Raw genomic sequence first — 115,343 nt, forward strand, 5'->3', positions numbered from 1 at the left:
GCTCGTCAGTTGCTGTAGCCCCCACGTTGCCATCAACAACAAAGAGCACGGCATCTGCCAGGTCAATTGCAACCTCAGCTTGTGCTGCGACTGAAGCGTTGATGCCCTTGGCATCTGGTTCCCAACCGCCGGTGTCCACCAGAGTAAATTGGCGATCCATCCATTCAGCCTTGTAGTTCACACGGTCACGTGTCACACCTGGTGTGTCTTCAACTACTGCTTCACGGCGACCAATGATGCGGTTAACAAGTGCCGACTTACCCACATTGGGACGTCCCACAACAGCCAGAACAGGAAGTGCAGGTAAATAGGTGATGTGATTGGGATCTTCGGTTGCCAAATCAAGCAAGTCGAAGTCTTCATCATCGAGGTCATATTCTTCAAGGCCAGCACGCAGTGATGCGGCGCGAGCAATTGCTAGTTCTTCGTCGAGGTCTTCGAGACGCTCGGAAAGTCCATCTAGTTCACTGTCGTCGTCAAAGAATTCTTCGTCGCCGGAAATGTTCTCAGCCATCATTTTCTCCTTCGCACGGCTTACGACGTGCGTGAACGTATGACCTCTACGACCGCATCAATCGTCTGCTCATATGTGAAGTCAGTCGAATCGACGGTCACAACGCCATCGGCGGCAGTCATGAAGTCAGATACACGCGAGTCGGCTGCATCCCTGGCACGCAGTGCAGACGCCGTTTGATCTTGCGATTGCTGTGGAAGTTCCGCAGACCGCCTTGCCATTCTAGCTTCTTCGCTGGCAGTGAGCAGGATTCGTGCCGGAGCATCAGGAGCCACAACGGTTGTGATGTCGCGTCCTTCGGCAATAATTCCAGACTTGGAAGTGCTCGCCATGATGTGGCGGAATAGGTCTCCGAGATATTGGCGAACAACCGGTATCTTGGCTACCTTGCTCACAACGTCGGTGATTCGTACTTCACGAATGGCGTCTGTGATGTCTGTTTCGTTGACTTTCACAAAGTAGTTATCTGGGTCAGTACCAATCTCGTAACCAAACTCCTCGAGTGAGTCAATTACAGCCTGCTCATCTTCAGGATTTGTTCCAGTGTTGAGCACGTGCCAGGCTACTGCGCGGTATGCAGCACCAGTGTCGAGGTAGGCAAAATCAAGCTTTCGGGCAGCAGCCTTCGAAACTGAAGACTTTCCACTTCCTGCAGGGCCATCAACGGCAACAATTATGGGGGCGCTCATTAGGCCACTCTCCACTTTCGTTTTTCTAGTTCAGCAACGAGGTTGTCACGAACTTCAGGGATAACCGAGAACTCGACCATACCCATCTGTGCACCTTCAGCATGCTCGAGACGCATATCTTCCAAGTTGATGTTGAGTTCACCAAGTTCAGTGAATAGTTGTGCAAGTTGACCGGGACGGTCATCAATGAGTACAACAATCTGCGCGAAACGTCTGTTCTGGCCGTGTTTACCTGGAAGTCTGGCAACCCCAGCATTGCCGGCAGCCATTTCTTCAGCAATCACTTTGCGCGCACCAGGTGCATTCACATCACGCAGCGCGTCAGTGACGTTTTGCAAGTCTTTTTGAAGATTTTCCAGCACACCAACAATGGAATCTTTATTTGCTCCCAAAATCTGGATCCACAGTTCGGGTGAGCTGGCCGCGATGCGGGTCACATCACGAACACCTTGACCTGCCAGACGAACGGCCTCATCTGAAGCGCTCTCTAACTGCTTCGCCATCAAACTCGACACAATCTGGGGAACGTGTGAAACAAGACCCACAGCCTCATCATGTGCTTCTGGAGTCATTTCGATGGGAACAGCGCTGAGATCTAGAACTAAATCTTCAACTAACGCCAAAGCCCAGGCGGGTGTTTCTTCGTCCCGGCAGACAACCCAAGGGCGTCCAATGAACAAATCACCCCGGGCAGAAATTGCGCCGCCACGTTCGCGACCAGCAAGTGGATGTCCGCCCACGTAGTGGGTGATGTCAACACCACGAGCTTGAAGTTGGTGCAGGATGGAAAGCTTCACGCTGGCAACGTCGGTTACGACTGCATCTGGGTAAGCCTTGAGTTCTGCCTCAATCACATCTGCAGTCACATCTGGCGGGACACAGACCACAATAATCTTGGGCTGGTCATCAGCATGTGCTGGTCTTCCAGCTCCTAAATCAGAGGCGAGGTGCACTGAACTTGGCGAGGAGTCGGCAAGTGAGACATCAATTCCTTGTGAACGCAACGCAAGACCGATGCTTGCGCCAAGTAATCCAGTCCCGACAATTCGAACATGCGCATCCAGGCGCACGGCGTTGGTATCTGACATCAGCTGTCATCTCCTTCGCTCAAATCGTCGTTATCTATCTCAGTGTATTCGGGCAGCTCTGCGGTATTTGAGCGAGAGAGAGCCAACACAGCACCAAGCTCTGCCTTAGTCAGGTCGCGCATGTGCCCAACAGGAAGTGTTCCTAAGTTCAATGGGCCAAAAGCGCGGCGGACGAGTTCTAGCACTGGATGACCAACTTCTTTAAGCATGCGTCTGACAATGCGGTTGCGCCCAGAGTGCAGGGTAATTTCCACCAGTGAAGACTCTCCACTGTTGGAAGTCGACAGGAGTCTGGCTTTATCCGCTTGGATGAAACCGTCGCTGAGGTCAAAACCTTTAGTGAGCTTTGAGAGTGTTTGTGGAGTGACCTTGCCACGCACTTTGGCGATGTATGTCTTCTGCACACCGAAAGAGGGATGAGCAAGCACATGTGCCAGATCTCCATCGTTCGTGAGAATCAGCAACCCACTGGTGTCTTGGTCCAGACGTCCCACATAAAAGAGACGTTCCTCATAGTCGCGGGTGAAGTCAGACAAATCTGGACGGCCTCGGTCGTCAGCCATTGAACTCACTACGCCCACAGGCTTATTCAGAATCAAGTACCGCTTGGATGTATCAACCTGCACAGGGATTCCGTCAACAGTGACCTCATCAACTTCAGGGTCAACTCGAAGACCGGGCTCGGTAACGAGCTTCCCGTTCACGGCAACACGGCCTTCAGCAATCATGTTCTCGGCAACTCGGCGAGAAGCAACACCCGCAGCAGCCATGACTTTTTGGATACGGATACCTTCAGGAGCTGCAGAAACATCCCAGTCCGCAATGGGTGGACGGTCTGAGTTTTTCACTCCGTCGGGAAGTGGATCCCCACTACGAAGCGTCGACATCAAAGCCTTCTTGACCGTCAGGCAGTAATGGTGAAATAAGTGGGAGCTCATCTAGCGAGTTAATTCCCAGCTGCTGAAGCAACAAGTCGCTGGTGCCATAAAGAATGGCTCCGGTCTCAGCATCACTGGAGACTTCGGTAATGAGACCACGGCTGAGAAGTGTGCGAACGACGGAGTCCACGTTCACTGCACGAATCTGTGCAATTTGTCCGCGACTAATGGGCTGCTTGTAGGCAATAACAGCCAAAGTTTCCAACGCAGCTTGGGAAAGCTTGGTGGGGTTTTGAGTCAGAACAAAGTCAGCAACAACGTGGTCGTAGCTTTCTCGCACATACAAACGCCAACCGCCGCCAACTTCACGCAGTTCGAAACCTCGCTCGACTCCCCCGTTGGCACCGTTGTAATCATTAACGAGGTTTTCTATGGCCTGCTTCACTGCCTTCACCGGAACACTCATCGCTGTTGCGATGGACACCAGGGACTGAGGTTCATCTGCAATCATCAAGATTGCCTCGATCGCGCGCTCTACATCGACGACAGGAACGTGTTGTGCAGTCGCCTCGTCAACGATGTCTTCGACAGTCAGTTCTGTTGTTTCTTCATTAGCGGTCATAATCTGCCCCCAAGTTGGCAAGGTTTTCATCGGACCAGTTGGTTGCGGTCCATTCGATAGTGAGATCACCCAGCGGCTCATCCTGGGCAAAGGAAATTGCAGCGTGACGGTAGAGCTCCAACACCGCCAGGAATCTTGCCACGATGACACCAGCAACAGCCGCATCAGCTACGAGCTCTCGGAACGTCATCGGTTTACCCTGGCGAAGTTTTGTCACCACAGTTGCCGCCTGTTCACGGATACTCACCAAAGGAGCATGCAAGTGATCCAGTCCCACCACGGGAATCTCACGCGGCGCCATGGCCAGCATGGCCAACGCCGCGAAGTCCTCAACACTGGTGTTCCAGATCAGTTCAGGAACTTGTTTACGGAAACGATCTTCCAAACGAACAGTTCTGACGTGACGAGTGGATTCAGCATCCATGTTTTCACTGAACCACTTGGCAACATCTTTGAAAGCCCGGTATTGAAGCAGTCGTGCAAAGAGCAGATCACGCGCCTCGAACAATGCAGCATCTTCAGCGTCAACAACTTCACCCTGAGGCAATAAGCCTGCAACCTTGAGATCAAGAAGTGTTGCAGCAATGACGAGAAACTCAGTTGCGGCATCTAGTTCTTTTTCAAGATCCAGCGTGCGCAAGTACTGAATGAACTCATCTGTCACGACGCTCAAAGAAATCTCGGTGATGTCGAGTTCATGCTTAGAAATCAGGTTGAGCAGAAGATCAAAGGGGCCTTCAAATTCCCCCACAGCAACACGAAAACCGCCGTCAACGACTTCTTCAGAAACGTTGACAGCGTCAGTGGTGGGCTCGCTAAGCGACGACACCGCGTTCGATCAGTTCGCGAGCAAGTTGGCGATATGCCTTGGCAGAGGCATGCTCTGGCGCAAACTCCGTGATGGGGACTCCAGCTACTGAAGCATCTGGGAACTTCACTGTGCGACCAATGACGGTATCGGTGACCTTGTCACCGAAGGTTTCAACTACACGTTCCATCACTTCTTGTGAGTGCAAAGTTCGGGGGTCATACATTGTGGGAACAATGGCATCGAGTTCAATGGCAGGGTTGAGGCGTTCCTTAACCTTGTCAATGGTCTCGATCAACAGTGCAACACCACGCAAAGCAAAGAACTCAGTTGCCAAAGGAATAATCACACCGTGAGCAGCAGTCAGCGAGTTCACCGTCAACAGACCCAGCGATGGCTGGCAGTCGATGAAGATAACGTCATAGTCGTTCTTCACCTGGCGAAGAACACCAGCAAGAATTTGCTCACGTGCAACCTCGTTGATGAGGTGAACTTCTGCAGCAGAGAGATCGATATTGGCAGGAATGACGTCGAGATTTGGAACCTTGGAATGCTGAATAGCACTCTTGGTGTCCTTAACCGAACCGCGCATGAGGTCATAGATGGTAGGAACATCATGGGTTTGGATTCCCAAACCTGCAGAGAGTGCACCTTGAGGATCGAAATCTACTGCGAGCACTTTACGACCGTACTCGGCCAGAGAAGCTGCCAGGTTAATACTCGTGGTTGTCTTTCCCACACCGCCCTTTTGGTTGGACATGGAAATGATGCGCGCAGGACCGTGAGAGGGCAACGGAGCTGGTACGGGGAAGTCTTTCAAGGGACGTCCAGTTGGGCCGACTTTCACGCCGTTCTTGTACGTAACCACTCGAGTGTCCCCACTGTGAGATTGAGCAAAATAGAGGCAACTAAGAGCATGTGCCCCAAACTACCGTGATGCTCATTCTAGCTAGAAAATAGGTCGAAAAAGGCGACACAGGTGCGTCAATTACGTGGCCCGAGGATGAGCTGTCACATAGGTCTCACGCAGTGTATCTGCAGTCACCAATGTGTAGATCTGAGTGGTTGCAACTGAGGAATGCCCGAGGAGTTCTTGCACCACACGAACATCAGCACCACCTGCCAATAAATGTGTAGCAAAAGAGTGTCTAAATGTGTGTGGTGAGAGTTCAACATCGAGCTGCGCCCGCTCCCCCGCTTCCCGAATGATGAGCCATGCCATTTGTCTACTCACCCGAGCACCGCGAGGTCCCAAAAACAATGCTGGTGTGGACTTTCCTCGGGAGGAGAACACGGGGCGAACCCGCACTAAATACGCATCGAGCGCAGCCTGAGCATAAGAACCCACAGGCACGATACGTTGCTTGCCTCCTTTGCCTCGCAAGCGAATCATGCCCTCACTCATGGTCACGTCATCCACGTTCAACCCAACAGCTTCAGAAATACGTGCACCGGTGGCATAGAGCAGTTCGAGAAGGGCCTTGTCTCTGACTCGAACCTCGTCAACACCGTCGGTTGCCGCGATCAATGCAGACATTTGGTCAACGGTGATTGCTTTAGGTAAGCGCTTGGGAAGTTTGGGCGGATTCAGATCAACGGTGACATTATCAGAAACAATGTTTTCTTCGAGCATGAACTTGTGGAAACCCTTGATGGAGCTCAGTGTGCGTGACTGGCTGGATGAAGTCAGTGGGCTTTCGGTGCGAGTTGCTAACCACTGAACATACGCGCTCACATTAAGGAGGGAGATGCGTGCTGCTTCCGTTATGCCATGTTCGCCCAACCAGGCCAAATAGGCATCAATATCTCTGGTGTAGGCGGCAACAGTGTTCTGGGACAGTCCGCGCTCAATGGCGACGTATCGCAGATAACTATCGCGAGCTCGTTGGAGATTCATGACACATACATCTCACAGACTCACGCCTGCCAGGATGCTCCAGATCCCAATGCATCTCGGTGCTCTCTCATACTCCAAGCGGCATCTCCAGGACGCAAGGTATCCCAACCACGGGCACGGGATGCATATGCATTGAGCACTGCTATTTGGAAGATGGAGTTGCTCACATTTCCCGACAACACTGCATCGTGGGCGTCATCGAGACTTACCCAGCGAAGTTCCATGTCCGCTTCTTCTTCACTTCGTTGAAAGGGAACAGGAGTGTTGTGGAGGTCACGAGCGAGGAAGATACGAACAATCTCATTAGATCCACCGGGCGAGGTGTAGTAGTCGGTGAGCACAGACCATGAATCTGCCTCGAGATCCACCTCTTCAGCGAGTTCACGCTGTGCTGCCAGCAAGGCACTCTCTCCGGCAATATCGAGCAACCCTGCAGGAATCTCCCATTCACGTGTACGAATGGGGTGACGATACTGCTGGATAGCGATGAATCGATCGTTCTCATCCAATGCAAGCACCGCAACTGCACCTGTGTGATCAACATAATCGCGCGCAATCACATGCCCGTTGTATTCAAATCGCTCGTGCTCGATATTCCACACACGACCGGTAAAAACAGTCTCGCGTTCGGTGATGGTCACCTCAGCAGGCAGGTCGATAAGACCTTCCTCATTGGTGGCAACCACGTTAGGCCTTTTCGATATCGAACAGGCGAGTTGCCTTTTGACGCTCCAAAGATGCTTCAACCAAGCCTGCGAACAGTGGGTGTGCATTGTTGGGGCGTGAACGAAGTTCTGGGTGTGCCTGGGTGGCGATGTAATACGGGTGAACCTCACGAGGAAGTTCCACAAACTCCACCAACTGACCGTCAGGTGAAGTACCCGAGAAGGACAGACCAGCGTCTGCAATCTGCTGGCGATAGGTGTTGTTTACTTCATAGCGGTGACGGTGACGTTCTTCAATGAGTTCGGAACCATATACCGCTGCTGCCAATGAACCTGGAGTGAGAGCAGCCTTATACAAACCAAGGCGCATCGTTCCACCCATGTCACCATCGTTGATGATGTCGACCTGTTCTGCCATGGTGGCAATGACGGGGGTCTTGGTTTCTGGGTCAAACTCGGACGAAGAAGCGCCAGGCAAACCAGCAAGGTTGCGAGCGTATTCAATCACCATGCATTGCAAGCCAAGGCACAGACCCAAGGTGGGAATGACATTCTCACGTGCAAATTTCAAAGCACCAAGCTTGCCCTCAATCCCGCGAATTCCGAAACCACCGGGAACACAGATTCCGTCGAGGTCCGAGAGGTTTTCCGCTGCACCTTCAGGGGTTTCGCAATCATCAGAGGGGATCCAACGGAGGTGAACCTTGGTGCGGTGGGCAAAACCACCGGCACGCAGTGCTTCAGACACTGAGAGATACGCATCTGGAAGGTCGATGTACTTTCCAACCAGACCAATGGTGACCTCGTGTGCAGGGTCATGCACAGCTTCAAGAAGTGGTGTCCAGTGAGACCAATCAACTTCACCACAGTCAAGTCCAAGCTGATCCACGATGTAAGCATCGAGACCCTGACTGTTGAGCATGGTGGGGATGTCATAAATGCTGGGAACGTCAATGGCGTTCACAACTGCATCTTCATCCACGTCACACATCAGAGCAATCTTGCGCTTGTTGCTCTCGGTGACGGGTCGATCAGAGCGCAACACGAGTGCATCTGGCTGAATACCGATTGATCGAAGTGCAGCGACAGAGTGCTGGGTTGGCTTCGTCTTCTGCTCTCCAGAGGCGCCCATGAACGGAACCAAAGATACGTGCACAAAGAACACGTTCTTGCGACCAAGTTCGTGTCGAACCTGGCGTGCCGATTCAATGAAAGGCTGTGATTCGATGTCACCGACGGTTCCACCAATTTCGGTGATGATGACATCTGGCTGTGGGATGTCTTCCGCCTGGAGACGCATGCGGCGCTTGATTTCATCGGTGATGTGAGGAATGACCTGAACGGTGTCACCGAGATATTCACCGCGGCGTTCTTTGGCGATCACCTGAGAGTAAATCTGTCCGGTGGTGACGTTTGCTGCCTGAGACAAGTTGATGTCAAGGAAGCGTTCGTAGTGACCAATATCGAGGTCCGTCTCAGCGCCATCGTCTGTAACGAATACTTCACCGTGCTGGAACGGGTTCATTGTTCCGGGGTCAACGTTGAGGTAGGGGTCAAGTTTCTGCATCACAACACGCAGTCCGCGTGCGGTGAGAAGATTGCCGAGGCTTGCCGCCGTCAGGCCTTTTCCGAGGGAAGAAACAACGCCCCCGGTGACAAAAATGTGCTTAGTAACGTTATTTCCCGAAGTATTCACCACGGAATTCGAGCTTATCAGCGGGAGGAGGCCAGCTCAATCAACTCGCGGGCGTGAGCCAAAGCATTTTCAGAATCTGGCAATCCCGAGAGCAGTCTCGCCATTTCAGCCTCGCGTTCTTCTCCGTGCAGTTTCTGAACGCTACTGACGGTTACTTCACCAGAGGTATCTTTCACAACGCGCAAGTGGTTAGTGGCGAATGCGGCTACTTGAGCCAAGTGGGTCACCACAATTACTTGAGATTTTTCTGCCAAGCGGGCAAGGCGTCGTCCGATTTCAATCGCCGACGCACCACCAACACCTGAGTCGACTTCATCGAATACATAGGTTGGAACCGAATCTTGGCCGGCGATAACAACTTCCAAAGCCAACATGATGCGGGAGAGCTCGCCACCTGAAGCACTCTTGGAAATAGGTCGAGGTTCAGAACCTGGATGTGGGCGAAGCAGAAGTTCAACACTGTCGCAACCGTGAAGAGCTAATTCGTCATTCTTAGTTACGCGAACAAACAATTGAGCGTCAGGCATCGCAAGTGCTGTGAGCTCTTCAGAGACAGCAGCAGAGAGCTTCACCGCCGCAGCTTCACGAAGATCATGCAGTGCATCAGCGCCGCGGACAACAAGTGCGTGGTCAGCTGCAACTTCTTCAGCTAATTCAGTAATACGGTCCGAGTCGCCATCAAGTTCAAGCAAGCGTTGACTTCCAGTTTCCAGAAGAGAAATCACATCATCGAGGGTGGGGCCATATTTGCGAATAAGTGAGTTGAGTTCTGCTCGACGATTCTGGATAACATCCAGATCACGTTCGCCTTCACCCTCGAGGTTCGCAAGGTGACTGGAGAGTTGACCTGTAACGTCATGGAGCTGGAAAGACAGTTGAGTCAATGTTTCTGCGATGCCCGCCAAGACGGGATCAACGTCAGCCATCTTTTCAAGCTGACGCTTGGCAGCATCAACTCGAGCAAGTGCATCTGCTCCGTCGCCTTCTTCGGAAGAAAGTGCTTCACGGGCAAGGGCTGTGGCAACTCGGAGGTCTTCGGTGTGAGTGAGACGTTCTGCAAGAGCGGTGAGTTGTTCGTCTTCACCGGGCTGGGGTGCTGCTGCTTCTATTTCAGAAATTGACTGACGTAGCTCTTCAGCTTCACGCATGCGCGCATCACGTTGTGCAGTGATCTCGTGAAGTTCTGCAGCGTTGTTCTTCCATCGGCGGAAAGCGTGCGCATACTCTTCCAGTACTTCAGCAAAGTGAGCTCCAGCAAAGCGGTCCAACGCTTCACGCTGAGCAGAGGCAGAACGAAGTCGTACCTGATCAGATTGACCATGCACTGCAACGAGCAGTTCACCAAGTTCACCCAACACTGCAACCGGAGTACTGCGACCTCCCACAACAGCACGAGATCGTCCTTCAACAGAGACGGAACGACCCAGAAGGAGTTCATCGCCCTCGATGAGTCCGCCTGCCTCTGTGACGGTTTCTGTCACTTCTTCGGGGTTGGCGAGAATCCACCGACCTTCAACCCAAGCGGTGTCACTTCCGCTTCTCACTGCGGTGGAATCTGCTCGTTCGCCACGAAGCAGACCTAGTGCAGTAACGACCATGGTTTTACCCGCACCTGTTTCACCAGTTATGGCGGTAAACCCAGGACCTAACGGTAAGAGCGCTTCAGAAATTACTCCGAGGTCTCGGATGCGAATTTCTTCAATCACTTGCCAGGTCCTCGCCAGCCGGTGACAGGAAGGTCAAACTTTTCAACCAAGCGATCAGTAAAAGCTTCAGCATGCAGACGCGCAAGAAGCACCGGTGTGGGCGACTTCTTCACGATAACGCGAGCTCCTGGAGGCAAATTGCGGGTCCGGCGACCATCACACCATAAGACACCATGACCGCTGCGGCGCTCCATGATTTCAACGGCAAAAACAGAATCAGGTCCGACAACCAGTGGACGAGCAAACAACGCATGTGCAGACAGTGGAACCAAAACCATGGCGTCAACCGTGGGCCAAACAACAGGACCACCAGCAGAGAAGTTATAGGCCGTAGAACCTGTTGGGGTGCTCATCACGACACCATCGCAGCCAAAGCTAGACAATGGTCGGCGGTCAACCTCAATCACTACTTCCAGCATGCGTTCACGGCTTGCTTTCTCAACCGTGGCTTCATTGAGAGCCCACGTTTCGAATACAACTTCGTTCGCGACCTTGACCCGAACAGAAAGCGTGGAACGCTGTTCAACTTGGTAGTCCTTGGCCAACACACGAGCGACCGTTTCAGGAATTGTGTCTCGCTCTGTTTCAGCTAAGAAACCCACATGGCCTGTATTGACACCCAACATGGGCACGTTTGCATCACGCAATAGTTCGGCTGCACGAAGAATGGTTCCATCACCACCGACAACGATGGCGCACTCAATCTGTGAAACAGGAACATCACTGTCGAGCGTGGCAAGTGTTGTCAGCTCTGGAGCAAGTTCCTTAACCGGATTGACTTCAAGCTCACGCAAAACAGGTATGGCTCCCTGAGCCTGAATCTCCTGACACACCTGCACTGCCGCTTCAAGGGTGTCTTGCTGGGCTGCATGAGAGACGACAAGAATGAAGCGTTGTTGTGCGCTCATTGTCATGCTCCTGCCAGTTGATGAACTTGTTGAGTCCATTCTGACGGATTCGACTGACTATCTGCACGGAGCCAAAGCACATACTCGTGATTTCCTGCCCCACCCAAGATTGGGGAGGACAAGATGCCACACACACCCAACCCATTGTCAAAGGCAGACCAGAGCACTGCCATCACCGCATCTTCACGAAGCGCAGGGTTAGTCACGATGCCTTCTTTAACGCCAGTACGGCCAACCTCGAACTGAGGCTTCACCAAAAGGACGTAGTCCGCAGTGGGCGTGGCACATGCTTTGAGTGCTGCCATGACATGGGTTAAGGAGATGAAAGAAAGATCCGCAACCACAACATCTGCGACAAAGTCTTGCTTGACGAGTCCCGAAAGCTGACTCTGATCAAGGTTCTTCGCGTTGACTCCTTCCACAACCAGCACACGCTCATCTGAACGAATGCGTGGAGAGAGCTGGCCATGACCCACATCGAGTGCAACGACGGGCTCTGCACCGCGTTCTAGAAGAACCTGAGTGAATCCCCCGGTGCTCGCCCCCACATCAAATGCAGCGCGTCCCTTGACGTCGATGTTGAACCCGTTGAGACCTGCGAGAAGTTTGTGCGCAGCACGAGAAACGTAGTGATCTGCGCCATCCACACTGAGTTCATCAGACGCTTCTACTTTTGTTGAGGGCTTATTGATGACTTTGCCGTCGATGCGAACAAAACCTTCAGCGATGAGGGTCGCAGCGTGACTGCGGGAACGCGCAAGTCCTCGTTCAGCAAGCGCAGCGTCTAGACGTTGACTAGTCACGGGCAGGAATGTCGCCGCCTTCGAGCTGAGCACGCAATTCGTCATAGAGCTTCGCATACCCTTCGGCACGCGTCTCTAGCGGCTGCCCTTCAACGACAGACAAAGCAGAGACGAGTTCGCCATCTGCGGGGTTCTGCGTGGTTTCAGGGGTGCTCATAGTTCAAGATTACCTCACGGTTGATATAAGAAAACCTTGCAGGAGAGACGATCCCGCAAGGTTTAACTTATTTACCTCTGTGCTTATGAGAGGTGGCGCTCATCCACACCGTTGTAGGCCGACAACGGGCGGATCAGGGCGTTTGCTTGGAGTTGCTCCATGATGTGAGCAGTCCAACCAGTGATTCGTGCTGCCACGAAGATGGGGGTAAAGGTCAGGGTGTCGAAACCCATCAAGTGATAAGCAGGACCTGAAGGATAATCAAGGTTTGGCATGATTCCCTTACGCTCGGTCATTGCAGCTTCAAGGCCTTCATAGAGGTCAAGAACATCTGGACGGTTGTAGTACTCAATGAGTTCAACCATAGATTTGCGCATAGTGGGAACTCGTGAGTCACCCTTCTTATAGACACGGTGCCCAAAGCCCATGATTTTGCGCTTTTCCTCGAGAGCTTGCTCCAGCCATGCTTCAGCACGGGCAGCAGCGTCTGGGCCGAAACCAATCTCGTTAAAGATGTGCAACACAGCTTCGTTAGCACCACCGTGGAGTGGGCCCTTGAGCGCTCCAATTGCACCCGTGACGGCGGAGTAGAGGTCAGACAGAGTTGAGGTAATCACACGAGCAGTGAACGTTGAGGCATTGAATGAGTGCTCCGCATACAAAATCAGGGAGACACGGAATGCATCCACAACAACATCGTCTGGGATCTCACCAAAACTCATCCACAAGAAGTTTGCTGAATAATCCAGGTCATCACGTGGTTCAATGACTCCTTCTCCGCGACGGCGACGCTGGTCATAGGAAACAATCGCGGGCAGCTTGGCAAACAATGTGATGCTCTTAGCTAGGTTGCCTTCAGGAGTGGAGTCATCTGTGTGAGGGTCTGATGCACCAATCACGCTGACTGCAGTGCGTACCACATCCATGGGGTGGGCAGTCAACGGAAGTTCGTCGATGACACGCTTTACGTTGATGTCCAAAGCACGCTGGGCACGCTCTGACTTTTGGAAACCAGCAAGTTCTGAAGCAGTAGGAAGTTCGCCGTGCCACAACAACCATGCAACTTCTTCAAAGCTTTTGCTAGCTGCAAGTTCCTGAACCGGATAACCACGATACAGAAGAGAGTTGGTCTCAGGGTTCACCTTTGAAATAGCCGTTGCATCGACGACGACACCGGCAAGGCCTTTGAAAATCTGGGGTTGATCAGTCATTGCATTTCCTCACAAGGTCAAAGATGAAGTCTGTATTAGTGCTTGGTGTGGGTAGTCAGGTCAAAGTTGAAAATGCCTGAATCGAAGTGGTTGTAAGCCTCATAGTCGAGAGTTTCGTAGAGGTCAGCACGTGTTTGCATTTCAGAAACTGATGCCTGGAAGGATCCCGTTTCCTGCAACGAATCCAGCCCACGCACTGCTGAACCCATCGCTAAACGAAGCAGCGATACGGGGTAGATCACAATGTTGATACCAATGTCAGAAAGTTGTTGCTTACTGAACAGCTCGCTCTTGCCGAATTCGGTCATGTTCGCCAAGACCGGAACATCGAGTGCTGCACGCATGGCGGCAAACTCCCCGAGGTCTTTCATCGCCTCAGGGAAGATAGCGTCAGCACCAGCATCTACCAGCATCTTGGCCCGATCAATAGCAGCATCGAGGCCATCTACTGCGCGAATATCAGTGCGGGCCATGATGAGGAGGTTCTCATCACGACGAGCATCTACAGCTGCTTTAATGCGCTTAACGGCAGTGTCATTATCGACAACGTTCTTGCCATCTAAGTGACCACAACGCTTGGGGTTGTGTTGATCTTCGATGTGCAGACCTGCAACACCAGCATCTTCGAGTGTCTGCACAGTTCGTGCCAGGTTGAGGGGTTCACCAAAACCTGTGTCTGCATCAATCAGTGCAGGAAGGTCTGTCATTCGAGCTATCTGCTGACCACGGCCAGCAACCTCAGTCAAAGTGGTCAGACCAATATCTGGTAGTCCTAGGTCTGCTGCCAAGACAGCACCCGAGATATATACGCCATCAAAACCCTTGCTCTGAATGAGCTTGGCCGAGAGCGGGTTGAAAGCTCCAGGGAACTGTAGAAGTTCACCGGAAGCTAACCGCTCACGAAAAATACGACGCTTTTCTGCGGGGGTTGTCTTGGCATACAGCATTAGAACAGACCCTTGGGTAGTGGCACAGAAGAAAGCACACCAGGCTTGGCAATCACAGTGAGACCACCGATTTCTTCTGCGGTGAGTTCAGGCAAACGTTGAACGAGAGCCAAGAAACGTTCAACTTCAGCATCCTCGATAACACCGTCAGCGAGAATTCGGAACTTGTTAATGTATTGCTCTCGAGCGAATGGCCTTGCACCGAGTGGGTGAGCATCTGCCACAGCAAGTTCATCCACGATGACGGTTCCATCGTTGAGTGTAATTTCTACACGACCACCAAATGCCTTCACTGCAGGATCTTCCGAGTGGTAACGACGAGTCCACTCAGCATCTTCCAGTGTGGTGGTTTTGTTCCACAACGCCACAGTGTCCGCACGACCAGCGCGTGCTGGTGCATAGCTGTCTACGTGGTGCCAGGCCCCGTCTTGTAGTGCCACGGTGAAGATATATGGAATCGAGTGATCCAAGGTCTCACGGCTTGCAGTGGGGTCATACTTCTGTGGGTCGTTCGCACCAGATCCAATCACGTAGTGAGTGTGATGTGAGGTGTGAATGACAACCGACTTAACGTTCTCAGGGTTTGTTGCCTCAGGGTGCTCGTTGTGAAGCTTGCGAGCTAGGTCGATGAGCGCCTGTGCCTGGTATTCAGCAGAGTGTTCCTTGGTGTAGGTGTCGAGGATTCCACTTTTGGCCTCTCCCTTTTCAGGAAGTGGCACTTCATAAGAAGCGGTTGGGCCATCGAGCATCCACGCAATCACACCATCTTCACCTTCGTAGATCGGTGTTGGGCTGGTCTCGCCACGCATCGCACGGTCTACAGCTTCAACCGCCATCTTTCCGGCGAAGGCGGGTGCGTGTGCCTTCCATGAAGAGATTTCACCCTTACGAGACTGACGAGTTGCAGTGGTGGTGTGAAGCGCCTGACCGATGGCCTGGTAAATGGTTTCGGTTGGCAGGTGCAACATGGTGCCAATTCCAGCAGCAGCAGAGGGGCCGAGGTGAGCAACATGGTCAATCTTGTGCTTGTGCAGACAGATTGCCTTGACCAGGTCAACCTGAATTTCATATCCGGTGGCAATTCCACGAATAAGGTCAGCGCCAGGGACACCCACATGCTGAGCAACAGCAAGGATGGGCGGAATGTTGTCACCAGGGTGTGAATATTCTGCTGCCAAGAAGGTGTCGTGGTAGTCGAGCTCGCGCACTGCAACACCGTTAGCCCATGCTGCCCATTCAGGTGAGACGCGAAGGTTTTCAGGCTCACCGAACAGGTTGGCGCCATTGCCACCTGTCGATGAGGGATGTGAGAGTGCTTGTGAACGTGCAGACACAACGGGCTTACGTGTCAGCGAAGCTACTGCAACGGAGGCGTTATCAATGATGCGGTTAATCACCATTTCTGTGACCTCAGCAGTAACAGCTACAGGATCAGAAGCTACCTCTGCAATTTTCCATGCCAACTGGTCTTTGCGCTCAAGAGTTTCTTCGCTCTTGTATACGCGTACGTGATGGAGCTTCATGTTTTTCCCTTCGGGGAGTCGATCGTTACTTACGCAACGTTGACTGAGGTGAGATGCCCCTTCACTGAGGCACGAATATTGGTTAACGATTTGTGAAGATGAACGTGGGTAGCGTGTGCAGCTAAGGCAGCATCGCCGTCGATAATCGCTTGGATAATCAAGAGTGTCTCGATGGCACTTTCGTGCAATCGTGCTGGATTGTCTTTGGCCATGCGACGAATGCGGGAGAGGTGTACCCGAGAGTTCTCAAGCGCTGCGACCAGATAAGCGTTATCCACTGCGGCATCAATTGCTTCATCAAACTTTTCATTGAGTTCGTAATAGTGACGAACACCTTCTTCGCCTGATTCGATCAATCGATCTGCATCGGCAAATTGTTCAGCAATGTTGATGAAAACTTTGGGGTCTCGTCGGTGAGCTGCTAGCCGAGCGGCTTGCTCTTCAAGTGCCTCTCGGACTTCATACAGTTCGTTGATGTTGTCGAGTGAAATCTCGGTGACAACAACGCCACGTCCAGGGGCTGACTCCACCAGACCGTCTGCCATCAAACGAGAGAGAGCTTCTCGCAAGGGTGTGCGGGAAACACCTAACCGAGTTGACTGTTCAACTTCTGCAAGAACAGTTCCTGGCGCCAAATCACCATCAACGATCTCGTGCAACAGCTTGCGATAAGCCTTGTCACTTGCCTTCATGATGTCTCCTTTGACGAAGATGGTTGAGTTCATTGTATACAGACCACCTCTGTTATGTATACACACAGGTGTTTCAACACGCAATACTTGCCAAAATATTGCACCTTTTGACATTTTGTGTATACAGTCATGTCTAACATTTCATTTTCTTAGAAACTCTTGTATCTAAAAACTGAAATGTCAGCAGCACAACTCAACAACTCACAACGGTGTGAGCTGGACTCAAAGGGGAGGCGAGAAATGACTGCAAACACAGGTGCATACCGTGCAGCTTATGAATCGAGCTCTGCTAACCCTGAAGCCTTTTGGATGGCAGCCGCCGAGGCAATTGACTGGATCACTCCCCCCAGCTCTGCACTTGATTCCTCTGGAGCTCCTGTCTACCGCTGGTTCCCTGGCGCTGAACTCAACACGTGCTTCAATGCCGTTGACCGTCACGTCCTAGCTGGACGCGGTGATCAAACTGCCGTCATCTACGACTCTGCAATGACCGGCGTGAAAGACCGATTCACCTATTCAGAACTTCTTGAAGAAGTATCTTCCTTCGCCGGTGTACTCGCAGCGCAGGGTGTTACGAAGGGCGACCGAGTCATTATTTACCTGCCGATGATTCCCCAAGCAATCATTGCCATGCTGGCATGTGCACGCATTGGTGCAGTTCACTCGGTAGTGTTCGGTGGCTTCGCAGCAAATGAACTTGCAGTGCGCATCGATGACGCAACTCCTACTGTGCTCGTAACCGCTTCGGGTGGTCTTGAGCCAGGTCGCACGGTGGAATACCTCCCCATGGTCGCCGAAGCCCTTTCCCTCTCCAAGGGATCTATTCACACCGTCATCGTGAAAGAACGACGTAACGTGCCTGGCACCATCAAGACTTACAACGGGGTTAACAACGTCACTTGGCTTGACTGGGATGCCGCAGCTGCCGAAGCTACCCCTGCCGAGTGTGTTCCAGTTCTTGCAACTGATCCACTGTATGTTCTGTATACCTCTGGAACCACAGGAAACCCTAAGGGCATCATGCGAGACAACGGCGGTCACGCCGTTGCCCTGACGTGGTCAATGGCTAACATCTACAACATCAAGCCCGGTGAAGTAATGTGGGCTGCCTCTGATGTGGGATGGGTGGTCGGCCACTCATACATCGTTTACGCTCCCCTGCTTGCAGGTGCGACAACAGTGATTTACGAGGGCAAGCCGGTTGGCACACCCGATGCCGGCGCATTCTGGCGCATCGTGGATGAGTACAAGGTTCGCGCACTCTTCACCGCACCCACAGCTTTGCGTGCTATTCGCCGCGTCGACCCTGAGCTCAAAGAACTCGCTCGTTACGACGTCACCAGCATGCACACATTGTTCATGGCCGGTGAACGATTAGATACTGAAACCCTGGAATGGGCTTCTGAAGGCCTCAAGATTCCTGTAGTTGACCACTGGTGGCAAACCGAGACCGGTTGGGCAATCACCGCTAACCTGCGAGGAATAGAAACTCTCCCCATCAAGCCAGGCTCGTCAACTGTTCCAGTTCCTGGGTACAAAGTCGAAGTAGTGGACGGTAAGGGAAACGCTGTTGCAGCGGGCGAAGAAGGCAACATTGTTATCAAACTGCCCATGCCTCCCGGAACACTTGCCGGGCTCTGGGGTCGTCCTGATGGTTACCAGAAGGCTTATTTAGAAGCGTTCCCTGGCTACTACGCAACTGGTGACTCGGGATATCTTGACGAAGACGGCTACGTCTTCGTGATGGGTCGCACTGATGACGTGATCAATGTAGCTGGCCACCGCCTCTCAACCGGCCAACTCGAAGAGGCACTTGCCCACCACCCCGATGTTGCTGAATGCGCAGTTATCGGTGTGAAAGATGAACTCAAGGGTCAGCGTGCGAGCGGGTTTGTCACTCTCAAGGCTGGTGTAGATCGTAACCACGATGAGATTTGTAATGAACTGGTCAAGTTAGTTCGCGACAAGGTTGGCCCTGTAGCCGCCTTCCGTGACGTGCTCGTTCTCGAGCGCCTACCCAAGACCCGTTCAGGAAAGATTCTGCGCAAAACCATGCGTCAGATTGTGGATGGCGAAGATTTCGTCGTCCCACCAACCATTGAGGACATTAGTGTCCTCGAAGACCTCACGGTTGCCCTTGTGGGTAACCCTGAACCGATGAAACCGGCCTGATAACCGGCAGATTCACAAGCAATACCCCTTATCCACATTTCGGCAAGGAGGCCGTGTGAGTAACGAAGAGACCGAGAAGGGTCATCACAGGATTGATTATCCTGCCTTCGAAGAAACACCTAAGTACAAGGAGCTCCGCAAGCGTCAACGCGGATTCGTCATTCCTTTACTCGTAGCAGCATTGGCGTGGTATTTCCTCTACGTCGTACTCGCTACCTACGCATCGGCATGGATGGCAACGCCCGTCTTCGGTGCAGTCAACATTGGTCTGATCCTGGGTCTTGCTCAGTTCGTCACGACCTTCGCCATCACCCAGTGGTACGTCAGCTACGCCAACAAGCGTCTGGACCCACTGGCAACCGAGCTTCGTCACGAACTCGAAGCTAAGCAGAAGGCAGGTGCCGCATGAGCAACGCACTAATCCTGGCAGCAGACGCTGCTGCTACTGGGTCCAACAACCCAGTGCTCAACATCAGCATCTTTGCTGCTTTTGTTGTTGTCACCATGTTCATCGTTATTCGCGCTGGACGTAACAACAAGTCAGCTAATGAGTTCTACGCAGGTGGACGTTCGTTCACCGGTGGACAGAACGGTATGGCTATCGCAGGTGACTACCTGTCGGCAGCATCCTTCCTGGGTATTACCGGCGCTATCGCTTTGAGCGGTTACGACGGATTCCTCTACTCCATCGGCTTCCTCGTGGCATGGCTTGTTGCTCTGCTGCTGGTTGCAGAACTTATGCGTAACACCGGTAAGTTCACGATGGCTGACGTATTGTCATTCCGTCTTCACCAGCGCCCCGTGCGTTTGGCTGCAGCGATTTCGACACTGGTCGTCTGCTTCTTCTACCTGCTGGCTCAGATGGCCGGTGCTGGTGGACTTGTATCCCTCCTGCTCGGTATCCCTGCAACTGACACTCTCGCAACCTCGCTGGTTGTTGCAGTTGTTGGTGTCCTCATGGTTATCTACGTTCTCGTAGGTGGCATGAAGGGAACTACCTGGGTTCAGATCATCAAGGCAGCACTTCTGATTGCTGGCGCTGCTCTTATGACCATCTGGGTACTCGCACTCAATGGTTTCGACCTGGGCGCACTTCTCCAGCGTGGTCAGGATGCAGCAGCATCTCTCGAAGTACCTTTCGATGCTCTCAAGCCTGGTAACAAGTACGGCAAGAACCCTATCGACTTCATTTCACTTGGTATGGCTCTCGTTCTTGGTACTGCTGGTCTGCCACACGTTCTCATGCGTTTCTACACGGTTCCAACCGCTAAAGAAGCTCGTAAGTCTGTTGTGTGGGCTATTTGGCTCATCGGTGCGTTCTACCTCTTCACTCTGGTTCTCGGTTTCGGTGCACTGGTCCTCGTAGGTCCAGCAACCATTGCCGCAGCTCCAGGTGGACCTAACTCGGCCGCTCCTTTGCTTGCTGCAGCTCTTGGTGGTCCAGTTCTGCTGGGTATCGTTTCCGCTATCGCATTCGCAACGATTCTTGCGGTGGTTGCTGGTCTGACCATCACTGCTGCAACTTCGTTCGCACACGATATTTACGCCAACGTGATCAAGCGCGGTGAGGTTCGCCCCAACGCTGAGGTCAAGATCGCTCGCATCACCATCGTTGTTATTGGTGTGCTGGCTATCATCGGTGGTATCGCTGTACAGGGACAGAACATTGCGTTCTTGGTTGCACTTGCATTCGCAGTTGCAGCTTCCGCAAACCTTCCAACCATCATCTACTCGCTCTACTGGCGCCGCTTCAACACTCGTGGTGCACTGTGGTCGATGTACGGTGGTTTGATCTCGTCGATCGTTCTGATCGCATTCTCCCCTGTTGTTTCTGGCAAGCTCGATCCCAAGACCATGGAGCTCACCGCTTCAATGATCAAGGGCGTTGACTTCCACTGGTTCCCTCTGGACAACCCTGGAATCGTTTCGATTCCTCTGGCATTCTTGCTGGGTATCCTCGGAACCTACTCAGGCGGCAAGAAGGAAAACTCCTGGCTTGCAGCCGAGATGGAAGTTCGTTCACTCACCGGTCACGGTGCAGAGAAGGAAGTTCACCACTAGGAACATCCGCACTAAGAAAGAACGCCCCTGGGAAACCAGGGGCGTTCTTTCGTTATGCCTTAGGTATACAACTCTTCTGGAACTGTGAAACCAAAGATGGCGAGGCCGCTATCCCAAATGACCTGACAGGCAGCACGGAGCAGATCAAGCTTGTCTTCTCCCCTACTGACGATGTTTAGATTCATTCCGTCTTTACGAACAGTTGCGCCACGAACGGTGACAGAACCATCTTTATTGATGAGTGCAACAGGATATGGCCGTGAAAGCTCTCGGAGGTCACCCAAGATGTAATCAGGACGGGAACCAGCTGGGGCGGCTAAGAGTTGCTTTGCCTGGTCGATACCTGTCAAAACCAGTACCGTCTTCATTCCGGCCCGATTGCCGCCCATGACATCAGTATCGAGACGATCGCCGATAAACAACGCAGTCTCTGGCGCTGCGGCGGTGCCGAAGCGACGGGCTGCCTCTTCAAAGATGGGGAGTTCAGGCTTTCCTGCAACAACAGGAAGTCGCCCCACTGCAGTGTGAACTGCAGACACGAGAGTTCCATTACCTGGCGCAACACCTCGGGCAACAGGAATTGTCCAGTCCATGTTGGTCGCTACCCAGGGAATTCCAGCGCTTTCGCCCGCACCTGCAGCGGTGCCACCAAATGCGTCTGACGAAGGTCGTGCATTCAATGCAAAGGAAGCTTCTGCAAGCTGTTTCCAACCCAAATCGGGAGAGAAACCCTGAATCACAGCAGCAGGATTGTCTTCTGCTGAGAAGGTCACGACATAGCCGTTCTTTTCCAGCTCAAAGGTCAGACCTTCACCACCGACGACCAATATTGTCGCTCCGGGCTCAACTAATTCAGCAAGCAAATGCATTGCTGCTTGCGGCGAGGAGACAATGTCATCATCAGAACAGCTCAGTCCCAATTCACGCAAATGGTCAGCAACACTAGCTGCTGTGCGAGAAGCATTGTTGGTGATGTAGCCAACACGAGTGTGCTCGGCAGCCGCATTCAGAGACTCGACAGCATATGGAATAGCTCCAGGCCCTGCATAGACAACACCATCAAGATCTGCCAGAACAACGACCTTGCCTTCAATCGGACTCTGCCCTAGCTCTGGTTGTCTCTTTGAAAACAGGCTCACGCCTTGTCTCCCTCTGCATCCAAGTGTGCAGTCTCGATTAAGATCTGACGAACGTCATCTTCGAGCAGGTCATCAGGACTGATGCCTTCAGCAATAAGTGCATCCTCTTCCTCAGACGTGAGCTCCGCTTCAGCACTGTCAGAATCTTCGAAAGCACCCGAGCTGATCACATCAGCCAAAGCGATGCCCTCATCATCGACGAGTCCTTCTGAAACTAATTCGAGAGCATCGTCTTCGAGTACTTCTTCAAACACGACAATGTCTTGCTCATCTTCATCAGAGGAATCCATCAAATCAGCTGCAACAAGTGCCTTTTCGGCAACTTCAGCACACGTAGTCCATTCAGCTGCTTCTTGGTGGCGTCCTAGCTCTTCTAGGACTTCTGCATACGCACTAAATAGTGCAGGGCTGTAGGTAAAGGCTTTGGTCGGATCAAGCTGAGGAATCTCTAACTCGGCGAGAGCAAGATCTACCTGGTCTAGATCTAAACGAGCACCAGACATCGCAATGGAAAGTGCCACCTGGGTGGATTCACTCAGAGTAGAACGATCAACAGAACGTCCAAGTTCTAATGCTTTATCTGGTCGCCCAACACCACGTTCAGCATCAACCATGAGAGCAATCTGCTCATTAGAGCCAGAAATACGTCGGTAGGTACGAAGCTCGCGCAAAGCTAACGCGAAATCACCAATTGCATAGGCGGTGATGCCGAGAGTTTCACGAACAATGGCAATACGACCAGCACGACGTGCGGCAGAGAGCACATGCTGGTGAGCCAGTTCAGGATTCTCATCCATTAAGCGAACCGCCATCACTAGGTGCTTGGCAACGCGCTCTGCGTTCTCCTTAGTCAGAGTCTTCAACTCGTTGCGGGCGACCTTATCGAGCTCATCACCGGTGACATCGTCATCGATCCATGGGTCATCGTGATGTGGTCGAACCATACGTAGCTCGCGCGCCATGCGCTGCTCTTCAGTAAGTTCTGGCTCTTCCCAACAAGAAGTGCGATCATCACGACTACCACGTGGAGCACCAGCACGGTCTGGACGACCTCCGCGATCTCCAAAACGAGGACGTTCTGGACGGTCTCCATAGGAAGGTCGTTCTCTCCCCCGATCTGGGCGAGAAGTGCGGTCACCATAAGCGGGACGTTCGCCGCCCTGGGGGCGATCACCGTAGCTAGGGCGCTCGGAACGTTCCGGGCGGGGACCACGGTCACCATACGAAGGACGGTCCGAACGTTCTGGACGAGGACCTCTGTCTCCGTAAGAGGAACGCTCACCACGCTGGGGGCGATCACCATAGTTGGGACGTTCCGAACGTCCCGGACGGCTGTTACGGTCGCCGAATGAGGGCTTACCTCCACGATCGCCGCCAGGACGTTCACCACGAGGTGCTCCATTTGAGCCGCCACGACCGAAACCGCCGCGCTCTGGACGTGCGTTGCGGTCTCCGCGATCACCGTATGAAGGACGATCGCCAGAAGGCCGATATGGGCGGTCACTTCGTGGAGTTTCACGGTCCCCATATCGTGACCGGTCTCCACGAGGAGCACCATCTCGATCTGAATAACGTGAACGCTCACCGCGATCGGGGCGATCTCCGTATGGGCGACGTTCCCCTCGCTGCCCACGATCTGCATAACCGGGTCGGTCTGCGCGGTCAGGACGAGACGCACGGTCCCCGTATGTTGGACGATCTGAGCGGCCAGCAGCGGGACGTTCTCCGCGCTGCGGACGTGACTGTCCATCACGGGGAACGCCATAGCGGTTGGGACGTTCTTCTCGAGAACTCTCTGAGCGGTAGTTGCGGGGACCCTGGCCGTCTCTGCGGGGTCGGTCAGCACGTCCAGGCGTGCCGAAATCTTCGTTTTCTTCGCTCATGAAAGAGTCCTCTGTGTAGTTTGTGTGCAGATAGTGCTGTGCAACTGCTGCAAGATCTAGCTTAACGCAAAATAGCCACCCGTAAAAACGGGTGGCTATTTTACAAATAAGTCCGGCGGTGTCCTACTCTCCCACAGGGTCCCCCCTGCAGTACCATCGGCGCTGAGAGTCTTAGCTTCCGGGTTCGGAATGTAACCGGGCGTTTCCCTCTCGCTATGGCCGCCGAAACACTATTGATGTATATCAAAGTGAAACGTGCACATACGATGTATGCGCAGTTCTCGACCGTACATCGAGAACCACTCAGTGGACGCGAACATCAGGCCACAAAATCCAGCCTTACAACGGATTATGTGTAGTGATTATCAAATTATTGGCTTATTAGTACCGGTCAGCTCCATGGGTCTTTAGTCCCCACTTCCACATCCGGCCTATCAACGCAGTAGTCTAGCTGCGAGCCTCTCCCCCGAAGGGATGGAAATCTCATCTTGAGGCCGGCTTCCCGCTTAGATGCTTTCAGCGGTTATCCATTCCCAACGTAGCTAATCAGCGGTGCTCCTGGCGGAACAACTGACACACCAGAGGTTGGTCCGTCCCGGTCCTCTCGTACTAAGGACAGATCCTCTCAAATTTCCTGCGCGCGCAGAGGATAGGGACCGAACTGTCTCACGACGTTCTAAACCCAGCTCGCGTACCGCTTTAATGGGCGAACAGCCCAACCCTTGGGACCTACTCCAGCCCCAGGATGCGACGAGCCGACATCGAGGTGCCAAACCATGCCGTCGATATGGACTCTTGGGCAAGATCAGCCTGTTATCCCCGAGGTACCTTTTATCCGTTGAGCGACAGCGCTTCCACAAGCCACTGCCGGATCACTAGTCCCGACTTTCGTCCCTGCTCGACTTGTCAGTCTCACAGTCAAGCTCCCTTGTGCACTTACACTCGACACCTGATTGCCAACCAGGTTGAGGGAACCTTTGGGCGCCTCCGTTACTTTTTGGGAGGCAACCGCCCCAGTTAAACTACCCATCAGGCACTGTCCCAGAACCGGATTACGGTTCATGGTTAGATGTCCAGAGTGACCAGAGTGGTATTTCAACAATGACTCCACCGACACTGGCGTGCCGGCTTCAAAGTCTCCCACCTATCCTACACAAGTCACACCGAACACCAATACCAAACTATAGTAAAGGTCACGGGGTCTTTCCGTCCTTCTGCGCGTAACGAGCATCTTTACTCGTAGTGCAATTTCGCCGAGTTCGCGGTTGAGACAGCTGGGAAGTCGTTACGCCATTCGTGCAGGTCGGAACTTACCCGACAAGGAATTTCGCTACCTTAGGATGGTTATAGTTACCACCGCCGTTTACTGGGGCTTAAATTCGCAGCTTCGCTTACGCTAACCGCTCCTCTTAACCTTCCAGCACCGGGCAGGCGTCAGTCCGTATACATCGTCTTGCGACTTGGCACGGACCTGTGTTTTTAGTAAACAGTCGCTTCCCACTGGTCTCTGCGGCCTTCAAACGCTTCAGGAGTAAATCCCTACACGCCTCAGGCCCCCCTTCTCCCGAAGTTACGGGGGCATTTTGCCGAGTTCCTTAACCACGATTCTCTCGATCTCCTTAGTATTCTCTACCTGACCACCTGAGTCGGTTTGGGGTACGGGTGACTGGAACCTCGCGTCGATGCTTTTCTTGGCAGCATAGGATCATCAATTTCGCTCGTGAGAGCTACCCATCGGTTCTCAGGCTTAATGAGAGACGGATTTGCCTATCTCTCGCCCTACGGCCTTAGACCGGGACAACCATCGCCCGGCTTGACTACCTTCCTGCGTCACACCTGTTAATACGCTAACCGCACCAGCATAGGGTCGTGTGCTAGGCCAGCCCGTCGTTGACCGAAGTCTCAGATCAGGTGGATTCAGACACTTAGCATTACTGGATTAGTTTGGGCGGTTCTTCGTCAGTACGGGAATATCAACCCGTTGTCCATCGACTACGCCTGTCGGCCTCGCCTTAGGTCCCGACTTACCCAGGGAAGATTAGCTTGACCCTGGAACCCTTGGTCTTCCGGAGGGGGAGTTTCTCACTCCCCTTTCGCTACTCATGCCTGCATTCTCACTCGTGTGGCCTCCACGGCTGGTTTCCACCGCCGCTTCGCTGGCCACACGACGCTCTCCTACCCATCAATATGGCTGGACCACGAAGGCCTACCACAATATATCAATGCCACAACTTCGGTGGCGTGCTTGAGCCCCGTTACATTGTCGGCGCGGAATCACTTGACCAGTGAGCTATTACGCACTCTTTCAAGGGTGGCTGCTTCTAAGCCAACCTCCTGGTTGTCACTGCAACTCCACATCCTTTTCCACTTAGCACGCGCTTTGGGACCTTAGTTGGTGGTCTGGGTTGTTTCCCTCTCGACAATGAAGCTTATCCCCCACTGTCTCACTGCTGCGCTCTCACTTACCGGCATTCGGAGTTTGGCTGACGTCAGTAACCCGGTGGGGCCCATCGGCCATCCAGTAGCTCTACCTCCGGCAAGAAACACGCAACGCTGCACCTAAATGCATTTCGGAGAGAACCAGCTATCACGAAGTTTGATTGGCCTTTCACCCCTATCCACAGCTCATCCCCTCAGTTTTCAACCTAAGTGGGTTCGGTCCTCCACGGCGTCTTACCGCCGCTTCAACCTGGCCATGGATAGATCACTTCGCTTCGGGTCTAGAACATGCGACTGAAACGCCCTATTAAGACTCGCTTTCGCTACGGCTTCCCCTCGCGGGTTAACCTCGCCACATATCACTAACTCGCAGGCTCATTCTTCAAAAGGCACGCTGTCACACCTACAAGGGTGCTCCAACGGTTTGTAAGCAAACGGTTTCAGGTACTATTTCACTCCCCTCCCGGGGTACTTTTCACCTTTCCCTCACGGTACTTGTCCGCTATCGGTCATCTGGGAGTATTTAGGCTTATCAGGTGGTCCTGACAGATTCACACGGGATTTCTCGGGCCCCGTGCTACTTGGGATACTTCTCGCGCCATTGCTGCATTTCGACTACGGGGTTGGCACCCTCTATGACTGGCCTTTCAAGACCATTCGTCTATACAACTTTGTAACGCTCACTGCTCGGTAGAACAGAATGAAAAGTCCCGCAACCCCGACCATGCAACTCCTACCGGATATCACACATGATCGGTTTAGCCTCTTCCGCGTTCGCTCGCCACTACTTACGGAATCACTTTTGTTTTCTCTTCCTGTGGGTACTGAGATGTTTCACTTCCCCACGTTCCCTCTACCCGCCCTATATATTCAGGCGGGAGTCACTGGGTCACCTTGCGGGCCCAGCGGGGTTTCCCCATTCGGAAATCCTCGGATCAAAGCTCGTTTATCAGCTCCCCGAGGCTTATCGCAGATTACTACGTCCTTCTTCGGCTCCAGATGCCAAGGCATCCACCGTTTGCTCTTAGAAATTTGAAATCACATGAGTTTGAATCGATTTTTCGTAAAGAAAAATTGACCAATGATCTATCGGAACGTAAATAAATTTACGCTCTTAAAATCTTTGTGATACAGACAATAAAGTCTGTATCTAAGATGCTCGCGTCCACTGTGTAGTTCTCAAAGTACGGGCGGTACCCCTCTTGTTTACGAGTGATGTAAACGAAGAAAGGTCCAGAGGTTCGTTTCACCAAGAAATCTTGGTGTCCCGGTCCCTCAGGACCCAACAGCGTGCGTATTCAGTGCCGCCTGGAGCGCTGCGTTCCAAGTCCGAAGACCGTACTAACTGCGAACCACTTGGTTCTGAATCAATGTCAATGTTCCACCCATGAGCTAACCTCCTCAGAACATTCGTCTGAGTAGAGGCTCTGGAAGACCGTAGTCTCCAAATGCTCCTTAGAAAGGAGGTGATCCAGCCGCACCTTCCGGTACGGCTACCTTGTTACGACTTAGTCCTAATCACCGATCCCACCTTCGACAGCTCCTTCCTTGCGGTTAGGCCACTGGCTTCGGGTGTTACCGACTTTCATGACTTGACGGGCGGTGTGTACAAGGCCCGGGAACGTATTCACCGCAGCGTTGCTGATCTGCGATTACTAGCGACTCCGACTTCATGAGGTCGAGTTGCAGACCTCAATCCGAACTGAGACCGACTTTTTGGGATTCGCTCCACCTTACGGTATTGCAGCCCTCTGTATCGGCCATTGTAGCATGCGTGAAGCCCAAGACATAAGGGGCATGATGATTTGACGTCATCCCCACCTTCCTCCGAGTTGACCCCGGCAGTCTCCCATGAGTTCCCACCATTACGTGCTGGCAACATAGGACGAGGGTTGCGCTCGTTGCGGGACTTAACCCAACATCTCACGACACGAGCTGACGACAACCATGCACCACCTGTATACCGACCTTGCGGGGAGCGTATTTCTACGCTTTTCCGGTATATGTCAAGCCTTGGTAAGGTTCTTCGCGTTGCATCGAATTAATCCGCATGCTCCGCCGCTTGTGCGGGCCCCCGTCAATTCCTTTGAGTTTTAGCCTTGCGGCCGTACTCCCCAGGCGGGGAACTTAATGCGTTAGCTGCGACACAGAATCCGTGGAATGGACCCTACATCTAGTTCCCAACGTTTACGGCGTGGACTACCAGGGTATCTAATCCTGTTCGCTCCCCACGCTTTCGCTCCTCAGCGTCAGTAATGGCCCAGAGATCTGCCTTCGCCATCGGTGTTCTTCCTGATATCTGCGCATTCCACCGCTACACCAGGAGTTCCAATCTCCCCTACCACACTCTAGTTTGCCCGTACCCACTGCAGGCCCGAGGTTGAGCCTCGGGATTTCACAGCAGACGCGACAAACCGCCTACGAGCTCTTTACGCCCAATAATTCCGGACAACGCTTGCACCCTACGTATTACCGCGGCTGCTGGCACGTAGTTAGCCGGTGCTTTTTCTGCAGGTACCGTCACTTTCGCTTCTTCCCTACTAAAAGAGGTTTACAACCCGAAGGCCGTCATCCCTCACGCGGCGTTGCTGCATCAGGCTTGCGCCCATTGTGCAATATTCCCCACTGCTGCCTCCCGTAGGAGTCTGGGCCGTGTCTCAGTCCCAGTGTGGCCGGTCACCCTCTCAGGCCGGCTACCCGTCGTCGCCTTGGTGAGCCGTTACCTCACCAACTAGCTGATAGGCCGCGAGTCCATCCTTGACCGAAATTCTTTCCACCCCCTGGTGATGCCACCGAGGGTCGTATCCGGTATTAGCTACCATTTCTAGCAGTTATCCCAGAGTCAAGGGCAGGTTACTCACGTGTTACTCACCCGTTCGCCACTAATCCGCCGGAGCAAGCTCCGGGTTCATCGTTCGACTTGCATGTGTTAAGCACGCCGCCAGCGTTCGTCCTGAGCCAGGATCAAACTCTCCGTAAAAGATTGATAGCCACCGGCTAAAAGCTGGTGGCAAATCTATTTATGCGACATTCCCCGGAATAAGGGCGAATGTCGCGAGTTTGAAACTGACAAAACAGAACAGTCATTGCTGACATGTTTTGTTGTCTAATTTTTTTCCAAAGGAATCCGTACATCAACAAAAAGTTGATGCCGGGTTTTGGCATTTGACATTGTGCACGCTGTTGAGTTCTCAAGGATCGGGCGCTCCTACTCCAATTCCTTTCGGAACCGGTTTAGGGCAACTGTCCTAACTTACCATCAAAAGCGATCTTGTCAAACTCATCACCGGAGAGTCTTCAACTCTCTGGCTGCCGTTCGCAACATCGCGATACATGATGGATTTTCATCCTGTTAGCTTCCAAGTGTGCGCCGTAGCGTTTTCTCAAAGAAGCTGAGATGGTCCCGCTTGAGGTCTGACGCTCTGAGGCAATCAGCACCTTTGGGGTGACAAGTGACTACATTACGGGTTTATTACGGTTCGAGCAAATCTCTCTCGCATCCCGGGCGTGTCGCCTCTAGTGAGATGCTCATTCCCCCGGTAATTGCAGTGAATTACTCGACGAATACCCCGGCAAGTGTCTTCTTTCCACGTCTCAAAACGGCCATGCCGCTGGGGAGAACGTGGGCAGTCAAGAGTTCATCTTCAGCAGTGATCTTCTCATTATTGAGATAGACACCGCCTTCAGCGATAGAGCGACGTGCAGCACCCAGGCTCTGAGAAAGCCCAGTATCTACCAATAACTGTGCAACTGGCGTAGACGCGGGGGTAGTCGTGTGGGGCAGTTCACGAAGTGCCGTTTCGAGAGTTGCTGCATCAAGCTCCGCGAGTTCACCCTGACCAAACAGTGCAGCCGCGGCAGCGATAGCCGCCTGGGTCGCTTGCTCGCCGTGCACGAGAGAAGTGACCTCGAGTGCAAGTCGGCGCTGGGCTGCTCGCTTGAACGGCTCATCAGCGACTTGCTGAGCTAACTCTTCAATTTCTGCGCGAGAGAGGAAGGTGAATACCTTGATGCGGTCGATAACATCGGCGTCATCGGTATTGAGCCAGAACTGGTAAAACGCGTAAGGACTGGTCATGGACGCATCGAGCCAGACCGCATTTCCTTCACTTTTACCAAACTTGGTGCCGTCACTGTTTGTAATCAGTGGTGTACCAATAGCGTGAACGCTCTTGCCTTCGGCACGATGAATCAGGTCAGTGCCGCTGGTGAGGTTACCCCACTGGTCACTTCCTCCGGTCTGAAGAACACAGTCGTAGTTACGGTAAAGCTCCAGGAAATCCATTCCCTGCAAAATCTGGTAGCTGAATTCGGTGTAACTAATACCCGCTTCTGAGTTCAGACGCGCAGAAACAGCATCCTTCTTGAGCATTGTTCCCACGCGGTAGTACTTGCCCACATCGCGCAGGAAGTCGATTGCCGACATTGGCGCAGTCCAGTCCAGGTTGTTCACCATGCGGGCAGCGTTCACTCCCTCAAAACTGAGGAACTTTGAAATCTGAGAACTGAGGTATCCAACCCACTCATTGACAGTCTCTTTGGTGTTGAGAGTGCGCTCCGCAGTGGGACGTGGATCACCCACCAGACCAGTGGAACCGCCAACAAGACCAAGAGGCTTGTGGCCAGCAAGCTGGATACGGCGCAGTAACAAGAGTTGAACCAGGTTACCTAAGTGCAACGACGGTGCAGTGGGGTCAAAACCGCAGTAGTAGGTAATCGGTGGACCTTGGAAGAGTTTCTTTAGCTCATCAGCGTCGGTAGAGACGTGAATGAGTCCACGCCACACCAGCTCATCCCAGAGTGTGTCGAAGCTGGAATCGTTTGATTGATTTTCGAGAGACAATTACAGCCCTAACGCCTTGTTGAGATCTTTCACGCGCTCCGTCAGCATGCTTAGTTGCTTCGCAACCTGCGCAGGTGCGGTTCCACCTGCACCGTTGCGTGAATTGACTGAGCCTTCAATAGTGAGCACGGAACGAACTTCTGGGGTGAGGTGCTTGCTCACAGATGCATAGTCTGCATCTGTTGGCTCATGAAGTTCAATCCCACGACTTTCGCAGAACTGCACGAGCTCTCCAGATATTTCGTGAGCGTCACGGAAGGCAACACCCTGTTTGACCAGCCATTCAGCAACATCAGTAGCTAGAGAGAATCCTTGCGGAGCAAGCTGGGCCATCCGCTCGGTATTGAAGGTGAGCGTGGCAACCATGCCGGTGAAAGCAGGTAGCAGCACCTCAAGTGTTTCAACCGAATCAAAGACGGGTTCTTTATCTTCCTGGAGATCACGGTTGTATGCCAGGGGCAAACCCTTCAGCGTTGTCAAAAGTCCCGTGAGATTACCAATGAGGCGCCCAGACTTTCCTCGAGCAAGTTCGGCAATGTCCGGATTCTTCTTCTGAGGCATGATCGAGGAGCCAGTGGAGTAGCCATCGTGAAGCTTGACGAAGTCAAACTCACGCGTGTTCCAGATGATGATCTCTTCTGAGAATCGTGAAAGGTTAATCCCCATCAACGAGGTGATGAAGGCAAACTCTGCAACAACATCACGGCTAGCTGTGGCATCAATTGAGTTCTCAGTTGGACCTGAAAGACCTAACTCAGCAGCAACAAGCTGTGGGTCTAGCCCTAAGGATCCGCCAGCAAGTGCACCAGAACCATAAGGAGACTTCGAGGCACGAACAGACCAATCGGCCAAACGCTCCAGGTCACGAACCAGCGGCCATGCGTGGGCTAAGAGTTGGTGTGCAAGGAGCACAGGCTGAGCATGCTGCAAATGAGTGCGGCCAGGCATGATTGCCGCAGGATGCGCAGCAGCCTGCCCTGCAATCGCATCTATGAGTTGAGTAACCTCGTGTGCAATCACGCGACCGTGATCAAGCAAATACATCCGGACCAGGGTTGCAATTTGGTCATTACGGCTGCGACCAGCACGTAGCTTTCCACCAACCTCAACCCCAGCAATGTCAATGAGTCCGCGCTCGAGGGCCGAGTGAACATCTTCATCACTGTCAAGAGCTACGAATTCACCTGCAGAAACTGCAGCGCGCAGTTTTTCCAGTGATGAATTCATCACAGAGAGTTCATCTGCTGTGAGATATCCGGCTGCGTGAAGCGCCTTGGCATGTGCCTGTGAACCGGTGATGTCGTAGTCTGCAAGCGCCCAGTCGAAGTGGGTTGACTTGCTCAGTTTTTGGAGCTCAGGCGAGGGGCCTGAGGCAAAACGACCACCCCAGAGTGCTCCGGCTTCACCAGCACGGTTAGCTGAGTTGTGTGAGGAGGTCATGAGTCAATCCTAAGGTTGTCAAGAATTAGTTCTGGCGAAGCAGCCATGTCAACAGTGCCTTTTGGGCGTGCAGACGATTCTCCGCCTCATCCCAAATCACGCTCTGTGCGCCATCAATGACATCAGCAGTTACCTCATACCCGCGGTATGCAGGTAGGCAGTGCATAAAGATTGCGGATTTATCCGCATGAGCCATCAAGGCAGCGTCAACTTGGTAGCGCTCGAAATCTTTCTGACGCTGAGCCTTCTGGTCTTCTTGCCCCATCGACACCCAGGTATCTGTGACAACCACATCAGCACCAGAGACAGCAGCAACAGCATCTTCAGTGATCAGTACAGAACCTCCGTGCTCAGCTGCTAGCTTTTCGGCATCACGAACAATGGCAGGAGCTGGCTGATATCCGGCAGGAGCTGCAACGTGAACATTCATTCCCGCAAGAGCACAAGCCAGAAGGTAGGAGTGAGACATATTGCTACTGCCATCACCCACAAACGCGACGGTCAAACCAGCGAGGTTGCCTTTGTGTTCACGAATAGTCATTAAATCAGCAAGCAGCTGACAGGGGTGGAACTCATCGCTGAGCGCATTCACCACAGGAACGGTTGTTCCAGCTGCCATCTCTTCGAGACCTGCTTGGGCGAATGTGCGCCACACAATGGCACTGACCATTCGCTCCATGACTCGTGCCGTATCTGCAATAGATTCCTTAGCACCTAGCTGACTGGTGCCAGAGTCCATGATCAATGGAACTCCGCCTAAGTCAGCAATACCGACGGCAAAGGACACCCGAGTGCGCGTCGAGGTCTTATCGAAAATGACAGCAACAGTCTGTGGCCCTGCCAAAGGCTTTTCACTATAGGGCTCGGCCTTGAGTGCCAGTGCTAGATCGAGAATCTCGTTCTGCTGAGCTTGGGTGATGTCATCATCACGAAGGAAATGTTTGGTCATGAAGCCACTACTTCCGTTCCAGAACCAGTCTGGGTAAAGATTTCGAGCAAAATCGAATGAGGATTGCGGCCATCAATGATGGCGGCTTTGGGAACTCCCCCATCTACTGCTTCCAAACAGGCAGCCATCTTGGGGATCATGCCTGATTCCAAAGATGGAATGACTTCACGGAGTTCATCCGCACCAATCTCTGAGACGAGAGAGTCCATGTTGGGCCAGTCACTGTAAAGACCGGCGACATCCGTGAGGATTACTAGCTTGGCAGCTCCGAGTGCAACGGCCAACGATGCTGCTGCCGCATCAGCGTTGACATTGAGTGACTGTCCCGGAGTGTCTTTATCTGGAGCAATAGAGGAGACCACTGGAATACGGCCAGCATCGATGAGGGCGTGAACTGCCTCAGGATCAACTGCAACCACATCGCCCACGAGTCCGAGATCGACCATCTCGCCATCAATTTCAACACCTCGACGTTCGCCAACAAACAATCCGGCGTCCTCACCAGAGATTGATGCTGCCAGCGGACCATGTTCGTTCATATGGCCGACGAGGTCTCGAGAGACTTGACCGGTCAAAACCATACGGACGACGTCCATGGCTTCAGGGCTGGTCACGCGATAACCACCGCGGAATTCACTTTCGATACCTAAACGCTCCAGCATCTTGGTGATCTGAGGACCACCTCCGTGAACAACTACAGGCTTAATGCCGACGGTGCGCAAATACACCATGTCTTCAGCGAATGCACGAGTGAGCTCTTCACTCACCATGGCATTACCGCCAAACTTCACCACGATGATCTGGTCATTGAATTTCTTCAACCAGGGCAAAGACTCGATGAGCGTGGCAGCTTTGATTGTTGCTGCCGCGTCTTCTTCACGCATTTGGGTCATGAGTATTCCTTGACGTCTTAGCTCGCGTACGCGCTGTTTTCGTGCACGTAGTCGTGGGTGAGGTCGTTAGTCCAGATTGTTGCGCTCTCAGTTCCACTGTGCAGCTCAATTTGGATGTCTACCTCGCGAGGAGAGAGGTCTACCAAATCACGTGACTGATCTGGCTCCCCCGCCGTACACACTGCCACTCCGTTGAAGCTGACATCGATGTTGTAGGGATCAAAGACAGCTTGGGAAGTTCCCACCGCAGCCAGAACTCGTCCCCAGTTGGGATCATTTCCAAAAATGGCCGCCTTGAACAGGTTGGATCGGCTCACAGTACGCGCAACATCAACAGCGTCATCTTCACTGGCAGCACCAGTGACGGTGATGTGGATGTTGTGACTAGCACCTTCAGCATCTTGTTGTAACTGAATGGCCAGGTCTCGACACAACTCGGTCAACCGTGCAGTGAATTCATCCAACTCGGGCTCAACACCAGAAGCGCCGGAGGCCATCAGGGTGACCTGGTCGTTTGTGGACATGCAACCGTCGGAATCCAGACGATCAAAAGTAACTCGGGTAGCAGCTCGCAAAGCTGAATCTAGTTGTGCACTGGTCAATACGGCATCGGTGGTAATCACAACAAGCATGGTGGCCAAACCAGGAGCCAACATTCCAGCACCCTTAGCCATGCCACCGATGGTGTAACCCGCTCCGGTCGAGACGGACATCTTGGGCACAGAGTCCGTGGTCATGATGGCATGCGCAGCATCAACACCGGCTTGTTCACTGGTTCCATTTTCAGAAAGTACTTCAAGACCAGCATCCCAGACACCGGTCTTGAGCTTGTCGAGATCAAGCTGTTCACCGATCAGTCCGGTGGAACACACCAATACATCACCAGCAGAGACACCTAGTCGCTCAGCAACTGCTTCAGCAGTGGCATGAGTGGTCTGGAAACCGCGAGCACCGGTGTAACAGTTAGCACCACCAGAGTTCAACACAATGGCTTCTACTACTGGATCTGCCATGACTTGCTGGCTCCACAAAATGGGGTTTGCTTTGCACCTGTTTGAGGTAAACACAGCAGCCACTGACTTCAGGGGGCCTAAGTTTCGCACCATAGCGAAATCTTTCTTGCCTGTGGACTTCAATCCACAGACAACACCTGCGGCACTAAAGCCTGCTGCAGCGGTCACACTCATGGCGCAACTCCATTCGTGGTCAAACCGGTAGTTTCTTCAATTCCCAAAGCAATATTTGCGGACTGAATAGCCGCCCCTGCCGTGCCCTTGGTCAAGTTATCCAGAGCACTTATGACAATGACTCGTCCTGCGTTCTCATCTAAGGCAATACCAATGAGGCACGTGTTTGCGCCCAGCGTGTCCGCTGTGCGTGGGAATTGCCCTAATGGCAAGACCTGAACAAACGGCTCTCCTGCATATGTTGCACTCCATGCTGCGTGCAATTGTTCCAACGTCACCCCAGGTTTTACCCGGGCAGTAGTGGTGGCAAGGATTCCTCGCGCCATTGGAACCAGCACCGGAGTCATAGAGACTGATACTTCAGCAGCACCTGCCTTACGCAAGTTTTGAGCAATCTCTGGAGTGTGGCGGTGAACACCTCCCACTGCATACGCAGAAGCAGATCCCATGATTTCACTGGCTAACAAATCAACTTTGAGGCTCTTTCCAGCTCCCGAAGGACCCACGGAAAGTACCGAGACGATATCGACTGCGTCAATCAAATCAGCCTGAACTCCGGGCGCAATTGCCAAGGAGATGGCAGAGGCATTACAGCCAGGAGCAGCTATGCGCTTGGTCCCTGCAAGGTAATCACGCTGAGAACCGGAGGACAGTGGAAGTTCAGGGATGCCATAAGTCCAGGCTGAGTTGAATTCTCCACCATAAAACGCAGCCCAGTCGGATTCCTCTTCAAGTCGGTGGTCTGCACCACAGTCAATAACGAGAGTGTCTGGGCTCAGTTGAGCTGCGAGCGCACCGGAAGATCCGTGCGGGAGAGCGAGAAAGACAACATCATGACCAGCTAGGGTTTCTGCGCTGGTGTCCTGCAGTACTAGATCACCATAGCTGCGCAAATGCGGTTGAACATCAACTAATCGCTGCCCAGCGTTGGAGTGCGCGGTTACTGTGCGCACCTCGAACTCGGGGTGGCTCGCGAGCAAGCGAAGCACCTCGCCACCGGCATAACCGCTGGCTCCAGCAATGGCAACCGAGTATGTCATTAGATAACTCTATCCAAACCTTCAACCAGTTATTGAACCCTGAAGAAGGCGTGGCTGGATTACTCGCGAATTGTCGCGCCGAAGCGAGATGCTGCGAGCGCAACACCGGCTTCTTTGGACGCGGTTGCTTCAGCGGCGGTAAGGGTTCGATCAGGTGCCCTAAATCGCAATGCGAAAGTGAGGGAGCGCTGCCCTTCAGGAATACCGGCCCCCTGGTAGACATCCACTAGTGTGCCGCTCTCCAGCAATTCACCAGCACCCTCCACAACTGCAGCAAGAACATCTGCTGCAGGAATGGTGTCGTTGACAACGAGGGAAAGATCCTGGGTTGCAGCAGGCATGGTCTTGACGTCCACTGCAACGTGAGGAACACCTGCTGCGTTGGTAACTGCATCGAGGTTCAATTCAAATGCTGCAACAGTACGAGGTAGGTGTGCTGCTTCGGCAACGGTGGGGAGGAGTTCACCGGCATAGCCAATAACTTCTTCACCCAGTAGCAGTTCTGCTGTACGACCTGGGTGGAATGCCTTGTGAGCTCCTTGGCGAACAGAGATATTCACTCCAGCACCCAAAGCAATCTGCTGCACAGCTGCTAGAGCATCCTTCCAGTTAAAACCAACAGCCTTTTGTCCCACCTGCTTGGTTATGGCATCGCCGACAAACAGACCTGAGATATAGCGAGGCTGTGGCGGAATACCTGCATAGAGCTTGGCTTCGACTTCTGGTGCTGGACGAACGCCGCCAGCAACAATGTCCTGACCGTAGGTCTTTCCAGGCTCAGGTAGGAAAACCAGTCCTGTTTCAAACAGGGCGAGGTCATTTAGACCACGTGAACGGTTGCGAGCGGCAGTCCCGATGAGTCCAGGCAGCAGCGAGGTGCGCATCCACCCCTGTGTTGCATCCAGTGCATTGGCCAAACGAACCTGCGGAACAGTGCTTGAGGTTGCAGAACCGAAGAGATTGTTAGTCTCTTCATCGAAGAAGGGATAGCTCAGAACTTCTGTGTGACCGGTAGCGGCAAGGGTGTTCGAAACGCGTCGACGCACGTCTTGAGCAACGGTATAACCACGTCCTGGAGGGGCAACAGGCAATTCAGCAGGAATGAGGTGGTATCCAACAATGCGGGCCACTTCTTCAGCCAGAGTCCACTTGTCTGTGAGGTCTGGACGCCAGGTGGGTGGAGTGACTGTAAAACCGGCACCAGATGCAACAACGTCACATCCGATTTCTGACAGCGATGACTGTATTTGGTCGTCGCTGTATTCCAAACCAATCAACTTGGTGACAAAACCTGAAGGAAGTTCAATGGCCGAAGGTGCTGCGAAGTGGTTTATGTAGGAACCTTCATCCACAATTTCACCGCCAGCAAATTCAACCAAGAGTTGTGCAACACGACCTGCAGCAATCGCAGCAATTGCTGGGTCAACTCCGCGCTCAAAACGCTTCGAGGCTTCAGAACTGAGTTTGTGTCGGCGGGCAGATCGAGCAATGGATACAGGATCGAAGTTTGCTGCCTCAATGAGTACATTGGTGGTGCCGTCACTGATTTCAGTGTTAGCACCACCCATCACACCGGCAAGGCCAATTGCTTTACCACCTGAGGTGATGAGCAGGTCTTCGACGTCCAGCACACGCTCTGCTTCATCCAAGGTGATCAGCTTCTCGCCTTGAGTAGCGCGGCGAACAACGATGTCACCGGAGAGCTTGTCCAAGTCATAAGCGTGGTTGGGTTGACCCATTTCGATCATGACGTAGTTCGAAATATCCACCGGAAGTGAAATAGATCGAATACCAGCTAGCTTCAAGCGCGAAACCATCCACGAAGGTGTGGGGGCAGTTGCATCAATTCCGCGCACAATACGCGTAGCGAAAACATTGCAGCCCACACGGCCACGAATAGGTGCTGTGTCATCAACCGATACGGGGAATTCGGTGCCAAACTTTGTCACCTCGGTGACACCCCGTGACGAAATAACCTCTGTTGCAGGGTCACGGAAGGCAGCACCGGTTGAGTGTGCATATTCACGTGCAACACCACGGATAGAGAATGCATATCCGCGGTCAGGAGTCACGTTGATCTCGACAGCAGACTCTGAAAGCCCCAGGAGTTCCAGCGCGTCAGTACCTACTTCGGGATCGAGACCCATTTCAGCAAGGCGAATGATTCCATCGTGACTATCGCCTAGACCCAGCTCCTTAGCCGACGCCATCATGCCGTCAGAAACGTGCCCGTAGGTCTTACGTGCAGCAATGGGGAACGGTCCAGGAAGGACGGCACCTGGCAAGGTCACAACTACCTTGTCTCCTACAAAGAAGTTCCCAGCTCCACAGACGATGCCGTGAATAGCGTCGCCACCATCGGCAGCAACCTGGCCCTCTGGCGCAACTCGAACCTGACACCAACGAATGGTCTTCCCATTGCTCTGTTCTTCAGGAGTGAATTCGAGAACTTCACCAACCACGATGGGGCCAGAAATGTCTCCGCCGTGAATGTCTTCTTCTTCAAAACCAACCTTGACCAGGTCTGCTTGAACCTGTTCAGGAGTAATACCTTCGGCGAGGTCGACGTATTCGCCCAGCCAGCTCAGTGGGACGCGCATCAGACCACCATTCCAAACTGCTGGCTGAAGCGAACATCGCCTTCAACCATGTCGTGCATGTCGCTGACGTCGTTACGGAACATCAGCGTGCGCTCAACACCAACGCCAAAAGCAAAACCGGAGTAAACCTCAGGGTCAATCCCTGCCGATCGCAACACGTTGGGGTTCACCATTCCACAACCACCCCACTCAATCCAGCGAGCGCCACCAGCAAATGTGGGGTGCCAGACATCGAGTTCGGCAGAAGGCTCGGTGAAGGGGAAATAGTTGGGGCGCAGACGAATCTTGGCGCCTTCTCCGAACATGATGCGAGCAGCATGCTCAAGAGTTCCGCGCAAGTGAGCCATGGTGAGTCCCTTATCCACTGCTAAGCCTTCAACCTGTGTGAACACAGGAGTGTGGGTGGCATCAAGTTCGTCTGTTCGATACACACGCCCTGGTGCAAGTACATAGATAGGAACTTCGCGCTCCAACATGGAACGAACCTGAACAGGTGAGGTATGTGTGCGGAGAACCAGGTGTGAATCGACTGGTTCCACGAAGAAAGTGTCTTGCATCGCTCGTGCCGGGTGGTCTGCATCAAAGTTCAGTGCGTCAAAGTTGAACCATTCGCCTTCAAGCTCTGGACCTTCGGCAATTTCCCAGCCCATGCCCACGAATGCATCACAGATGCTTTCTTGTAACAGCATGAGCGGGTGGCGACCACCAGCGCTCCATCTAGAAGCGGCAGCGGTGACGTCTACCTTTTCAGCAGCAAGCTGGGCATTTTGCTCTTCGCGCACCATGGCTTCTTCGCGGGCAGCGAATGCCTGGTTTACTTCAGCACGGGCTTGACCGACAAGCTTTCCTGCTGCTGCTTTCTGATCCCCAGGAACATCCTTCATCAAAGCGTTCAGCTGAGAGAGAGTCGAAGACTCCCCCACATGGGCAGTGCGGACAGCCTTGAGTGCAGCAGAATCTGTGGCAGCAGCAATTGCAGCTAACGCGTCAGAAACCGCTGCAGCGACAGCTGCTTCGGTGATTTCAGTAGGTGCAGACACAGTTCTCAATTTTATGTGGAGAGGAAGCGGACAGGGGTTCGACAGGCACTAAGCCTTGTTGTGGGCGAAAGCACTCTCATAAATCAGCACTGCAGCAGCGGTTGCAAGGTTCATAGATTCGGCATCACCATAAATGGGCACGGTGATAGCTTTCTCTGCCAAAGCAAAGTGTTCATCACTGAGACCACGAGCTTCATTACCGAACAGCCATGCAGTGGGGGCATCCAAGACACCCTGATTGCGAGCAAGCACCAGATCTTCACCCTTGATATCTGCGGCGAGAAGCTGAAGCCCTGCCTCGCGAACATAGGGAAGAACTGTTTCTAGCTCAACATCTACCGTGATGGGCAGGTGGAAAAGTGAACCGGTGGTGGATCTGACTACCTTGGGGTTGTAAAGATCAACTGAGCGTCCGGTCAAGATGACGGCATCAGCACCAGCAGCATCGGCCACACGGATGATGGTGCCCAGATTTCCTGGATCACGCACCTCTTCCAAGATGACGACGAGCTTGGGATCCTCGGCGAAGATTTCCTTTAGCGCCGTAGGGAATTGGTGCACCACAGCAATGAATCCTTGTGGGGTTACCGTATCCGCCATAGCAGCCAAGACATCTTCGGTGACGAACTCAACATCAACCCCCGCATCGACAGCGGTTGCTGCGATGTCTTGGTATCTCTCCAACGCGGTTGGCGTCGCATACAGCTCCACAATCAACTGTGGGCGATATGCCAATGCCTCAGAGACGGCTTGCGGGCCTTCCAACAGGAAGAGCCCGGTCTCGGACCGGGCTCCCCTGGTGGCTAGCTTCGCAACCGCCTTCACGCGAGGAGCGCGGGGGTTGTCAAGCATGTTGTTCCTTAGGCCTTTGGTGCAGAAGTGTCTGCAGGAAGTGCCTTGCGTGCAGCTTCAACCAACTTGGTGAAGGTTGCAGGATCGGTCACAGCGATCTCAGCAAGCATGCGACGGTCAACCTGAATGTCAGCCAAAGCGAGACCCTGGATGAAACGGTTGTAGGTCAGGCCGTTTGCACGGCTGGCTGCGTTGATGCGCTGAATCCAGAGGCGACGGAAGTCACCCTTGCGGGCACGGCGGTCACGGTAGCTGTAAACCAGCGAGTGGATGACCTGCTCTTTAGCCTTACGGTACAGGCGCGAACGCTGACCGCGGTATCCGGATGCGCGCTCGAGGATGACGCGACGCTTCTTGTGAGCGTTAACGGCTCTTTTTACTCTTGCCATTTTCTTATCCTTTTAGTTTTCGCTGAGTCCGGATTACAGACCGAGAAGCTTCTTGATGACCTTGGAGTCAGCTGGAGACAGGACCTGGTCCTGGTTCAGGCTGCGCTTGCGCTTGCCTGACTTGACTTCGAGGTTGTGACGCATGCCGGCTTGCTGCTTCTTGAGCTTGCCGGTACCAGTCACCTTGAAGCGCTTCTTGGACCCGGAGTGGGTCTTCATCTTTGGCATTGGTTCTCCTTGGTTTTCACTTTCCCGTAAATACGAGAAGGTAAGGGCTGTTAGTCGTCGAGCTCGTCAGAGACCGACTTGGTGGACTTCTTGGGTGCAGCTGCCTTCGCAGCTGTGGTCTTGGGGGCTGCCTTTGCAGGCTTCTCGGCAACTACCTCTGCCTCGACAACCTGAACAGCATTTGCCTTGTCGTCTTCAACGGCAAGGACAGATTCGCCTGATTTGGCTTCTTTCTTTTCTCCACGCTTGTTGGCATCACGCTTCGCGTTCTGCTCAGCCTTGGCTTCAGACTTGCTGCGCAGTGGGCCAATAATCATGACCATGTTGCGGCCATCGATGGTGGGGTTAGATTCGACAGTTCCGAACTCAGCTACCTCTTCAGCAAACTTCTGGAGAAGACGTACACCTTGTTCTGGACGTGACTGTTCACGACCGCGGAACAAGATCATGGCCTTGACCTTGTCACCATCGTTGAGGAAGCCAATAGCGCGCTTCTTCTTGGTTTCGTAGTCGTGAACATCAATCTTCAGACGGAAACGCACCTCTTTGAGGATGGTGTTTGCCTGGTTACGACGAGCTTCCTTCAGCTTCTGAGCTGCTTCGTACTTGAACTTGCCGTAGTCCATGATCTTTGCCACAGGTGGCTTAGCTTCGGGTGCAACCTCAACGAGATCGAGGTCAGCCTCCCCTGCTAAGCGGAGGGCAACGTCGATCGACACGACACCAACCTGCTCGCCGTTAGGGCCAACGAGGCGAACTTCTGGGACGCGGATACGGTCGTTAGTACGTGGATCGCTAATGCGGAGCTCCTTGTTATTTCTCTAAACCCGTGACGGGGAGAAAGAGGAGTCTTACGCGCAGCACAGACATTAATCCGCGTTTACACGACACAAGATAAATCTTGTGGCACCCTGACCTACTTACCCAGCGAGCTGGACTAAGCGGAGTGCAAGAACCCAGTAACCTGATGTTGCGGGTTACGGGTGGGAGTTTTACTCCTCTTTCAATTTCTTGGCATGAGCTAAGAAACCTGCACAAGCCTAGCAGAGGAATCATTGTGAGCGAAAACGCCAAGGACGAGGCCATCCACCAAGCGGTGCTTGATATTGCGGAAGTTCCCGCTATCGAGGTCATTGTTGAGGTCGCGGTCAACCTGATGAGTGCTGCCGCCATCAAGTGTGGGCTTGCCGAGGGAGCAGATGCTGAGTCTTTGAAGGATCTCGACGAAGCACGCAAACTGATCAATGCACTGGCTGGTCTCATTACTGCCGCAGCCCCGGACATCAGTGACTCTCACGCCAGACCACTTCGTGACGGCTTGCGCTCATTGCAGCTCGCATTCCGTGAAGCCTCCCCCATTCCTGATGAAATTGGTAAGGGTCCTGGCGAGAAGTGGACTGGCCCAGTTAACTAACTTGCTAGTTGACCAATAAGCCCGAGTAGCCGTTGCATAAACAACTGATGAGCAGCTTCTTGGACTGAATTGCCGCCACGCATGATGGCTTCTTGGAGAGCCGATTCGTAGGTGTTCATCAACACATTAGCTAATTCAACTGAGTTCAATGCTGGCGTGAGTCCCACGGCATCGAAAGCGGCGGAAATAATGCTGCCAAATTCTTTGTCTGCGGCGTTCTTTTGCTCGAGATAGAGCTTCCCCACTTCGGAATCACGCATGGCAAGCAAGCGCAATTCAGATTGGAATAGTAACCACAGTCGGTTATCTCCCTGCTGTTCCAGAAAGCTTGCGACGATGGGTCCTAGCTCAGTGGCACTGAGTTTTCCCTCCGTAGAACCCACCAACGTAGGCATGATGAGATCTATGTTGGCCACGCTTCCACGAAGCAGTGCAAGGCGTTCATTGTTGCCTCGCTCGGCGAGCGCGAGGAAGAGTTCTTCCTTCGTGTCGAAATTGGAGTAAAAAGCCCCGCGCGTGAAATCTGCGCGCTCTGTGATCATTTCTACGGTGGCAGCATGGATTCCCACTTCAGAGAACACCTCAAAGGCAGCATCCATCAAGCGCTCTCGCGTCTTTTGACGGCGGGCGCTTTCTGCAGGTTTGTTCTCTGCTTCGGTTGTGGTGCTCATATCTTTAACGATACACTCATGTATCGGATACACCGGTGTATCGAAAGTTTTTATCCCCGCGGCGCCGGCTGATCTCCAGCTGTCGCTAGAAAACCAAGGACAGCCATGTCATCACTCCTGTATTCACTCGGTCGCTGGGCATACCGTTCTCGTCGATTGGTGCTCGTTGCCTGGCTGATTATCCTGGTTGCCATAGGTGGCTCGGCCGCCGCCTTCAATAAAGGGCTCGACAACGGTATCTCCATCCCCGGAACCGAATCCCAAAAAGCACTGGACTCACTGACCACTACCTTCCCGCAGGTCAGCGGAGCGTCCGCCCAGATCATTGTGGTGGCAGCAAATGGCCAATTCATTACAGACCCTGCATATAAAGACGCCTTGAATGCGGCAGCAGATGAGATGGCAAAACTGCCCCAAATCGATAACGCCACCTCACCATTCAATGAACGCATCAATGGCGCAATCAGTGAGAACAAGAAAGCGGGATTGCTGAGCATTCAGTTCTCTGGCCCCACCGCAACCATTAAGAAGTCCTCCCTTGCAAAGCTAGAAACGGCAACACAACAGCTCACTGATGAGCTTCCTGCAGGTTCTACCGTTTCTTTGGGCGGACAGATCTATAGCCAAAGCATGCCCACCGTGAGCGCGACTGAACTCATCGGCGTGGGAGTGGCCCTGGTGGTACTCATCATCACATTTGGTTCATTCCTTGCAGCAGGTATGCCCTTGCTGACCGCCCTCTTAGGGGTTGGTATCTCGATTGCACTGATTTTCCTTGCCACCGCTTTTGCCAAGGTTACGTCGACCACCCCGATGCTTGCCCTCATGTTGGGCTTGGCAGTTGGTATCGACTACGCGCTGTTCATCATTTCCCGCCATCAAGATGAACTGCGCAAGGGAGACACCCCCGAAGAGGCAGCAGCACGCGCTACGGGAACTGCAGGTTCGGCAGTGATCTTTGCAGGATTGACCGTGATGATTGCCCTGGTTGGTCTTGGCATTGCCGGTATTCCTTTCCTCACCACCATGGGTGTCGCCGCAGCTGTCGGCGTGGGTGTGGCTGTGATTATCTCGATCACGCTCATTCCTGCACTTCTGGGTTTTGCCGGCGAGCGCCTGCGCCCCAAGAAAAAGAAAACTAAGAAAGCTGAAGCAGCATCACACAAGCCCAACCGCTTCTTCCTGGGCTGGGTGAAGGCTGTCACACGCTTCCCCATTGTCACCATCTTGGCTGTTGTGGCCGTCATCACCATCGTTGCCCTGCCCGCATTGAATCTGCGACTGGCCTTGCCTGACGCAGGAAGCAACTCACCAGATGATCGCTCACGTATTACCTATGACCTTGTTGCTGAGAATTTTGGTGAAGGCTACAACGGTCCCCTTCTCGTTACGGGAACAATCGTGACCAGCACGGATCCTCTAGGTCTCATGGATGACCTCAAGGCGGAACTAGAGAAAATCCCAGGCGTTGCAGCTGTTCCGCTGGCAACACCTAACATGACTGCGGATACCGGAATCATTCAGGTCATCCCCACAGGTGCTCCAGCGTCAGAAGAAACAAAGGCACTGGTGCAAGCAATTCGAGACAAGCATGACTACTTCCAAAAGAAGTACGGAGTCGACTTGTCCGTCACTGGATTCACCGCGAGTGGAATTGATGTTTCGCAGCGTTTAGGAAATGCCTTGCTGCCCTTCGGCATCGTGGTGGTTGGGCTTTCCCTCATTCTTCTCACCATGGTGTTTAGATCCATCTGGGTGCCCATCAAGGCCGCTATTGGATATCTCTTCAGCGTGGTTGCCGCCTTTGGTGTGGTCACCCTGGTGATGCAAGAGGGTGTCTGGGCGAACCTGATTCACATTGACCGGCCAGGTCCAGTCCTCAGCTTCATGCCAATCATTGTGATGGGCATCCTGTTTGGCCTTGCGATGGACTACGAGGTGTTCCTTGTGGCACGTATGCGTGAAGACTTCGTTCACTCCGGCAATGCGCGCAAATCCATCGTGACCGGCTTTGTCGGCTCCGCCAAGGTGGTCACTGCTGCTGCCGTCATCATGTTTGCCGTGTTCGCTGCCTTCGTCCCAGAAGGCGATGTGAACATGAAGGGAATTTCACTGGCCCTAGCCGTTGGAATCTTCGTGGATGCCTTTATTGTGCGTATGACTTTTGTTCCAGCAGTTCTCCAACTCCTGGGCAAGAAGGCCTGGTACATGCCCAAGTGGCTGGATCGCGTGTTGCCTCACTTTGATGTGGAAGGCGAAGGAGTTCAGCACGAACTCGAACTCACTGATTGGCATGCAGATCCCAACACGGTGATTGCTGCAGAGGGACTCAGTCTCAAAAACGCTGAAGGAACACGTTCCTACTTCAAGAACCTCAACTTCACAGTCCCCACCGGAACAACCCTGTTTGTCACCGGAAGCGACAAGATTGCCACCTCGGCACTTCTGCTGACTCTGAGTGGACGACTAGACCCAGATGCAGGCAAGTTGAAGGTTGCCGGAATGGTTCTGCCTGTGCGCTCGGGTGCTGTGCGGTCTCGCGTTGCCCTTATCGATGTAGCCGAACATGCGAACCGCAACACAGTCGGTGCAATTGAAGATGCGGCATCTGAAAAGCCTCAGATCATCATTGTGGACAACATTGATTTCCTCTCCTCCGAGAGTGAGCGCTATGCCGTTGCCGATGCCCTCAACGCCGCTCGCGAAGACGCAACCAATGCCGGTCGCACACTCACCGTGTTGGCTGGAACAACTCACGATATGCCGGTAGAAACCTGGGGCCCTTTCCTCAGCGCCCGGGTGAATTCGGTGGTGCTTGATCTCGATCATGCATCAACTTCGAGCAAGAAAGTGCAGGCATAACCATGGCATCACTGATCACTCGCCTGTCAAAGAACTCTGCAAAGACAGAAGGAAAGCCTCGCATCATCACCCTCATTGCGCTGCTTTTTGTTCCACTGATCGTGGTGGGAACGTTGATGTGGGGATTGTGGAACCCCACCGACCGTTTGGATAACGTCACCGCAGCCATTGTGAACAATGATGAGCCTGTGACCATCAACGGACAGTTGACTCCCCTGGGTCGCTTGCTCACTGCTGGTTTGGTGGATGGTGCAGATGGTGCCTCCAACTACAACTGGGTCATCACTGACGAGGCAGGCGCAAAGAAGGGCCTTGAAAATGGCAACTACGTCGCTGTCGTCACCATCCCCAAGAACTTCTCTGAAGTAGCAACCTCCTCCTTCAGTGATGCCTCAAACCCTCAGCAGGCCATCATCGACGTGACTTCCAGCGATAAGTCCCGCTTGGTCGATGACGCCATTACAACAGTCATCACCTCCACTGCGGTGAACATGCTTAACCAGCAATTGAGCGCCAGCTATATCGAAAATGTCTTGATTGGCTTTAGTACCTTGAGTGAGAGCTTGGGCAAAGCTGCCTCTGGCGCTCACGAGCTCAGTTCAGGTATTGCCTCTCTTGCTGATGGCGCTAACCAACTCTCTGAGGGGGCAACACAGTTCTCGAACGGAATGTGGGCGCTGCAAAACCAGGCAGCAACTATCCCAGGAAATGCCCAATCACTCGCTGATGGGCTGGCAGGACTTTCCGCCACCTGCACACAGGTCGTCGTTGCACCAGCTCAAGCACAATTTTGTGGTGGGCTTGCCCAGCTCTCGGGCGGAACCGGTGCTCTTGCCGGTGGGCTCACCGAGCTCAGCGGTGGAATTACCCAGCTGGCCAACGGCAGCACAGGAATTGCCACCGGTGTTGAAGGAATCGCTTCGGGAACAACAGCGGTTGCAGGTGGTTCTGCCAGCCTGGCAGATGGCCTCGATCAAGCTGTAGCTAACATCCCGGTCTATACCAAGGATGAAACTAAGAAACTCTCCGAAGTAGTCACCGCACCCGTGGCTCTCAAGGATGCAAACAATCTCAGCTTCGGCGCAAACAGCACTCCGCTGTATGTGGTGTTGTCGTTGTGGATTGGTGCCCTCGCTATCTTCGTTGGCCTGCGCACACTCCCCCAACGCATACTTGAATCCACGCGATCATCACTGTCACTGGCAACACGTTCTTTTGTGATTCCTGCTGTTGTAGGAATTGCTCAGGGCGTTGCCGTTGCCACCGTGATTGCATTCGCAAATGGTTATGACCTAGGCAACTGGGCCACAGTTGCCGCCATTGCGGCACTCATCGGTGTCGCCTTCACGGCAACAAACCAGGCCCTCAATGCATTACTTGGTGGCTTTGGCCGCATGATCTCACTTGCTGTGGGCATCTTGATTCTGGTCACCGGAGTTATTTCAACTGTTCCAGCTCTGCTAGATACTCTCTTGAGTTTCACCCCCGCAAACGATGCTGTCACCGCGCTGCAAGCGGTTATCAATTCAGGAAACGTCTCAGGGTTTGCTTCAGCGGTAACTGCGTTGGTGCTGTGGAGCTTGGGCGGTGTGCTGTTCACAGCACTGGCCATCTCACGCAAGCGTCACGTGTCGATCACAACCCTCAGCAAAGAAACCCAGCCCATCTAGGGCTGGGTTTCTCCAGAAGTTTTTGAACTAGACAGCTGGAACGAGTTGGAGCCTCATTGAGTCCACTCGCTCAGAGAAGATAGCCTGCTCTGCCCACTTGCCGGACAATGAGCGGATTACGCGTTCAACATCGGTTTGCTCAAGGCTAGGTGGCAACACCAACTGAACCACGAGTTCCTCATCGAAACCACGTGCATCGGGATCTCCGGCTGTGAGACGAATAGCCTTCACGAATGGCTCATCCGCGATGGAGTCATCAAAGACTTGCTGCAACATGGGGTCGATGTGATTGGGTGCCCAGGGTGTTCCCTTGGCAATTGCTTCGACGACGGGGCGACGCAACACAATTTCTGTTCGACTTTGGGGGTCCACCACAATCCATTGTGCACCGTCTGCAGCTGCCGCGAGCGCAGCCCGTCGTGCTTCCACGGGAACAGGGCGAGCTTCTGGCTTCCATCTCTGCATTGCTTCAACAGAAGTGAAGACAGGCAATACCTTCTGACCGTTGGGACCTGCAACTGTGACGATGGCAAGTTCTTGGGTTTTGTCGACCACCAGACCAGCAGCATTGACTCCCACATCCCCTGCTTCGGCAAGAAGAGGAATGAGGAATCGGGAGATGCGAATGGCATCGACGACGTTCATGTGTTGACCTGCGCGCTCATCTGAATCCAGAGGCAGAGCATGGAAGGCATCGAGTGCCGACTTCAGGTGTTCTGGAGTCGTGCCGTCATCGGATGCGAAAGGGTTCTCTTCGAACTCTCTACCTTCCCAGGGCTGGCCTGCGGAATCGGCATGGTCAGAAGAGCCAAACATGTGACCGTCGTGATTGTGAGACATGAGAAGTCCTAGTTGTAGGCGACCGCGATGGCCTGTTCAAGGGTGAACTTCTGAGCATAAAGTGCCTTGCCCACAATTGCGCCCTCCACACCGCTGGGAACGAGGGAACGCAGAGCTACCAAGTCATCCAGGCTTGAGATACCACCAGAAGCAACCACTGGCTTGCCGGTCTTCTGAGTGATGGCTGTGAGCAAGTCGAGGTTGGGGCCGTTGAGCATGCCATCACGAGTGACATCGGTGACGACGTAACGAGCACAGCCTGCATCTTCGAGGCGCGCAAGGACATCCCACAGGTTTCCACCCTCTTCAGTCCAGCCACGTGCAGCCAGTGTCTCTCCTCGCACGTCGAGACCTACAGCGATTTGATCACCAAAACGTTCAATTGCTGAGGCAGCCCATTCAGGATTCTCCAATGCCGCAGTTCCCAAGTTCACGCGGGTTGCACCGCTTTCCAGTGCAGATTCTAAGGAAGCATCGTCACGGATACCGCCGGAGAGTTCAATCTTCACACCAGGAACTTCCACGATCACACGACGCAGGAGGGCGCGGTTTTCTCCGCGACCGAATGCTGCGTCGAGATCGACCAAGTGAATCCATTGAGCGCCCTGACGAGCCCAGTCGGCTGCCGCATCGACAGGATCACCAAAGTCAGTCTCTGTACCCAAAGCACCCTGTGTGAGGCGCACAGCCTTACCTTCCGCAACATCAACGGCGGGGAGCAGCTCAAGAATCGGCGCAGTCATGGTGATTGTTCCTTTAGTGGGGGTTAGAGAGTGTCGAGCCAGTTACGCAGCAGTTGAATACCTGCTTGGCCAGATTTTTCAGGGTGGAATTGGGTTGCAACAAGTGGACCATTTTCAACGGCAGCGATGAATCGCTGGCCATGTTCTGCCCATGTCACTGCAGGCTTCGGGAAGGGCGGGATGACGTCAAGATTCCACTCGGTCACTCCGTAGGAGTGCACGAAATAGAAGCGCTCGTGTTCAATGCCTGTGAAGAGTTGAGAATTCTCGCCAACCTCAACAGTGTTCCAGCCCATGTGGGGAAGAACGGGTGCTTCGAGCTTGTGCACGGTTTCGTCCCATTCCCCCAACCCTGGAGTGTCCACACCACCTTCAAGCCCATTGGCAAACATGACCTGCATACCGACACAAATACCCATCACCGCGCGACCACCTGCCAGGCGGCGCTCAATGATTTCACCGCCGTCAACCTCAGTGAGGGCTTCCATCACTGCAGCAAATGCTCCCACTCCAGGGACAAGTAGACCATCGGCCTCCGCACATTTTGCTTTGTCGCGCGTGAGTTCGACCTTTGCTCCAGCGAGCTCTACCGCTTTGATGGCGGAGTGAATATTCCCCGTGCCGTAGTCGAAAACAACGACGGACTTTGAGGTCACAGAGCACCCTTAGTGCTGGGGATTCCCTGCACCAGAGGATCCAATGCCTTTGCCTGGCGGAATGCACGTGCAAAGGCCTTGAATTCTGCTTCAGCAATGTGGTGTGGGTCACGACCGTTCAACACAGTGATGTGAGTGGTCAGACCCGCATTGAAAGTAATTGCTTCAAAGACGTGACGAACCATGGAACCGGTGAAGTGCCCGCCGATGAGGTGAAACTCAAAACCTGCAGGTTCACCGGAGTGAACCAGGAAAGGTCGTCCAGAGATGTCCACAACTGCCTGAACGAGCGCCTCATCGAGGGGAACAAGTGCATCACCGAAGCGGGAAATTCCTGCCTTGTCTCCGAGTGCTTCACGGATAGCAAGGCCAAGAGAAATACCGATGTCCTCAACAGTGTGGTGAACATCGATGTGGATGTCGCCAGAGGCTTTGACTGTCAGATCGGTCAATGAGTGCTTAGCAAACGCAGTGAGCATGTGATCGAAGAAGGGAACAGTCGTCTCGATGTTGCTCACACCCGTGCCGTCGAGATTGAGGGTGAGTTCAATGCTCGACTCGCTCGTGGTGCGAGAAATGCTCGCAATGCGCGGTGCTGTAGTCATAAGACCAGTTTAGTAGGGCTTAGCGAGCACCATTTATCGAGCCATCAAGCGCAGCAAGTGCATTCAAGAACTCGGTGGTTTCTGCCTCAGTACCCGCAGTTACACGCAAGTGGTTGGGCATACCAATGTCTCGGATGATGATGCCTTGAGCTAGGAGCTTCTCGAAGACATTGTGTGGATCCTTCACACCACCAAAGAGCACAAAATTCGCACTCGAGGGGTACGGGATGTAACCCAGAGCAGCCAGTTCGGTAACCAAGCGGTCACGCTGTATGCGAATGTCATCAACCATGGCCAGCATTTCAGGCGTATGAGCTAAAGCACCCTCCGCCGCCGCTTGTGTCAGTGCCGAGAGGTGATAGGGCAAGCGAACCAGGCGCAGTGCGTCTGCAACCGCTGGATCACTAGCGAGGTAGCCCACGCGAGCTCCCGCAAAAGCAAATGCCTTACTCATTGTGCGCGAGACCACCAGACGTGGACGCCCTTCTAACAAACTCAATGCCGTCGGGGCACCCTCTGGGGCAAATTCTGCGTATGCCTCATCGACAAATACGATGCCGTCGGTAGCGTCATACGCCGCACGGATTGTTTCTAAGGAAACAGGAGTACCTGTGGGGTTATTCGGCGTGCAGAAGAAGACGATGTCTGGGTTGTGCCGTGTAATCGCAGAAACAGCCGTCTCAGGTGAAATCTCAAAATCTGCATCACGTTCAGCGGGAATCCAGGTAGTTCCAGTTCCAGAGGCGATGATCGAGTGCATGGAATAAGTGGGAGGGAAGGCTAAAACAGAGCGCCCTGGACCACCGAATGCTTGAAGGAGTTGCTGAATCACTTCATTTGAGCCGTTAGCTGCCCAAATGTTCTCTGCTTCAAGTCCATGACCAAGATAGTTTGCAAGTGCTACACGGAGGTTTGTGAATTCACGGTCGGGGTAGCGGTTAATACGACCCAGTGCGGTGTGCATACGTCCCATGATGTCCATCACTACCGCGGGAGGAACGGGGTGTGTGTTCTCGTTGACGTTGAGCTCAACCCGGACATGTTCTTGCGGAGCGCCATAAGGCTTCATTCCACGAAGGTCATCACGTATGGGGAGGTCTTCAAAAGAGGTCACCCTTCAAGTTTACGGGCGTTAGTGAGACAGAAATGCCGGCCCCTCAAGGGGCCGGCATCAATGCGAAAAGGAAGAGAAGTATGAATTAGTAACCAGTAGGAATTGCAATCTTCTGCCCAGCTTGTACTTCTCCATGGAGCTGGTTCAGCGACACAATCTCTGCAACGACGTCGCGAGGATCTGCGTTGGGAGCAATTTCTTGGGCCAGCTGCCACAAGGTTTCACCCTGCGCCATGGTGACGTAGGTAAAGTCGTTTGCTGCTCCTTCTGCAACAGCAGCAGCTCCGCCACTGTTGAGCGCGGCAATGAGTGCGCCAATGACGAGAGGCAGCGCAACAGCTGCGGTGAGGACTCGACGTCCACGCTGTGTGATGCGAAGACGGGTCTTAGGTTCTGCGGCGGGGAGAAAGTTCACGTAAGTCACGTTGTTAATCTGGTGCGACCCACGGACATTGCGATCTGAGCTGCATGGCTCATCAATGTATTCAGGTTCAACGGGACGGTGAATTGGTGCGGTGAATGCGAGTACTGCGCTCATGAGATTCTCCTTTTCCTGGTGTTTATCTCGAATCGGGCCCTCGGCCGGGAGAACCCGATTCGAAGATATGTTTCGAAGATATATTCGTATTTCTTCAATGTCAAGTACATATTGAAGGTTTGTTGTGAGAAATACTTCAAGAACCTTCGAATATGTGTTTGTTTTATTCACTTTCTTCGAATACTCTTTCGGTATTGAGAAAAGTTCATCATGAGCCACGGACATTCACGTTCGCAGGATCACGAACTTCCCAACAGAAACGGAAAATGCCATGACTGAGACACCAGCTGGCGAAAGCAAACGACGCAAAGGATTGAGTGCAAAGCAGCAACTCATCCTCGATGTGATATCTGCCTATATTGACGAGAACAGCTACCCACCCTCCATGCAGGAGATTGGTGACGCGGTAGGCCTTTCTTCATTGGCAAGTGTCACTTACCAACTTCAGCAGCTCGAACTCGGTGGCTACATCCGCCGCGATCCTAAACTCCCCCGCGCACTCGAAGTCTTGGGCCAGCCCAGCACACCCCGCACAACTACCGTCACCTCTGACAACGTCATCCCGCTCGGAGATGCCGTCATGGTGCCCCTCGTTGGTCAAATCGCTGCAGGTGGACCAATTACTGCAGAACAACACACAGAAGACACCATGGCCCTGCCCAAGCAGCTCGTGGGCGATGGTGAGCTATTTATGCTCAAGGTCAAGGGTGAATCCATGATTGATGCCGCCATCTGCGATGGCGACTTCGTTGTAGTACGCCGACAGCAAACAGCAGAAAACGGTGACATCGTTGCTGCACTGCTCGACGAAGAAGCAACCGTCAAGGTATTCCGTCAGCGCGATGGCCACACTTGGCTACTTCCTCGCAACAGCAACTACGAACCCATCTTGGGTGATCACGCCACCATCATGGGCAAGGTTGTGACGGTTCTTCGTTCGGTCTAACCTCACCATCCAAAAGTCCCGCATGCTGAATACAGCGTGCGGGACTTTTATTTACGAGAGACCTCCTAACGAGGAAGTAGATCACTCACGATAATCTTCGACATCTTCATCATGGCGGACATCGCATAGGTCGAAACGGCAGGGTCACTATTGCCTAGTGCTTCCCCTAGCTGCTTGGGAATAATTTGCCAGGACACTCCGTATTTATCCTTGAGCCAACCGCACCGGCTCTCTTCTCCGCCATCAGCGGTCAGGGCATTCCAGTAGTAATCAACCTCGTCCTGGCCATCCACCGTCACAAAGATCGAGAACGCTTCGGTGAAGGTAAACAGCGGGCCACCATTGAGTGCGGTGTAACGCTTTCCTTGGAGTTCAAACTCCACAGTAAAGACACTGCCGTCGGGTCCGTGAGAAACACTCAGAATGGAGGCATCCGGAAATATCGAAACATAAAACTCAGCAGCTTCTTCAGCTTGAGTATCTAACCAGAGCATGTGACTGATTGAAGGCATGCTGCCCAGCCTATGCCCTCGATCAGACGCTACAGCCGCCCGAGAACGTCTAGAACAGGTCCGCTCTGGTTGAACGCATACAAGTGAATGCCTGGTGCTCCCCCAGCTATGAGCTCCTGTGCAAGGTTCACTGCATGTTCAACACCAATTTCACGCTGCCCCTCAGCAGTTGGCTCAATCTCGAGTGCAATCTCTAAATCGCTAGGCATTTCTTCGCCAGAAATCTCAATCATGCGACGCAGACGAACCGGGCTGATGACGGGCATGATGCCGGGAATGATCGGCATAGTCAGACCTGCTTCTTTCGCTTTCTGCGCGAAGGAAAGATAGTCATCAGCATGGAAGAAGAGCTGCGTAATGGCCAGGTTTGCCCCAGCAGCTTCTTTGGCGAGGAGAACATCAATGTCTTGGGTCTTGGATCGAGATTGAGGGTGCCCATTAGGAAATGCGGCAACTCCAATACGAACGAACTCACGCTTCTGACTCAGCCTCGTGGCACCTGCATGCCAGCGAGGTTCTTCCTCAAACACAAAGGGCTCTCGTTCGGCCTGAACGCGGTGTATGAGCTGAGTAAGCTCTGCCGCACTGCCAAGGTCTCCTAAGAAGTTCTCGCCCTCGTGGGTTCCCTCTGGCGGGTCTCCGCGCAATGCAAGGAAGGAGCGCACACCCGCGTCTAGAAAAGTCCTGACAAGTTCATTAGCGCCTTGGTATGACTCCGCCACACAGGTGAGGTGTGCCATAGGCTCAACATCGGTGTTGGCGAGGATGAACTTCACACACTCAAGAGTTGCATCACGAGAGGAACCACCAGCGCCATAGGTCACCGAGATGAAGTCAGGGCCGGTAGCTGCCAGCTCCACAATGGTCTTGTTCAGTGCTTCACGAAGCTCAGGATTACGCGGAGGGTAAACCTCAAAAGAAAAGGGCACGCCAATGTTCAGCTCGGTAGAGCTGGAAGTAGAAGCGTTACTCATCAGAATCCTCGGGGCACTATTCGCGTGAAAAGACAACAGGAAGTTATCCGCGAAGCGTGGGCCGGGCTCGGCAGTCGCTTACTCGCCACAATTGGCGTAATGAAATGTTAGCAGTGCTTGTTAGGCAGTGCGTTCTTCGGGCTCAGTTGAACGTGCTGGGGCGAGACGAGGCACGATCGTGGGAGCTGCATTCTCCGTGACACAGTCTGCGGTAATGATGACCTTGTGGATCTGGTCTGTTGAGGGAACCTCAAACATGATGGGGCCCAAAACATTTTCCAAGATGGCACGCAAACCACGAGCACCGGTCTGACGAAGCACGGCGAGGTCAGCGATGGCATCAAGGGCTGCTGGTTCAAACTCCAGCTCCACGTCATCGAGAGCAAACATACGCTGGTATTGCTTAACCAGTGCGTTCTTAGGCTCGGTAAGAATGTCAATCAATGCACTGCGATCCAGCGGAGACACTGTGGCAATGACAGGGAGTCGGCCAATGAACTCTGGGATCAAACCAAACTTATGCAGGTCCTCAGGAAGTACTTCAGCGAAGAAGTCACGTGCTTCTTCCTTGCTTTGCAGCGGCGCACCAAAACCGATGCCGGTCTTACCTGCACGCGACTGGATGATGTCTTCGAGTCCTGCGAATGCACCAGCAACAATAAACAACACGTTGGTGGTGTCCAGCTGAATGAATTCCTGGTTGGGGTGCTTACGACCACCCTGTGGCGGGACGGAAGCAACGGTGCCTTCAAGAATCTTCAACAGTGCCTGCTGAACACCTTCACCAGAAACGTCACGGGTAATTGAGGGGTTCTCTGCCTTGCGGGAAATCTTGTCGATCTCATCTATATAGATGATTCCCTGCTCTGCACGCTTGACGTCGAAGTCAGCTGCCTGCAGAAGCTTGAGAAGAATGTTCTCAACGTCTTCACCGACATAACCAGCTTCCGTCAACGATGTTGCATCAGCAACAGCGAACGGAACATTCAGACGGCGAGCAAGAGTCTGTGCAAGATAAGTCTTGCCACACCCGGTAGGACCAATGAGGAGAATGTTGCTCTTGGCAATTTCAACTTCGTTGGCCTTCTCCTCTGCCGTCTTGACACCCTCACCAGCGCGAACACGCTTGTAGTGGTTATAGACCGCAACCGAGAGAGCCTTCTTCGCAGGCTCTTGGCCAATGACATATTCCTCGAGGAAGGTAAAGATTTCGCGAGGCTTAGGCAGATCGAAATCTGCAATGACGCCTTCTTCGTTGGCTTCAGCGAGACGTTCTTCAATGATCTCGTTACACAGCTCAACACACTCGTCACAGATGTAAACGCCAGGGCCCGCAATGAGCTGAGCTACCTGCTTCTGGCTCTTGCCACAGAAGGAGCACTTGAGCAGGTCAGCGCTTTCGCCGATGCGTGCCATGGTCAACTCCTTTGAACATCTGTTTTTCCAGACATTCGAGCCTAACCCGAACCACAGACGTTCATTGTCACTTGTGGATGTGGCGTCCCGGCGTGCCGAAAATAAGAAAACCCCGACCGAAGCCGGGGTTTTCTTATGAATTTCAGTAATTACGCAGTAAGTGCCGCGTTCTTACGTGAGGTCAGAACCTGGTCAATGAGACCGTACTCGAGCGCTTCAGTTGCCGAGAGAATCTTGTCACGGTCGATGTCCTTGTTGACCTGCTCAACCGTGCGGTTGGAATGCTTAGACAGAGTCTCCTCAAGCCATTCACGCATACGCATGATTTCCTTGGCCTGGATTTCAATATCCGAAGCCTGTCCACGACCAGCGTCGCCAGTGGCGGGCTGGTGAATGAGAACACGTGCGTTGGGAAGTGCAAGACGCTTGCCCGGTGCACCAGCAGCCAACAGCACAGCAGCTGCTGAAGCTGCCTGGCCAAGGCAGACTGTCTGAACCTGGGGGCGGATGTACTGCATGGTGTCGTAGATCGCGGTCATGGCGGTGAAGGATCCACCGGGAGAGTTGATGTACATCACGATGTCACGATCAGGATCCTGGCTTTCCAGAACAAGCAGCTGAGCCATGACGTCATCAGCAGATGCGTCATCAACCTGAACTCCCAGGAAAATAATGCGGTCTTCAAAAAGCTTGGCGTAGGGGTCCTGACGCTTGTATCCGTATGCGGTGCGCTCTTCAAAGGTAGGAAGTACGTAGCGGCTGGAAGGAGCTTCCTGGCCGTTGAATGCGGTTCCACCAAAGGTTGGGATAGTCATAATTAGTCCTCGTATCTTCTTTTGGTGCTTACGCAGTCTTGGTTCCGCCACCACCGGTGACATCGCTTGCTGATGCACGTACGTGATCAACAAAGCCGTATTCGAGAGCTTCCTGTGCAGTGAACCAGCGGTCACGGTCACCGTCAGCGTTGATCTGCTCAACGGTCTTGCCAGTCTGTGATGCTGTGATCTCAGCAAGAGACTGCTTCATCGAGTTGATCAGCTGAGCCTGAGTCTGAATATCAGAAGCAGTACCGCCGAAACCACCGTGTGGCTGGTGCAGCAGAACACGAGCGTTCGGGGTGATGTAACGCTTGCCCTTAGTTCCAGAGGTCAAGAGAAGCTGACCCATCGAGGCCGCCATACCGATACCCACGGTGACAATGTCATTAGGAACAAACTGCATGGTGTCGTAGATCGCCATACCTGCAGTAATCGAACCACCAGGAGAGTTGATGTAGAGGTAAATGTCCTTCTCGGCATCTTCTGCCGCAAGCAGCAACATCTTGGCGCAAATCTCGTTTGCGTTGTCGTCGCGCACGTCAGAACCCAACCAAATGATGCGGTCCTTGAGTAGACGCTCAAATACGTTGTTCGGCATTACCATGTCGGCCATGTCAGCTCCATTTCAACAACCGCAAGAGTGTTCACTTGCGATGCTTCGAATCTACTGGAGCAAACACACTCAACACGGCAGTGTTCGCCCCAGGCGGAGTGGCGTTCGCCTGCAGATGAAAACCTTCACATCAACAGCCGGCTACACAAAACGACTTCTGCGGAGATAGATCATCACGCCCCACAACAAAGAAGAGAAAGCAAGCCAAAAGAGAACTTCGTTCAGAATTGCTGGGTTACCAGTTTCTGCGAGCGAGCTTGAGTTTCGTGACCCAGACGATGTTGATGCACCGGACGCTGATGATGTGGGAGTTGGTGTCGACGTGGGGCTCGAAGGTGTCGGAGTGGGGCTGGGTGCAGCAGGCACTGTCATGAGTGGGATTGTAGCTGGGTAGATAAGTAATGAATCTGAATAGCCAGCACCTGCTCCCAGGCGACCTTGGAAGCTATAGGTGGCTGAACCAACTGCACTGGTCATGGAGTACATATCTGTAACCCACACCCCTGGACTTGCTTCAAAACTATTCGTTAGCCAACCCACCCCTGATGAATCAAAATTCAGGCTGTAACAAGTGGAGAGACACATCGGCGCCATCATCGCATATGAAACAGAAGCAGAAGTAGGAATATTTTGACCATTACGAGTCAAGGTGAGAAAAAACAGTTGGCTTGGCCCACCGGCTTGACTATCCATCAGGCTGTATAAATTGCCATCTACAGGGTTAAACCCACTCGCCAACCCACTTCGTGGCAAACCAGATGCCAACAGAATGAGGTCATATTGGTTAGCAGCACCTCGAGGTTGAGCGTAATAAACAGAATTGTTACGCCGGAAAATATACATGTAACCGTATTGGTCGATTGCCACAGAGTCGATGGTCACCGTACTGAGAGCGTTTGACAGATAGAACGTCAGTTCCGCCTCTGTGGCGCCAGAAACTGGCGAAATTTCATACAACTTGGACCAGCTACTGTTCCCATCAACTACAACAAATTTGTTAGTGATGGGGTTGTAAGCGCCGCCCGAATAACACTTGCTTGAGGCCTCTGGCGAATTAGTATTCGGCGTCAGAGTTCCATTGGAGGATAGATCAATAAAAGTCTTGGTTCCTGCAGTTGAATCACACGGAAAAGCCAGCATCTTATTATTTGCCGGCAGGGTCGTAGCAGGGGCAAAGGCTTGCACAAAATCACCAAAGCGCAGGCTATCTGTACTAGACACCCACGACCCAGCATAAGTAAACAGGTGAGAGCCGTTGACACCCGAAGTTTCGGTGGCAAAGCTGTAGTAGTTGGACACATCCGCCGAGGTTGTTGTGAAGACAAGTGCGTAAGAGGTTCCGCTGTAAGCCGCTGCGGGATACACAAAGTCGAACTGAATGGTAGACATTGACGTAGATACGGCAGAAGCTGAGACCGTCGTATTAGCCCGGGCAGCACCTGTTGCCGGTGAGCCATTGGCAGTATTGACTACTTCGACTTTGAGATCGCCAGGCGTACCTGTCTTCTGAACATCAACTGTTATTCGGTGAAGAATGCCCGTTCCAACCGCAGTAAATATTTCTGCGACTTTATTTGACGGATTATTGAGCACAGATGTTGAGAGAGAAGTGCCTGTGACCTGTTGCTCAGGACCACCCGCGGCACGTGCACTTGTTGCCCCAATCATCGCGGCCATAACTAGTGAGATTGAAACGATGAAAGACACAGTGAGGCACTTGTGCGTGACAAACCAGGGCATTCAGCCAGCGTATGGAAATAACCAAAACGTCTTTGTTTTCTCATACATATGTATGAGATTCATTCTGACTGAACTTGGGACATTGACGGACACGGTTCGTCAATATCGAGATGCTTGCTTTTATCGTGTTGAGACATATCTGTTAAACAGTAGAAATACACTGGTGGAATGTCTTTACATCTAGCCGCCGCACTCGCCGGCCTTGGATTTGGACTGTCATTGATCGTTGCCATTGGCGCGCAGAACGCATACGTTCTGCGCCAGGGCCTGCGCAAAGAACATGTCTTTGTGATTGTGGCGATTTGTGCGCTCTCCGATGCACTGCTGATTGCCGTTGGCGTGGCCGGCTTGGGTACCATCATTCAGCAACTGGAGTGGTTACTGCTCCTGATTGAACTCATCGGTGGCGGATTCCTGTGCACCTACGGCGTCATGGCAGCCAAGCGCGCCTGGAAACCCGAAGTCCTCAACACCGACACCGGTGGTGCTGCAATCAGTCTCAAGGTTGCCGTGGGCACCGTGCTTGCTCTCACCTATCTGAACCCCCACGTCTATCTGGACACTGTATTGCTCTTAGGTTCTGTTGCCGGAACTTACGAACAGAACCGCTGGTGGTTTGCCGCTGGCGCCATGATTGGCAGCATAGTGTGGTTCAGCACCCTCGGCTTTGGCGCACGCCTCCTGGCCCCCGTATTCACAAAGCCGACTGCATGGCGTGTACTGGACGCAGTCATTGCCGTAATTATGTTTACCCTTGGGATGAGTTTGATCGTGAATTTCTTATCGGTTTTAGTCTCGTCTTGAGTGAAAACCCAGAAAACTACTTTTGGGTTGAGAAAATTAAGATCTTTCGCGAAAAGAAAAGCCCTACCACAAGCGCAATAAATCCCAGTAATAAGGTGAGAGTCATATTTTGACCCGTCCTTGCTAAATCACCGCTTGATTGGTCTGTTGAGGGGAGTTCTAAAGTAAAACTTCTTTCGGTAAATGCCGACACATAATTTGCAGTGGTAGAAGCAGTTGCACGTACTAGGCATGTTCCCGAGTGGCTAAAAGTTATTTCACCGGTGGAAGGGTTAACTGAGCATCCCGATACTCCTGCATTGGCGACAGAGTACGTAATCGCACCGTCTCCGGAACTTGTCGCTGCCACATTTGGAAGTGACGGACTTGCATTCATAGTCAAATTCGTTGGAGACCAAGATACGTTTTGTGTCGGAAGCGCTGTCCAGTGCGCATATAACGTAATGTCCCCATAACCCGTTGGTGAATATGGCGAAGTGAGTGCTGTACCTGAACTGGGGGCGGAATACCAGCCATCAAAATGAAAACCGCTTCTAGTCGGAGAATTGGGAAGCGTGACAGAACCACCGGTTTGATATGAGCTTGATGAATTAGATGAGCCACCTTGAGCGTCAAAAGTAACTAGATATGTGCCGACAGACCATTGCGCATAAAGAGTAAGGTCATTGGCAAAATTGTATGAACTTTGATCGGAATAACCAGTGCCCAAATTGTTTGACTGAGTATTCCAGCCAGTAAATGAATACCCAGGTCTCGAGAACGTATTTGGTGTGAGGTTTGCTGTACTGGAATCAGTTTGAGCTGGCATGGTTCCAGTAACTCCAGCACCGTTGGGCATGAATTGAACAGATTTACCCAAGACGCTACTGGCGAAAACCAGAGATCCGTCTGGTGTTTGTTGGTTCGTTGAAGTGGTCAAATTATCAAATTCAAAACCTTGTCCGCTAAATCGAACAGCGTCAACGGCAGTATTTCCTCCGAGAAACAAATTGAAATACGCAAAAACTGAAGTGTCATCAATTGATGAACGAGTATTCGGAGTCAAGGAGGTGAAACCACGTGGGTTACCAAAATATCGACCTTTGAGATATGAAGAACCATTAAGCGAAGTCAAAGATGCGGAGCCCGGGTATGGACTCGGAACACTGCCGCCTAAAAGTGTCATCATCTGAGATGAGTCATATGAGGCGACGACAGAACCATTGTTGAGAAATTCAACAGTATTTCCGGTATTTCCAGCAGACCACCAGAAACCTACGTATTTGACTGCTGAAGGAAAAGTAAAGGTAATTGTTCCAGCTGGATTTGGATCCCGATAAAGAGTTGCAGCGAAGTTTGTACCGTTGCCGCCATAATTCGGACTGGCGGATTGTGATTCCGCACCCCCGTAGCCTTGTGGGGTTAAGATTCGGCAGGCGCTCAATCCAGCTTGCGCCCCGCCAGTGAGAGTTGAAGAGGTAATTGTTCCTACTGCAGTATTTGCAGGACAATCCGCTCCAGGCCACGCAGCCCCCGTAAATGAATTGAAATTTTCTGTCTGCGTTCCCGAACCAGTTACCGAGGAGCCCTGGACTAAAGGCGCGGACAAATACAGCGCGATGCTATCGCCAGGAGCAGCGAAAGCAGAATGAGGAAAATTGAGCGAAATGACGACAAAAATCGCAGTGAGCGCCGAGAGTAATTTTTTATTCATATACCCAGAAAAGTCCAGAAAATTGTGCCTTCAGTATAGCTTTCCGCCTCATCTAGAGCATCTTGCACCCAACACCAAAATTCAGTTTTGCTCGAAGCTTCCGGAATTCTCAAAAACTTTTGCAGATTAAGTGTCTACGTTTATATCCCACTAGTTATGTGTGGCGGTTTTTCGCCCAAGCAATAACATCACGAGACCTGCAAGTAGCAACATGAGTCCCGATGACATTAGCGGAAATACATCAGTTTCTTGAATACCCGTGTTTGCAAGGTTTGGGTCAGAAATTACTGAAGTAGACGCTGAGGGCGAGGGTGAAGGAACTGCTGTTACATATGTTGCAAATCGAAAACTCGTTTGATTAGGGGTAACACCAGTATCGATGTAGTTTTGCCAACCGACGTTTCCAGAACCTGGTTTAACTCCCTTTGCACCAGCTGGAACAGTGGTCGCATTTTCAAAGTGATATTCACCAGAACCAGTGGTGCTGAACACAATTGCGTATGCGGTTCCACTAGCAACAGTTACAGGCGAAGTGAAATCAAACACAACTGTGGACACTGTTCCTGGAATGAGAGTTTGTGAAACTGAAGCTGAGCTCAATGAGTTACCGGTAGGAAATCCTGATCCATCGACAGCATAAATCGAAGCCACCAACGGAGCCGTGGTAGCGCTCTGGAAAGAGTAAGCATCAATAGAAATTCGGTCTAACTGCCCTGACGCTCCAGCAGTGAAAACCTGTGCCAATGGAACATTGTTCATGATGTAGTACCAACGAGTACTAGAACCTGTTGCTTGCTGATCAAGTGTTCCTAGAGCTGTTGCTGACAGCGCAGGGAAAAGACCAATGAACAAAGAAACCACAAGGGCGACAGGGGCAAAAATCCCTGCGCGCGTGCGCATTGCAAGCTGAGACATAGCGCCAACAGTAACCAGATTGGAGAGATGTGTTGAGATATTCATACAGATGTATGAGTCTGTAAAGGAATACGGCTCTACAGGTATTTTGAAAACTGCGACCTGGTTACGAACTGGAGGACATTGTGCGCAATACACGTGTTCTCTATGTCGAAGATGACCCTGCACTTCGGTCGATAATGAGCGGCTTACTCACGAAACAAGACGGTATTGATGTAACGGGGCAAGCAGAAGCCTCTACTCCTGCGCTTGAACTTGCTCAGAAACAAGATTTCGATGTGGCGCTTCTAGACATTGCTCTGGGCCAAGACAGCGCCAACGGGATTGAACTAGGCCTACAGTTACGAACAATCCAACCCCATATTGGCATCGTCATTTATTCTCAGCATGCCCAATCAACCTTTCCCCTGAACATGAATGCGCGGATACGAGAGGGGTGGTCAACGGTGCAAAAGAGTGCATCCATTGACATGCCCTACCTCGTTGAGGTCCTGAGGGCCACCGCGCTCGGGCTCTCAGTTATCGACCCCAAACTCTCTCAGACTGATCGGGAAGAACCTGCTGCAGACTCAGGGTTGAAGGATCTGAGCCCTCGGCAGCACAAAATTATGGCTCTCTTGATCGAAGGTCTTGATGTGCCACACATTGCGACAAAACTTGGTGTCTCCGCTGTAACGATTAGGCAGGAACTTTCCCGAATATACAAAGTCTTAGTCCCCCATCCTGGAGCAGGTACTGACCTCAGAACAACAGCCGTGCTCAGATACCTCCGGCTCAGTAGAAACTATGCGTGGGGTAATGCTGAATAAAACCGCTTTTGCCCGCATCTTCGACTTTGTTGCAGGACCATGGCCCATTCACCCCATTGGGTTCGCAATCATCGCTGGGTTCCTCAACCAATTTTCAGGGGTTCGTTTAGCAGTCAGCCATGGTCAGTCGACCGCAGAAGCATGGATCCACTTCTTACCAAGCAGCATCGCTATGGCTGCGATTCTGTGGGCAGGTTTTGCGCTCACATCTGTCTTGATCAAGCGAGCACCAACACGTCGACAGAAACAAGCAACATATCTCGGAATCAATTTCCTCATTTCAGGGATATTCGCTGTTCTATTTGGCATCTATGACGGAAGGCCTGTCATGGATGCCCCACTGAACACACTTCGCATGTATTTGGTAATTCTCACCGTCTCAACAATTTTTGGCATCAGTGAAAATCGCATTAGGAGACAAGCCACTCGTGCAGAGGATGCTTTGGCAGAAGTAGATCGGCAGCGTTCACTCCTACTCCAAGCCGATGAAGGCACACGACGCGAAGTTGCAGATTTCTTGCATGACAGAGTTCAAGCAGGCTTGGTCGTTGCGAACATGCAGTTAGGAAACATTTCCGAAAAACTCAGCGACCAACATAAAGCTGAGCTGAAATCTGTTATCGAGGAACTCGAAGAAATCCGACGATTCGACGTCAGAGATGCAAGCAGACTTCTCAGTCCCGACATAGCGGTTGTTGGGTTAGAGCGATGCTTGACCGAGCTCAGTGCGAGATACCGGGATTCTATGAACATAGCCGTGAGTGTCACCCTTGATCCACGCACCATCGATACTCGACGACAACTCGCGATATATCGAATTATTGAGCAAGGCATCCTCAACGCAGCCGTTCATGGTCACGCTACCCAATGCCAAGTGCAAGTGTTACGCAGTGGAGAACTACTTGAGATAACTGTTCAGAATAATGGCCGAGTACTTTCTGGGACAGCGATTTCTTCTGGCTCCGGAACTGCCGTTATTGATGCGTGGACATCACAATTCTCGGGCAGTTGGTCGTTGACAATGGGCCAAGAAAATCACGTACTTCTTCGAGCTTCACTCTTAAGCTCGTAAACACTTATTGAACAAGTTCATAAATAAACGCCTGAAGAACCTCAGTACTTGTCTTTACCTCAGTGAGCACTCGCTGATAGCCGGGGCCTTCAAAAGAATCTAACCGATCAAAGTGTTCAGCAAGTTCTTCACTCTCGAGAAGATCTACGGCAACTTCTGGGCCAGCGGAATCCAGAATGATTCCGGGGAAACCTTGCGCAGCACCCCAACCCTCTTCATGCAAAAAGCCACGTACAAAACCTATCGACCAGGTTCCCTCAATCATCGAAACATGATGATGGTTGGGCTTTCCTGGCCCCAAAGTTCCATACGTGGCTAGACGCATAAAGTTACGAAAAACTAGTCCTTCTTCGCAGCTGGCTTCTTCGCTGCAGGCTTCTTTTCAGCAGCTGGCTTCTCAGCCTTCGCTGGCTTTTCTGCCTTCTTCTCATCAACAGGAGCGAATGCGCTCATGTCAACGGTCTTGCCCTTGGTGTCAACAACCTTTGCCTTGCTCAGGATGATGCTCACTGCCTTGTTGCGGGCAACTTCAGCAACCATGGAAGGAATCTGGTTGTTCTCGGTGAGAATCTTGGCAAACTCAGAAGGATCCATCTGGTACTGCATAGCGCCCTGGATCAGGTACTGAGTGAGCTCGTCCTGGCTAACCTGAACCTCTTCAGCTTCAGCGATGGTGTCGAGCAGGATCTGAGTTGCGAACAGAGTCTGTGACTCTTCGATAACCTCTGCGCGGTGCTTGTCATCTTCGAGACGACCTTCACCCTCGAGGTGGCGGTGAACCTCGTCATCGATGATGCCCTGAGGAACTTCAATCTTTGCTTCTTCAACAAGCTTGGCAACAAGCTTCTCGCGTGCTTCACGTGCCTGAACAGCAACCTTGCGCTGCTCAGCCTGTGCCTTGAGGCTCTCGGTCAACTCTGCGATGGTGTCGAACTCAGAGGCGATCTGAGCGAAATCATCGTCTGCCTTGGGAAGCTCGCGCTCCTTGACAGCGGTCACGGTCACAGCGATCTGTGCCTTCTCACCTTCGTGGTCGCCACCGAGAAGGTTGGACTCGAAAGTGGTGGACTCACCAGCGGTGAGAGACTCGATAGCTTCATCGATTCCCTCGATGAGCTCGCCGGAACCAACTTCGTAGGAGATGGACTGTGCAGTGTCTACTTCGGTGCCACCAATGGTTGCAACGAGGTCGAGCTGAGCGAAGTCACCCTTCTTAGCTGGACGGTCAACGGTGACGAGGGTGCCGAAGCGGCTCCGCAGGTCGTCGAGTTCCTTCTGAACGTCTTCCTTGGAAACAGCAGCTGCTTCAACCTCAACAGTGAGACCGTCGAGCTTGGGAAGCTTCACCTCGGGACGAACGTCAACCTCAATGGTGACAACCAGGTCGCCAGAGAAGTCCTTCTCGGCTGGCCAGGTCACAATGTCTGCCTCGGGGCGACCCATGGGGCGCACCTTCTCGTCGAGAACTGCCTGGCGGTAGAAACCTTCCAGACCCTCGTTCACAGCGTGCTCGAGCACAGCCATGCGACCAACGCGCTGGTCAATCAGTGCAGCAGGTGCCTTGCCCTTGCGGAATCCAGGAACGTTGAGGGATTCAGAGATGTGCTCGTAAGCGTGCTTGATAGCTGGCTTCAGCTCGTCAGGGGTCACCGTGATGGTGAGCTTGGCACGGGTGTTACTGAGTTTTTCGACCTTGGTCTTCACGAAGGGGTACTCCTGCTTGTGATGGTGATGGATCTGAGTATGGTCGGGGCGACAGGATTCGAACCTGCGACCTCCCGCTCCCAAAGCGGGCGCTCTAGCCAAGCTGAGCTACGCCCCGGTCCTGCAGAGAAGTTATTCACAAAGACAACTTGCGCAAGGCCGGTATTCGCCGAGGCGAAATGACCGAGTACCACTCTACTATGTATAAGATGGTTCGAGTGCCCACCGACAAACCGGTGGAGTCCACGGGGATGTAGCTCAATGGTAGAGCCTCAGTCTTCCAAACTGATTACGCGGGTTCGATTCCCGTCATCCCCTCCAAATAGAGAAAATCCCCCGGAATTTCGGGGGATTTTTCTTTTCCCACGACGGGAAAATTCCGACTAGACAAGACCCAGTGTCCGTGGGCTATGCTCAACTATTCGAAGATATATTCGAATAACAGGAGGGGATCCGCATGGCACAACAACACCTGGAATTAGTGGTCAGACCACTCACCGGAGAATCAATTCCGGCAATTCTGGCTGCCTCCACTGCCGTTCAAGCAGGTTTTCCCTCCCCCGCGCAAGATTATTTTGATGGTCGAGTTGACCTGAATACTCACCTAATCAAAGACGTGAATTCCACATTCATTGTTCGCGTTGCCGGCGACAGCATGAAAAATGCCGGCATTAGTGACGGCGATGAAGTGATCGTGGATCGAGCCCTGACACCTCGCGACGGTGACGTCGTGGTGGCAGTGCTCGATGGTGAACTAACCCTCAAGCGATTATTCATTCGTTCTGAGCGAGTGCTACTCAAAGCCGAGAATCCTCGTTACCCCGATATTGCCGTGGATAGCTTGAGTGAACTGACGATTTGGGGCGTTGTGACTCGGTGTTTGCACCATGTCTAACCCTTCACAACGCCGCATTGCGCTGGTGGATGTGAACAGCTTCTTCGCATCCTGCGAGCGTGTCTTTGACCCGAGCCTCGAGGGCAAACCTGTTGTGGTGCTCTCGAACAATGACGGCTGCGTGGTGGCACTGAGCAAGGAAGCTAAAGCACTGGGCGTGAAGATGGGCATTCCCTGGTTCAAGATCTCGGCCTGGGCACCCAGTGTGGGCTTGGTGGCCAGATCATCCAACTATGAGCTCTATGGCGATCTCTCCTCACGTGTGATGAGTATCTTGCATGAGTTCTCTGCCCACGTGGAGGTGTATAGCGTCGATGAAGCCTTCCTCGAACTCAGCGGAACACCAGAAGAGCTCGTTGCTCTAGGCCACGAGATCAAAGCCACCATTTACAACAAGCTTGGCTTACCGGTGTGTGTGGGTATTGGCAGGTCGAAGACTCAAGCCAAGCTCGCCAATAGCGGGGCAAAGAAGTCTGCGGGTTTGGGCGGGGTGTGTAATCTCGACCAGTTCACGCCTGAACAGCTTGACCACATCATGGCCGCCTTGCCCGTGGACAATATTTGGGGCATTGCCCGGCGTCTGAGTAAGCGCCTCAACAGCATGGGTATCCACACCATCAAAGATTTGAGGGATGCGGACCCCGTGCGCATCAAGAAGAAGTTTGGCGTGGTGGTGCAGCGCTCACTCTATGAGTTGCGTGGCATCGACTGCATCAAGCTCGAGGGTGAGCGTCTGGTGAAGAACCAGGTGATGTATTCGCGCAGTTTTGCCACCCCGGTCACCACACGCAAGCAGATGGAAGAAGTCTTGGCGGTCTATGCCCAGCGCGTGAGTAAACGCCTGCGCAAGCAGGGTTCTGTGGCGGCAGCATTGACGTGCTTTGCGGGAACTTCACGCTTTGCCAACGAACCCTTCCACTCCCCCTATAGGAACGCGGTGTTCTCCGTTCCGACCAACGATCCCGTGGAGATTTTGAAGGCATCGAGTGCTGTCCTACTCGAGTGCATTGAGGACGGTAGGAAGTATGTGCGCGCAGGAATCATGCTCCACGATGTGAGTCCTAAAACCTCTCACCAATACCTCGACCTGTTCACCCCCATTCACGAGAGCAGGCAGCTTGGTGAAGTACTTGATCACGTGATGGAGAAGCATGGCGCCTTCAGTATTGGGTTAGGAGCAGCCGGCTTCAAATCTCCACGGCAGTGGGAGATGAAGAGAGAGCTCCTCTCCCTCAGGGCCACCACACGGTGGGATGAGTTGGCCACCGTTCACGCAAAGTAACTACTGGGTTCCCGCGGTGATTCCCCGCACCAAAGTGCGCTGGAAGAACAAGAACACGAGCAAGGATGGCAGGGTTCCAAGCACACTAGCCGCAGCAACAAGCTGACCGGGTGCGCCACCGAATTGCCCGTAGTTCACCGCAGAAATAGCCAGAGGAACTGTTTGGTTGGCGGTATCTGGCAAGAGTAGGAGCGTGAGCAAATATTCATTCCAGTTGTTGACGAATAGCAGCAGCCCCACTGTCAGCAACGTGGGCATCATCAGAGGCAACACCACGCGGGTCATTACTTGGAACTTGCTCGCACCGTCAATTTCGGCGGCTTCGGAGAGTGAAACCGGGATGTGACTCATCACGTTAGCGAGTAAGAAGATCGCAAACGCGCTGCCAATAATTCCAAGGGGGAAGATCAGGAACCCGATGCTTCCATACATGCCCAGCATCTTGGAGAGCAAATAGATCGGGAAAGCCACAGCTTCCAGTGGAAGCAGGAATATCAACACACTGATACCGATAACAAAGGGGCGTAGGCGGTGTCGACCAACACTGACCGCATAGGAAACCGGGAAAGCGATGATCAAACTCAGAAGTAGAGCGCTCACACTGATGATAAATGAATTGCCGATCTTCTGGGGCATATTCAGTTCGTCAAAGAACCAGGCATAGTTTGCCCATTCAATGTGGGTGGGCAGATCAAGGAAGCCCGAGAAGGTGAACTCACGACCTTCCTTGAGTGAACCAATCACAATCATGTACATCGGCAAAAGCCAGAACAGCGCAGTGGAGAGAACGACCAGCGCCACGACCACGGCTGGAAGGCGTGTAAAGAACTTTCTCATCACTTATCACTGACCTTTGCGCGCAGCTTGGCAATACCAAATACTGCAGCAACAACAAGACCAATGAGGACGGCCAGCATGGTGGTCACAGCCGAGCCATAACCCACATACTGTCCACCAAAGAAACTGTTAATAGCGAAGGTGGCTGGTGAGGTTGTACTCGCGCGTGGCCCACCAAAGGTCAGATAGAAAACGGGGGCGAACACTTTGAGTGCCCCCACGCTCAAGAAGAGTAAAACCACAAAGACTTCCGGACGCAGCGACGGAGCGATGATCCAGCGGAGACGTTGCCACCAGTTTGCTCCATCCAAGTGTGATGCTTCCACCACAGAAGGATCTAGCCGGGAAAGTCCAGCCAAAAACACGACATAGGCAAACCCTGTTTGCAACCAGATCATGAACAACGACAGCGCAATCAGGGCCGTGTTGGGCTGCCCCACCCAGTCAATAGCCACAGGTTTACCCGTGATGTTCGCCAGTGTCTGGTTGATTACACCGTTGCTCTCATCGAGCATCCACAACCAAATCACACCAGAGACAGCAATAGGAACTACCTGAGGGAGGAAGAAACCAGTTCTGGCAATAGGAACAATTTTGCGCAGCCACCGGCCGATAAACGTCTCATACGACGCCACAGCAAGAACGAGTCCGAACAGTGTTGGAATCAGCGAGAACGGGATGACGTAGTAAAAAGCGTGAAGCCAGGAATACCAAAAATCTTCATTCGTGAAGATGTTTTTATAGTTGTCAAAACCGATAAATTTGGCAGGACCAAAACCAGGCCACTTGAGCATGCTGATGCCCATGTTCCAGAACAGCATGCCGAAGAAAAAGACCACCAGCACGATAAATCCTGGGTAAAGAAACCACCCATATCCTCGGGTACGATGCGATGTGGCCACGAAGTGATTGTTCCTTATCTCTGTAGGAATATCAAAGAGCAGAGAAGGTAATGCGTCCACCGTTGAGAGTTAGCGACACAGGCATGTTTCGTAGCTCATCAACAGAGGCAAACAATGGATCAATATCCACAACACACAAGTCGGCAGGCTGCCCCACCGCAATACGTGTCCTTGCAGATGCTTCGAGTGCCGCCTGTGGTTCAATCCGCTGCTCTGGGTGCCATGGAGCACGCTCATCACGGGTGCGCTCAACCGCAGAAGCAATGGCAAACCATGGATCAAGCGGCGCAACAGGAGCATCAGAGCCCATAGACAGTTTCACCCCTGCATCGAGCATGGTGGCGAAGGGGAAGCATCTATCGGTGCGCCCTGCCCACAACACATCTGCCACATCACGATCATCCATCGCGTGCTCTGGCTGAACAGAGGCCACAACACCCAAATCTGCAAAGCGCTGAATGTCTTCCCACGCCAATAACTGCGCATGTTCAATGGTTCCTTCGCAGCCCACTTCCTCAAAGGCGTTCAAGGCAAAGGTGTTGGCGTCATCACCAATGGCGTGAATAGAACAGTTAATTCCGGCAGCACTAGCTTTCGTCATCAACGAAACTAACTCGTCATAAGAGACGTTGAGAATTCCTCGGGCATTCTTACCTGTTAGACCGGGGTATGGGTCATGGCAGAACGCGGTTCTGGTGTTCAAAGAACCGTCTGAGATGAGCTTGTAATTGCCCATCCGCAACAGGCCCTCAGTTGAGGCAATGATGTCGCCGGTGCGCAACCCCGTCTCAATAGCGCGGTCCAGGTTCTCGGTGTAAACACTGAATTCAACTTGGAGATAGTCATTGCCATTACCAATGCGGCGACGCCAGTCCGGCAGTATCCATCCCATTTCGAAGTCCACAATGCCCACAACACCACGGGCGGCGGCAGCCTTGGAACCTTCAAGAACTGCCTTATCAAGTTCTTCTGGACTGAGATCAGCCAACGAGCCCCAAATGGCAAAGCAATCATCTTCGACTAGGAGACCTGTGGGGTGACCAGCATGACCACGAGCTTCCAAGGCCTTTGTGTTTAGCCACACACTGTGACCATCACCACTGAAGAGGTAGACCTCTTCATCCGGGCACGCTTGATCAAGAACGCTGAAGTGTGGTTCGTGCTCCCACAAACTTCCACGCCAGCCAAAACCAACCATGGTTCCTGGATGGGTCGCGTGACGTGCCTTGACCCGCTCTCCCACTTCCGCCGCCGAGGCGACGCCTTCGAGGTTCAGACGCTGCAACAGCATGGACCATGAAGTGAAGTGTGTGTGGGTATCCCACATGCCAGGAATGAGATAACGACCATCAAGGTCAACAACTTCCCCAGCTGGGTCGAAGTCAAGACTGATAGCTCCGGTCGCTCCCACGAACTGAATGTCAGTGATGACACCATCAGTAATCACCACATTGATCAAAGATCCAATAAGTCCGCGCTCACCGGGGATTCGAGCGTTAGTGAGGGTCAGTTGCATGGCTCAAGTTTGGCACGAAGGACACCAATACAGCTTGCGGTTAGCCATCTCATCGAGACGAATATTCGTACCGCAGGTTAAACAGGGCAATCCTTCTCGCTTGTACACCCAATGGCGGTCTGCTCGGTTTGCCATTGCTTTGCGCCACTGCTCGCCCTCAAGCCCATCAATTGTCATCATTTGACCTGTTTGAACACCGATGTCTAACAGATAAACCCAATCCCGCCAGAGGTTCCATGCTTCGTCAGTGGTGATCTGTTTGCCGGGACGGTAGGGATCAATTCCTGCTCGAAACAAGATCTCTGCCCGATACACATTGCCAATGCCAGCAACGACAGACTGATCCATGAGCAATAGCCCTATTGCTGTGTTTTTCTTTGTGATCGCATCCACAAAACGCTGACCAGCAACGTCACTAGGGTCACGCTGCGGATCAGGTCCGAGCCGCTGCAGCACCACATCTACTTGTTCCCTGCTCAGCACCTCACAGGCAGTCGGGCCGCGCAGATCTGCACAGACCGTCTCGGTCAGCAGTCTGACGCGGACTTGCCCGATAGGTTCTGGTGGAAAAACAGTTGTGGCTTCCACAGCAGATTCTTTCTCTGCTTCTGCCATCCGCACACGAGTCTTGCGTGGTGCGCCAATGGATGTCAGAGAGTTTTCACCTTCAGCATCGAAAACAGTTCCACGCTGATTGGTCTGCCCCATCCGACCATTGGCGGAGGCAATTGTGGCATCTGCCTGGATATCGCCGGAGAAATCCCACGCACCATAAATCCCTAGGTGCACGCGAAGCCAGTGATCCCCTGCGAAGCCCATGAACATTTGCTTGCCCACAGCCCACACTTCGAGGAGTTCGGTGCCGTTGAGGGTGGCAGCACCCTGAGCGAAACGCCCCTGGGGTGAGCTCACCGCAATGTGGTGACCCACAAAGTTTCTATCGAACTGCTTCGCAATTCGATGAACGGAGTGACCCTCAGGCATCGGCAGTGCTGTCTAACTAATTAGTACTTGTCGACTTCCTTGCCGGCAATATCTCCGGTGGTTTCGTATTCAGCAAGCTGCGCGATACGACGAACGTGACGTTCATCACCTGGGAACGGCTCAGCAATGAAGGTGTCAATGAAGCCCACAGCTTCTTCGAGAGTGTGCTGACGCGCGCCGATAGAAATCACATTGGCGTTGTTGTGTTCTCGTGCCAATTGGGCAGTTGCCTGGCTCCACACGAGTGCAGCACGAATACCGGTGACCTTGTTTGCAGCAATCTGCTCACCATTACCAGAACCGCCAAAGACCACACCGAGTGACTCAACACCTGCGGCCTGATCAGCTGCCACGGCAGCTGCAGCATTGATGCAGAAGGCGGGATAGTCATCCAATGCGTCGTATTCTTTGGGTCCGTGGTCCACAACCTCATGCCCTGCTTCGGCAAGGTGGTTCTGAAGGAACTGGCTGAATTCGAGGCCGGCGTGGTCTGTGGCGATGTGAATGCGCATTCTTTGATTTTAGGGGCGCGTGGACCGGGTTAGGCTCTTTACTAAACCGCTGGAAGGAATAAACGTGTCCGGAGAAAACCTCACCCGCCTCGAAGCCATTGAACGAGCGCAGAACATCGCCGTTCACAGCTATGCCGTGGATCTAGATCTCTTGCGTGGAGCAGAAGTTTTTGGCGCGACGACGAGCGTGAACTTCTCCGCAACAGCCGGATATTCCACCTTCATTGATGCAATAACCTCCAGCGTGCACAGCGTTACGTTGAACGGTGTTGAGCTCGACCCCGCACAGGTTTCCGATGGCACACGTATTCAACTGGAGAACCTGCAGGCAGAGAACACTCTGACGGTTGTGGCAGAAGCCAAGTACACGAACACCGGCGAGGGTCTGCACCGCTTTGTCGACCCCGTCGATGGTGAGGTGTACCTCTACACCCAGTTCGAGGTTCCAGACTCTCGTCGCATGTTTGCTGTTTTCGAACAGCCAGACCTCAAGGCAACATTCCAGTTCACGGTAACCGCCCCAGAAAAGTGGGAAGTCACCAGCAACCAGCCCACACCTGCTCCGGTGAAGCACGGCAACGGTTCAGCAACATGGAACTTTGAACCCACTCCTCGCATTTCCAGCTACATCACCGCGCTGGTTGCTGGCCCTTATGACGTAGTTCGCAGTGAGCTCACCAGTGCCGATGGCCGCGTGATTCCTTTGGGTGTGTTCTGCAGAAAGTCCCTGTCTGAATACATGGATGCGGACTATGTCTTTGACAAGACCCGACAAGGCTTCGAATACTTCGAATCGAAGTTCGACTACGCCTATCCCTTCGATAAGTACGACCAGCTCTTTGTTCCCGAATTCAACGCAGGAGCAATGGAAAACGCTGGTTGTGTGACCTTCACCGAGGCCTACGTCTTCCGCTCCAAAGTCACCGATGCCATCCGTGAACGTCGTGTTGTCACCATCCTGCACGAGCTTGCCCACATGTGGTTTGGTGACCTGGTCACGATGCGTTGGTGGAATGACCTGTGGCTTAACGAAAGTTTTGCTGAATACGCCTCAACCCTGGCAACAGCGGAAGCCACCGAGTGGCACGAAGCATGGACCACATTCGCTGTCATGGAGAAGAGCTGGGCATATCGTCAAGATCAGCTCCCTTCCACCCACCCCATCGTGGCCGATATTCCAGATCTAGATGCTGTGCGTGTGAACTTTGATGGCATCACCTATGCCAAGGGTGGTTCTGTTCTGAAACAACTTGGTGCATGGGTCGGACAGGAGCAGTTCCTTGCCGGGGTGGGTCAGTACTTCAAAAAGCACGCCTACGGAAACACCGAGCTCAAGGATCTCCTGGTTGAACTCGAAGCAACCTCAGGCCGCGATCTGACCACCTGGTCCAAACTCTGGTTAGAAACCGCGGGTGTGAACACTCTGCGTCCTGCACTGTCCACTGATGCAGATGGCACCATCACGGCGTTCTCTATTGAACAGAGTGCCCCTGCAGAGTGGCCCACCATTCGCCCCCACCGCATGGCGATTGGTTTCTATAACCTCAAGAACAACAAACTTGTGCGCGATCACCGGGTTGAACTCGATGTTGATGGCACCAGTACTGACGTTTCTGAGCTGATTGGACTCACCCGTCCAGATTTGATTCTCATCAACGATGACGATCTTGCCTATGCCAAGATTCGACTCGATGAAGCCTCACTCCGAGTTGCTATCGCCAACCTCAAGGACATTGAAGACCCGCTGGCTCGTTCTCTGGTGTGGGGTTCGGTGTGGGATTCGACTCGTGATGCCGAAACCGCAGGTCGTGATTTCATCGACCTAGTTTTGGGAAACATTGCCACCGAAACCGAGTCGACTGTTGTGCGCACCGTGCTCGGACAGCTCCTGCTCGTTGCATCCAGCTATGTTGACCCTGCAACTCGCGATGCTCAGACCGTACGAGTGGCAGATGCACTCTGGACTCTGGCTAACAATGCAGAAGCCGGTAGCGACAACCAGTTCCAGTTCTTGCGTAGCTTTGCTGCTCTCGCCTCTACTCAGGAGCACCTCACTCACGTGAAAGAACTGCGTGACGGAAAAATCTCCCTGGGCGGTCTCGACATCGACACTGACCTCGGCTGGGAACTTCTCATTTCTCTCGCCGCAGGCGGCCAAGCTACCGAGGCAGATATCGATGGCTACCTCGCCGAAGACAACACTGCCACCGGAGCACAGTCTGCTGCCCACGCGAAGGCAGCACTGCCTTCACTGGCACAGAAGCAAACGGCATGGAACTCGGTCTGGGTCGAAGATGACAAGCCCAACCTCATCGTTCGAGCAACCGGTCTGGGCTTCAACAAGGCACAAGACTTGGCCGTTCTTGAACCCTTCGTCGCTCAGTACTTTGACTCTATTGAGAAGATCTGGGCCAACCGCAGCTATGCCATCGCTGAAGAACTTGTCGAAAGCTACTACCCCGCACCACTAGCTAACGAAGCACTGGCACAGGCAACTCGCGACTACCTGGCGAAGAACAACCCACCAGCCCCACTTCGACGTTTGATCGTAGAAAACCTGGCGGGCACTGAGCGCACGCTCGCAGCCCAGGCTCGCGACAAGCAAGGATAAAACTATGGACTCATTTTGGGCTTGGGCATCTACGGTTTATCACGCCGCTGAAATCCCTTTCAACATTGTCGTGATCGTCCTCATTGCGGTCATTTTGCGAAGCATTCTGCTCGCAGTGAGTGACCGTGTCATCAAGCGTTTAGTCTCAGACGCTAGAAAAAAGAATGGTGGCACGTCTGACCACACTGGCCCTGTGGGCGTTCCTGCAACCGTGGTGGCAAGCCGTCAGGTGCAGCGCACAAAGACGATGGGTACGGTATTCCACAACTTCATCACCTGGTCAATTGTCTGCATTTCTGCAATCCAGATTTTGCAGGTGCTCGGTGTCTCTGTCACCGCCATTGTGGCAACAGCAGGTATCGGAACAGCAGCACTAGGTTTTGGTGCACAAAACATTGTCAAAGACGTACTCAACGGTATGTTCATGGTGTTCGAAGACCAGCTGGGTGTCGGCGATAACGTCGACCTCGGTCTTGCCGTAGGCAAAGTGGAATCTGTTGGCCTGCGCATCACCACGTTGCGCGGTGAAGAAGGCACTATTTGGTTTGTGCGCAACGGTGAAATTGTTCGTGTGGGAAACAAGTCCTATGGCGATCCCAAGCGCATCGCGGCTAAAACCAAGAAGCCAACCTCGGCACAGAAAGCATGAGCGAGGAACTTCTCTCCTTCTATGACGAAGTAGGCGGTGAGCCGGTCTTCGCCAAGCTTGCGCACGAGTTTTACAAAGGTGTTGCTAAGGATTCAGTGCTCAAGCCGATGTATCCGGAAGAAGACCTGGGTCCTGCCGAAGAGCGCTTGAAGCTGTTTCTCGAGCAGTACTGGGGCGGCCCCTCAACCTACAGCGACACCCGCGGTCACCCACGTCTGCGCATGAGACACATGCCCTACAAAATCAATCCAGATGCTCGTGACCGCTGGCTAGGCCACATGGAGCATGCGGTAGACACACTCCACCTCCCACCACTCCAGCGCGAAACTCTGCTCGAATACCTCGAGCGCGCTGCTTATGCCATGACGAATACGTTCGAGGACTAACTGGTGTGGGCAAACATTCTCGCCTTTAGCGCGACCGCCTTTTTCATCACCATCATCCCTGGCCAGGCTGTGGCCATGGTGCTGCGTCAGACCATCGTCTCTGGGCCCACAGCTGCCAGATTGTCTGTTCTGGGAAACAGCACTGGTCTGCTGATCTGGAGTAGTGCGAGTGCTCTTGGCCTGGCGGCTCTCTTTCGAGCATCTCCCTTAGCTTTCGAAGTTCTCAAATGGCTTGGTGTTGCATATCTGACATTCATTGCAATGCAAACGCTGTGGTCTTTACGCAATCCCACAGATGAGTTCGAACTGCGCGGAAACACTGCAGTGAACTACGCAAAGGCCTATCGACTGGGATTGATCACGAATTTGACCAACCCCAAGGCTGTAGTAGTTGCAATTGCACTACTGCCCCAATTTGTTCCCGCCACAGTTCCTATTGGAGTGGGGACTCTGATTTTTGGTGCCATCTGGACTGTGATTTCCGGTGGCAGTTACATGATCATGACGATCATCATTCACCGCACGACATCTCTGCTGACCACAGCCAAAGCTCGGCGCACACTCACGGTCATTTCTGGCATTGGAATCTTGGTGTTGGCACTTGGTGTCGCATTAAGCCCCAGCCACTAGAAACAATCTTTTAAAGCTACTTCACCAAGATGTGACCGCGAGCGGTCGCAATTCTCTTCCAGGCACCTGACTGGGTCACCTGAGCTATTCCGGTGTCGAAGAAACCTAAGCCAAAACCGGCAAATGCCACACCTGCAGGTACTGTTTCGTTCTGTTCTGTGCCTTGAACGTTCAGTGCTCTGCGCCAGACTTCTTCACGAACTTTTGTCACAATATTCGTTCCCAAGCCGTTAGCTTGAGCTACTTCTTCAATACCGGCCTTGGCTGTGAGTTGGAGCTCTATTTCAAGCATCGTTCCCACCGGTGACCAGTGTGTTCGGGGCGGCGCTACCCCTGTCCAAGCAATACCTGCCTGCCCCACAGGCAACGGGATTGTCATTGAGTCATGAGCCAATCGATCAAGCATGGCGCGAACCTGCACAACCATGTCCAGAGAGTGAGTTTCCACCCGTTCGAAGATGCGCAAACCCAAGACGGTGGGGGCAACATCGAGCAATCCTTGCGGAGTCAACACGGCAACATAAGCCGCCAGAGCATTCCCTGCACCGACAAGCCAGACGTGTTCACAACCGAGCCGCTCTGCTCGTTCTAGGAAGGTCTTCAGGTCCGCACTGTCGTGCTCACTGGCCAGGGTCACTATGTTTGTCATCTCGCAACCTAAACTAGCGAATGTAAGTCAACTCCGGGCGCTCAAGGAAATTATGCATTCAGAACATATGCACGAAAACATCGAGGCACTTCTCGAAACCTTGCACCTGACTGCCGAACCTGCGGTCAATGGTGAGGACCGTTTTTCTGCCCCTAGCCAGTTCATGCCCCACGGTCGGGTCTATGGCGGACAAGTCCTTGCTCAGTCACTTATTGCCGCAACAAAAACACTCACCGATGACCGCCCCGTGCACTCGCTGCACGGCTATTTTCTGCGGGCTGGTGACATTACGAAGCCCATCGACTTCTCCGTTGACCGCATTCATGACGGTCGTTCATTCTCCACCCGCAGAACACAGGCCTATCAAGATGGTGTCCCCATCTTTTCGATGATTGCGTCGTTTCAAACAGAAGATCCAGGTCTGGATCACCAGATTGAGATGCCCACAGACATTCCTGATCCTGAATCCCTCCCAACTGTTGGTGAACTGTTAGGTCCCATTGACCACCCCGTGGCACAGTATTGGGCGAATCAACGCCCCTTTGACCTACGGCACGTGGAATCGCCTATTTACATGAGCGTTGAGGGGCCCCACGTTGCCCATCAAGCCGTGTGGATGAAGGCGCTGTCCCCACTTCCCGATGACCCCACTTTGCACCGTGCTGCCCTGGCCTACGCCAGCGACTACACAATCTTGGAACCGATATTCCGTCGCCACGGAATTCCTTGGGTCCAGCCCGGTCGTAAGACTGCGAGCTTGGACCACGCGATGTGGTTCCATCGCTCAGGGCGGGTGGATGAATGGATGCTCTACGTTCAGGAATCTCCCAGCGCCCAGGGCGGACGAGGTTTATCCTTTGGACGTATCTATTCTCGAGAAGGAATTCTTCTTGCTTCCGTTGCCCAAGAGGGCATGGTTCGTGTACCCGGATTGGATAAGTAATGGCCGCACGCAATCTCACCCCACGGTTCACTCGTCGTGAAGTTATTGGCTTGAGTGCAGTCGGAGCTGCCGGTGTTGCCATTGCACTGACCGGCTGCTCTACCGAAGCTCAAGCTGGCGGCGCAGGTGGTGTCTTGAAGTCAGGTCTCGAGATCGGCCCACTCTCCGATGTTCCTGTTGGCGGTGGTCGTAACTTCGAGGTTCAAGGAACCAAGCTGGTTGTCACACAACCATCTGAGGGTGAGGTCCACGCTTTCAGCGCCATCTGCACCCACGAAGGCTGTGTAGTGGGCTGCCGAGACAAAATCATTAAGTGCGACTGCCACCAGGCAACCTTTGATAACACCACAGGCGAAGTCACCGGCGGCCCTGCAGATGGTGCCCTCCAGAATTACCCCGTGGTGGTTACTGACGGAGTTATTTACACCGCTTAGGAACGTCGCTTAAACGCGATCCCTTCACCCGTATACGGAGCAATAGCTTCGCGCTCAATCTCGGTGAGGCGGCGAGGCTTGGTTGTCTTTGCATCGACAAGCACAATCGTGGTGGTTGCCCGCGCATAAAGCTGTTGAGGATTCTCGGCTGTTGCAGTTTGTGTGGGTGAGTAAATCTCGTAACACACATCAAGACTTGCTCCACCAACGTGCCCCAACCACATCTGCAGATCCAACGGTTCACGCATGTAGGGAATAGGTGCGAGGTATTCAATCTCTTGGTGTGCAATCAGTGTGAAGGTGTCAGCCGTAGGCCCACCTTCCAGGATGCGCGTAGCCAGGTGATCATCACCATGACCAGAATCCCCCGCCCAGAAAGCATGAATACGTGCTTCTTCGAGCAAGCCAAACATGGCCGCGTTGTTCACATGCCCATAGGCATCCAGATCGGACCAACGGATACTGGTGGGGATGTGTAAACGCATGTTCAGTCCTAGTCGCGAGTGAGTTTGCGGTAGGTGCTGCTGTGTGGCTTGGCCGCATCAGCACCGAGGCGCTCGATCTTGTTAGCTTCGTAGGACTCGAAGTTACCCTCGAACCAGTGCCAGTAGCTGGGGTTCTCTTCTGTGCCTTCGTAGGCCAGGATGTGGGTTGCGATGCGGTCGAGGAACCAACGGTCGTGGGTAATGACCACAGCACATCCTGGGAACTCGAGCAGAGCATTCTCGAGGCTTCCGAGAGTTTCCACGTCCAAGTCGTTGGTGGGCTCATCGAGAAGCAACAGGTTTCCACCCTGTTTGAGGGTCAGCGCCAGGTTAAGACGGTTACGCTCACCACCGGAGAGCACCCCTGCCTTCTTCTGCTGGTCTGGACCCTTAAAACCAAAGGTGGAGACATAGGCACGGCTGGGGATTTCAACGTTTCCAACCTGGATAAAGTCCAGACCATCGGAAACAACTTCCCAGAGGTTGAGGTTGGGGTCAATACCGCCACGGCTCTGGTCAACATAGGAAATCTTGACGGTATCACCAATCTTCACTTCACCGCCGTCGGGCTCTTCCAGACCAACGATGGTCTTGAACAGGGTGGACTTACCAGCACCGTTCGGGCCAATGATTCCAACGATTCCGTTGCGAGGCAACGAGAAGGAGAGTCCGTCAATCAAGGTGCGATCTCCAAAGCCCTTCTTGAGGTTCTTAACCTCTAGAACGACAGCTCCCAAACGAGGACCTGCAGGAATCACAATTTCTTCGAAGTCCAGTTTGCGAGTCTTCTCTGCCTCGGCAGCCATCTCTTCATAACGAGCAAGACGTGCCTTAGATTTTGCCTGACGACCCTTGGCGTTGGAGCGCACCCAGTCGAGCTCTTCGCTCAAACGCTTCGCCAGCTTGGCATCCTTCTTACCCTGCACTTCAAGACGCTCGCGCTTCTTTTCGAGGTAGGTGGAGTAGTTGCCTTCGTAGGGGTAGAGGTGACCACGGTCTACTTCTGCAATCCATTCAGCAACGTGGTCGAGGAAGTAACGGTCGTGGGTAACAGCCAATACGGCACCGGGATACTTGGCCAGGTGCTGCTCAAGCCAGAGCACTGACTCTGCATCCAAGTGGTTAGTGGGCTCATCCAAGAGCAACAGGTCAGGCTTTTGAAGCAACAGCTTGCACAGTGCAACACGGCGCTTTTCACCACCGGAGAGCTTGTCTACAGGCCAATCTCCAGGTGGGCAGCGCAAGGCATCCATGGCCTGCTCAAGCTGTGAATCGAGGTCCCAGCCATTTGCTGCGTCGATTTCTTCCTGCAGGGTTCCCATCTCAGCAAGAAGGGTGTCGAAGTCTGCATCGGGTTCACCCATGGCGGCAGAAATCTCGTTGAAGCGAGTGATCTTGCCCATGATCTCGCCCACACCATCTTGAACGTTCTGCAAAACAGTCTTGTTCTCATCGAGCTCAGGTTCCTGCATGAGGATGCCCACAGAGTAACCAGGGCTGAGCTTTGCTTCACCGTTAGAGGGAGTGTCCAAACCTGCCATGATCTTCAAAATGGTGGACTTACCAGCACCGTTGGGTCCGACGACACCAATCTTTGCGCCAGGGAAGAACGACATAGTGACGTCATCGAGAATGAGCTTGTCGCCCACTGCCTTGCGGGCACGAACCATGGAATAAATGAACTCAGCCATAGCTCAATTCTAGGTGTTAGCCCAGGCTCTGAACTTCCGTTCCCAATAGACATCCACCACTGGCCAGCACAGGCATAACACGAGAGATAACTTTGGGCGCCACAGGACCAAATTGCCCCACTAAACACTCTCCCCCGAATTGCACAGCAACCTCAGAAGTGTCAGCAGCTAAGCCAGCTGCAGTTTGAGAGAAGGTGAATTGAACGGTTGCTGGGTCGAAACCTGCTGCACCAACTGCCTGAGCAATTGCATACGAGTCAGCTGCAGGATCCGCAGTGAGCGTCTTTTCAATAACCCAAGTGAAGTAATACAGGTTGTCCTTGGCACTGGCCTCAGGCAAAAAGACAGGATCCTTGGTGGGCTTGGGCATTGCCGAAGCAGTCTTCGTTGATGTGGAGTGGGAGCTCGAAGTTCCAGAACACCCGGTCAGCGCTAGGGTCCCAACCAAAGCGAGGGCAGTAACGACTGTACGAGTGCGCACCACTTTCCCTTTCTCGCCAACACAGAACGCCCCCAAGTCTAAAGGGGGCGTTCTGTGTTTTTGCTCCATGAGAGCACTCTGATGCTAGGCGGCTACTTTCTTGCGAGCCTTTGCAGCTAGAGGCATATCTTCCTCATCGCCGTCTTTATCGGGAATTCCGCCCCAGTCATCCTCTGCTACGACAACTTCCGATGAGGAGGAATTGCGAGTGTAGGTCGAGATTCCCCAGCACAGGTCATGGCCGAGAGTCTCTGCTTCAACCTCAACGGTGGTTCCTGAGCGGTCCGTGTTTTCCCAATCGCGAATGCGCAGTTTGCCAGAGACAATAACTCGATCGCCCTTGGAGATCGAAGTTGCCGCATTGTCTGCAAGTGCACGGAAGCTTGAGACGGTGTACCAATTGGTTTCACCATCAACCCAGCGGTTGGCGCCGCGATCGAAGCGACGCTGGCTAGATGCCAGACGGAAGCTTGTGATTGCGAGACCTTCAGTTGTGGTGAGGTGACGAGGCGTGGTGGCAACCAAGCCGGTGAGTGTGATGCTGTCCGTCATGATGACGTCCCTTCGTTCGTGAATACGTGAACGAAGAATGCATCAGTGCACCCTAGTCATAGGTGAAACCTCTGAAGTATGTAGAAAACTCAGCAGAAGTGGCTGCTGTGCAGAAGTAGAACCTAGTCGCGAATGTAGCTGGCGAATGAGGCCCGAACCTTATTCACCTTGGGAACAGCAACAGCTAGGCAATATCCCTGACCAGGGTTACGAGCAAAGAAGTTCTGGTGATATTCCTCAGCATCATAGAAAACTCCCAGAGGTTCCAGGGTGGTCACTAATCCCCCACCCCAGTACTGGTTGGCACGATCAATGGAAGCCTGGAACAGTTCTTTCTGTTCCTCACCCTGGTAGAACATGGCAGAACGGTACTGGGTACCAATGTCATTGCCTTGGCGGTTGAGTTGACGTGGGTCGTGCAGCGTGAAGAACACATCCAGAATCACAGCTGCGGGAATAACAGCCTCATCAAAGACAACCTTGACGGCTTCAGCATGCTCGGTGGTACCCGTGCAGACCTCTTCATAGGTGGGGTTTTCTTTCACACCACCGGTATAACCGGCAACAACGTCAGAAACACCGTTCAGGGTGCGATACACCGCATCCAAGCACCAGAAACAGCCACCAGCTACTACGAAAGTTGTCATGGCTCTAGCGTAGACAATTTCTGCTGAAGAAAAGCTGACCCTTAACTCGTTAGATTAGAAACGATATGGGTTACATCATTGGCTTCCTTGCCGCGCTCTTGTTTGGTTCAAACGGAAGCGTGGTCAAACTCGTGCTCTCTGAAGGTGTCACAGCCGCCCAGATGACCTTTTTCCGCGCCACAGCAACCATGGTTATTGCTGGCTTGGTACTGCTCTTCACAGATCGCTCAGCCTTCAAAATCAGTTTCAAGCGCCTTCTTGCCATGGCAGCACTAGGTGTTTTTGGCGTGGCCATGTTGCAGTGGTTCTATGCCCTCGCCATTGAGCGCATCCCCGTAGGAATTGCCCTGCTGTTTGAATACCTTGCCGTGCTTGCAGTTGCTGTCATTGCCCGTTTCGTATTCAAGGAACAGGTTCGTGCACGATTGTGGGTTGCCATTGTTCTGGTGCTGATCGGCCTCGGTGTCGTCGCTGAGATGTGGAACAGCAGCGTGGATCCAGTCGGCATGATCTTTGCCCTCATTGCCGCAGTCTCCTACACGATTTACTTTCTCATTGGTGAGCAAGCGCTCAAAGGAATGAATGTGTTGGCAATGACCTTCTGGTCTATGTTGTTTGCTTCCCTGTTCTGGGCATTCTTCAGCGGCTGGCAGAACATGGACTATTCAGTCTTTAGCCACAGCATCTCGTTGAGTGGCTCACTAGCTGCCGTGTTTGTGCCGCTGTGGATGCCTTTCTTATGGACCATCACCATGGGCTCTTTTATTGCGTTCTATCTCTCGTTCAAGTCACTGAGTCTGTTGAGCGCAACCTCTGCCGGAATTATCGCTTCCTCTGAAGTCATCTTCGCTTTCATCGTGGCATGGCTGTGGCTGGGCGAGTCCTTGAGCTTCATTCAGATTCTGGGTGCACTGATCGTCACCGCAGGAATCGTGCTGGCACAGACTGCGCGAGGTGGCAAGGTCATCGACCTTGACCTCGCAACTTCCACTGCATCATTGCCAGTAGTTCATAAGAAGAACTAAAGCTGAATCTCCAGCACCTGAGGAATTGAACTCTCCAGAAAGCTGTGAGGAAAAGTCCCCTCATGGTTAATAAGGGCTTCGAGACCTTTAGGTGAAATCATCACAGTTTTTTGTGGACGCGAAAGCAAGAAACCTGATTCCAGCAATACATCCAGGAATGGGATGAGCTTCGCCTGAGCACGCTCCACAAGTTCAGAAGAGGACGAGTCGTCAATGATGCCGAGTTCTTCAGCAACCATCTTTGCTGCCGTGTTGCGATGAACTACTTCGCCATCATGGAGGACATACAGATACGTGTGTGTGATCTTGCCCATTACTTCCAGCGTTTCGTTATCCATGTGTTCAACCCTAGTGAAGAGAAAGTGGCAGTGTTTTTTGACCAGTAAACTTGAGTCTTAGCCCTCCGTAGCTCAGTGGATAGAGCAAGAGCCTTCTAATCTCTTGGTCGCAGGTTCGATTCCTGCCGGGGGGACCAATAGTCTCCACCGCAGGTTCGTCTAGACTCAGGTTTTAGACACAAACTCGAGGGAGGGCGACATGTCGAAGTTATTCAAGATCGTTATCGGAACTTCCCTCGTCCTGCTCGCGCTCTCCTCTGTGATGACAGTGCTAGGTTCATTCCTCGGAACAACCCCTTCAGCGAATGTCATCTCTGGCCCCATGGGGCAACAAGGAATTCAGGGACCTGCCGGAACTTCGGGCACAAATGGGACACAAGGACCTGCTGGAGAACCTGGCGCAACAGGTGCTACCGGATCAACGGGCGCTACCGGAGCCCCTGGTTCTACCGGCGCAACGGGAGAAACAGGGGCCACCGGAGCTACAGGGGCTACTGGCCCTCAAGGAGAAACGGGACCAGCCGGGCCAACAGGAGCAACAGGTGCCACCGGAGCTACAGGCGCAACCGGAGCCTCTGGCTTGAACTGGTTGGGTGTCTGGAATTCGGGCACTTCATATGTTGCCAATGATGCTGTCTCCTACAACAGCTCTTCCTGGTTCGCTGTGACGAATACTCCCGCTGGTGAGGCTCCCAGTGTTATCTCCACATATTGGGTGCCTCTTGCGCTCCAGGGCGCTACCGGACCGATGGGGCCAACCGGCCTGATTAGTGCGACAGCGCCGCTGATTTACAGCTCTGGCTCTCAAAGTCTTTCCATTGATCTTGATGCATTTAGCCACTTAGGAAATCTGGATTACCTCCAGTTCAACACCGCTTCTTCAGCAACTGATGCCCCCGGACGCCTTGTCTGGAACGATGCAGATGGAACGTTGAACTTACAAGGCAAGAACGCGGGTATTACTTTTCAGCTAGGACAGGAGAATGCCCAGCTGGTTGAAAACATCAGTGGATCACAAATCAACGACGGAAAAGTAGTTCGCATCACGGGCGCAAACGACCACATGAGTGTTTCGGTTGCCGATAGCTCTACCGCTGCTGGAGCCACAGCAGTGATGGGCATTGCAACACAAAATATCGCCAATCTTGGCCAGGGTTACGTCACCACTTATGGAGTGGTTCACAACTACAACACGTCAGGAATGACTGCGGGTAGTCCTGTTTATCTGGGTAATTCTGGAAACTTGACGACGACATGGCCAGCTAACGGAATTGTGATTCAGCTTGGCTATGTCTTGATTGGCAACTCCACTCAAGGAGCAATCTACGTCGAGCCACAGCAAGTACTAACTCCTCCCATTGGGGGTACCTGCTACGTGCCAGGCCAAACCGGCGCTGGAGTCTACGAGTGGTACAACGTTGGCGGTCGACGTTTTGTTATTGTCTGTAATCTCCCCTAATTCGAGGTCATTATGAAAATCACAGATCAGCTCGCAGATAATGAAATTTCATTGAAGATGCTGCGTTACAAAATAGCCAGCTTTGGTGTTTTCATCAGTGCCGTGTTTTTGCTCATCGTGGCAACCTTCCCTTCCTTTTTTATCTTTGACCCTGCCCTGATTGACAACAGTGTTCGTCTCGTTATTTTGCTCTTGAGTACTATCGCGTGGCTCTCTATCGCGTTGGGACCAGTGATTGTTTTTAGCTTGCTTGCCTCGGGCAAGAAGCCTGCAATCCATGCACTTCCTTTCATCGCATTGTCATGGCCAATCATGATCCTGGTCAATCACCTTGAGCTGTGGATCAGTACCGGAAATGCCTACATGTCGTATCTTGTTGAATTTCCTGTCTTTGCTATTACGGATATTTTGACGCCCGCTATTTTGATTGTATTTTGGCTGGAATATCGCATTGAAAACCACCATCTTTTTAACAGGCTCGCCGCGAAGTAAAACGGCTCTATTCCCTAGAACTATTTGGAACCAAACAGTTAGTATCGAAGCATCACCATCTAGTGCCACATAGGAGTGGATATGAGTAAGTACGTCGTTACTAACCCTGCAACCGGAGAATCTGGAGCGCCATACGCCCAGAACACCGATGCGCAAATTTCTGCAGCTATTGATGCTGCTCACAAGACTCACCAAGGCTGGTCAAAGACCACCACGGTCGCCCAGCGTGCTGAGCTGATTGAGAAGGTTGCACAGCTTCACCGTGACCGTCGTGAAAAGCTCGCAGAGATCATTGTGCGTGAAATGGGTAAGCCATATGAGCAGGCTCTGGGCGAGGTTGACTTTACCGCTGACATCTACTCTTTCTACGCCACCAACGGCGAGAAGTTCCTTGCAGATGAAGCAATCCCCGAGTTCGAAGGTGAAGGCGAAGCCTTTATTCGTCGCTCCTCCTTGGGTGTGTTGCTGGGAATCATGCCATGGAACTTCCCTTACTACCAGGTAGCTCGCTTTGCCGGCCCTAACCTGGTTCTGGGTAACACCATCTTGCTCAAGCACGCCTCTCAGTGCCCTGAATCTGCTGCAGCAATGGAGCAGATGTTCAACGATGCAGGCTTCCCTGCGGGTGCTTACCAAAACCTCTACGCAGACTCGAAGCAGATCGAAGGCGTCATTGCTGACGATCGTGTTCAGGGTGTTTCTTTGACTGGTTCTGAACGTGCTGGTGCAGCTGTGGCTGAGACTGCAGGTCGCTACCTCAAGAAGGTTGTACTCGAATTGGGTGGTTCTGACCCCTTCATTCTGCTGAGCACCAATGACATGGATGCCACCGTGGAGGCAGCTATTGCTGGCCGTAACGACAACAACGCTCAGGCATGCAACGCTGCCAAGCGTTTTGTCGTTATCGAAAGCCTCTACGAGGAGTTCTTGGAGAAGTTCACCGCCAAGATGCTTGAGATGACTCCTTCAAACCCCATGGATGAAGGAACCTACCTCGGCCCTCTCTCTTCAGCAGGTGCTGCAGACGGCCTCGAAGAGCAGATTTCTCGTGCTGTGAAGCAAGGTGCAACCCTGCACGCTCGCGGAGAGCGCAGTGGAACCTACTTCTCTGGTGTCGTCCTCACTGACGTCAAGCCAGGTATGGATGCTCACCACGAAGAGTTCTTCGGTCCTGTTGCCATTGTGTACTCGGTCAAGGATGAGGCAGCCGCAATTGAGCTTGCAAACGACACTCCTTTCGGCCTAGGCTCCTACCTGTTCTCCACCGACAAGGACCAGGTCCTGCGGGTTGCTGACCAGATCGAAGCCGGAATGGTTTACGTCAACGGCGTTGGCCTGGACAGCCCCGAGCTTCCTTTCGGTGGCATCAAGCGCTCCGGTTTCGGTCGCGAACTTGGACGCTTCGGAATCGAAGAGTTCGTCAACCGTAAGCTCATTCGCATTCTGAAGTAGAACTTTTCTGCACTACCAAAGATTCCCTGGCCACCTGTGGCCAGGGAATCTTTGTCTGTGGGCACGCCTAGAATTGAGGCATGGGAACACCGAATGAGTACATGGTCTGGATCGACTGCGAAATGACCGGACTCAACCTCGATGTTGACGAACTTGTTGAAGTCGCAGTGATCATCACTGACTCTGAGCTCAACGCCGTTCATGAGGGTTTCGATATCGTGATCAACCCCAGCCCAGCAGCCCTGGAGAACATGGGTGAGTTCGTCACCAACATGCACACCACCTCTGGGCTGATCGACGAGATTCCACAGGGTGTCACACTTGCAGAAGCCCAAGTCCAGGTGCTTGCCTATATCAACGAACATGTTCCTGAAGGCCAGAAGCCGCCAATGTGTGGGAACTCCATCGGCACCGACCGCGCATTCATTGTTCGCTATATGCCAGAGGTAGATGCCCGTCTGCACTACCGAAACATCGACGTCTCTTCTCTGAAAGAACTCTCACGTCGCTGGTACCCCCGGGTCTACTTCAACTCCCCCAGCAAAGACGGCGGTCACCGCGCTCTTGCCGATATTCAAGAGTCGATTCGTGAGCTTGACTACTACCGCCACGCTTTGCTTGTTAACGCGCCTGGCCCCAATAGCGAAGAAGCTGCCAAGATCTCTGCAGAGATTGTTTCCAAGCACTCCTAAGCACTTTCCACTTACAGTTTTTGCCACCGTGCAGAACGTGTAAGATTATTGAGTTGCCGATTCGTCGGAAGAACAACATGGTGGGTATAGCTCAGTTGGTAGAGCGCCTGATTGTGGTTCAGGAGGTCGCGGGATCGATACCCGTTACTCACCCCAAGAAAGTTTGGCTCCGCTTATCAGCGGAGCCAAACTTCGTTAAGTCTGCAGGTCTATGCTGAAATCGTTCCCTGGAAGAAGCGCCAGAAAGGGGAAGCACATGTATAGACGAATTGCTGTCGCAGTTATCTCTACTGCGCTGATGACTGGCTGCAGTGCTCAGACCCGGGTGGATATTTCTCCCAACCCACAGGTGTCAACAGCACCGTTGAGCTCAAGAAACTCCTCTGCTCCAACACCACGTGTCACGCTTGAACCTGTTCCACCGGTCACGGCGACGGAGCCACAAGAACCACTACCCGAGCCTGCACCTCCAGCAGCAGATCAGTTACAGAACGTCACTCCACAGCTCCTCACACTCAACATAGCCGGTTATGGTGATCAGCCCGAGATTGATGCATGTATTGGCTGGATTATCTTGACCAGATATGAATCCAATGGAATACAGCCAACAATTGCAGAACACAATAACTGTGGCGGAGCCGCAATATTGAATCTTCCCATCGGATCTCGATTGGAACTCACAGGAGGTGGGCTTGATGGACTCTACGAAATAGTGGACAGCAGAGATGCCCCTCAAAACGGAACAACCCTAGATATTCAGGGAATGGCTGGTGAAATCTTGGCACAGTCGTGTTATTTCAATAGTGCCTATATGCGCTTCATAGGCCTCGTGAAAGTAGGATGACATAATTTCACTCCAGTTGCCTAGAGGTTTGTTTATCCCCTAAGTTACAGGTGTTTTCCCCTATATAATTAGAGTGGTTTTTGTTTATTTTGGGGGCATCACAGTGGCACACATGCGAGATGAAACTCTTGGCGACGATAAGCGCTTAGACCAGCTTCTCGAAGGCTTCAAGGCTCGTAACGAGTTCCGCTCAGACCCCAACTACGTCCTTGAGCCCGTTGACGTTGCAACGCCAATTACGGATCGATTCGTCAAGATTCTTCGTGATTCATCTCTGGGCTCTTTTGATGAAGAAATTGAGAGCGTGGAGGAAACTCCAGCAGAGCCAGAAGCAAATGCAGGCCTCGCATTGCTTGCTGAGCAGTATGACAAGAATTCACAGCAGAAGCTGTCCAGGGCCCGCACATTCAATGCGATTGCTCTAGTGATTCTGCTTACGGCAGTTATTACTTTTGCTGCATTGACACAGTTCATTCTGGTGGGAATTGTCGTTGCCGTTATTGCATTAGTTTTCCTCTTATTGAGCAGAAACTCCGCAAAACAATCGGAAGAAATTCAGCAGATCGCATCTGCTTTGGCTACTTCAGAAGAAGTCACCGAGTAACCACGCTCGCGTTCATGACGAAAGCCCGGAGCTCATGCTCCGGGCTTTCATATGTGTCTTGGGTAACGACTACTCGTTCTCGTCTTCAGAGGTGAAGGTGTCGCTTGCGGGCTCGTTGAATGAGTAACGAACGTGAAGCTTGCCTGCAACTTCGCGGGTTTCAACAGCGAAGTAACGGAAGATGGACTCAATACCGTCGACGAGGGCAACCTCGCTGAGCTTCTCGTCGTGGGTACCACGAACGAGGACGCGCTCTTCTGCGGTTCCTGCAAGAGGACCGTCAATGAACTCGGCGGTGAAGTAGACGTCGGTGTGATCTGGTGTAGTCATACTTCTAGGCTACTCGCTTGCGAACACTTCTAGCGTCGCAAGGGTGCGTGGGTTGTGAACATCAACAAAGTTCACATATTGGGCATCCCACTGATTCCAGTGCTCAGCAAAGTTCTCACCCTGCCGTGACAAAGCCCTGTTTTTGCGCAGTTCAGTTTCTGCATCCAGCCATATGCGCACCTGAGACAGGTTTTCTGAGCCAGAAAACAGCGAACCACACCCTTCAATCAGCAGAGGCTCACGCGCATCGACCGAGTGCCACTCTTGGAATGCTTCAGCATTCCAGTCATAGCGCTGCCAGTGTGTGTCTTTGCCTTCTGCACGCTCCGCAAGCATGGCGGCAGCAGTTGCTGAACCTTGAGCCAGGCCTTCCCATCCGGGATAGAGGCTATCCATGTGGACCACCTGCAGTTTCACGGCAGAATTCCAGTGGGTTTGAATCTCTAATGCAAGAGTTGTTTTGCCTGAGCCACTGGGGCCATCAATGAGAAACGTCGGCGCAGGTGCATGCCGTGTGTGTTTCACTGCCTCGTCATAGGCAAGTGCACGCTCGTGGATATGTGCTGTGATGTGTGAAAAATCAGGCGATAACAAAGTTCCACGCTCCTGTCATAAGAGCCATCATGACAGCAATGGCTGAGATCAATGTGGCACCAAGAACAAATACGTAGTCCCGAGCTGTGAACTGGGCTTGGCGTGCCCAACTGCGCTGGATCGGAGCATCAAACGCACGTGCTTCCATCGCGATAGCCAGCAAGCTTCCTCTGCGGATAGCGATGGTGAGTAACGCCAATGCTTGATTACCTAATCTCTTGAGGCTGCCCCATGGACCACCACCATCGGCAACTCCTCGAGCCCTGCGCGCCAGCCGCAACATCTGCCAGTCCTGTCTCATCAAACCAAGCATTCGAATTGCGGCAAGTGCCCCAATCACAAAGCGAGCTGGAAGCTTCCATAATTGGGCAAGCGCGTCTGCTAAGTCCGTAGGGTCGGTGGTTGCAAAGAGCACGACTGCAGGAAGTGCGACGGCAATCACGCGCAGTGTGATCGCCAATGCCAAACTCACTTCCCCTGACGTGATCTGCCATGGCCCCAGAGAAAGTATTACGTCTCCCCCATCGCGCCCATAAAGCAGAGTTGCCAGCCCAGCAAATGGTGCAGCAATCAGTAGTGGGGTAAGAATTCGGAGAAGTTTTCGTGCGGGCACACCTGCCCACGGCAGCAATGCCAGCTCGAAACCCAGCGCAACGAGTGCAGAAACAGGATCGAGTGAGAGCAACAACACAATGCCGAGAATTCCTGCTGCACAGAGTTTGGCAAGTGGACTAATACTGTTCACGGCCCACCTCCAGCGCAAGGACAGAATCTGCAACTGCAGCGACAAAATCTTCGTCATGAGTTATTGCCACGATGGCATGACCACCATCACGCAGTTCAGAAATTAGCGAGACCATCTCAGTCCAAGTGCGGGCATCTTGACCAAAAGTGGGTTCATCCAAGATAAGAACCCGTGGCATGGTTGCCAACGCGGTTCCTACGGACAAACGTCGCTGCTGCCCACCCGACAGAGTGAAGGGATGTGCTTGTGAAAGCTCAGACAGGTGGAGTCGTTCCAGCAGTTCATCCACACGAGTATCTACTTCTTCACGAGAAAGCCCCAGTGCACGTGGACCAGCTGCGAGCTCGTCTCTTACCGTTCCTGCAATGAACTGTTGCTCAGGTGCTTGGAAAACACTGCCCATACGGGAGAGTAACTGCGTTGAGCGCCAGGCGTAGGGCGAGTTCGTGCGGAGATTTCCTTGGAGCTCTGGCGATGCAGATAGTTCACCCTCGCGGGCAGGAATAAGTCCACCCAAGGTGAGAGCGAGAGCCGTTTTTCCAACACCGTTCGGACCCGTGATGGCCAGCACTTGTCCAGCACGGACATCGAAGTTTAGGGGTTGACCCAACTGGCCTGCGGGGTATCCAGTGCGAAGATTACGAGCACTCAGCAGAACACTGTGAGCATCTCGTTCATCCTGTCGTTTCCGACTGAGAATCTTCTTGTCAGGTAACCACACACCTGCGGCTTCCAGGACCTCAGCTGTTTCTGGCGGAAGCAGTGCTGGTGCCCCATCCCACAGCACACCATCTGAACCCAACACAATGATTCGCGTGGCAAAGTCCCACCACAGATCACTGCGGTGTTCGACCATCACTACGGTGGCACCTGTTTCGTCAGTCACAGAAACAAGCGCTTTCCTCAAGGAGAGAGCACCCACAGGATCCAGATTGGCGGTGGGTTCATCCAGGGCAATAATCTCTGGTTGCATCGCTAAGACTCCGGCAAGAGCCAAGCGCTGCTTTTGTCCACCAGAAAGCTGTGAGGTGGAGTGAGCGAGGTCAATATCTAAGCCGACAATCTCCAGTGCTCTACTCACACGAGCCCATATTTCGTCCCTGGCAATACCGAGGTTTTCGCAGCCAAAGGCAACGTCATCTCCCACGCGTTCCAAGATCACCTGGTTCTCCGGGTCTTGGAGTACAAGTCCGACTTTTCCACGCGCACGATGAGGCACTACTGCATCAATGGTCAGTGTGCCGTGCTGAGCTCCCTCATCTTCACCCAAAACTCCTGCCACGGCACGCAGGAGTGTGCTTTTACCCACTCCTGATGCACCCAATAAGAGCACTCGCTCCCCGGCAGTAATCTCACACGAGATGTTGGAAAGCGCAGGTGTGGAGCGGGCTGCGTATTGCCAGCCCCACTCCTGCACAGACAGAGTTGCCAACTTAGTTCTGGCGCCCCGCAGCGAAACGGCTCAGTGCACCAGCACGAGCCAAAGCTTTCACGATGAACCAAGGAATAAGTCCACCCAGAACAGCGCCAGAGATGACACCACAGATCACATAGGTTGCTTGGAAGCCAGCATCAACTCCTGGGTACCACACGACAAGATCGTTGATACTCATGGCAACACCAGCACCAGCCCCAGCAAGAACTGCAGTGAGCACGTTCCAGTTGGCATAGAGGAAGATGGCAAACACTAACTCAGCACCCAGACCTTGAACCAGTCCAGAGATGAGCGTGCCAAAACCCCACTGGCTGCCAATCAACGCGGAAACAGTTGCCGCAATGAGTTCGGTATAAATTGCTGCACCTGGTTTGCGAATGATGAGTGCGCCGAGAACGGCAGCAAAGAGCCAGCCACCGCCCAACAGGGCGGTCAGGCCTGGCGTTGCTGCCAGAGCAGCAGAAAGTGGACCATATGCCAGGCCCCAGGCCCAGAAGATAATTCCAGATGCGACTCCGATGACACTCGCTACGACGATATCGACGGTGCGCCAGCGGAACTTAGATTTTGTTGCGTGCACTTACGTGCCCCTTTCAGTAGAAACGAGGGCACGGGATTATTCGTTGAGAATGCCTCCCTGCGCTGGCATGATCCAGATCAGGTTCGACGGTCGGAAGTTACGAAACTTCCCTCTCAGCCCGGTGTACCGGACTCCCGTGTGGGTTCAATCTTACGCAAGAACGAGGCTGGACGGACAGTATCGGGACCAAACTTATGGTCAACCTGGTCCATCACGATTTCGGCATCCTTCCATGGATCAACATCGTCATCCCATAACGAGAGTTGCTGCCCACCTGCCTCAACCAAACCTGCAGAACGAACACCGATCAACCGAATGGCGCGGGAGCCAATACGTAGATCATCTAAGAGCTCACAAACAACTTTGTAAATCTCTCTACCCACGCTCGTGGCCTCAGGCAGGGTGCGACTGCGTGACAGCGATTCAAAGTCAGAAAAGGTTACCTTGAGGCCGATTGTTCGAGCCTCGAGCTGCGCTTTGCGCAGCTGGGCTCCAACATGGTCGGCCTGAAATAACAGCGTGGCCTTGAGCTTGTCCGGATCAGTCACATCTTCTGTGAAGGTGTATTCCTTACCAATGCTTTTATCCACCTTTTCGGTGCTGACCGGACGAGGGTCACGAGCCCACGAGAGTTCATACAAATGCTTACCGGCGGCTTGACCCAAAGCAGATATCAGACTGGCTTCAGGTGAATGTGCAACATCTGCCACGGTGTGTAAGCCGCGCTTGTGGAGTACTTCCGCCGTCTTCTTTCCCACACCCCAGAGTGCATCAATAGGCAGTGGATGCAAGAAAGCGAGAGTGTCTTCCTCGGGGATAACCAGCAGGCCGTTGGGCTTAGATTTTGTCGATGCCAACTTCGCCACAAACTTGGTGCTCGCCACACCAACAGAACAGGGCAATCCTGTTTCTTCAAACACCCGGGATTTGATCTGGGAAGCAATCTCTTGGGGCGTGCCGAAGATTTTGAGAGCTCCAGAAACATCGAGGAATGCTTCATCAATGGAGAGCTGTTCAACCAGAGGAGTGAAGTCGTTGAATATCTTCATCACCTTGCGCGAGTAGTGACGATATTTCTCGAAGTGGGGCTCGAGCACGATGACATTCGGAACCAAGCGCTTGGCTTGGGTCAACGGCATTGCAGAACGAATACCTAACGCACGTGCTTCATAGGTTGCGCTGGTGACAACCGAGCGCGGAGAATCGTGCGCAACAACAGCAGGCTTGCCAACCACATCTGGTCGGTCTAGTACCTCCACGGATGCGAAGAACGCATCCATGTCGACATGAAGTATCGAGGAGGTAATTATGCCTTCAGGAAGCGACGAACTGGAAGTCCGAATGCCAATGCGGTGAGGATGACGCCTGCACCGAATGTGACGAGCTCGTATCCAGCAAACTCAGGAGTGAATGCAGCAGCGTATGCCCAAAAAGCAGCTACCAACAGAGCAAATGAAAGAAGGAATTCAAGAATGCGCATAGCTACAGTTTAGAGCGCTTCTGCACGTTCTAACACGAGTTCACGAACGCGTGCCGCATCTGCTTTGCCCTGCATTGCCTTCATAACTGCGCCAATTACAGCACCTGCTGCCTGAACCTTGCCGTCCTTGATCTTCTCGAGGACATCCGGCTGAGCGGAAAGAGCTTCATCAATTGCGGCAATCAATGCACCGTCATCGCTGACTACAGCTAGACCCTGAGTCTCCACAATCTCGCGAGGTGAGCCTTCGCCTGCGGCGACAGCCTCAAGAACCTGGCGAGCCAAACGGTCGGTCAGTGTTCCTTCATCCACCAGCTGCTGAAGTTCAGCAACCTGTGCTGGAGAAATATCAATACCAGCGTCGCCTTCGGCAGCGTTGGCCAGACGAGCAATTTCACCGGTCCACCACTTACGTGCTGCCTGTGGGCTTGCACCAGCAGCAACGGTCTCGGTGATTTCACTGAGCAGACCAGAGTTCACGACGTCTTGGAATTCCAAGTCGGTGAAGCCCCACTCTGCCTTGAGGCGACGACGACGCTCTGCAGGCTTCTCCGGAAGTGCAGCACGCAGTTCTTCAATCAATGCTGGGTCAGGCACGACCGGTAGCAAATCAGGCTCTGGGAAGTAGCGGTAGTCATCAGCATCGGACTTGGGTCGCCCGGCACTGGTTGCACCCGTGTCTTCGTGCCAGTGACGGGTTTCCTGAATGATGGTTCCGCCATCAGCCAAGATCTGGGCCTGGCGCTGGATTTCGTAACGCACTGCACGCTCAACTGAGCGCAAAGAGTTCACGTTCTTAGTTTCGGTGCGCGTTCCGAGCTTGTCCGAGCCGCGGGGGCGCAGCGAGACGTTGGCATCACAGCGCAGGTTTCCGCGCTCCATCTTGGCGTCAGAGATGCCAAGTGCCAGAACAATGTCACGAATGGTTGCCACATAAGCTTTAGCAAGTTCAGGGGCATCGTGTTCGGCGCCCTCAATCATGCGGGTCACGATCTCCACGAGCGGAACACCGGCACGGTTGTAATCCACGAGGGAATACTCAGCACCCTGAATACGACCGGTTGAGCCACCGACGTGAGTGAGCTTTCCCGCATCTTCTTCCATGTGAGCGCGCTCAATGTCCACGTTAATGATGCGGCCGTTAGGCAGTTCAACTTCCACGTTTCCGTTGATCGCGATGGGCTCATCAAACTGAGAGATCTGGTAGTTCTTGGCCAGGTCGGGGTAGAAGTAGTTCTTACGAGCAAACGAAGAAGACTCTGCAATGTCGCAGCCCAAGGCAAGACCCAGGCTGATCGAGTAGCGAACAGCTTCTTCATTGACCACAGGCAATGAACCTGGAAGACCCAGACACGTAGGAGTGATGTTGGTGTTGGGTTCAGAACCAAAGTTGTTCGGTGCTGCTGAGAACATCTTGGTCTTGGTGGAGAGTTCCACGTGAACTTCAAAACCGAGCACGGGTTCGTAGAGTTCCAGAGCCTTGTCGTAATCCATGAGCTTTGCTTTAGCCATTAGCGCTGCCCTCCCTTGAGTTCTGGTGCTTGGCTCAGAAGTGTGTGACCCCACTGCTGCTCCAGCAGAGCTTCGAGTGCACCACCGACGTTGTAGAGACGTGCATCTTCACGAGCGGGTGCGAGGAACTGGATGCCGACAGGCAATCCGTCCTCGTCTGCGAGACCAGCAGGAACACTAATTCCTGGAATACCAGCCATGTTTGCTGGGATGGTTGCGATATCTCCACGCCACATAGCCACAGGGTCATCCAGTTGATCGCCGAGCTTCCACGCAGTAGTGGGAGCGGTGGGAGATGCAAGAACATCAACCTTGCTAAACGCATCAGCAAAGTCACGCTGCACAAGAGTGCGCACTTTCTGTGCCGAGCCGTAATACGCGTCGTAGTAGCCAGCAGAAAGTGCGTAAGTACCGAGGATGATGCGGCGCTTCACTTCAGCACCGAAACCAGCTTCACGGGTTGCCGACATAACCTGCTCCACGGTTCCGCCACCTTCTGGCTGAACGCGCAGACCAAAACGAACAGAGTCAAACTTAGCCAAGTTGCTGGATGCTTCTGCAGGAAGAATCAAGTAGTAGGCAGCCACAGCGTGAGCGAGGCTGGGCAGTGAGACGTTCACAATCTCAGCACCGTTTGCTTTGAGAAGTTCCAGAGCTTCGTGGAAGCGGGATAGAACACCAGGCTGGAAGCCTTCACCATCAAGCTGCTCGATTACGCCGATCTTCAGGCCCTTGACGTCTGCATTCTTCACAGCATCTGCAAAAGATGGCCATTCGTCCTTCAGTGAGGTGCTGTCGTGCACATCGTGACCCTTGATCACGTCGTGCAAAAGTGCAGAGTCCATCACTGTCCTGGTCACCGGACCGATCTGGTCAAAGCTCGATGCCAGAGCAATCGCGCCATAGCGGGAAACACCACCGTAGGTGGGCTTCACACCCACTGTTCCAGTGATGTGAGCAGGCTGACGGATAGACCCACCAGTGTCAGAACCCAATGCCAGTGGCGCTTCAAAAGCGGCTACTGCAGCTGCAGATCCACCACCAGAACCACCAGGAATACGGTCAAGATCCCATGGATTACGCGTAGGACCGAAAGCCGAGTGCTCAGTAGAAGAACCCATGGCAAATTCGTCCATGTTGGTTTTTCCAAGTGGAACAAGTCCTGCTTCGCGCACCTTGGTCACGACTGTGGCGTCGTAGGGAGACATCCAGCCTTCAAGGATTTTCGACCCCGAAGTAGAAGGCATATCTGTCGTAACGAGAACATCCTTGATAGCGATGGGAACACCGTCAAGTGGGCTCAGTGGAGCACCAGCAGCACGACGAGCATCAGATTGCTTGGCAGCTTCCAGTGACACTGCAGCGTTCACGTGGAGGAAAGCGTTGAGGTCACCATCAACCGCAGCGATGCGGTCGAGGTGAGCTTGAGTAATCTCAACCGAGGTAGTGGTTCCAGCGGCGAGCATGTCTGCCAGCTCAGCAGCGGTTTTGTGAATGAGGTCAGACATGATTACTGCTCCTCACCCAGAATTGCCGAAACCTTGAAACGTGAACCATCGTGTTCAGGAGCAGATGCCAAAGCCTTTTCGGTAGGAATCACATCAGCAACGACGTCTGGACGATAGACGTTCTTGAGTGGAATGGGGTGGCTTGTTGCTGGCACATCAGGTGTGGCAACGGCCTGCACAGAAGCAACAGCTTCCATGATCTGGCCCAACTCAGTGGTCATCGTCGCGATTTCCGCGTCGGAAAGGTCAATACGAGCCAAGTTTGCCAGGTGGCGCACCTGCTCGGCAGAAATGTCAGACATAAGGCACAAGTTTACCTGCCCAAACCAGCACAGATGTTCCCCGAGTAGAGCTTTACGAAAAGGGTTACAGGCTATTTACGTATTTCACAACGCCTGAATATTGCTCACGGGTGTAGCCAATTTCCTTAGCGAACAACCACAAGACTCGCTCCCCCAGGTCAGGAGTAGCAGTACCGACGAAATAGTGCGCGAGGACGTTTTGATAGGCGCCAGAGATGGCGATAACGAAGGCTTCAACATCGTCGATCTTCGCCGCCCCCTTGTCGACGCTTTCTTGGATAGCGGCAGTTGGTGCTTGAAGATACTCTGTGAACTTTGCAAAGCCCACAGGCCCCATCGTCACAATGATTCGTGCTGTTTCTGGATCAAACTCAGGTCTCTTGCAGGCGTAGAGACATGCTGCAATAAATCCCAGAGCTGGATCTTCGACACCCAACGCAACTTCTTGAAGTGGGCCATAACTGAGAAGAAGTGCTTCGTTTGCCGCTATCTCGAAGAGATCGTTTTTGTCTTTGAAGTAGGTATAAACCGACCCGACGGACACATCCGCAGCCTTGGCTATTTCTTGAATAGAAACATCAGTTTCTCCACGACCGAGAAAGCCTTTAGCCACGTCAATGAGCGCTTGACGGGTCTTGAGTCCGCTTGCGGGAGATGGCATATTTCTACTTTAGCTTTCTATTTTGAGGAATATTCAAAAAAGCTTGTATTCTAAAAACACCTAGGAAAGGTTGTTGTTTTGCTCTTTAAGCCAAAGTTTATGAACCGAACGTTTGTCATCGCGTTGATTGCAGTCCTGAGCTCTGCAATGGGAACAATATTCGCCGCAACCTCAGCTTCCGCCACAGGTGAAAACATTCTTTATTGGGTCTCCGATGAAGGCCACACTTCAACCGGTGATAATCGTGTGTTTTCATCACCAATAACTCAAACTTTGATCAATTCCCCAATTTCAGGAAACACTGCTTCAACGTTCACTAGCCGTGCCCTCGCAACTGACGGTACGTACCTTTACTTCAACGACAACAACAACTCTGGATCCTGGGATATTGTTCGCACCAATTTGGATGGAACGAACAAGACAGTTATCGCTACTGGGGTAAGTGAAGCTTCTCAACTTGTTTCCAACTCAACTTTTTTGTTTTATTCAACTTGGAATGATGGAGTTTTCGCTGTTTCAAAAACCCCAGGTTCAACCCCAAACAGGATTGACAACATCTCAGGTTCCGGCTTCCAAGGCCTTGCTGTTTGTGGCACTGACATCTATGCCGAGGTTTATTCAGATGGCCTTTACAAAGCAACAAGTAATGGGACAACAGCCGTATCTTTCACCAAAAATACTGCGAACGCCGGTTCGTTCAATGCGCTTTCCGTAACATCCCTTGCTTGTGACTCAAACAATTTGTACTTGGGACAGCTTCAGGGAAATGGCGTGATTTACAAGACTCCACTTTCTAGCTGGAACGCGAATCCTTCTACTTGGACGCAGCTCAACATCTCAAGTGTTACAAACTATTCGTGGGGCATCTTCTATTTCTCGGACTCGATTTATTTCAGCGATTCCAACGGAAAAATCGGTTCTATCACTTCTACCGGAACTTCTCCGACTCTCATGACTACTTCCGGTAGCAGCACGTGGAACGTAGCCGTGACTGCAGGACCAACACCAACACCGACCCCCAGCCCCTCAAATTCTTCAAATACTCTCCCCAACACCGGTAGCAACGGTGAGAGCTTGATTGGCTTTGCAGGCCTTCTACTCATGGGCGGAATCTCTCTGCTGGCATATGCCATCATCAGACGACGAATCGTCTAAACAGAATGATCCCCACGTTTATTACGTGGGGATCATTACTTTAAGTTCAATAACTAGATTGCTGCTGGGCCGCCTTCTAACAGTCTCTTGAAACCAGCAGCATCCAGCACTGTTATACCCAGCTCCTCTGCCTTCGTGAGCTTAGATCCTGCGCCTGGACCCGCAGCAACAAAGTCTGTCTTCTTGGAGACACTTGATGCGGCCTTGCCACCGGCAGCAATGATGGCTTCTTGAGCACCTTCACGGGTAAAGCCTTCAAGTGATCCGGTTGCAACGATGGTCAAACCCGAGCAAGGTCCTTCAATAGCCTCAGCAGCACCTGGGCCTGCATGGCCTGGAATCTCAAACTGAACACCAGCTGCTTTCCAGTGCGCGACGATGTCTTGGTGCCAATCAACGTCGAACCAGCTCTTCAGCGATTCAGCGATGATGGTTCCCACACCATCGACAGCAGCCAGCTCGTCGATGCTGGCTGCACGAATGGCGTTAAGGGAACCAAAGTGATTAGCCAATGCTCGTGCGGCAACAGGGCCCACGTGGCGAATATTGAGAGAGACCAGTAAGCGCCACAACGGCTTGGTCTTAGCCAGCTCGAGGTTTGCAATGAGTTCAACCGCGTTCTTTGACTCGGTGCCATCTGCATTGACGAAGTAGGGAACCTTCTTGAGATCCTCCAAGGTCAACGCAAACAGGTTAGCTTCGGTTTCTAGCGGTGGCTGTTCACCATCTTTGTGGTTGGTCAGCGCCGTGGCCGCAACCTCTCCCAGGCCTTCAATATCTAGACCACCGCGGGAACCAATGTGTTCCACACGTCCGCGAACCTGAGCTGGACAGCTCTTCTGGTTGGGGCAGCGAAGATCAATATCGCCCTCGGAAGCCGGTGCAAGCTGTGCACCGCACTCAGGGCACCCCTTAGGCATGACGAAGGCACGTTCCGTGCCATCACGAAGCTCTAGGACAGGACCGAGAACCTCGGGGATGACGTCTCCTGCTTTGCGGATCACGATGGTGTCACCGATGAGCACACCCTTGGCTTTGACGACGTCTTGGTTGTGGAGGGTGGCGAACTCAACGGTGGAGCCGGCAACCTTCACGGGCTCGACGACCGCATAGGGCGTTGCCCGTCCGGTGCGACCAACACTCACCCGAATATCTAGCAGCTTGGTGTTGACCTGCTCAGGTGGATATTTATAGGCGATGGCCCAGCGCGGTGCTCGAGAGGTGGCACCCAGCTCTCGCTGAGTTGCCATGTCATCGACTTTGATGACGATTCCGTCAATCTCGTGCTCAACAGAATCACGGGCAGCACCGATCTCACGAATGAAAGCAGCAGCGTCAGCTGCTGAATTGACTACGCGGTAGTGAGTGGATGTGGGTAATCCCCAACTCTTCAAGAGTTCATAAACTTCAGACTGTGTGGGAACAGGTGCGTCTTCCCACGCGCCAATGCCGTGCACCAACATGGCCAGTGGGCGCGTAGCGGTCTTCTCAGGATCCTTCTGACGCAAAGAGCCACTGGCTGCATTTCGAGGGTTAGCAAAAACCTTCTCCCCTGCCTGAGCAAGTTCAACGTTGAGCTTTCTGAATGCCTCAACGGGGAAGAAGATCTCCCCACGAACTTCAACCAGTGCAGGGTGACCAGTTCCAGATAGTTTCGTGGGGATCGACTTGATAGTCAGAACGTTAGCTGTGACATCTTCACCGACAACACCGTCACCACGTGTGGCAGCAGAAACGAGCGAGCCATTCTCATAACGCAGATTGATGGCCAAGCCATCAATCTTCAGCTCACAGAGAAAGTTAACCTCCCGCCCGGTGTCTTTCTTGATGCGTGCAGCCCAGTCCATGAACTGCTCTTCTGAGAAGACATTGTCTAGGCTCATCATGCGTGCTGCGTGAGTGACCGGCGCAAAGAGTTCTGTTGCTTTACCCCCGACCGAGAGTGTGGGACTGTCTTGGCCTTGGAGCTCTGGATAGAGTGCCTCGATTTCTTCGAGGCGATGAATCAAGGCGTCATACTCGACATCGGCGATCAGGCTCTCGTCGCGTTCGTAATAAGCATCACGAGCATCCAAGATTTTGGAAGTGAGCGCTTCAGCTTCGTGCTGGGCTTTCTCAAATTCAGACTGAAGTGCTTCTGCCTCAATCCCGAGGTCATCGCCAAAGAGTGCGTCACTCACGAGGCAGTCGATTCGGTCAACACCGTGTTTACATCGCTCACTGTTCGAGAAATTGTGAACTGTCCCAGAACTCTTGTTCCCACATAGATCACTGCGGTTTGGCCTGCTGCGACAGAGTTCAGTGGGTCACTGGGGCGGACAACAAGTTCCTCCCCCACCAATTGCGCAATTGCGGGCACAGGGTCTGCGTGAGCACGGATCTGTACATCAACCTCGAAGGGCTGTTCAGGATCTATCTGAGCTTGCCCGCACCAGGTGTAGTTGGTGCCAGCAATTTCTGTGATGTCGAGCGCTTCCTTAGGACCCACGACTACCGTGTTGGTCTTAGGGCGAATCTCGAGAACAAAGCGGGGCTGTCCATCGGGTGCAGGGCGGCCAATGTGGAGACCCTTGCGCTGACCAATAGTGAAACCGGGTGTTCCTTCATGTGTTCCGAGCTTGTGTCCCTCGGTGTCGACAATGTCACCTTCAGAGATGCCCACACGGTCAGCAAGCCAGCCACGGGTGTCTCCATCAGGGATGAAGCAAATGTCGTGACTGTCGGGCTTGTGTGCCACGCTCAGGCCACGCTCAGCTGCTTCAGCACGAATGAGGTCCTTAGAAGGAGTGTCTCCCAGCGGAAACATAGCGTGAGCTAGTTGTTCAGCGGTGAGAACACCTAGGACATAGGACTGATCCTTTGCCCATGCACTAGCACGGTGAAGTTCTCGATTGCCTTGCTTATCGAGCACGATGGTGGCGTAGTGACCTGTGCAGACGGCATCAAAACCCAGCGCCAATGCCTTTTCCATCAGGGCAGCAAACTTAATCTTTTCGTTGCAGCGCATGCAGGGGTTGGGTGTGCGACCAGCCTGGTATTCAGCAATGAAGTCATCGACCACATCAGCTTTGAAGCGCTCAGAAAAATCCCACACGTAGTAGGGAATTCCGAGCATGGTGGCTGCGCGCTGCGCATCCATCGAATCTTCGATGGTGCAGCACCCGCGTGCACCGGTGCGCAAAGTGCCCGGCATGCGACTAAGTGCTAAGTGAACTCCGACTACGTCGTGACCAGCCTCAACAGCTCGTGCAGCAGCAACGGCGGAGTCCACTCCACCACTCATTGCCGCTAGTACACGCATGATTCAAGTTTAAGCGGTGGAGAGCTGACACTGGGCCAGTTCGATTCAGCCTGTAGTGAAGCTAGATCGTGGTTCCAGCTTTGCGAGCACGCTCTACAGCCTCAGGAAGTGCAGCAAAGAATTCTTCAAGTTCTGCTTCAGTGGTGCTGTGCCCGAGGGAGATGCGCAAAGCAGATGATGCACCGCGTTCGTCGTGCCCCATGGCTAGCAACACATGAGAAGGTTGGGCAACGCCTGCCTGGCAGGCAGATCCTGTGGAAACAGAGACCCCCATGGCATCGAGCAAGAACAACAGTGAATCGCTTTGACATCCGGGGAAGGTGAAGTTCACGTTGTTATCCAGACGATTCACGGGATCACCACTGAGCACAGCATCGGGGACAAGTTCCTGAATCTTCGCAATAGTGACATCGCGCAGAGCTGTGAGGCGTTCATGTTCGTGTGCGAAGGCTTTGTCCACCATCAGGGCCGCGATAGCCATTGAGGAAATGGCTGGCGCATCGAGTGTTCCGCTGCGCAGTCCGCGTTGTTGCCCACCGCCATGAATTAATGGCTCGAGTTGGGCTTCGCGCGACACAATAAGTGCACCAACCCCTGGCACAGAGCCAAACTTATGCCCGGAAATGCTCATGGCTACCAGCCCCGCATTTCCGGAAGCACCCGATGTATCTCTGAGCTGCGCAAAGTTGATGGGGATGTGTCCGAATGCCGAGACGGCATCAATGTGAAGCGGCACAGAGTGTTCTGCGGCGAGCGCGGCTATCTCTGCCACGGGCTGAATAGTGCCAACCTCATTGTTTGCCCAAAGCATGGTGGTCAATGCCACGGCTTTTCCAGCACGTTCGAGGGTGTCACGATATTCCTGAACATTGATGCGGCCCAGGTTGTCTACTGGCACCCATTCCAGAACGGCACCTTCATGTTGCTGAAGCCATAATACAGTGTCGAGGGTTGCGTGGTGTTCCGCTTCGGGCACAACGATGCGATTGCGCTTGGAATCTTTCTCAACCGCTGCACGGAAGAGTCCAATCAGCGCCAGGTTGATGGACTCTGTGCCACCTGAAGTGAAGATGACCTCTATGGGCTGACAACCCAGAACAGTTGCCAGGTATTCACGGGCATCTTCAACCAGTGCCCTGGCTGCCTGACCGTGGCGGTGGACAGAAGAAGGATTACCTACATGCTCTAAAGCATCAGTGAACGCCTTGGTTGCTTCAGGGCGCACAGGAGTAGACGCTGCGTGATCGAGGTAAGCAACCACGGAGATCTCCTTCTCGACTGTTTTCTTCTGGTAACCGATTTACGGCACACCTACGGCATCAAAACGTGATGGCGATTATCTGGCTAGTCTATTTCGAGTGTCTATCCCTCCCACACTCAAAGACCTTGGCGTGCGCCTGACCCGAAGCGGCGGCGAGATCAAGGTCTTTAGCGACAGTGCCGAGGGTATCGACATCGTTATCTACGATGCACCAGGCAGTAATCACATTGCTGAACGTCATTCATTGACCAAGGGCAAGGCTGGCGTGTGGAGCTCTTCCAGTGCAGCTTTAGTTCCTGGGGCAGAGTATGCCCTGCAAGCTTGGGGTCCTTCTGGGCCTCAGGATTCTTTCTCTGCTGAAGAGCTCCTGATTGACCCCTATGCCAAAGGCCTCACCAAGGTTGGCAATCAGTGGCGCTCTGTCGTGGTCGATACGAGCTTTGACTGGGGAACAACAAAGAAGCCAGAGAATCCTCTGGATCAATCTGTTATTTATGAAGCTCATGTACGTGGTTTGACCAAGATGCACCCGGGTGTTCCCCTAGAACTTCGTGGAACCTATGCAGGTCTGGGTCACGAAACCATGACCACCTACCTCAAGGAGCTCGGCGTTACGGCTGTGGAACTCCTCCCGGTACACTCGTTCATCTCTGAAGAGCATCTTCTTGACCAAGGTGTGACGAACTACTGGGGTTACAACACCCTCAACTTTTTCACGCCACACGCTGCCTATGCGACCAAGGCTTCTCGCGAAGAGGGACCTTCAGCTGTTCTGCGTGAGTTCAAGCAAATGGTCAAAGACCTGCATGATGCTGGGCTCGAAGTCATTCTTGATGTGGTTTATAACCACACTGCAGAGGAAGGAAAGGGCGGCCCTCGCCTGAGCTTCCGCGGTCTCGACAACGCGTCCTACTACCGCCAGGACGAAGACGGTAACTACATCGACACCACCGGCTGCGGCAATTCTCTCAACGCATCCAAGCAGGTTGTTCAACAGCTCATTCTGGACTCTCTGCGCTATTGGGCAGAAGAAACCCAGGTGGATGGTTTCCGCTTTGACCTCGCCGTCACTCTCGGCCGCGACGAAAAGGCTGAATACCAGCGTGAGCACCCTCTACTCGAGGCAATCCGCACTGATCCAATTCTCTCCACCACCAAGCTCATTGCTGAGCCCTGGGATGTGGGCATGGGTGGCTGGCAAACTGGTAACTTCGCCGACGGCTGGCACGAATGGAATGATCGCTACCGCGACCGCATTCGTAACTTCTGGCTGCCAGATATCGCGCAAGCACGTGAGACGGGCATTGCACCGACAGGTGTCGGTGGCTTTGCCACTCGCCTGGCGGGTTCAAGCAATACGTTCTCCGCAGAGCGTGGCCCTGTTGCTTCTGTGAACTTCATTACTGCACATGATGGCTTCACGCTCAACGACCTGACGACGTATAACTACAAGCACAACATCGGTAATGGTGAAGACAACCGCGATGGCGCCAATGACAACCGCTCGTTCAACCACGGCGTTGAGGGCCCCACAGACAACCCCGACATTATTGCCGCTCGTCGTCGCACAATGCGCAACTTGATGGGCACACTGATGCTTTCCGCTGGTATCCCCATGATTACTGCTGGTGATGAGTTTGGTCGCACCCAGCACGGAAACAACAACGCCTACTGTCATGACTCTCCCCTGACCTGGGTCAACTGGGAGTTGCAGGAGTGGCAGCAAGACATGCTGGCCACCACAAAGCACTTGGCCAAGATGCGCCGTGAACATCCTGCGCTTCGCCCCACACGTTTTGGTGTCTTCGGCGAGCGCATCCCGAGCGCTAGCCAGGTGGATTGGTATAACACCCAGGGCGAAATGATGGAGAACGAGGACTGGGAAGATCCTCACAACCGCACCCTGCAATACGTCGCAGCAAGTACTCCAGAAAATGAAGAATTCAACCGCATTCTGATGATCATCCACGGCACCGAACAGCCCACCTCTGTGGTTGTTCCTAAGCATGATGGTGTTCAGTTCTATGAGCCGCTGTGGTTTAGCCCCCACCACACTCCTCGCGAGGTTCCTGGTGTGTTGCGCCCGGGTGAAACCTTCAAGCTCACCGGCACCTCGATTTTGTTGTTCAACGCCGCAAATTAGTCGTTACCTCAGCGATATAAATATGCGCTAGTTTTCGTTTATGGAACCCTCCTCCATCGGACGCTTGCCCATTCTCAATGTGACCCCTGATTTAGGCGTGCCTGAGCTCACTCCTAAGGCCTTTGTTGGCGAAGTTGTGCCCTTTGGGGCCACCGCTTTCCGTGAAGGTCACGACGCTATCGGTGTTGCCCTGCACTTGCGCGCACCTGATGGAAAGTCGACCCGAATCCAGATGCACCAGGTTGCTCTGGGAACGGATCGCTGGAACGCACAGGCACAGCTAGATAAAACCGGTATGTGGAGTTTCACTATTGAGGCCTACTCGGATGACTACGCCACGTGGCACCACAATGCCGAAGTGAAGATCCCGTTAGGGATTGATGTTGAGCTCATGCTCACTATTGGCTCTCAATTGTTTGCCAGGGCTAGTAAAGAAGCCTCACGCACTGCAACTTCACGCAAAAAATTGGCAGCAATTGCCGAGGCACTAGCCGATACGTCTGTTGATCCTCTTGTGCGCTTCTCTCAGGCAGAGGGTGAAGCGATCGACAAACTCCTTGCTGGAGCTCCTATCTCTAGTTTGGAGACGTATTCAGCTGAGTATCCGCTGCTGGTTGAACGCAGTCTTGCTGGAAACGCTAACTGGTATGAGTTCTTCCCACGCTCTGAAGGAGCGAAGAAGAACTCGGACGGTTCCTGGGTTTCTGGAAACTTCCGCACCGCCGCCAAACGCCTGCCCGCAGTGGGCAAGATGGGCTTCAACGTTTTATATATGCCGCCGATTCACCCGATTGGCACAATCAACCGCAAGGGGCCTAACAACACGTTGGTGACCAAGCCTGGTGACCCGGGATCTCCCTGGGCTATTGGCTCAGCCGATGGCGGTCATGACGCTATTCACCCAGACCTGGGTGATTTCAAGGACTTTGCATATTTTGTGAAGGAAGCCAAGAAAAACGGTCTTGAGGTTGCTCTGGATCTTGCGTTGCAGGCAGCGCCGGATCACCCCTGGGTGAAGACCCACCACGAGTTCTTCACCACCTTGCCTGATGGCTCGATTGCCTATGCGGAGAATCCTCCCAAGAAGTATCAGGACATCTATCCCATCAACTTCGATAACGACCCTGAAGGTATTCGTGCTGAGGTGTTGCGAATTGTCTTGTTCTGGATTTCTCAGGGAATCAAGATTTTCCGAGTAGATAATCCCCACACCAAAACCGTGGAGTTCTGGGAGTGGCTGATCAAGACCGTTAATGCCGAGCACCCTGATGTGATCTTCTTGGCAGAAGCGTTTACCCGCCCTGCGATGATGCAAACGCTTGCCAAAATCGGTTTCCAGCAGTCATATTCCTATTTCACCTGGCGCAACACCAAGTGGGAGCTTGAAGAGTTCTTCCGCAGTATCTCCACCGATACTGCCGACTTTATGCGACCTAACTTGTTCGTGAATACTCCAGATATTTTGACCGAGTATCTGCAATTTGGTGGCCCTGCCGCGTTCACGATCCGTGCCACCTTGGCAGCAACCGCAGCACCGCTGTGGGGCGTGTATACCGGATTTGAACTCTTCGAATCTGTGGCTCGGCCTGGAGCTGAGGAATACATCGACAACGAAAAGTTCGAATACAAGTTCCGTGACTGGGCCGCTATTGAGAAAGAAGGCACCTCACTGGCGCCCTACCTCACGACGCTCAACCACATTCGTGCCGAACACCCTGCACTTGGCCAACTGCGCAACATCACCATTCAGCGCACGGACGACGATGCCATCTTGTGTTACAGCAAGCACCTTGATGCCCAGTTCACAGGCACCGGCAAGAACGACACCATCATCGTGGTGGTGAACACCGATCCACACTCGGTGCGTGAAACCACTGTGCATCTGGACCTCACAACTCTGGGTGCCCAGCACGGCGACAGTTTTGAAGTGACCAATTTGGTTACCGGAACAGTATGGAACTGGACCGCAGATAACTATGTTCGTCTCGACCCCTTTACTGAGCCTGTCCACATCCTGCACGTGAGCAAGGTGAACTAATGACTGAAAAGAAACCTGTGAAGAAGACCACTGCAGAAAAGACACCCGTGAAGAAGACCGTCAAGAAAACAAAGGGTGCCACCGAATGGCACACCCCTTCCCTCGATGAAGGACTTCTTGCATGGGTTGCACAGGGCAGCCACTATGACCCCCACAGTGTTCTGGGTCAGCACCTGGTCCCTGTCGAAGGTTCAACAGACTCCGTCACTGTCATTCGCACGCGTCGGCCACTGGCCAGCGAAGTCATTGCCGTCTTGAGTAACAAGACTCGCATTGAGTTGGCACACGCAGGTCACGGGATCTGGGAAGGAGCCCACACACTGGGGCTCACCGATTACGTGATCGAGACCCGCTACCCCGATGGTGCCCAGTGGATTGCCGAAGACGGGTATCGCTTCACACCTACTGTGGGTGAACTCGACCTGCACCTCATTCGTGAAGGTCGTCACGAGCGTCTCTGGGAGGCTCTCGGTGCCCGCTACATCGGTCACGGTGGCGTAAAGGGCACGGTTCAAGGAACCGCGTTCTCTGTTTGGGCACCCAACGCGAAGGCTGTGCGTGTCAAGGGAACCTTCAACGGCTGGAATGGCGAAGGCCACTCTTTGCGTTCACTTGGTGCCAGTGGCGTGTGGGAACTCTTTGTTCCCGATGTTCACCCCGGTGAAACCTACAAGTTTGAAATCCTGACCCAGGCAGGTCACTGGGTTGAGCGTGCTGATCCCATGGCGCGTCAGACAGAGTGTCCACCGCTGACAGGCTCGGTCATTGCCCACTCGAACTACAAGTGGGGCGATAAGAAGTGGCTGACCAAGCGAGACAAGACCTCAGCCCACGCTGCACCGATGAGTATCTATGAGCTTCACGTCGGCTCCTGGCGTCAGGGTCTGTCCTACCGTGAACTAGCCGATGACCTGATTGGTCACTTGCTGGAGACTGGCTTCACCCACGTTGAGTTCATGCCGTTGGCAGAGCACCCCTATGGACCTTCGTGGGGATACCAGGTCACTGGCTACTACGCCCCCACTGCTCGGTTTGGTAACCCTGACGATCTGAAGTATTTGATTGATCGCCTCCATGATGCCGGTATTGGCGTCTTGCTGGACTGGGTTCCCGGTCACTTCCCCAAGGACGAATGGGCACTGGCACGTTTCGACGGCCAGCCACTCTATGAACATGCTGACCCTCGCAAGGGCGAACACCCTGACTGGGGAACCTACATCTTTGACTTTGGTCGTAATGAGGTGCGCAACTTCCTGGTTGCTAACGCCCTCTACTGGATTGAAGAATTCCACATCGATGGTCTGCGCGTGGATGCTGTGGCATCCATGCTCTATCTGGACTACAGCCGCGAGGACGGGCAATGGCTGCCCAACCAGTTCGGTGGTCGCGAAAACCTCGAAGCCATCAACTTCCTACAAGAAGCAAACGCCACTGTCTATAAGCACCACCCAGGCGTGAGCATGACTGCTGAGGAGTCCACGTCGTGGGGCGGCGTCACTGCCCCCACCGAAGGTGGCGGACTGGGCTTTGGTTTCAAATGGAACATGGGCTGGATGCACGACAGCCTGGAATACATCCACACCGACCCGATGTATCGCGAGTATCACCACTGGGACATCACATTCTCTTTCCAGTATGCCTTTAGTGAGAACTTCGTTCTGCCCATCTCTCACGATGAGGTCGTTCACGGCAAGGGATCTTTGCTTGCCAAGATGCCCGGTGATCACTGGCAGAAACTAGCCAACATGCGCGCCTATCTGGCGTTTATGTGGGGCCACCCAGGCAAGCAGTTGTTGTTCATGGGGCAGGAGTTCGGCCAGCCTTCAGAGTGGAGCCAGGAACGTTCACTGGACTGGTGGATTCTGGAACAGCCAGCCCACCAAGGTCTGCAGCGCATGGTCAAACAGCTCAATGCTGTCTATAAAGACACTGCAGCGCTGTGGGAACGCGATAGCGACCCTGACGCTTTCCAGTGGATTGACGGGGCAGATAATGGCCGTAACGTGGTTTCTTTTGTCCGCTATGACAAGAAGGGCAATGCCCTTTCCGTAGTGGCGAACTTTGCTGGTAATCCCCACAGCGACTTCCAGCTGGGCTTGCCCTCTGGCGGAGTGTGGACGGAATTGTTCAACTCCGATGCAACCGACTTTGGCGGTTCAGGAGTAGGAAACATGGGCAAGGTCACTGCAACCAAGGACCAGTGGTCACACTTCGAGCACTCTGCCCGCATCACTCTGCCACCGTTGGGTGTGCTGTTCCTTTACAAAGCAGCTAAATAAAAGCTAGTAAAGCAGGTTTGTCAGCCGCATACGTGCAGCGTTGACGGCAGGGTCAGTTACACCGACGACCTCGAAGAGGTCTAACAGGCGTGCACGAACAGTGTTCTTGCCGTCCTGATCAAGTTTGGGAAAGAGCACCAAGAGTCGGTCAAAGGCATCTTCGACGTGGCCTCCGGAAACATCCAAGTCAGCAACGTCGAGCTGCTGCTCTAAACCGTCAGGGTTGGCAGCAGCGGCAGCACGAATATCTGCCATTGCTTTGCCTTGGAGGCGATAAAGCAGTGAAATCTGTGCCAGGCCAGCTTTGGCATCAGCATCTTGCGGGTTTTGCTTGAGTGCCTTTTCCCAGGCCGCAATCGCTGCAGGGTAATCTGCACGCTCGGCAGCATCGAACGCTTCCTGGTGGAGTGGAGGCAGAGCTGGAGCAGGTGGTGCAACGGGAGCACCAACCTCTCCCGCAGGGGCAGCGGCAGGTGCAGCAACGCCCACGACACCGTTTTGAGCTGCCAGTTCGAGTACTTGCTCAAACAGGTTGAAAATATCTGCCTCGCCGGCAACACCCGCAAACAGTGGCAGAGGACGTCCTGCGATCACGGCAGCAGTAGTTGGTGCGGTTTGAACCTGGAATGCCTGGGTCAGTCCTGGGTTTTCTACCGCGTTCACACGAACCAGGATCAGGCGTCCCTCAAATGCCAGAACAAGCTTTTCCAGAATGGGGGAAAGCTCAGCACATTGGGGGGCTTCTTCTGCCCAGAGGTCCACGATCACAGGAACTTGATTAGACAGGTCCAAAATCGCGGTGAAGTTCGCGTCTGTTCCCTCTAGCACCAGCTGAGGAACAGGAACTCTCGTTCCGGCAGAAACAGGCGCAGAAGGCTCTCCAGGGGCTCTCGTGCCACCAGCTGTGTTGACCGAGCCCTGTTGCCGGCGATTGACCAGTGAACTGAGATCTACTGCTCCACGCAGATTAGGCAAAGACGGCATGGACATTAGAGACCTCGCGCAGAAATCAGGCCCTGGGTGTAACCCAGGAGACGAATCTTGTCTTTACTACCCAGTGGTGGCACGTAGAACGCGAGCTCCATGCCATAGGTGGATTCGACGCCCGAGGTGGAAGTGCTGATACCGCTGAGGATCTTTGCTTGACCCTCAGGGCTGACAGAAGCACCAGCTTGGGTGGGACGAACGGTTTCGATTTCGTTCAAACTCACCGTCACGATTGCGCCAGAGTCCAATGTTGCCAGGCCTAGTGGTGTTCCCGAGCCTGCATTCTGGCTGAACTCGAGGGAGGCATGTTCAGACACTGAGGCTGCCTTTTGAGCCTTGTAATCTTTACCAACTTGGGTAACCAGGGTGTCAGCAGTGAAATCGAACAGGCCGTAATAGGGGCTGTCAGTTCCCTGCGTCAGCACAGAACCGTATGCCGCTGAGAGCTGGTCTGGGGAGATCAGTAGCAGCTTTGAATCTGGCGGAACCAACGCCGATCCCACGTTCGCAGGTGCAACGGTGGGCACGGTGGCATTGGGCTCTAAGGTCACCATGTATTCCACGTGATAGTTATCACGAGGTGAATTCTGAATCATCATCAGACCCATGGTGGGAACCGACGGGTCATTCTCATTCTGAACAACGGCAATGACCTGGCGAGGCCAGGTGGCCGTTGCCTGAGGCATGGTGAATGTAATCGGTGAAGCAGCAAGCTTGGGAAGTGATGCTACTGATCCATCTGCTTTACGAATGGAATAGTTCGCTGCGCGGATCTCCTGGGCTGGGCCAATCAATCGCGTTCCCGACAGCGCGGCATCCAGCGTCTCATCTGCCGTGGTGACGGTTTCTGAGATGCGGCTCAAAATACGCTGCAGCTGACGCTCAGACACCGCTGGTGGCTGTCCATCAATTTCTACCGACTGCGTTGCAGTGGGGGTTGGTTCGACCACACCTTGGCCTGAGTTGTAGGGACTACACGAGCTCAGACCCAGGGTGAGCGCCCCGGCAAGGCCGAGAGCAATAAAACTGGAACCGCGGGTAATTCCACGGCGGCCCTTCGGCAGTGCACTCACCAAAGAAGAGGGCTTCGGCATGCTCAGTGCACGAGGCTTAGGTGGCTTGGGGAGGCGACCGCGGCGACGTGGACCTTGAGAGTTGCGGTCGTGGCGCAATGCCCACAAATACAGAATCAAACCAATCAAAGCCAGGATTCCACCGCCGATGATGAAACCAGTGGCGAAAGGAATACGGCTGGGAAGAGGCCACGAGATAGTTACGTTGCCTGGAGCATTGGTTTTTCCATCAGCGGCGATGATGGCTGACATGTCCTTATCTAAGAAGGTAGCCAATGTCGCGGTCGACTTACCGGCCTTCTCCCCCAGCCACAAGTCACTGCCTTCAGGAGTGACAATGGTGGCTTCTGTCAGTGCCGGAGTCTCCTTGGGAGTTTCTTCGGTGACATGAGTAGTTCCCTCACCAAAGACGAAGTCACTCTTCTTGGTTGAATACTTCAAAACGTCATAGTCATCGGCACCAATCCAGGCAGCCACATCTTCACTACGACCAAAGCCGACAAATGTTGCCTTGGTTCCCGAGACAGTAATGATGGGGTTTGTGCCGTGCAAGGTCAGAGTCTTGCCGTCAATGACCATGTAGGGAGCATTGGTATCCACCGTGGTGGTGAGGGTGGTGTATTCGTCGCCAGCAAAGAACACTTTCTGGACAACACCCACACCCAGCAAAACTGCAGCCACGGCAAACACACCAATGGCAATTAGGAACCGCACGATTATCTCCTCCACGTATTCCGCGAGACATCAGATTGTTACGTCGACGCGTCACGTTAAGTCAGTAATAAAGATACCCGAAAGCACGATGACAAACCTGAGAGGGGCCTCAACCCCTCTCCCGTCCTGCGCGATGGAGCACAGCTAGGTAGACTCACACAGTTG

General features: G+C 53.2%; 105 protein-coding genes, 4 tRNA genes, 3 rRNA genes, 1 pseudogene and 1 riboswitch (1 of these 114 cut by a window edge). Of the genes and pseudogenes, 32 read left to right on the forward strand and 81 right to left on the reverse strand.

What is annotated here, in order from left to right; translation table 11 throughout:
- The 18 genes from der to M2120_RS02525 form a co-directional block, all read right to left on the reverse strand.
- Positions 1-517 carry the 5' end (the start) of a ribosome biogenesis GTPase Der gene (gene der / locus M2120_RS02440; RefSeq protein ID WP_432418527.1) on the reverse strand. The gene continues 1,013 nt to the left of window position 1, outside the view, so only the first 517 of its 1,530 coding nucleotides appear in the window; the start codon lies at positions 515-517; its stop codon lies beyond the left edge, outside the window.
- A 17-nt stretch (positions 518-534) separates the two neighbouring features.
- Positions 535-1,203: a (d)CMP kinase gene (gene cmk / locus M2120_RS02445; RefSeq protein WP_280797139.1), complete on the reverse strand. Its 669-nt coding sequence runs from the start codon at positions 1,201-1,203 to the stop codon at positions 535-537.
- Entirely contained in the window at positions 1,203-2,291 is a 1,089-nt protein-coding gene (locus tag M2120_RS02450; protein WP_280797140.1) for a prephenate dehydrogenase, read from the reverse strand. Before M2120_RS02450 ends, cmk begins: the two co-directional genes overlap by 1 nt.
- On the reverse strand, positions 2,291-3,178 hold the full coding sequence (locus M2120_RS02455) for a pseudouridine synthase (RefSeq protein ID WP_280797141.1): 888 nt from the start codon (positions 3,176-3,178) through the stop codon (positions 2,291-2,293). The genes M2120_RS02450 and M2120_RS02455 overlap by 1 nt, the downstream gene beginning before the upstream one ends.
- Positions 3,162-3,791: an SMC-Scp complex subunit ScpB gene (scpB, locus tag M2120_RS02460; RefSeq protein ID WP_280797142.1), complete on the reverse strand. Its 630-nt coding sequence runs from the start codon at positions 3,789-3,791 to the stop codon at positions 3,162-3,164. Before scpB ends, M2120_RS02455 begins: the two co-directional genes overlap by 17 nt.
- Complete coding sequence (locus M2120_RS02465; protein WP_432418528.1) at positions 3,781-4,620, reverse strand: segregation and condensation protein A; 840 nt, start codon at positions 4,618-4,620, stop codon at positions 3,781-3,783. Before M2120_RS02465 ends, scpB begins: the two co-directional genes overlap by 11 nt.
- Positions 4,607-5,467 (reverse strand): ParA family protein, encoded by an 861-nt coding sequence (locus tag M2120_RS02470; RefSeq protein ID WP_280797143.1) that lies wholly within the window; start codon positions 5,465-5,467, stop codon positions 4,607-4,609. Before M2120_RS02470 ends, M2120_RS02465 begins: the two co-directional genes overlap by 14 nt.
- Before the next feature lie 120 nt (positions 5,468-5,587).
- Complete coding sequence (gene xerD / locus M2120_RS02475; protein ID WP_280797144.1) at positions 5,588-6,496, reverse strand: site-specific tyrosine recombinase XerD; 909 nt, start codon at positions 6,494-6,496, stop codon at positions 5,588-5,590.
- Between the two features lie 20 nt (positions 6,497-6,516).
- On the reverse strand, positions 6,517-7,182 hold the full coding sequence (locus M2120_RS02480; protein WP_280797145.1) for an NUDIX hydrolase: 666 nt from the start codon (positions 7,180-7,182) through the stop codon (positions 6,517-6,519).
- Position 7,183: 1 nt separating this feature from the next.
- On the reverse strand, positions 7,184-8,860 hold the full coding sequence (locus M2120_RS02485) for a CTP synthase (protein ID WP_280797146.1): 1,677 nt from the start codon (positions 8,858-8,860) through the stop codon (positions 7,184-7,186).
- A gap of 14 nt (positions 8,861-8,874) precedes the next feature.
- On the reverse strand, positions 8,875-10,563 hold the full coding sequence (recN, locus tag M2120_RS02490; protein ID WP_280797147.1) for a DNA repair protein RecN: 1,689 nt from the start codon (positions 10,561-10,563) through the stop codon (positions 8,875-8,877).
- The gene (locus tag M2120_RS02495) at positions 10,560-11,471 is read right to left on the reverse strand and encodes an NAD kinase (RefSeq protein WP_280797148.1); all 912 of its coding nucleotides are present in this window, start codon (positions 11,469-11,471) and stop codon (positions 10,560-10,562) included. Before M2120_RS02495 ends, recN begins: the two co-directional genes overlap by 4 nt.
- Positions 11,472-11,473: 2 nt before the next feature.
- Positions 11,474-12,274: a TlyA family RNA methyltransferase gene (locus tag M2120_RS02500; RefSeq protein ID WP_280797149.1), complete on the reverse strand. Its 801-nt coding sequence runs from the start codon at positions 12,272-12,274 to the stop codon at positions 11,474-11,476.
- Positions 12,267-12,431, reverse strand: coding sequence for a hypothetical protein (locus M2120_RS02505; RefSeq protein ID WP_280797150.1), 165 nt, complete (start codon positions 12,429-12,431; stop codon positions 12,267-12,269). The genes M2120_RS02500 and M2120_RS02505 overlap by 8 nt, the downstream gene beginning before the upstream one ends.
- Before the next feature lie 83 nt (positions 12,432-12,514).
- A complete protein-coding gene (locus M2120_RS02510; protein ID WP_280797151.1) occupies positions 12,515-13,642 on the reverse strand; it encodes a bifunctional 2-methylcitrate synthase/citrate synthase in 1,128 nt (375 codons plus the stop codon).
- Between the two features lie 35 nt (positions 13,643-13,677).
- Entirely contained in the window at positions 13,678-14,589 is a 912-nt protein-coding gene (prpB, locus tag M2120_RS02515; RefSeq protein WP_280797152.1) for a methylisocitrate lyase, read from the reverse strand.
- Positions 14,589-16,112 carry an MmgE/PrpD family protein gene (locus M2120_RS02520; protein ID WP_280797153.1) on the reverse strand — a complete coding sequence of 508 codons (1,524 nt, stop codon included), beginning with the start codon at positions 16,110-16,112 and terminating at the stop codon, positions 14,589-14,591. Before M2120_RS02520 ends, prpB begins: the two co-directional genes overlap by 1 nt.
- Before the next feature lie 29 nt (positions 16,113-16,141).
- Positions 16,142-16,804, reverse strand: coding sequence for a GntR family transcriptional regulator (locus M2120_RS02525; RefSeq protein WP_280798148.1), 663 nt, complete (start codon positions 16,802-16,804; stop codon positions 16,142-16,144).
- A gap of 177 nt (positions 16,805-16,981) precedes the next feature.
- On the opposite strand from M2120_RS02525, the gene M2120_RS02530 reads away from it, so the two are divergent.
- The 3 genes from M2120_RS02530 (at position 16,982) to M2120_RS02540 (ending at position 21,037) form a co-directional block, all read left to right on the forward strand.
- Positions 16,982-18,976, forward strand: coding sequence for a propionyl-CoA synthetase (locus M2120_RS02530; protein ID WP_280797154.1), 1,995 nt, complete (start codon positions 16,982-16,984; stop codon positions 18,974-18,976).
- 91 nt (positions 18,977-19,067) lie between these two features.
- Positions 19,068-19,385 (forward strand): DUF485 domain-containing protein, encoded by a 318-nt coding sequence (locus M2120_RS02535; protein WP_432418545.1) that lies wholly within the window; start codon positions 19,068-19,070, stop codon positions 19,383-19,385.
- On the forward strand, positions 19,382-21,037 hold the full coding sequence (locus M2120_RS02540) for a solute symporter family protein (protein WP_280797156.1): 1,656 nt from the start codon (positions 19,382-19,384) through the stop codon (positions 21,035-21,037). The genes M2120_RS02535 and M2120_RS02540 overlap by 4 nt, the downstream gene beginning before the upstream one ends.
- A gap of 59 nt (positions 21,038-21,096) precedes the next feature.
- Here the strand turns inward: M2120_RS02540 and M2120_RS02545 are convergent, their stop codons facing one another.
- The 17 genes and pseudogenes from M2120_RS02545 to infC form a co-directional block, all read right to left on the reverse strand.
- Positions 21,097-22,176 carry an HAD-IIA family hydrolase gene (locus M2120_RS02545; protein ID WP_280797157.1) on the reverse strand — a complete coding sequence of 360 codons (1,080 nt, stop codon included), beginning with the start codon at positions 22,174-22,176 and terminating at the stop codon, positions 21,097-21,099.
- Positions 22,173-24,059: a hypothetical protein gene (locus tag M2120_RS02550; protein ID WP_280797158.1), complete on the reverse strand. Its 1,887-nt coding sequence runs from the start codon at positions 24,057-24,059 to the stop codon at positions 22,173-22,175. Before M2120_RS02550 ends, M2120_RS02545 begins: the two co-directional genes overlap by 4 nt.
- A gap of 110 nt (positions 24,060-24,169) precedes the next feature.
- A 5S ribosomal RNA gene (gene rrf / locus M2120_RS02555) occupies positions 24,170-24,286 on the reverse strand.
- A 134-nt stretch (positions 24,287-24,420) separates the two neighbouring features.
- Positions 24,421-27,536, reverse strand: a 23S ribosomal RNA gene (locus M2120_RS02560).
- Positions 27,537-27,957: 421 nt separating this feature from the next.
- Positions 27,958-29,478 (reverse strand): 16S ribosomal RNA (locus M2120_RS02565).
- Together the 16S, 23S and 5S rRNA genes form the textbook arrangement of a ribosomal RNA operon.
- A gap of 573 nt (positions 29,479-30,051) precedes the next feature.
- Complete coding sequence (gene tyrS, locus M2120_RS02570; RefSeq protein ID WP_280797159.1) at positions 30,052-31,341, reverse strand: tyrosine--tRNA ligase; 1,290 nt, start codon at positions 31,339-31,341, stop codon at positions 30,052-30,054.
- Positions 31,342-32,781 carry an argininosuccinate lyase gene (argH, locus tag M2120_RS02575; protein ID WP_280797160.1) on the reverse strand — a complete coding sequence of 480 codons (1,440 nt, stop codon included), beginning with the start codon at positions 32,779-32,781 and terminating at the stop codon, positions 31,342-31,344. It lies immediately after the preceding gene.
- A 25-nt stretch (positions 32,782-32,806) separates the two neighbouring features.
- On the reverse strand, positions 32,807-33,730 hold the full coding sequence (argF, locus tag M2120_RS02580) for an ornithine carbamoyltransferase (protein ID WP_280797161.1): 924 nt from the start codon (positions 33,728-33,730) through the stop codon (positions 32,807-32,809).
- Positions 33,727-34,623: an acetylglutamate kinase gene (argB, locus tag M2120_RS02585; protein WP_280797162.1), complete on the reverse strand. Its 897-nt coding sequence runs from the start codon at positions 34,621-34,623 to the stop codon at positions 33,727-33,729. Before argB ends, argF begins: the two co-directional genes overlap by 4 nt.
- 17 nt (positions 34,624-34,640) lie before the next feature.
- Entirely contained in the window at positions 34,641-35,810 is a 1,170-nt protein-coding gene (gene argJ / locus M2120_RS02590) for a bifunctional glutamate N-acetyltransferase/amino-acid acetyltransferase ArgJ (protein WP_280797163.1), read from the reverse strand.
- Positions 35,807-36,850: an N-acetyl-gamma-glutamyl-phosphate reductase gene (gene argC / locus M2120_RS02595; RefSeq protein WP_280797164.1), complete on the reverse strand. Its 1,044-nt coding sequence runs from the start codon at positions 36,848-36,850 to the stop codon at positions 35,807-35,809. Before argC ends, argJ begins: the two co-directional genes overlap by 4 nt.
- A gap of 59 nt (positions 36,851-36,909) precedes the next feature.
- Positions 36,910-39,450, reverse strand: coding sequence for a phenylalanine--tRNA ligase subunit beta (gene pheT, locus M2120_RS02600; RefSeq protein ID WP_280797165.1), 2,541 nt, complete (start codon positions 39,448-39,450; stop codon positions 36,910-36,912).
- Positions 39,450-40,490, reverse strand: a complete 1,041-nt coding sequence (gene pheS / locus M2120_RS02605; RefSeq protein ID WP_280797166.1) for a phenylalanine--tRNA ligase subunit alpha — start codon at positions 40,488-40,490, stop codon at positions 39,450-39,452. Before pheS ends, pheT begins: the two co-directional genes overlap by 1 nt.
- A gap of 48 nt (positions 40,491-40,538) precedes the next feature.
- A complete protein-coding gene (locus tag M2120_RS02610; RefSeq protein WP_280797167.1) occupies positions 40,539-41,342 on the reverse strand; it encodes a TrmH family RNA methyltransferase in 804 nt (267 codons plus the stop codon).
- An 8-nt stretch (positions 41,343-41,350) separates the two neighbouring features.
- On the reverse strand, positions 41,351-41,731 hold the full coding sequence (gene rplT, locus M2120_RS02615) for a 50S ribosomal protein L20 (protein ID WP_280797168.1): 381 nt from the start codon (positions 41,729-41,731) through the stop codon (positions 41,351-41,353).
- A 33-nt stretch (positions 41,732-41,764) separates the two neighbouring features.
- Complete coding sequence (gene rpmI / locus M2120_RS02620; RefSeq protein WP_280797169.1) at positions 41,765-41,959, reverse strand: 50S ribosomal protein L35; 195 nt, start codon at positions 41,957-41,959, stop codon at positions 41,765-41,767.
- A gap of 230 nt (positions 41,960-42,189) precedes the next feature.
- Positions 42,190-42,759: pseudogene (gene infC, locus M2120_RS02625) on the reverse strand (translation initiation factor IF-3); the annotation flags it as partial.
- A gap of 257 nt (positions 42,760-43,016) precedes the next feature.
- Here infC and M2120_RS02630 point away from each other — a divergent pair.
- Positions 43,017-43,373, forward strand: a complete 357-nt coding sequence (locus M2120_RS02630) for a DUF1844 domain-containing protein (RefSeq protein WP_280797170.1) — start codon at positions 43,017-43,019, stop codon at positions 43,371-43,373.
- Here M2120_RS02630 and M2120_RS02635 read toward each other — a convergent pair.
- Positions 43,370-44,044, reverse strand: a complete 675-nt coding sequence (locus M2120_RS02635) for a TetR/AcrR family transcriptional regulator (protein WP_280797171.1) — start codon at positions 44,042-44,044, stop codon at positions 43,370-43,372. The two genes, M2120_RS02630 and M2120_RS02635, sit on opposite strands and share 4 nt — an antisense overlap.
- 105 nt (positions 44,045-44,149) lie before the next feature.
- On the opposite strand from M2120_RS02635, the gene M2120_RS02640 reads away from it, so the two are divergent.
- Together M2120_RS02640 and M2120_RS02645 are read left to right on the forward strand one after the other, a co-directional pair.
- Positions 44,150-46,906 carry an MMPL family transporter gene (locus M2120_RS02640; protein WP_280797172.1) on the forward strand — a complete coding sequence of 919 codons (2,757 nt, stop codon included), beginning with the start codon at positions 44,150-44,152 and terminating at the stop codon, positions 46,904-46,906.
- Positions 46,907-46,908: 2 nt separating this feature from the next.
- Positions 46,909-48,576, forward strand: a complete 1,668-nt coding sequence (locus M2120_RS02645) for a YhgE/Pip domain-containing protein (RefSeq protein WP_280797173.1) — start codon at positions 46,909-46,911, stop codon at positions 48,574-48,576.
- Between the two features lie 27 nt (positions 48,577-48,603).
- Here M2120_RS02645 and M2120_RS02650 read toward each other — a convergent pair whose 3' ends face one another.
- The 6 genes from M2120_RS02650 to M2120_RS02675 form a co-directional block, all read right to left on the reverse strand.
- Complete coding sequence (locus M2120_RS02650) at positions 48,604-49,416, reverse strand: SseB family protein (protein WP_280797174.1); 813 nt, start codon at positions 49,414-49,416, stop codon at positions 48,604-48,606.
- Positions 49,417-49,424: 8 nt separating this feature from the next.
- Positions 49,425-50,159 carry a bifunctional 1-(5-phosphoribosyl)-5-((5-phosphoribosylamino)methylideneamino)imidazole-4-carboxamide isomerase/phosphoribosylanthranilate isomerase PriA gene (gene priA, locus M2120_RS02655; RefSeq protein WP_280797175.1) on the reverse strand — a complete coding sequence of 245 codons (735 nt, stop codon included), beginning with the start codon at positions 50,157-50,159 and terminating at the stop codon, positions 49,425-49,427.
- Between the two features lie 23 nt (positions 50,160-50,182).
- Positions 50,183-50,815, reverse strand: a complete 633-nt coding sequence (gene hisH / locus M2120_RS02660) for an imidazole glycerol phosphate synthase subunit HisH (RefSeq protein ID WP_280797176.1) — start codon at positions 50,813-50,815, stop codon at positions 50,183-50,185.
- Complete coding sequence (gene hisB / locus M2120_RS02665) at positions 50,812-51,420, reverse strand: imidazoleglycerol-phosphate dehydratase HisB (protein WP_280797177.1); 609 nt, start codon at positions 51,418-51,420, stop codon at positions 50,812-50,814. The genes hisH and hisB overlap by 4 nt, the downstream gene beginning before the upstream one ends.
- 19 nt (positions 51,421-51,439) lie before the next feature.
- A complete protein-coding gene (locus M2120_RS02670; RefSeq protein WP_280797178.1) occupies positions 51,440-52,534 on the reverse strand; it encodes a histidinol-phosphate transaminase in 1,095 nt (364 codons plus the stop codon).
- Between the two features lie 85 nt (positions 52,535-52,619).
- Positions 52,620-53,072, reverse strand: a complete 453-nt coding sequence (locus M2120_RS02675) for a hypothetical protein (protein ID WP_280797179.1) — start codon at positions 53,070-53,072, stop codon at positions 52,620-52,622.
- Between the two features lie 271 nt (positions 53,073-53,343).
- Here M2120_RS02675 and lexA point away from each other — a divergent pair, with 271 nt between their 5' ends.
- Positions 53,344-54,018 carry a transcriptional repressor LexA gene (lexA, locus tag M2120_RS02680; RefSeq protein WP_280797180.1) on the forward strand — a complete coding sequence of 225 codons (675 nt, stop codon included), beginning with the start codon at positions 53,344-53,346 and terminating at the stop codon, positions 54,016-54,018.
- A 65-nt stretch (positions 54,019-54,083) separates the two neighbouring features.
- Here the strand turns inward: lexA and M2120_RS02685 are convergent, their stop codons facing one another.
- The 6 genes from M2120_RS02685 to M2120_RS02710 all read right to left on the reverse strand — a co-directional run bounded on the left by M2120_RS02685 (position 54,084) and on the right by M2120_RS02710 (position 60,028).
- Positions 54,084-54,530, reverse strand: coding sequence for a VOC family protein (locus M2120_RS02685; RefSeq protein ID WP_280797181.1), 447 nt, complete (start codon positions 54,528-54,530; stop codon positions 54,084-54,086).
- A gap of 29 nt (positions 54,531-54,559) precedes the next feature.
- A complete protein-coding gene (locus M2120_RS02690) occupies positions 54,560-55,504 on the reverse strand; it encodes a methylenetetrahydrofolate reductase (RefSeq protein ID WP_280797182.1) in 945 nt (314 codons plus the stop codon).
- A 120-nt stretch (positions 55,505-55,624) separates the two neighbouring features.
- Complete coding sequence (gene clpX / locus M2120_RS02695) at positions 55,625-56,920, reverse strand: ATP-dependent Clp protease ATP-binding subunit ClpX (RefSeq protein ID WP_280797183.1); 1,296 nt, start codon at positions 56,918-56,920, stop codon at positions 55,625-55,627.
- Positions 56,921-57,069: 149 nt separating this feature from the next.
- A complete protein-coding gene (locus M2120_RS02700) occupies positions 57,070-57,735 on the reverse strand; it encodes an ATP-dependent Clp protease proteolytic subunit (protein WP_280797184.1) in 666 nt (221 codons plus the stop codon).
- A gap of 28 nt (positions 57,736-57,763) precedes the next feature.
- Positions 57,764-58,351 (reverse strand): ATP-dependent Clp protease proteolytic subunit, encoded by a 588-nt coding sequence (locus tag M2120_RS02705; protein WP_280797185.1) that lies wholly within the window; start codon positions 58,349-58,351, stop codon positions 57,764-57,766.
- A 141-nt stretch (positions 58,352-58,492) separates the two neighbouring features.
- The gene (locus M2120_RS02710) at positions 58,493-60,028 is read right to left on the reverse strand and encodes a hypothetical protein (RefSeq protein ID WP_280797186.1); all 1,536 of its coding nucleotides are present in this window, start codon (positions 60,026-60,028) and stop codon (positions 58,493-58,495) included.
- A gap of 231 nt (positions 60,029-60,259) precedes the next feature.
- Between M2120_RS02710 and M2120_RS02715 the strand changes: the two genes are divergently transcribed.
- Positions 60,260-60,895, forward strand: a complete 636-nt coding sequence (locus M2120_RS02715; RefSeq protein ID WP_280797187.1) for a LysE/ArgO family amino acid transporter — start codon at positions 60,260-60,262, stop codon at positions 60,893-60,895.
- Positions 60,896-60,911: 16 nt separating this feature from the next.
- Here the strand turns inward: M2120_RS02715 and M2120_RS02720 are convergent, their stop codons facing one another.
- A complete protein-coding gene (locus M2120_RS02720; RefSeq protein ID WP_280797188.1) occupies positions 60,912-62,588 on the reverse strand; it encodes an InlB B-repeat-containing protein in 1,677 nt (558 codons plus the stop codon).
- A gap of 150 nt (positions 62,589-62,738) precedes the next feature.
- Complete coding sequence (locus M2120_RS02725) at positions 62,739-63,503, reverse strand: hypothetical protein (protein WP_280797189.1); 765 nt, start codon at positions 63,501-63,503, stop codon at positions 62,739-62,741.
- A gap of 125 nt (positions 63,504-63,628) precedes the next feature.
- Here M2120_RS02725 and M2120_RS02730 point away from each other — a divergent pair, with 125 nt between their 5' ends.
- Complete coding sequence (locus tag M2120_RS02730; protein WP_280797190.1) at positions 63,629-64,312, forward strand: response regulator transcription factor; 684 nt, start codon at positions 63,629-63,631, stop codon at positions 64,310-64,312.
- Positions 64,302-65,384: a sensor histidine kinase gene (locus M2120_RS02735; protein WP_280797191.1), complete on the forward strand. Its 1,083-nt coding sequence runs from the start codon at positions 64,302-64,304 to the stop codon at positions 65,382-65,384. Before M2120_RS02730 ends, M2120_RS02735 begins: the two co-directional genes overlap by 11 nt.
- Positions 65,385-65,388: 4 nt before the next feature.
- On the opposite strand, the gene M2120_RS02740 is transcribed toward M2120_RS02735, so the two are convergent.
- The 3 genes from M2120_RS02740 to M2120_RS02750 all read right to left on the reverse strand — a co-directional run bounded on the left by M2120_RS02740 (position 65,389) and on the right by M2120_RS02750 (position 67,206).
- Positions 65,389-65,709 carry a gamma-glutamylcyclotransferase gene (locus tag M2120_RS02740; protein WP_280797192.1) on the reverse strand — a complete coding sequence of 107 codons (321 nt, stop codon included), beginning with the start codon at positions 65,707-65,709 and terminating at the stop codon, positions 65,389-65,391.
- A 14-nt stretch (positions 65,710-65,723) separates the two neighbouring features.
- A complete protein-coding gene (gene tig, locus M2120_RS02745; protein ID WP_280797193.1) occupies positions 65,724-67,088 on the reverse strand; it encodes a trigger factor in 1,365 nt (454 codons plus the stop codon).
- A 40-nt stretch (positions 67,089-67,128) separates the two neighbouring features.
- Positions 67,129-67,206: transfer RNA gene (locus M2120_RS02750), tRNA-Pro, on the reverse strand.
- Positions 67,207-67,335: 129 nt separating this feature from the next.
- Here M2120_RS02750 and M2120_RS02755 point away from each other — a divergent pair.
- The 3 genes from M2120_RS02755 (at position 67,336) to M2120_RS02765 (ending at position 69,265) form a co-directional block, all read left to right on the forward strand.
- A tRNA-Gly gene (locus M2120_RS02755) sits at positions 67,336-67,409 on the forward strand.
- Positions 67,410-67,545: 136 nt separating this feature from the next.
- A complete protein-coding gene (locus M2120_RS02760) occupies positions 67,546-67,983 on the forward strand; it encodes a LexA family protein (RefSeq protein ID WP_280797194.1) in 438 nt (145 codons plus the stop codon).
- Positions 67,976-69,265, forward strand: a complete 1,290-nt coding sequence (locus M2120_RS02765; protein ID WP_280797195.1) for a Y-family DNA polymerase — start codon at positions 67,976-67,978, stop codon at positions 69,263-69,265. Before M2120_RS02760 ends, M2120_RS02765 begins: the two co-directional genes overlap by 8 nt.
- Here M2120_RS02765 and M2120_RS02770 read toward each other — a convergent pair whose 3' ends face one another.
- From M2120_RS02770 to M2120_RS02790, 5 genes are read right to left on the reverse strand one after another with little or no spacing between them, the layout of a single operon-like run.
- The gene (locus M2120_RS02770) at positions 69,266-70,102 is read right to left on the reverse strand and encodes a carbohydrate ABC transporter permease (protein WP_280797196.1); all 837 of its coding nucleotides are present in this window, start codon (positions 70,100-70,102) and stop codon (positions 69,266-69,268) included.
- Positions 70,102-71,004 (reverse strand): carbohydrate ABC transporter permease, encoded by a 903-nt coding sequence (locus tag M2120_RS02775; RefSeq protein WP_280797197.1) that lies wholly within the window; start codon positions 71,002-71,004, stop codon positions 70,102-70,104. The genes M2120_RS02770 and M2120_RS02775 overlap by 1 nt, the downstream gene beginning before the upstream one ends.
- Before the next feature lie 31 nt (positions 71,005-71,035).
- Positions 71,036-72,520: an amidohydrolase gene (locus tag M2120_RS02780; protein ID WP_280797198.1), complete on the reverse strand. Its 1,485-nt coding sequence runs from the start codon at positions 72,518-72,520 to the stop codon at positions 71,036-71,038.
- A 3-nt stretch (positions 72,521-72,523) separates the two neighbouring features.
- Entirely contained in the window at positions 72,524-73,504 is a 981-nt protein-coding gene (locus M2120_RS02785; protein ID WP_280797199.1) for an Fpg/Nei family DNA glycosylase, read from the reverse strand.
- 20 nt (positions 73,505-73,524) lie between these two features.
- Entirely contained in the window at positions 73,525-74,016 is a 492-nt protein-coding gene (locus M2120_RS02790) for a ribose-5-phosphate isomerase (RefSeq protein WP_280797200.1), read from the reverse strand.
- Between the two features lie 64 nt (positions 74,017-74,080).
- Here M2120_RS02790 and pepN point away from each other — a divergent pair, with 64 nt between their 5' ends.
- From pepN to M2120_RS02810, 4 genes are read left to right on the forward strand one after another with little or no spacing between them, the layout of a single operon-like run.
- Positions 74,081-76,627 carry an aminopeptidase N gene (pepN, locus tag M2120_RS02795; RefSeq protein ID WP_280797201.1) on the forward strand — a complete coding sequence of 849 codons (2,547 nt, stop codon included), beginning with the start codon at positions 74,081-74,083 and terminating at the stop codon, positions 76,625-76,627.
- 4 nt (positions 76,628-76,631) lie between these two features.
- A complete protein-coding gene (locus M2120_RS02800) occupies positions 76,632-77,276 on the forward strand; it encodes a mechanosensitive ion channel family protein (RefSeq protein WP_280797202.1) in 645 nt (214 codons plus the stop codon).
- Positions 77,273-77,662, forward strand: a complete 390-nt coding sequence (locus M2120_RS02805) for a globin (RefSeq protein WP_280797203.1) — start codon at positions 77,273-77,275, stop codon at positions 77,660-77,662. Before M2120_RS02800 ends, M2120_RS02805 begins: the two co-directional genes overlap by 4 nt.
- A 3-nt stretch (positions 77,663-77,665) precedes the next feature.
- The gene (locus M2120_RS02810) at positions 77,666-78,292 is read left to right on the forward strand and encodes a LysE family translocator (RefSeq protein WP_280797204.1); all 627 of its coding nucleotides are present in this window, start codon (positions 77,666-77,668) and stop codon (positions 78,290-78,292) included.
- Positions 78,293-78,308: 16 nt separating this feature from the next.
- On the opposite strand, the gene M2120_RS02815 is transcribed toward M2120_RS02810, so the two are convergent.
- On the reverse strand, positions 78,309-78,941 hold the full coding sequence (locus M2120_RS02815) for a hypothetical protein (protein ID WP_280797205.1): 633 nt from the start codon (positions 78,939-78,941) through the stop codon (positions 78,309-78,311).
- A 67-nt stretch (positions 78,942-79,008) separates the two neighbouring features.
- Here M2120_RS02815 and M2120_RS02820 point away from each other — a divergent pair, with 67 nt between their 5' ends.
- Positions 79,009-79,884, forward strand: coding sequence for an acyl-CoA thioesterase (locus M2120_RS02820; protein ID WP_280797206.1), 876 nt, complete (start codon positions 79,009-79,011; stop codon positions 79,882-79,884).
- Positions 79,884-80,318, forward strand: coding sequence for a Rieske (2Fe-2S) protein (locus tag M2120_RS02825; RefSeq protein WP_280797207.1), 435 nt, complete (start codon positions 79,884-79,886; stop codon positions 80,316-80,318). The genes M2120_RS02820 and M2120_RS02825 overlap by 1 nt, the downstream gene beginning before the upstream one ends.
- Here M2120_RS02825 and M2120_RS02830 read toward each other — a convergent pair.
- The 5 genes from M2120_RS02830 to msrA all read right to left on the reverse strand — a co-directional run bounded on the left by M2120_RS02830 (position 80,315) and on the right by msrA (position 84,174).
- Positions 80,315-80,803, reverse strand: coding sequence for an acyl-CoA thioesterase (locus M2120_RS02830; RefSeq protein ID WP_280797208.1), 489 nt, complete (start codon positions 80,801-80,803; stop codon positions 80,315-80,317). The genes M2120_RS02825 and M2120_RS02830 overlap by 4 nt on opposite strands.
- Positions 80,804-80,811: 8 nt before the next feature.
- Positions 80,812-82,494 (reverse strand): energy-dependent translational throttle protein EttA, encoded by a 1,683-nt coding sequence (gene ettA / locus M2120_RS02835; protein ID WP_280797209.1) that lies wholly within the window; start codon positions 82,492-82,494, stop codon positions 80,812-80,814.
- A 16-nt stretch (positions 82,495-82,510) separates the two neighbouring features.
- Complete coding sequence (locus M2120_RS02840) at positions 82,511-82,975, reverse strand: DUF6993 domain-containing protein (RefSeq protein WP_280797210.1); 465 nt, start codon at positions 82,973-82,975, stop codon at positions 82,511-82,513.
- Positions 82,976-83,059: 84 nt separating this feature from the next.
- Positions 83,060-83,527, reverse strand: a complete 468-nt coding sequence (ssb, locus tag M2120_RS02845; protein WP_280797211.1) for a single-stranded DNA-binding protein — start codon at positions 83,525-83,527, stop codon at positions 83,060-83,062.
- 122 nt (positions 83,528-83,649) lie between these two features.
- Positions 83,650-84,174, reverse strand: a complete 525-nt coding sequence (gene msrA, locus M2120_RS02850) for a peptide-methionine (S)-S-oxide reductase MsrA (protein WP_280797212.1) — start codon at positions 84,172-84,174, stop codon at positions 83,650-83,652.
- A gap of 65 nt (positions 84,175-84,239) precedes the next feature.
- Here msrA and M2120_RS02855 point away from each other — a divergent pair, with 65 nt between their 5' ends.
- Positions 84,240-85,199: an EamA family transporter gene (locus tag M2120_RS02855; RefSeq protein ID WP_280797213.1), complete on the forward strand. Its 960-nt coding sequence runs from the start codon at positions 84,240-84,242 to the stop codon at positions 85,197-85,199.
- Here M2120_RS02855 and M2120_RS02860 read toward each other — a convergent pair.
- Entirely contained in the window at positions 85,196-85,537 is a 342-nt protein-coding gene (locus M2120_RS02860) for a hypothetical protein (RefSeq protein ID WP_280797214.1), read from the reverse strand. The genes M2120_RS02855 and M2120_RS02860 overlap by 4 nt on opposite strands.
- 61 nt (positions 85,538-85,598) lie before the next feature.
- Between M2120_RS02860 and M2120_RS02865 the strand changes: the two genes are divergently transcribed.
- From M2120_RS02865 to M2120_RS02900, 8 genes are all read left to right on the forward strand, one after another.
- Positions 85,599-85,674, forward strand: a tRNA-Arg gene (locus M2120_RS02865).
- 62 nt (positions 85,675-85,736) lie between these two features.
- The gene (locus M2120_RS02870) at positions 85,737-86,996 is read left to right on the forward strand and encodes a collagen-like triple helix repeat-containing protein (RefSeq protein ID WP_280797215.1); all 1,260 of its coding nucleotides are present in this window, start codon (positions 85,737-85,739) and stop codon (positions 86,994-86,996) included.
- 12 nt (positions 86,997-87,008) lie between these two features.
- The gene (locus M2120_RS02875) at positions 87,009-87,488 is read left to right on the forward strand and encodes a hypothetical protein (protein WP_280797216.1); all 480 of its coding nucleotides are present in this window, start codon (positions 87,009-87,011) and stop codon (positions 87,486-87,488) included.
- A gap of 81 nt (positions 87,489-87,569) precedes the next feature.
- Positions 87,570-88,940, forward strand: coding sequence for an NAD-dependent succinate-semialdehyde dehydrogenase (locus M2120_RS02880; RefSeq protein ID WP_280797217.1), 1,371 nt, complete (start codon positions 87,570-87,572; stop codon positions 88,938-88,940).
- Between the two features lie 80 nt (positions 88,941-89,020).
- Positions 89,021-89,632 (forward strand): oligoribonuclease, encoded by a 612-nt coding sequence (gene orn, locus M2120_RS02885; RefSeq protein WP_280797218.1) that lies wholly within the window; start codon positions 89,021-89,023, stop codon positions 89,630-89,632.
- 80 nt (positions 89,633-89,712) lie between these two features.
- Positions 89,713-89,788 (forward strand) — tRNA-His (locus M2120_RS02890).
- Positions 89,789-89,888: 100 nt separating this feature from the next.
- Positions 89,889-90,476, forward strand: a complete 588-nt coding sequence (locus M2120_RS02895; protein ID WP_280797219.1) for a hypothetical protein — start codon at positions 89,889-89,891, stop codon at positions 90,474-90,476.
- Between the two features lie 112 nt (positions 90,477-90,588).
- Positions 90,589-91,080, forward strand: coding sequence for a hypothetical protein (locus tag M2120_RS02900; RefSeq protein ID WP_280797220.1), 492 nt, complete (start codon positions 90,589-90,591; stop codon positions 91,078-91,080).
- Positions 91,081-91,149: 69 nt separating this feature from the next.
- Here M2120_RS02900 and M2120_RS02905 read toward each other — a convergent pair whose 3' ends face one another.
- The 11 genes from M2120_RS02905 to M2120_RS02955 all read right to left on the reverse strand — a co-directional run bounded on the left by M2120_RS02905 (position 91,150) and on the right by M2120_RS02955 (position 100,227).
- Positions 91,150-91,410: a hypothetical protein gene (locus tag M2120_RS02905; protein WP_280797221.1), complete on the reverse strand. Its 261-nt coding sequence runs from the start codon at positions 91,408-91,410 to the stop codon at positions 91,150-91,152.
- A 9-nt stretch (positions 91,411-91,419) separates the two neighbouring features.
- Positions 91,420-92,004, reverse strand: a complete 585-nt coding sequence (locus tag M2120_RS02910; RefSeq protein WP_280797222.1) for an AAA family ATPase — start codon at positions 92,002-92,004, stop codon at positions 91,420-91,422.
- Entirely contained in the window at positions 91,991-92,749 is a 759-nt protein-coding gene (locus M2120_RS02915) for an energy-coupling factor transporter transmembrane component T family protein (protein WP_280797223.1), read from the reverse strand. Before M2120_RS02915 ends, M2120_RS02910 begins: the two co-directional genes overlap by 14 nt.
- A complete protein-coding gene (locus M2120_RS02920) occupies positions 92,736-94,181 on the reverse strand; it encodes an ABC transporter ATP-binding protein (RefSeq protein WP_280797224.1) in 1,446 nt (481 codons plus the stop codon). Before M2120_RS02920 ends, M2120_RS02915 begins: the two co-directional genes overlap by 14 nt.
- Position 94,182: 1 nt before the next feature.
- Positions 94,183-94,764, reverse strand: a complete 582-nt coding sequence (locus M2120_RS02925; RefSeq protein ID WP_280797225.1) for an ECF transporter S component — start codon at positions 94,762-94,764, stop codon at positions 94,183-94,185.
- A 39-nt stretch (positions 94,765-94,803) separates the two neighbouring features.
- Positions 94,804-94,912: riboswitch (TPP riboswitch) on the reverse strand.
- Complete coding sequence (dinB, locus tag M2120_RS02930) at positions 94,878-96,140, reverse strand: DNA polymerase IV (RefSeq protein WP_348519945.1); 1,263 nt, start codon at positions 96,138-96,140, stop codon at positions 94,878-94,880. (Overlaps the previous riboswitch by 35 nt.)
- Positions 96,071-96,244, reverse strand: a complete 174-nt coding sequence (locus M2120_RS02935) for a hypothetical protein (RefSeq protein ID WP_280797226.1) — start codon at positions 96,242-96,244, stop codon at positions 96,071-96,073. The genes dinB and M2120_RS02935 overlap by 70 nt, the downstream gene beginning before the upstream one ends.
- 9 nt (positions 96,245-96,253) lie before the next feature.
- The gene (gene gatB / locus M2120_RS02940) at positions 96,254-97,756 is read right to left on the reverse strand and encodes an Asp-tRNA(Asn)/Glu-tRNA(Gln) amidotransferase subunit GatB (protein ID WP_280797227.1); all 1,503 of its coding nucleotides are present in this window, start codon (positions 97,754-97,756) and stop codon (positions 96,254-96,256) included.
- Positions 97,756-99,264: an Asp-tRNA(Asn)/Glu-tRNA(Gln) amidotransferase subunit GatA gene (gene gatA, locus M2120_RS02945; RefSeq protein ID WP_280797228.1), complete on the reverse strand. Its 1,509-nt coding sequence runs from the start codon at positions 99,262-99,264 to the stop codon at positions 97,756-97,758. The genes gatB and gatA overlap by 1 nt, the downstream gene beginning before the upstream one ends.
- 2 nt (positions 99,265-99,266) lie before the next feature.
- Positions 99,267-99,566 (reverse strand): Asp-tRNA(Asn)/Glu-tRNA(Gln) amidotransferase subunit GatC, encoded by a 300-nt coding sequence (gene gatC / locus M2120_RS02950; RefSeq protein ID WP_114128801.1) that lies wholly within the window; start codon positions 99,564-99,566, stop codon positions 99,267-99,269.
- Positions 99,567-99,630: 64 nt separating this feature from the next.
- Entirely contained in the window at positions 99,631-100,227 is a 597-nt protein-coding gene (locus M2120_RS02955; RefSeq protein ID WP_280797229.1) for a TetR/AcrR family transcriptional regulator, read from the reverse strand.
- Positions 100,228-100,326: 99 nt separating this feature from the next.
- Here M2120_RS02955 and M2120_RS02960 point away from each other — a divergent pair, with 99 nt between their 5' ends.
- Positions 100,327-101,382, forward strand: a complete 1,056-nt coding sequence (locus M2120_RS02960; protein WP_280797230.1) for an LPXTG cell wall anchor domain-containing protein — start codon at positions 100,327-100,329, stop codon at positions 101,380-101,382.
- 53 nt (positions 101,383-101,435) lie between these two features.
- On the opposite strand, the gene ligA is transcribed toward M2120_RS02960, so the two are convergent.
- The 3 genes from ligA to M2120_RS02975 all read right to left on the reverse strand — a co-directional run bounded on the left by ligA (position 101,436) and on the right by M2120_RS02975 (position 105,944).
- The gene (ligA, locus tag M2120_RS02965) at positions 101,436-103,562 is read right to left on the reverse strand and encodes an NAD-dependent DNA ligase LigA (RefSeq protein WP_432418529.1); all 2,127 of its coding nucleotides are present in this window, start codon (positions 103,560-103,562) and stop codon (positions 101,436-101,438) included.
- Positions 103,559-104,683 (reverse strand): tRNA 2-thiouridine(34) synthase MnmA, encoded by a 1,125-nt coding sequence (gene mnmA / locus M2120_RS02970; protein ID WP_280797231.1) that lies wholly within the window; start codon positions 104,681-104,683, stop codon positions 103,559-103,561. The genes ligA and mnmA overlap by 4 nt, the downstream gene beginning before the upstream one ends.
- A gap of 61 nt (positions 104,684-104,744) precedes the next feature.
- Entirely contained in the window at positions 104,745-105,944 is a 1,200-nt protein-coding gene (locus M2120_RS02975) for a cysteine desulfurase family protein (protein WP_280797232.1), read from the reverse strand.
- 97 nt (positions 105,945-106,041) lie between these two features.
- Between M2120_RS02975 and glgX the strand changes: the two genes are divergently transcribed.
- Genes glgX through glgB form a run of 3 tightly spaced genes read left to right on the forward strand, consistent with a single transcriptional unit; the run spans position 106,042 to position 112,404 of the window.
- Positions 106,042-108,087: a glycogen debranching protein GlgX gene (gene glgX, locus M2120_RS02980; protein WP_280797233.1), complete on the forward strand. Its 2,046-nt coding sequence runs from the start codon at positions 106,042-106,044 to the stop codon at positions 108,085-108,087.
- 40 nt (positions 108,088-108,127) lie between these two features.
- Positions 108,128-110,125, forward strand: a complete 1,998-nt coding sequence (locus tag M2120_RS02985) for a maltotransferase domain-containing protein (protein WP_280797234.1) — start codon at positions 108,128-108,130, stop codon at positions 110,123-110,125.
- On the forward strand, positions 110,125-112,404 hold the full coding sequence (gene glgB, locus M2120_RS02990; protein WP_280797235.1) for a 1,4-alpha-glucan branching protein GlgB: 2,280 nt from the start codon (positions 110,125-110,127) through the stop codon (positions 112,402-112,404). Before M2120_RS02985 ends, glgB begins: the two co-directional genes overlap by 1 nt.
- A gap of 3 nt (positions 112,405-112,407) precedes the next feature.
- On the opposite strand, the gene M2120_RS02995 is transcribed toward glgB, so the two are convergent.
- Together M2120_RS02995 and M2120_RS03000 are read right to left on the reverse strand one after the other, a co-directional pair.
- The gene (locus M2120_RS02995) at positions 112,408-113,394 is read right to left on the reverse strand and encodes a tetratricopeptide repeat protein (RefSeq protein WP_280797236.1); all 987 of its coding nucleotides are present in this window, start codon (positions 113,392-113,394) and stop codon (positions 112,408-112,410) included.
- Positions 113,394-115,178 (reverse strand): hypothetical protein, encoded by a 1,785-nt coding sequence (locus M2120_RS03000; RefSeq protein ID WP_280797237.1) that lies wholly within the window; start codon positions 115,176-115,178, stop codon positions 113,394-113,396. The genes M2120_RS02995 and M2120_RS03000 overlap by 1 nt, the downstream gene beginning before the upstream one ends.
- Positions 115,179-115,343: the final 165 nt, after the last annotated feature.

Source organism: Aurantimicrobium minutum (assembly GCF_029893825.1).
In the GTDB taxonomy this organism is placed as follows: domain Bacteria; phylum Actinomycetota; class Actinomycetes; order Actinomycetales; family Microbacteriaceae; genus Aurantimicrobium; species Aurantimicrobium minutum_C.

Excerpts from the sequence above, each read along its gene's own strand:
- cmk (WP_280797139.1), bottom strand. The coding sequence starts at position 1,203 with ATGAGCGCCCCCATAATTGTTGCCGTTGATGGCCCTGCAGGAAGTGGA.
- M2120_RS02450 (WP_280797140.1), bottom strand. The coding sequence starts at position 2,291 with ATGTCAGATACCAACGCCGTGCGCCTGGATGCGCATGTTCGAATTGTC.
- M2120_RS02455 (WP_280797141.1), bottom strand. The coding sequence starts at position 3,178 with ATGTCGACGCTTCGTAGTGGGGATCCACTTCCCGACGGAGTGAAAAAC.
- scpB (WP_280797142.1), bottom strand. The coding sequence starts at position 3,791 with ATGACCGCTAATGAAGAAACAACAGAACTGACTGTCGAAGACATCGTT.
- xerD (WP_280797144.1), bottom strand. The coding sequence starts at position 6,496 with ATGAATCTCCAACGAGCTCGCGATAGTTATCTGCGATACGTCGCCATT.
- M2120_RS02495 (WP_280797148.1), bottom strand. The coding sequence starts at position 11,471 with ATGAGCGCACAACAACGCTTCATTCTTGTCGTCTCTCATGCAGCCCAG.
- M2120_RS02505 (WP_280797150.1), bottom strand. The coding sequence starts at position 12,431 with ATGAGCACCCCTGAAACCACGCAGAACCCCGCAGATGGCGAACTCGTC.
- M2120_RS02510 (WP_280797151.1), bottom strand. The coding sequence starts at position 13,642 with ATGACTGATCAACCCCAGATTTTCAAAGGCCTTGCCGGTGTCGTCGTC.
- prpB (WP_280797152.1), bottom strand. The coding sequence starts at position 14,589 with ATGCTGTATGCCAAGACAACCCCCGCAGAAAAGCGTCGTATTTTTCGT.
- M2120_RS02520 (WP_280797153.1), bottom strand. The coding sequence starts at position 16,112 with ATGAAGCTCCATCACGTACGCGTATACAAGAGCGAAGAAACTCTTGAG.
- M2120_RS02525 (WP_280798148.1), bottom strand. The coding sequence starts at position 16,804 with ATGAAGGCAAGTGACAAGGCTTATCGCAAGCTGTTGCACGAGATCGTT.
- M2120_RS02530 (WP_280797154.1), top strand. The coding sequence starts at position 16,982 with ATGTCAGCAGCACAACTCAACAACTCACAACGGTGTGAGCTGGACTCA.
- M2120_RS02540 (WP_280797156.1), top strand. The coding sequence starts at position 19,382 with ATGAGCAACGCACTAATCCTGGCAGCAGACGCTGCTGCTACTGGGTCC.
- M2120_RS02550 (WP_280797158.1), bottom strand. The coding sequence starts at position 24,059 with ATGAGCGAAGAAAACGAAGATTTCGGCACGCCTGGACGTGCTGACCGA.
- argH (WP_280797160.1), bottom strand. The coding sequence starts at position 32,781 with ATGACCTCCTCACACAACTCAGCTAACCGTGCTGGTGAAGCCGGAGCA.
- argF (WP_280797161.1), bottom strand. The coding sequence starts at position 33,730 with ATGACCAAACATTTCCTTCGTGATGATGACATCACCCAAGCTCAGCAG.
- argB (WP_280797162.1), bottom strand. The coding sequence starts at position 34,623 with ATGACCCAAATGCGTGAAGAAGACGCGGCAGCAACAATCAAAGCTGCC.
- argJ (WP_280797163.1), bottom strand. The coding sequence starts at position 35,810 with ATGAGTGTGACCGCTGCAGCAGGCTTTAGTGCCGCAGGTGTTGTCTGT.
- argC (WP_280797164.1), bottom strand. The coding sequence starts at position 36,850 with ATGACATACTCGGTTGCCATTGCTGGAGCCAGCGGTTATGCCGGTGGC.
- pheT (WP_280797165.1), bottom strand. The coding sequence starts at position 39,450 with ATGCGCGTCCCACTGAGCTGGCTGGGCGAATACGTCGACCTCGCCGAA.
- M2120_RS02610 (WP_280797167.1), bottom strand. The coding sequence starts at position 41,342 with ATGCTTGACAACCCCCGCGCTCCTCGCGTGAAGGCGGTTGCGAAGCTA.
- rplT (WP_280797168.1), bottom strand. The coding sequence starts at position 41,731 with ATGGCAAGAGTAAAAAGAGCCGTTAACGCTCACAAGAAGCGTCGCGTC.
- rpmI (WP_280797169.1), bottom strand. The coding sequence starts at position 41,959 with ATGCCAAAGATGAAGACCCACTCCGGGTCCAAGAAGCGCTTCAAGGTG.
- M2120_RS02635 (WP_280797171.1), bottom strand. The coding sequence starts at position 44,044 with ATGAGCACCACAACCGAAGCAGAGAACAAACCTGCAGAAAGCGCCCGC.
- M2120_RS02640 (WP_280797172.1), top strand. The coding sequence starts at position 44,150 with ATGTCATCACTCCTGTATTCACTCGGTCGCTGGGCATACCGTTCTCGT.
- M2120_RS02645 (WP_280797173.1), top strand. The coding sequence starts at position 46,909 with ATGGCATCACTGATCACTCGCCTGTCAAAGAACTCTGCAAAGACAGAA.
- M2120_RS02650 (WP_280797174.1), bottom strand. The coding sequence starts at position 49,416 with ATGTCTCACAATCACGACGGTCACATGTTTGGCTCTTCTGACCATGCC.
- priA (WP_280797175.1), bottom strand. The coding sequence starts at position 50,159 with ATGACTGCGCCGATTCTTGAGCTGCTCCCCGCCGTTGATGTTGCGGAA.
- hisB (WP_280797177.1), bottom strand. The coding sequence starts at position 51,420 with ATGACTACAGCACCGCGCATTGCGAGCATTTCTCGCACCACGAGCGAG.
- M2120_RS02675 (WP_280797179.1), bottom strand. The coding sequence starts at position 53,072 with ATGAGCGCAGTACTCGCATTCACCGCACCAATTCACCGTCCCGTTGAA.
- lexA (WP_280797180.1), top strand. The coding sequence starts at position 53,344 with ATGACTGAGACACCAGCTGGCGAAAGCAAACGACGCAAAGGATTGAGT.
- M2120_RS02685 (WP_280797181.1), bottom strand. The coding sequence starts at position 54,530 with ATGCCTTCAATCAGTCACATGCTCTGGTTAGATACTCAAGCTGAAGAA.
- M2120_RS02690 (WP_280797182.1), bottom strand. The coding sequence starts at position 55,504 with ATGAGTAACGCTTCTACTTCCAGCTCTACCGAGCTGAACATTGGCGTG.
- clpX (WP_280797183.1), bottom strand. The coding sequence starts at position 56,920 with ATGGCACGCATCGGCGAAAGCGCTGACCTGCTCAAGTGCTCCTTCTGT.
- M2120_RS02700 (WP_280797184.1), bottom strand. The coding sequence starts at position 57,735 with ATGACTATCCCAACCTTTGGTGGAACCGCATTCAACGGCCAGGAAGCT.
- M2120_RS02705 (WP_280797185.1), bottom strand. The coding sequence starts at position 58,351 with ATGGCCGACATGGTAATGCCGAACAACGTATTTGAGCGTCTACTCAAG.
- M2120_RS02710 (WP_280797186.1), bottom strand. The coding sequence starts at position 60,028 with ATGGCCGCGATGATTGGGGCAACAAGTGCACGTGCCGCGGGTGGTCCT.
- M2120_RS02715 (WP_280797187.1), top strand. The coding sequence starts at position 60,260 with ATGTCTTTACATCTAGCCGCCGCACTCGCCGGCCTTGGATTTGGACTG.
- M2120_RS02720 (WP_280797188.1), bottom strand. The coding sequence starts at position 62,588 with ATGAATAAAAAATTACTCTCGGCGCTCACTGCGATTTTTGTCGTCATT.
- M2120_RS02725 (WP_280797189.1), bottom strand. The coding sequence starts at position 63,503 with ATGTCTCAGCTTGCAATGCGCACGCGCGCAGGGATTTTTGCCCCTGTC.
- M2120_RS02735 (WP_280797191.1), top strand. The coding sequence starts at position 64,302 with ATGCTGAATAAAACCGCTTTTGCCCGCATCTTCGACTTTGTTGCAGGA.
- M2120_RS02740 (WP_280797192.1), bottom strand. The coding sequence starts at position 65,709 with ATGCGTCTAGCCACGTATGGAACTTTGGGGCCAGGAAAGCCCAACCAT.
- M2120_RS02760 (WP_280797194.1), top strand. The coding sequence starts at position 67,546 with ATGGCACAACAACACCTGGAATTAGTGGTCAGACCACTCACCGGAGAA.
- M2120_RS02765 (WP_280797195.1), top strand. The coding sequence starts at position 67,976 with ATGTCTAACCCTTCACAACGCCGCATTGCGCTGGTGGATGTGAACAGC.
- M2120_RS02770 (WP_280797196.1), bottom strand. The coding sequence starts at position 70,102 with ATGAGAAAGTTCTTTACACGCCTTCCAGCCGTGGTCGTGGCGCTGGTC.
- M2120_RS02780 (WP_280797198.1), bottom strand. The coding sequence starts at position 72,520 with ATGCAACTGACCCTCACTAACGCTCGAATCCCCGGTGAGCGCGGACTT.
- M2120_RS02785 (WP_280797199.1), bottom strand. The coding sequence starts at position 73,504 with ATGCCTGAGGGTCACTCCGTTCATCGAATTGCGAAGCAGTTCGATAGA.
- M2120_RS02790 (WP_280797200.1), bottom strand. The coding sequence starts at position 74,016 with ATGCGCATTCACATCGCCACAGACCACGCCGGCCTCGAATTCAGCCAG.
- M2120_RS02800 (WP_280797202.1), top strand. The coding sequence starts at position 76,632 with ATGGACTCATTTTGGGCTTGGGCATCTACGGTTTATCACGCCGCTGAA.
- M2120_RS02805 (WP_280797203.1), top strand. The coding sequence starts at position 77,273 with ATGAGCGAGGAACTTCTCTCCTTCTATGACGAAGTAGGCGGTGAGCCG.
- M2120_RS02815 (WP_280797205.1), bottom strand. The coding sequence starts at position 78,941 with ATGACAAACATAGTGACCCTGGCCAGTGAGCACGACAGTGCGGACCTG.
- M2120_RS02820 (WP_280797206.1), top strand. The coding sequence starts at position 79,009 with ATGCACGAAAACATCGAGGCACTTCTCGAAACCTTGCACCTGACTGCC.
- M2120_RS02825 (WP_280797207.1), top strand. The coding sequence starts at position 79,884 with ATGGCCGCACGCAATCTCACCCCACGGTTCACTCGTCGTGAAGTTATT.
- M2120_RS02830 (WP_280797208.1), bottom strand. The coding sequence starts at position 80,803 with ATGCGTTTACACATCCCCACCAGTATCCGTTGGTCCGATCTGGATGCC.
- ettA (WP_280797209.1), bottom strand. The coding sequence starts at position 82,494 with ATGGCTGAGTTCATTTATTCCATGGTTCGTGCCCGCAAGGCAGTGGGC.
- ssb (WP_280797211.1), bottom strand. The coding sequence starts at position 83,527 with ATGACGGACAGCATCACACTCACCGGCTTGGTTGCCACCACGCCTCGT.
- msrA (WP_280797212.1), bottom strand. The coding sequence starts at position 84,174 with ATGACAACTTTCGTAGTAGCTGGTGGCTGTTTCTGGTGCTTGGATGCG.
- M2120_RS02855 (WP_280797213.1), top strand. The coding sequence starts at position 84,240 with ATGGGTTACATCATTGGCTTCCTTGCCGCGCTCTTGTTTGGTTCAAAC.
- M2120_RS02860 (WP_280797214.1), bottom strand. The coding sequence starts at position 85,537 with ATGGATAACGAAACGCTGGAAGTAATGGGCAAGATCACACACACGTAT.
- M2120_RS02870 (WP_280797215.1), top strand. The coding sequence starts at position 85,737 with ATGTCGAAGTTATTCAAGATCGTTATCGGAACTTCCCTCGTCCTGCTC.
- M2120_RS02875 (WP_280797216.1), top strand. The coding sequence starts at position 87,009 with ATGAAAATCACAGATCAGCTCGCAGATAATGAAATTTCATTGAAGATG.
- M2120_RS02880 (WP_280797217.1), top strand. The coding sequence starts at position 87,570 with ATGAGTAAGTACGTCGTTACTAACCCTGCAACCGGAGAATCTGGAGCG.
- orn (WP_280797218.1), top strand. The coding sequence starts at position 89,021 with ATGGGAACACCGAATGAGTACATGGTCTGGATCGACTGCGAAATGACC.
- M2120_RS02895 (WP_280797219.1), top strand. The coding sequence starts at position 89,889 with ATGTATAGACGAATTGCTGTCGCAGTTATCTCTACTGCGCTGATGACT.
- M2120_RS02900 (WP_280797220.1), top strand. The coding sequence starts at position 90,589 with ATGCGAGATGAAACTCTTGGCGACGATAAGCGCTTAGACCAGCTTCTC.
- M2120_RS02905 (WP_280797221.1), bottom strand. The coding sequence starts at position 91,410 with ATGACTACACCAGATCACACCGACGTCTACTTCACCGCCGAGTTCATT.
- M2120_RS02935 (WP_280797226.1), bottom strand. The coding sequence starts at position 96,244 with ATGCGCATTCTTGAATTCCTTCTTTCATTTGCTCTGTTGGTAGCTGCT.
- gatB (WP_280797227.1), bottom strand. The coding sequence starts at position 97,756 with ATGGCTAAAGCAAAGCTCATGGATTACGACAAGGCTCTGGAACTCTAC.
- gatA (WP_280797228.1), bottom strand. The coding sequence starts at position 99,264 with ATGTCTGACCTCATTCACAAAACCGCTGCTGAGCTGGCAGACATGCTC.
- gatC (WP_114128801.1), bottom strand. The coding sequence starts at position 99,566 with ATGTCTGACATTTCTGCCGAGCAGGTGCGCCACCTGGCAAACTTGGCT.
- M2120_RS02955 (WP_280797229.1), bottom strand. The coding sequence starts at position 100,227 with ATGCCATCTCCCGCAAGCGGACTCAAGACCCGTCAAGCGCTCATTGAC.
- M2120_RS02960 (WP_280797230.1), top strand. The coding sequence starts at position 100,327 with ATGAACCGAACGTTTGTCATCGCGTTGATTGCAGTCCTGAGCTCTGCA.
- mnmA (WP_280797231.1), bottom strand. The coding sequence starts at position 104,683 with ATGCGTGTACTAGCGGCAATGAGTGGTGGAGTGGACTCCGCCGTTGCT.
- M2120_RS02985 (WP_280797234.1), top strand. The coding sequence starts at position 108,128 with ATGGAACCCTCCTCCATCGGACGCTTGCCCATTCTCAATGTGACCCCT.
- glgB (WP_280797235.1), top strand. The coding sequence starts at position 110,125 with ATGACTGAAAAGAAACCTGTGAAGAAGACCACTGCAGAAAAGACACCC.
- M2120_RS02995 (WP_280797236.1), bottom strand. The coding sequence starts at position 113,394 with ATGTCCATGCCGTCTTTGCCTAATCTGCGTGGAGCAGTAGATCTCAGT.